Here is a 115,343-nt window from a genome sequence, read left to right on the forward strand (position 1 = left end):
GAAAATCCTGAGCATTACCTCCCTTGGAACTACCAACAAAATCAAGAGATAACTCAGTCATAGACTGGGTTAGCGCCATTCTAAATAACTCAACTTGCCATGTCACACTATCCCGCCGTAAGCTCACACTATAAGCAGTTTTATGACCCCCGCATTTGGCTATATAAAGCAGAAGAGAGTATGGATGAAAGGCTGAAAAATGCTTTCGCGATTTTAATTGTATTAATCGATAAAGATGTTGAAATTATCGCAGGTGCTATTCGTACTCATTGGCATGTAGAGACAAGTTACACTGGCAACTAGATGGTAGCTTTAATGAAGATCAAAATCGTTTGCGTAACGGCTTTGCCGATCAAAACATAACGTAGAATAATAAAAGAGCACTTAATTTATTGAAAACAAAAAAAGTGTAAAGTAGGCATCAAAATAAACGGCAAAAAGCTGGCTGGTACAATGCTTATATGATGAAAGTGTGAACTGATGGATTCTCTGTATAAAATCAATCCGTATGCCCTGATTATGTTGTACAACAGATAATTTCGAGGCCACTGCCGTATTCGAGCCATTAAGACAGCTTGTCGCTTAGAGGTAAAAAGATGTCGCCGTTAACAAGCGCTTTGCTGCAGAAATGGTATATTAATCCAGTTCGAATTAGTTCAAACTGACTAAGTAAAATAAATAGAATAAGTAAAATAAATAGAATAAATGAGGAAACACATGAATCAAATAAATCGACCGGTTAAAACAGTATTAACCATGGCCATTGCCCTCGCATTAAGTAATGGCACGGTACAAGCTCAGGAAAAGAGTAAGCTAGAAGAAAAAGAAGTTGAGAGCAAACGCCAGATAGAATCTATAGTTATTACTGCAACTCGCCGTTCAGAGAACCAACAAGCTGTGCCGCTCGCTGTACAGGCAATGAGTGGTGAAAAACTTCAAGAACTAGGCATTGACAGCTTTGAAGATTACATCTCATTGCTACCAGGTGTCAGCTCTGATGGTCAAGGGCCCGGAAAACAGGAAACATATATCCGTGGGGTATCCGCGGGTCGTGCCGATGTCAGGCTTGCCGGAATTGGAGGTGAGCCAAGTGTGGCCTTCTATCTTGACGAGGCACCGATCACCACTCCCGGTCGTAATATTGACTTATATGCAGTTGACCTGCAACGGATTGAAGTTTTAAAAGGTCCTCAAGGCACATTATTCGGCGCCAGTTCGCAGGCAGGTACTGTACGTCTTATCACCAACAAACCAGCATTGGACGAATTCAGCGCAGGTGGTGAGATCGGTATGTCATCCACGAAGAGCGGTGGCATCAGTAATAAAGCTGAGGGTTATGTCAATATTCCAATTGTAGAAGATACCTTTGCGCTACGGTTTGCCGGTTATAATTCCACTGATGGGGGATTTATTGATAATGTCCTTGCTACGACTCAATTACCACTGACAAATCCAGGATTGGCTGGACACGTTCCTTCATCTCGACAGGAAGTAAGTAACTCCACGTTTGCAAAAGATGATTACAATGAAGCGACACATCGAGGCATGAGAATAAGTGCATTATGGCAAATCGATGACGACTGGGATTTGTTAATACAGCACACCAACCAACAGCTTGATACTGAAGGTTCTTTCGAATATGACCCGTCTATTAGTACCGAGGACGACTTGAATGTCACGACTTTTTCGCCCACTGAAGGTGATGACAAGGTGGACCTCACGCAATGGACGGTGAATGGTATGCTCGGCGGGCTCGAAGTGATCTATAACGGCTCGTTCACAAACCGAACGTATCAAGGTAATACCGACTATACCGCTTATATTGAAATCGGTCCCTTCGTTCCTTACTACATTTGTAGCTATCCAGGTTACGATGAATGCTTTAGTCCGGTGATGACCACCTCTGAGGAATTCGAATCGGAACGTATTGTTCAGGAGATCCGGGTCGCAACCAATACTGAAGATCGTTTTCGGGTGATTGGTGGTGTGTTCTATGATGATCAGCAAATCAACACGTTAACCGATTTCGCCTACGCTGGCTCTATTGCCGCGGGTTTTTCACCCAACTATCCGATACCGGGCGCTTATACGAATACAGATGGCAGTGCTCGCCCCCCTGGCGTAACATTCTTCAATGATTACCAAGCAGATCGTGAAGAAATATCGATATTTGGTGAACTCGCTTTTGATATTACCGACGATGTTACAGTAACCTTAGGTGCCCGTCACTACGAGATAGAAATGGGATTGAAGGGACAATCTCCTTGGGGTCAAAGGGCATCTGGACCGGAAGCGGATGCTGGAACAAATGTAGATGAAAATCTGGCAGGTTTGACTCCAGAGACGATATCAGGAACCATTTATAAAGCGAATATACGTTGGCAAATGAATGCTGATGCAATGTTTTATGGGACCTATTCCGAAGGCTTCCGAGGAGGCGGATTCAACCGTGCAGCCGGCGTTGGTGGCATTCCCGCCACCTTTGATACCGATGATGTTGTGAGTGTTGAATTTGGCTGGAAAACAACTTGGCTCGATAATACTTTGCGTTTTAACGGCGCTATTTATAATGTTGACTTCAGTGATCTTCAACAAGGCGTTTTGGATCTCTCTATCGCCAATAGCTCATTCTTTGACAATGTTGGAGAGGCCGAAATTAATGGTGCTGAATTTGAAGTTAATTGGGCTGCGCACGACAACCTCGATCTTTTCGGCTCATTTAGCTATATCGACTCCGAATTGACCGATATTCCAACTACGCTTGTGAATATCACACCTGTAGGGTCAAATCTCCCCTACGCACCAGAGAGCGAAGGCGTGATAGGGGCACGTTACTACCAAGAAATCGGTGAATTTTCTGCTGTTTTCCAAGGAGTATTTAAGTGGACAGATTCACGGTTTAATAGCCTGATCGCTGCTGATCGTGTCGAGTTGCCGTCTTATACTCAGCTCAACTTGTCAGCCGGTATTGGCAAAGATGACTGGAAAGCAACGCTCTTTATTGACAATGCCACTGACTCTCTCGGGCAAGTTGCCGCTGGTTCGGCCGATAATGTTTTCAGGGTTTCGCCAACACGACCCCGCACTATCGGTTTCAGAATAAGCTATGATTATTAGCATTTAAAATCGTTTTAAATCATTTCTAACTATGCAAGGGTCGGCGTTTAATAACGCTGCCCCTTTTCCTTTTTGGACCCTATATACAATATCAAATGTATCCTGATATTTATCGAGATATTATTATGCCAAATCAATTGAAAAACTCCCAACCTGAACAGGTTATTAAACAGTGTCAAATCTTGATTAAGAAAGGTCACTTAAGCGAAGCATCTGAAAGTCTTGATAAGTTGCTTGCAAAAAATCCAGGACATATTGAAGGTATTTATTGTCTTGCAGTCTGCCAGCGTAAACAACAGAAACATAGCCAGGCCATGGAAAATCTTGACCAAATTCTGGCACAAGTACCCGATCACGGCAGGGCTCATCAAGAGCAAGGTTATCTTCACAAAGCGTTGGGGAACACCGCCAAAGCCATCGCCGCGTTTGAAAAAGCCGTCGCCTTGAACCCTGCATTGTTTGGAAGTTGGCGTGTGCTGGCCGATGAACCTGACTATTCAATGCGTCAGGAAGCGAGCAAGCATGTTGATTGGCTCTCCAGTCTACCTCCCGCATTGGTCTCCGTTTCCAGCCTAATACACCAAAAACAATTGCACCGCGCAGAATGGCTGTGCCGTCACTTTCTCAAAGACAATCCGCATCAACCAGAAGCTATGCGCTTGCTGGCTGAGTTAGCGACAAAGTTTCAAATTCTTGACGACGCAGAATTCTTATTAGCAAGCTGCGTTCAATTTGAACCAAACTATAAAAGGGCCCGTCTGGATTATGTCCATGTTCTGCATAAGCGGCAGAAATTTCATCAGGCACTGGAACAAGCAACAACCTTGCTAGATTCTGACCCTAAAAATTCAACATTCAAAATTGGCCTCGGCAATGCCCAACAAGCAACTGGGGATTTTGCCGCCGCGATCAGGACCTTTGAAAGTGTATTGCATAACAGCGGCGACAATTATTCAATACATCTGACACTCGGCCATGCGTTAAAAACAATGGGACGCGTAGAAGACGCAATTAAAGCGTACCGTAAGAGCTATAACATCAAACCCGATTTTGGAGATGCGTTCTGGAGTCTGGCAAATCTAAAAACTTATCGGTTTTCATCGGATGAACGTCAGCAAATGCGGGAACAGGAAGCAAGCGCTACAACAGCGATAAACGATAAAATCCACTTCTGCTTTGCCCTCGGCAAGGATCTGGAGGACAGCGGACAATATGACGAAGCCTTCTCTTTTTACCATCGTGGCAACAAGCTGAAAAGTGAGCAGGACCGATTTGATAGTAAACGCCTGGAGTTATCGTTTGATATCCAGAAAAACAATTTTGATGCGGCGTTTTTTGAACGCAATGCACAGGCGGGTTGCTCGGCCCCCGACCCTATATTTATTGTAGGACTACCACGGGCGGGCTCAACACTTTTAGAACAAATTCTCTCTTCACACTCACAGGTCGACGGGACGATGGAATTGGCCAATATCATCGGCCTAGCGCACCGCTTGAACGGACGACAAGTCATCCAGGATACCCCCCGATATCCTGGTATCCTAAACAAGATATCGGCTGATGACCTGACTAAAATGGGCGAGCTTTATATTGAAGAGACCCAGCATCACCGCCAGGGAGCAATGTTTTTCATCGACAAGATGCCGAACAATTTCCGACATATTGCCCTTATCCATCTGATCCTGCCTAACGCCAAAATAATCGATGCGAGACGGGATCCTTTGTCTTGTTGTTTTAGCGGTTTTAAACAACTGTTCGGCGAGGGCCAGCAGTTTTCCTATGATCTTGGTGATATTGGACACTATTATCGCAGTTATGTTGATATCATGGATCATTGGGATAAAGAATTACCGGGCAAGATTTTACGGGTACAGTATGAGGATGTGGTTGCAGATCTGGAGACCCAGGTTCGGCGCATATTGGACTATTGCGGTCTCCCTTTTGAGCAGGCTTGTATTGATTTTCACAGGAACAGACGTGCTGTTCGCACACCAAGCTCTGAGCAAGTTCGCCAACCCATTTACCAAAGTGGTCTTGAACAATGGCGCAATTATGATTCACACTTAGAGCCACTGAAAAAAGCACTGAGTAAACCTACGCAAATCGACTAAAAATCAGTCAAGGTACTAGTTGCAATGAAGAAAATGTTGTGACTGAAATCAAAGACGCTTATATACCCGTCGCCATTCAAGATGCAAGTTTCAGAGCGCTTCTTCGATGGGTTTAAAAGTGTGCATTGGGTACTTGATATGACATTTAGATTTTATATTTCGGTCAACGTAACGAAATAAATAAAGAAGTTAAAAGCGTTACTATGATGGCGGCAGATAAGGTTGCTGCATATTTATTCCTTATCAACGGGGTTAAAAATCTCATTTGGTGATCTTGACCCAAATGGGATTACTAAAAGCTTTTTTAGCGATTGCATCTTCAACAACCAGGCTATACCAGGTATCTTTATTCGGTTGAACGGTAAAACTTACCGACGTTAGTTTTTCGCTACTGTTGAACGATCTTTCCTGAACAGTTTTCCCATGTTCGATTAGCTTGACACTTTTTAAACCATTAACTGCTTGAATATCAAAATCCAAATTTGTTTTACTATGAGCCTTAAGGGGTAATTCAGTACCAAACATCTGTTTAGGAAATATTATCGGACCAAAGGTAACGTAACTATGCCCTTCTCTGAGGTTGTCGACATAAGTTGTCGGTGTCAATTTTCCTTTAACATGAGTATATGCCCTGACTAGACCAGAGAGTTCATTCCAAACATGGTGGGTATCTGATCCTGCGGACAAATAATAACGCTTACCGTCATTCCAAAGTTGCCAAGCACGTTCAATCGTTTTCATATAATCAGCATGCGCATTAATCTCTAACAAATGGTAATTAGGATTATATTTGCCCGGCACAGTGTCATTATCAATACTGGTCAGATAGCCGAAGGGGATCAGTGGATGGTTAACCTGTATTGTGCTCGCGCCCAATTCCTGGGCAGCTTTGAATACTTCATTAATCGTTGCCGTACCGGTATCAATGCGCAAAGATTCAGATAAATTTAAAGGATAGGCATTGAAATGTCCCCATGAAGGCGATATTTCCATAGAGGGAATAAAAGGTATGTTACGGCTATTGGCAAGTTTTGCCATCATCTGATGATTTTTTGAAGAATCATGATCACTTAAAAAAGCGAGGTCTAACCCTACTGACAGTTGTGAGCGCAGCACAAATTCGGTGGCCGTAGAACCATCTAAAACATCGGAGTGATGATGCAGATCTGCGCTATACCAATTCAAATCTTCGGGTTGCACTAATACTTCGACACTTGCTTTTGCTAACTGGGTTTGTGATGGCTTGATAGTCAGATCAAGCATAGTTGCTTTAGCTTTAAAGCCTTCTCCCGCACTGACTTTGAATTGATACTCTCCTGGGGCTATGAATAATTTACGGTTGCCAATGGTGTTCAGCTCGGTAAAATATGTTTTTTGTCCTAGGTATTCGATCAGAGGTACTGCGCCCTTTTCAATGCTAATGCGCGCATCTAACGGAGTACCGCTATTGAGTTCCGTTACTTGAAATTCTATTTCACTGGGTGGTAGCAGACTATCAAAATCAAGTCTCAGAGCTTGACCCTTGATAACATTTATCGTTACTGTCGGACTTTGTGAAAATTGCTTCCCTGTGGCATAAACCTGATATTCCCCCACGGGTAATTCCAAATCATATTGCCCATGGCTCCCCATCACCCAAGTATAAGGCTGGCCTGCCTTTAGTACAATAATAGCAGGGGATTCCACCTTGACCCCTTTATTGGTTTTAACCTCTCCAAGGATATGGCCTGAAGTTAATTTATGCAGTTTAATTTCGCTTGCAACCATTGCCGATAAATCGCCCTTAGCAGAGACTTGTAACCAGCCTTCAAAAATACGTTTTTGACCGGGCGCAAGTGCATGGCTAAGGTAAAGATCACGAGCTTCATAATTAATCATATCGGCGTACGGTGCATGAAGACCAATACTCCAGTCTTTATCATAAGCTGCATTCCACTTAGCTATCGCCTGCGTCATTTTCCCCTTACCAATGCCATGCATGCCAGGAACGCCGAACAAATATCCGCCATCAGGCCAATATACATAACCAGAGAGTAAGCTAGGATAATTCTTAACACTGCTATTAACCATTTGAGTCACAATATGTAGCCTAGTCGCGCCGGCTTTAAGGCTATAATGGCTTATCAGTGTCACAGCGCCCCAATCGCGAATGGTTTTAATGATCACTTCTTCAGGGGTGTTTTTCTCAATAGTAATTTTTTGATAGGTGGTTGGCCAACTAGACCAATTATTAGGAATGAAATCAACGAGCGAGGCTTTATCAGGGCCAATTTCTCCCTGCCTTACTACCGCAACATCTATGATGCCACCTCGAGCTACCCCCCAGGGTGGAGCAGACTCAACGGCAATGGCAATAGCTAAATGTTCATTGCGTACGGTAATATCTTTAGCAAGTATGGCATTACCCAACGGAATAATGGTTGGTCCAATGGTAACTGACACTGCGGCCATCAAACTAAAACTAAACCAATAACTTGCTAGCAACAATCGCGCAGCGATGCGGAAAAAAGAGCTTGTTTTTATCATTATTTATCCTAAGTATTCATTTTATTCATTGCCGCTCATTAGTTTTGCTAAATTTCAGTAAATAGTTACGGCTTTACTTACCATTAACGACTAGTGACTCATTATTCGCGATCAAATATCTCTAACCGGTGCATTCTGACGCTGCTGAGTTTGCCAATTCTCATCGGAGATTATATTATTGCCTGGTTGAACTTCATCGCCCCGATACAGATCGAGGCGAGCTGGTTCCATAATCTCTCGAGTCAGACGAATACAAGCGTAAATCTTCTCGATCAGGTTCGCCTACAAGGTAATTAAATAATATGCTAGGTTTGTCGCCAGGATTTTTAGGGACAAATTGTACCCGACCACGACTATGAGGTTTATTAGGCCCAACATGCACTTGAAAACCGTGGCCATCGATGGCCGCATTGCCATCGTAACGCATGGCCGCAGGTAAGAAATGATATTGAATATCAGGCCATTTCTGACCCGCTTTCGAGCGAATAAAAGCGCATGAGTGCCACTAATTGTCGGCGTTAAACCGGCAAAATATTCGATCCGATCCGCTCCAGAAGCAACATCAACACAATCGGCTTACCCGCATCCATAACTTCCAGTTCTGCTAATACTTGATTCCTAAAACGTAACAAAGCAACTGCTTTATTACTAATATCAATTTTGTTGTCAGATTTTGTCCTTGAGTCATATTGATTAATTTTGTTCTATTGCCATTGCTTTATAATGCGCGGTTTCATGCTTCATTGTCAGGCCTATCAATAAAATTGCAGCCACACACCCCATAACCAGCAGCATAAAACCACCATCCCAGCCATAAATATCTACGGTATAACCCAAAACAATATTAGCGACAACCGCGCCTCCCAAATAACCGAACAATCCTGTCAAGCCTGCTGCAGTACCAGCAGCTTTTTTCGGTACCAACTCTAATGCATATAACCCAATTAACATAACAGGACCATAAATAAGAAAACCAATAGCGACCAATGCGGCCATATCTATGCCCGGATTCCCCGCAGGATTAGACCAGTAAACCAATAAAGCAACCAGTACCAGTACCATATATAAGATAGCGGCCGGTGCGCGGCGCCCTTTAAACCAGCGATCACTTATCCAACCACAAAGTAATGTGCCGGGAATGCCTGCCCATTCATATAAAAAATAAGCCCAGGAACTTTTATCAACATCAAAATCCTTAACTTCATGTAGATAGGTTGGTGCCCAGTCAAGCACACCGTATCGAATAAGATAAACAAAGGCATTGGCAAAAGCGATGAACCACAAAAGTTTGTTATTTAATACATAGCGCATGAAGATTTCTTTACCGCTAAATTCTTGCTCATGTTCTGAGCTATAATCGCTAGGGTAATCATTTCTATGCTCCTCTATGGATGGTAATCCACAAGACTGAGGGGTATCTCGCACAGTAAAAAAAATAAAGACTGCAATAAAAGCGGCGCAGGCAGCAGGTAAATAAAATGCGCTATGCCAGTCATTAAACCAAGCCATGCCTAATATAAATATTGGCCCAATTAAACCACCACCGACATTATGCGCCACATTCCAGAATGACACCGTTCTTCCACGCTCATCACCTGAAAACCAATGCACCATAGTTCGCCCACAAGCTGGCCATCCCATGCCTTGAGCCCAACCATTGATAAATAACAAAATAAATATCGCGGTGACACTTTCTGTTGCCCAAGGGGCGAAACCAAAAATAAACATTATGATAGCGGAAACTAACAAACCCGCAGACATAAAATAGCGAGGATTACTGCGATCGGAAACACTGCCCATCAGGAATTTACTCAAACCATAAGCAATTGATACTGCCGACAAGGCTATCCCCAACTCTCCTTTAGTAAACCCTTCTTCTTCAATAAGAAATGGCATAGCCAGTGAGAAATTTTTCCGGACAAGATAATAACCAGCGTAACCGATAAAAATACCTAAAAATATTTGCCAGCGCAATTTTTTATATTCACCATCAATACAATCATCAGCCAGTCTGGGCTGATGTGCTGCTGGCCTAAATATACCATACATATAAGGCATCCTTATTCGAACTTATAATTTACGCCAATAACACTCATTAATATAATTGGCTAAGTAGTAGTTAAGTGTGTCTGAGATCACACCAAACGGTTTAAACTCTTTTAGTAAAGAAAAAAGACAAGTCACCAAACTTGTCTTTTCACAATAACAAAGGGAATAATTAAAGCCCACTGTAACATTAAATGTAGCAGTACAAGGACCACCAATAAAATAATCCCCCCCATATCTTGGACTGAACCCGCTACCGTATTCCCTTTGGTGATGCCTCTAACTCAATCTTGGTTAAACTTTATCTATTTCGTTGGTTTTTATTATCTCATTACATGTCCAGAATACATAAAAAAACCAAACTTATGTACCTAATAACGACTCATGCATGCCACCAAAGTTCGTTTTTGTTCGAAAAGCATCCATACATTTCACTTTGTCCCACGTTAACTTTTACTAAGCACTGCTTATTTTAACAAAGTAACTATTCACCTCACTTTTGCTGGCATTATTTTTTAGTAGAATAAATTATTTTGGTTAAGTTTCATTTCAACTGAATCAAGAAGATAACGTTGTCTATCCATTGATGAATTAGTGACGCATGTTCATCTGACTGAACTTGTTGAGCAAATCCCTGACGGGCCTCATTCTTTATAACATTGGTATCAGTAGCATTCATACTGATAGTTCATTACTCGATTTTGACTATCGGGAAGTGAGAATAGCGCAAGTAGTCACTTGCTAAGTTCATAATATCGGCATCTAGCGAATAGCAATGTCATTAATCAATTGATCACCAGTAAAAGGTATTAAACTTTTTTGTTTACAAGAAAAATTGTAGTTCCATAATTCACTTTTTAACTATCCAACAAACTTAAACAATGACAGAAATATTTGTTTTTGTTTTATTATATTCGAAAACGAACCCTGTAATTGTGAGAATTCAGTATACTAAGTAATCAAATAATACTAGATATGCGTTTAAAAACCGCTTCGAAGTCGTTATCACGGCAGCAGACAAGTAGTGATGAGCACTAAACAATACATTCACGATGTGCTAATTATAGGTGGAGTTATCAATGGTGTGGGTATAGCTTTAGACGCCGTTTGCCGTGGACTTAAAGTAACTCTTTGCGAAATGAACGATCTAGCATCGGCCACTTCTTCTAATCGCAGTAAATCAATTTATCGAGGTCTTCGTTTCAGGTTACAACATCAACCTCATTTACGTCCCGCCTGGATGATACTAGCAGGACTTTTCTTATATGATCAGCTGAGCAAGGGCATTACTTTACCAGGCTCAAAAGGGATAAAATTTCCCGAAAATAGTCCCTTGGTAAATTCAATCAGTAAAGGTTTCGAATATTCAGATGCTTGGGTTGACGACGTCAGACTAGCAGTTTCAAACGCTATGCCCCCGGGCAACAGGTGCTCTGATAAAAACCTGAGTTCAGCTTAAGTACTGTATTTTTCTAAACAGTCATCAATCCAAATTCACTAGGGAATAGCTTAATACGTGGCTTTTGTTTTTTAAACAATAGCCACTATGCCTGATATTAAATTGAGTATAACCCTGTTTCACTACGATGCCGACCATGCTCTAACTGAGCTATATTTTTTAACTGACCATTTATCGTTTCAATGATGTACCTCATTGATAGCATTGCTTTTGGTTGTCGGGCAACGTCAGAAACGGAGTTACCACAGATGTTATTTCGAGACTTTAACCGCGGGCCTTTTAATGTGTCTCATAGCGAACCGCAGCAATAACCAAGTTAGGCATAAAATCATTGGTACTGCGAAGCCTTTGACTAGAATTTTATTCAGATCAAAACCTGAAATATTCACGGCGTCAAGCATATAGTCGAGCAAGCCTATCAAGTAATAAGCCATTGCCGCAATAGAGACACCTTCAACCATTTGCTGTAAACGCAATTGCACTTTACCGCGCTGATTAATCGCAGACAATAATTGTTGATTTTGCTGCTCTATCGTTAAGTCCACACGCGTTCTGAGTAAGCTGCTTGCACGCGCAATACGAAGGGTTAGCCCTTCCAGACGAATAGACAATGCCTGACAGGTGCGAATGCCAGGGCTTAATCGCCTAGTAACGAATTCATTGATCCGTTCAATCCCTTCGATATCGGTTTCTTTTAATTGTTCAAGTCGCGAACAAACCAGTTCGTAATAAGCGTTTGTTGCGCTAAAACGATAACTAATATCGGAAATAAGTTGCTCGGTTTTTCCGGCCAAATCGGAAAGTTTATCGAGCATTTCACTGTCATTTTTCTCACAAAAACCTGCCATCTTTTGATTGATATCTACTAAATCAAGTTCCATTTTAGTCACTTTAGGTGATAAAGAGCGAGCAATTGGCAAACTAAGCAATGCCATCATTTGATAGGTTTCTATTTCTAACATTCGCTGTATTAACCGACCCGCTTGGCATCTGTTTAGCATGTTACTTTGAATAATAATACGTCCAAAACCATCACTGTGCAGTCTGAATGAGGCATAAACATTTGCTCGATTATCAGCAACATTACTACCAAGTACTTGATGACCTTCAAATGCGTGATATAGATCTTGTTCCGGCAGTTTTTCTGGGATAATAACCAGATTCACCGCACTGACCAGTTCACCAACAATGTTGTCAAACCACTCTTGGGGCACGTACTCTATCGAATAGCCATCAAATAACTGCTTCCCTAAACCCTTGCGAATAAAGCTATAACTTGAAAATTCCAGATGGCGTTCCCAACGCAATTCAAAGCCACCAAAATCTTGATAATAGCAACTTGCCTCAATACAGGGAGGATTAACATTGTAGCGCTCACACAAAGAATATAGCTGTTGATACTCTTGCTCTCGCTGCTTTTCAGTCAAACGTACTGCCATATGTGCGATTGAGGTAGGTACACTTACTTGTGGCGACGGTCTGTTATGCAACTCTTGCGATATTTGCTGTCGTAACGACGATACGGTAATACGTGGTAGGTCAGCATGAGTGGGATAATTTGATTCTGTAGGACAAATAACGGTCACTGGTTCACTCCAATATATTAATCAATGTGCTGGCAAGTAAATTGGGAAACTTAACGTTGCATCAATCAGCTGCTGCCTGCGTAATGGTTTCATACCTATTTTCGGTATTTTTGACCTTCCCCTCTTGTTAATTGAATGCTCAATTAACAGCAACGGTAATGGTTAGGAATCAAGCTGTCAAGCATGTGAACCTGGGGGTTAAAGCAGAGAATTTCCTGTCATAATTTGATTTAAAACAGACGAAAATGGTTAGCAATTTAACTAGTGCACGAATTAAATTTGATCTTCATTCATTTATAATCAAACGAAAACTTGCTTATTTTTTGATTGAATTTGAACATTCGCCGCTATTGATAAGAATATTGTCGGCACTAGTTAAGTTATAATTGACTGCTCACCTTTAACTATTTTTTTGTTGAATCGATTTTCAGGGCTAGCAGGCACACTGCACTGTGTCCTTAGCAGCCCAGAAAGCCGATTTTTTAACATAAAAAAAATGAATTAAATTTAAAATAATTCATTTATCGACCCGAAATGAGTAAAAACCATGCAAACTTTTGGGTTATTTACGCTCAGCTGTAGCGACAAAACAGTGTAAATTTTGATTCATTTAGGAGGTTACGGGAGATTTGGCGTCGGCTGTGCGTCATAAAAGGGTTAATTAATCGGCGAATATAGCTCGACCTATCGCCTCTAAGTGAGCGCGTATGGCTGGGCCAAAGGTGCTGTCCCCTGGACGTACAGCAGCCATGTCAACTCTGGTTATTAACGGTAATTGAGCGACTACTAACGATCCCAGAGCTCGCACGCATCATGATTAAAGTTAGCAACACCATTAACGATACCGTAACGGTCACGATGAGATAAACAAGCTCCAGTGAACCGGTGGTGTCACGAATATATCCGGCTAACAGATTACCCACAGTCCCGCCTAAACCGGAAGTCACCATGCAGATAATGCTAATTTGCATGGTGGCAGTGGAAGAGAAAGATTGCCGAACCCAGCCAGCCAAAATGCCCCAGACAGGAAAGTACATCAGTCCGTAACCGAAGCCAGCTAAAGCGGCAAATTGGCTCGGATCATAAACAAAGGCCATTAAGCTAAGGGCTAAACCGCTGAAGATGATCATTAATGCCATGCCATGGCTGGTACGATCGGCAATCCACCCGGCAATGAAGCCGGCGAACATGCCGGTCACGCCAACGATGGTCCAGGCATAACCGCCTACGGCGGCGGGCAATTGTAATTCATTCAAGTAGGTATTAAGCCAGTTGGCAAATGGCATGGTGGAAAAACCGAGCAAAAAGCAGACGGTGCAGGCAAATAGTGCGGTACGTTCCTGCATAATGGTGCGCAGTAGTTTTGATACTGGGATCATCGCTTGTTCAGAGATCGCTTGAGTTGCTGACTGGCGGTTCAATTTAGCGAGTAAGCGCCAGGTAAGGCCAAGGACTGTCATGCCGATAAGTGCCGCAATCTGCCAACTACTTTGCCAACCAAACGCGGGGACTACCAGTAAAATAAGTAAACCGTTTAGCCCATAGCCCCAAGCAGTACCACTTGAGGCAAAAGACAATTTAGTTGAACATTGCTCTGGTTTAGTGCTGCGACTGACGATCTCTACAATGGCGCCCCAGCTAATCGCCGCACTGGCGGCTAACAAAACCAGCACCGCAGTAATGATCATCGGATCTTGTAATTGTGACATGCTAAATAGCAATACGGTGCTGACAGTGCCAGTGACTAACACCAGTCGTGCGGAACAAATTTTATTGCCAATAAAGCCAAGTAACAAGGCTCCAGTAATATATGACAATTGGGTGAGAGCAGCAATAGCGGCTAAATGCCAGTTTGTGATGGCGATAGAATCACGCATCATCGGTACTAAAGCCGCGAAGAGGAACACCCCAAACCCGTGGCTGACAACCTGATTCAAGCCAAAAACAGCAGCAACTCGCAAAATATATTCTCCAACTTAATTCTTATATCATAAATATTAAAAGTTTTTCATGGGATGGTTTGGGAAGATATGAAAAATTTGCAATTGATTTTCGCTCAACGTCCAGAGGGCAGATAAGTTTACAGCGTTAAACACAACTGTGTTTAACGCTGTAAATCAGCTTGAAATTTTAAAACATAGTTTTAAACAAGTCCTTCTTCCACCAGCAAATCTAGGATCGCTTGTGCTGATTCTTCTACGCCATGTACCACTTTACCACCGCCGCCAGAGGCTTTGGCAGTAGCCGCTTTAAAGCGATCAGCCGCGGTTTTCGCCTTGACTATTTTAAGCCGTTTCGGCCGTTTTTTGGCGTCAGTTGTTTGCCATAACGGCGACTCTTGATCGGCGAAGATACCACCAAGTGTTGCTTCAAACTGTCCACGCATCGCCGGGCCAAAGGCACTTTGCCTTGGCAGAGCTGCGGCCATGTCGACACTGGCGACAAAGGGTAAATCCACTTTCAACTTCCGGCGCTGGCCACGCGGCAAGGCTTGTAACACTTCCGCCTGTTTATTGACTTCATCGACAGATAAAATATCGGTAACTGAGGTGACCATTGCCATGCCAAGCTGTTCTGCCAGTAAATAAGGCAGCATGCCGGACGACTCGCCACTTTCGGCCCGTACACCGGTCAAAATAATATCTGAATTTTGCTGTTTTAAATGTTCAGCAAGAACCAAAATAGCGTCTGCTTGCTCTGGCATTTCTAACAAATTTATCTCCGCAAGCCCCATGCCCAGGTAACTGCGCAATGCCGTTTGCTGTCTTGGATCGTCAGAAACCTGACCAGCGTGCAAGGTTTGCAAATTATTGCCGACCAGTTTGAGACCCAATTCTATCGCTCTCGCGTCTTGCTCGGCACGTCTTGGTCGACGCGAGGTTGGATGTTCGCCGATAGAAACCAGCGATATCACCGACAAGTTATCATTGCTCATTTGTCGCCCCTTCATTAATGGTTTGTTTTCTGTGCTCAACCAGTTCTACCAATCGAGTTAATATTTCAGTACTGTCACCAATGGCACTTAAGTCGGCACGTTTGACCATGTCACAACCCTCATCAGTATTGATCGCCACAACTTTGTCACATGGAGCAATACCTTGCATGTGCTGGATAGCGCCAGATATACCAACCGCAATATAAACCTGTGCGGTCACCCAGGTACCCGTTGCGCCCACCTGTCGCTCACGTGGCATATTGCCATCGTCGACCGCGACCCGGCTCGCACCTTCAGTCGCCCCCAACACACTCGCGGTGTGATGAAATTGTGGCCAGTCGTTAATACCATTACCACCGGAGAGAATAAAACCAGCCTCTGCCAGCGGAATAGCATTGGGATCAACACTAATGTTGCCGTGATCAAACAATTTACCGTCAGCGAATTGGCTTGACTGTTGTGGCATTAATATACTTTCATGTCGCGTTTCACTGATTGGTTCACAACACTCTTCCATCACCAGCAACAGCTTGCTTAACGGTCGGGTAATATCACTCTTACCAGCACTGCCTCGACAAATAACGGTGTCGTCATTTAATTTCCATACCCCACAAGCAGGTCGCAGCTCTAATGCAGCTGCCAAGCGACGGCCTAAATCGCCGCCACCATTAATGCTATCCGGCAACAGGATATGTTGCGGCACCAACTCAGCAATAATGCCTTGCAGATCATTACATCGTTGCTCAGGGTTATAACTGGCATATTGCTGCCCGTCGAGATGGATCAGGCGATCAACACCAGTTTTATCCAACGAGTCATCTTTTAGCTCACCAAAGGCAATGGCGACGACTGCGCCACCGCCATTGTTGCGATTCGCCAATTGTTGTGCCAGACCTAGGGTGTCTTTGTCATGGCCATTCAAACGCCCGGATACCAGGTCAAGCACTACGACAATATAAAATGCTGGCTCAGCGACTTGATGCAACGGCAATACCACTTCGCGCGCTGCAGCTGTACGGCGAGTGCTTTGGCCAGTATCATTAGATGCCCCTGAGCGGTCGATGCGTTTCAGGCCATTGGGACCAATAAAACCAATGATATGCGGGTTTTTACGCAGTAATCCTGTTGGTCCGAATACCGGCCCACTATCCAGAGTTTGATGCAGTGGATGCAGACGATTACGCGCTATCCACTCTGCTCTTGGGTCACGGCGGAATAATTCACTCATGATCCACCTCCAACTTGGTCTGCAACCACACCTTCACCCGTGCTTTCAATGAGCGCATCCAGCATTAATTCGGCAATGTCTTTCACTTCCGGCCTTGGTTCAACCACGCCCTCTAACATCAAATTACACTGCGGACAGGCGACGGCGACAATCTCAGCCTTGGTCTCGGTGACATCCGCCATGCGCATGTCTGGAATACGTTGCTCGCCCGGAATGTCGGTAACCGGTGCACCACCACCACCGCCACAACAACGAGCGGTTGATTTACTGCGCTGCATTTCTTTTATTTTGACCCCCATGCTCTCTAACAAGAAACGCGGAGCGTCATATTCACCGTTATAACGACCTAAATAACAAGGATCGTGATAAGTCAGCGCCAGTTCTTTGCTATTGTCTAGCTTAAGTTTCTGTTGGTTAACCAGCTCGGCAAAGAATCCGGTGTGATGCAATACGTTATAGTTGCCACCAAGCTCGCCATATTCATTCTTAAGACAATGAAAGGCATGCGGGTCGGCAGTCACTATGGTATTAAAATTGTATTGATTCATTGTTTCGATATTGCTGTTCGCCAGACGCTGAAAATTGGCTTCATCACCCAAGCGTCTTGCCAGGTCACCACTGTCACATTCGGCATCACCCAATACGGCAAAGTCGACATTGGCGGCGCGCAGTAATTTAATAATGGCCCGCAATGTGCGTTGGTTGCGCATATCAAAAGCCGCGTCACCAATCCATAACAGTACGTCAGCCTGAGTGACTTCTTGTTTATCCGCATTATGACCAAACACAGTAAGGTTTTGATCCGCCGCCCAGTTCATCCGGGTATTCGGTGCATAACCGTTGGGGTTATCGGTCGCGCTCAGGTTTTCTAGAATTTCGTTGCCCTTGCCCGGGGTTTGCCCTTTCTCCAACGTTTCAAAACGGCGCATATCGACAATCGCATCAACGTGTTCAATCATCATTGGACAGGCTTCAACACAAGCTCGACAAGTGGTACACGACCACAAGGTTTCGCTCTCTACCAGGATGTTGACGATAGGAATGATCGCCCCGCCTTTATGGGTGCCAACTTTAATGCCCGGATACGGGCTGCCAGCAAATTTTGCGTCATCGCCGCCGGCCATGCCAATCACCATATCCTGGATCAGCTTCTTCGGGTTTAACGGTTGCCCTGCGGCAAATGCCGGACAGTTGTTTTCACAGCGGCCACATTCAACACAAGCATCGAAACTTAATAGCTGATTCCACTTAAAGTCGACCGGCTTTTCTACGCCAAGTTTATTCGCGGTTAAATCTATCGCTTTTAGGCCGGTTGACTGACCGTCGCCAAATCGGTCCTGGCGTCGATGTAAGCCCAAATGTAAAGCACCAGCAAAGGCGTGTTTCATCGGTCCGCCCCAGGTCATGCCAAAAAACATTTCGCCAATGCCCCAGATAATGCCAATCACTAACAGCAGTGCTAATAACCAACCACCGGTGTCACTTGGCAATATTCCCGTTGCCGGTAAGGTGAGGATAAAAAAACTCAATGAAAACACCATCAAGCTTTTTGGTAATCGTTGCCATTTACCCAAAGATAAATTAGGTGGCGGGTTACGGCGCCTTATCATGACAAAGATGCTGCCAACAAACATTAACAACGATGAGCCGAGTAATGCCCAGGTCAATAGCTGCAGCTGTAGCTGAAATACATAAAGCAATACGATTAATATCGCCGACAACACAAAACCACCCGCTGTCGCGACGTGGGTATTGGACATATATTTATCACGGGCAACCACATGATGTAAGTCAACCAGGTAGCGGCGCGGGATCTGCAATAAACCACGCCAATGTACCGTTGATGATTGTCCCTGTGACCACAACAACACACGTTTAACTGCACCGATTAACGTCAGCAACAAGGCTGCTGATATGAGGGTAAACAGAAATTGGGAAAGAAATTCCGATGATGACATAACAATACCTATTAATTATCCTAGGCATATACCACCGCACAGAGCGGTGGTATACAATCTAAAAGCTGTTGGGACTCTAGAAATCCTTACATAAACGCAATGCGTCATATATTGCCGCATGAGTATTACGCTGCGACACACAATCGCCAATGCGATACAACAAATAGCCCTCACCTTCTTCTGCCAATATTGGCTGTGGCTGTGCTGCATAAAGCGCTTCAATATCGATTTGACCTTTGTTACGAGAATCGCTTTTCAGTTGCAGATAAATTTCTTCATCAGGACGGACGCCATTCTCAATCACCACCTGATCGACGACACGCTCTTCTTGCTGGCCGGTATACTCATTCTCTAATACCGCCACCAGTTTATCGCCTTCACGATAGACTTTTTCCAGTATTAAATCAGAGCTCATGATCACTTCTTTTTCATACAAGCTACGGTAATAAGTCGGGAACGTGGTGCCACCAACCGCGGCACCCGGTTTAATATCATCGGTGACCATCTCAACCAAGGAGCCATTTTGCGCTAAAAAGTCGGCGGCTGATAAACCACTAAATTCACAAATGGTGTCATACACCAGGACATTTTTACCTGGTGCAACGTCGCCATTTAAGATATCCCAGGTACTTACCGATAGTCCTTCTTCGACCCCCCAATGCGGGTTTTGTGCTAAGAAAGGTTTACCGCCAACAGCCAAAATGACCACATCGGCATTGAGCTCGCGGATCATCGCTTCATCGGCAGCGGTATTAAGGCGCAGATCGATACCCAAGCGGTCGAGTTCTAACGCAAACCAGCGAGTGATACCGGCAATTTGGTCACGCTGCGGTGCTTTCGAGGCGATGGTAATTTGCCCGCCAAGCTCGGCATTTTTTTCAATTAAAATAACCTCATGACCACGCTCGGCAGAAACCCGTGCCGCTTCCATACCGGCAGGACCGCCACCAATAACCACGACTTTACGAACTTTGCCTTCGGTTTTGTCGATAATGTGTGGCATCGTCGATTCACGCGACGTCGCCGCATTTTGAATACACAGTACATCCAAGCCTTGGTACTGACGGTCGATACAATAGTTGGCACCAACACACTGTTTGATTTGATCTACCTGGTTCAGTTTGATTTTGGCAATCAAATGCGGGTCGGCAATATGTGCACGGGTCATCCCAACAAAATCAACATAACCACTCTCGAGAATACGTTGTGCCTGATTCGGATCTTTAATGTTTTGCGCATGCATTACTGGCGAATTCACCACTTCTTTAATGCCTGCGGCTAGATGTAAAAATGGTTCCGGTGGATAGCTCATATTCGGGATAACATTGGCCAGAGTATTATGCGTGTCACAGCCAGAGCCAATAACGCTGAAGAAATCGAGCAAACCGGTGGCATCATAATAAGCGGCAATCTCTTTCATATCGTCATGGTTTAGCCCATCGGGATGAAATTCATCACCACAAATGCGCAGACCAACAGCAAAGTCACGACCCACTTCTGCACGAATCGCATGCAATACTTCCATACCAAAACGCATGCGGTTTTCAAAACTTCCGCCGTATTCATCGTCACGCTGGTTAACCCGTGGGCTCCAGAATTGATCGATTAAATGCTGATGTACCGCGGACAGTTCAATACCATCTAAACCACCGGCTTTTGCCCGCCCTGCAGCCTTGGCATAATCACCAATAATGCGTTGCATTTCTTCAATTTCAATGGTTTTACAAGTGGCGCGATGCACTGGCTCACGGATACCACTCGGGCTCACTAGCGTCGACCAATTGCCACCATCCCAACGAGAGCGACGTCCCATGTGGGTAATTTGGATCATGATTTTGCCGCCGTGCTTGTGCACCGCGTCGGCTAAATTTTGAAAATGAGGAATGATCCTGTCGGTAGATAAGTTAACTGACTTCCACCAACCTTGTGGACTGTCAATAGAGACGACACTGGAGCCGCCACAAATTGACAGGCCAACTCCACCTTTGGCTTTTTCTTCGTAATACTTTACATATCGTTCGGTCGTCATGCCACCTTCGGTAGCATATACTTCGGCGTGTGCCGTACTTACCACACGATTTCGTATGGTAAGTTGATTAATTTTTAATGGCTGAAATAGTGCATCGAACTGCGCCATGATGAGCTCCTGATATTTATCGTTCTTTAAAAAGCTGTTTTATTAAAAAGTTATAGTGGTGTGACTTCAAAGTAACCAACATCACAGCCATCTTCGGCAGCGCATTGTGTCTGCTCTGCCTGGGTTTTCACCGGGTAGCCCAAGGTGGCCGCGATTTGATCCATCGCCCCGGCAAACCAACCGGTAAACATATAATCCACTTTGCGATTCACCTTGCCGTATTGATAGACAAAGGCCGAGTTTTCTAATCGTACCTTGGCAGTGCCCTGTTCAAGATCGAGTTGTTCGGTGATGAAAAATCCCCAACCGCGTTGTGATAAACGCTTCATGTAGTGCTCAAACAAGGCTTCACCACCAATACCGTGCTCTTCGCCTTCTTTTTCACACCAGTAAAAAGCAGATTTATAACCGGCTTTGTATAACACCTCGGCGTATTTTTCGGCGCCTAGCTCTTCTTCAATGCCCATATGATTGTTGACAAAAAAGTGACGTGGTACATACAACATTGGCAATGCATCTGTGGTCCAAACGCCAGTCTCATTGTCGACCTCAATCGGCATATCCGGACTGTGGCTCGCGGTATTTAAATTGCTCATTGTCTATTCTCCCCAGACGTCTTTTAGAACGCGAACCCAGTTCTCGCCCATGATTTTTTTGATTTTAGATTCAGACCAGCCATGTTGTAACATCGCGGCAGTCAGGTTAGGAAATTCACCTAAGGTACGAATGCCCTCAGGGTTTATGATCTTGCCAAAGTCGGTTAACCGACGGGCATAGCCTTTGTCGTGCGTTAACATATCGAAGAATTGTTGATCATGGCCTTGAGTGAAATCGGTACCAATACCAACGCAGTCTTCGCCGGCAATATCAACCACATAATCAATCGCTTCAATATAGTCATGGACCGTAGAGTTGATGCCATTTTTCAAGAACGGGGCAAACATGGTCACGCCGATAAAACCACCGTGCTCGGCGATAAAACGTAATTCTTCATCCGATTTGTTGCGTGGATGTTCTTTTAACCCATAAGGCAAGCAGTGGGAATAACACACCGGCTTAGTGGAGGCTAAAATCACTTCTTCTGAGGTTTGTGGGCCAACATGCGACAAATCACACATGATGCCAACCCGATTCATTTCAGCAACGATTTCACGACCAAAGCCCGACAAGCCACCGTCACGTTCATAACAGCCGGTGCCTATCAGGTTTTGCGTGTTGTAAGCCATTTGCACAACGCCAACACCCAATTTTTTGAATATTTCGACGTAACCAATTTGATCTTCAAAGGCATTGGCATTTTGAAAGCCTAGAATGATGCCGGTTTTGCCCTGCTGTTTCGCTTTGGCGATGTCGCTAGTGGTATGCACTGGCATGATTAAATCACTGTTATCACGGAAGAATTGATTAAATTCGGTGATATTGTCGATGGTATCTTTAAACCCTTCCCACACCGAGACAGTACAGTTGGCGGCAGTTAGACCACCTTTTGCCATGTCTTCGAATAAATCGCGGTTCCATTTTGCGATGACTAAACCATCGAAAATTATTGAGCTTTGATGTAACGCTAAAGCTTTTGCTGTGTTCATTAAACTGACCTCATCAATGCTGTGAGATCGATGTTGATCAATCACAGGCAAATTTAAACTAAAGTCAGTCTAACAAAGGCAAATAGCATGGTATGGGAGAATGCGACACCGACCATACTAAAAACGGCGTAAATGTCGTTAATTGAATTGTGAAGCTGAGCTCGGGAAAAACAGCAATTGCTCAATACTCCCATTTTTCAGATTTTCGGTGTTAGCAGAATTTACGCCATGATTTACACGATGTAATGAATGCCGTGATCACACGGATGTGAATGAACGGTCCGTGGCAATTCTAAGTGTATTCATCCGTGAATCAAAACCTCAGAATTTGATATGCTCGCGGTACAATATTAATGTTTTACGCCAGGCAAATTTATCCGCGGGGATCATTAATGGCGGACGCGGCTCAAATACATTACTAGATTGCTCGCCTTGTTCATTTTCAACATAATAGTCAATAACGTACTGTTTATCCATGCCATAGGTTTGATGCATAAAGTCGAGCTCTTCGTCCCCTAAACAAATGCCATAGTAGCGATGGATCGCTTGTGCCAGTTGTCCCGAAGCCTTGACCATATCTTTTTGCACTTCTTTTGCTACCGACTCGCCCCAGCCAACTTTGGTGGTGGTGCTCAAACCGGGTTCAAAGCTGCCTAAATCGACGGCGTTAGAAGTATAGATGGCACGTTGCACCTCAGGTAAACTGATAAAGACACAAGGGTCCAGGGCCAATGCCAAGTCTATTGCCAATTGTTTCGCCGCCCGAACCTGTTGATTACTTACCAACCAATTGCTCTGTTGGCTGCGATTTTTTATCGCCTTTGACAGTATGCTATTGCTGTTAAAGTGATGAGCGATTTTTTTAACCACGGTGATTTTATCCGCATCACTTAACTGTATTTGCCGTTCAACAATGTGCAGGCCGCGCTTACCGGTGACCGATACTTTGGTGTTGGCATCCGCGTATTTTCGATTCACTCGCTGCCAGCTATTAATGTCTTGTAAGAAATCAGCATGCTCACGGAGAGCCATGGCACTACTTTGGTAGGCTTGCTGATATAACTCCAGTGCCTTAATCAATACACTATGATTGAGTTTTAACGCTCGCATATCGACGACTTCACGCTTTTCTACACTCTCGATATCGGAGCAAATGTGTTGGCAAAGTTGATCTAGGGTGTCGAGGCAAATTTGCAATAAATCACGGCTTGGCAAGCGCTCTGCTACGGTCGAATAATCGAGTAAATTACTGTCACTTAAAAAGTTAGCCAAGGCCAACAGCTGGCTATAACCACGTGCTCTGGCGATGCGATATTTGGAGCGCTCTTTTTCCAGTTTTTCGGTGGCGATGGCCATTTGCGATGAGCCAACACAGTTAACCACCAACATAGGTATGCGTCGTCCGGATAAGAGTTCAAAAGCCAAGGTTAATACTTCTTCAACATCGCTCAAGCCCATGATGTCTTCGTTATCTTCTTCAATTGCCGAAAATATACGTTCAATGAAAAATGGCTCTCGTTCTACACCGCTACGCAGAGTATTTTTTTTACCATGTAAGCGTTGTTCTAACAATCGGGCCAGGCGCGGACGGTCTGGCTCTAAACTCGCCAGTGCGGCCGAGATGTCAGTGCTAAGTTCTTGGTTAATATCGTGAATACGACTGTACATGCCCGCACGCCAATAAATTTCAATATCGGCTACGGCACGAGAAATCACCGGTGAATCAATAATACTATTTACCGCCAGGGACAGCCATTGCGGACCAAGATCAGACTTTTGTAACAATATTCGCGCCGATTCATAGCGTCGAGATTCGGGTTCCATACGAGAAAGAGTGAGATCTCTGACGGAGAAAATAAAATCAGGTAAGCCACCGATAACTAACAACAACTGCTCTTTGGCATCTGCTAGCACTTGCCCTTTGGTCGCCTTGTAGATGAACTTGACCAAGACGGCAATCACGCCCATTAATACGGTGTAACCGACAAAGAAGATCAGGTTTTCATTGGGTAACCAGCTACCAAACCCCAGGTAATAACCACCTTGAGCCGCTAAAAAGGTCACCGGGCCCGCGGTCCAACCTACTTCGGCAAGACTCCATAATGATGATTTACCCACTCCAGACTGCGCCATGCGATCGATACGACGCTGGCCACTCTGCTGAATTTGGAGATGGTCTTTTGCGGAATTTTCAGAATTTAAAAAAGATAATAATTTCATATTGCCAAGTATGCATATAGTCAGGTATGAGAATACCGTTTCACTTCAATAATAAACGGTATCCTGCTGTGCCTTATTTGGCAACTAATACTAATACTAATACTAATACTTTTGTCCTTAGTCCTTAGTCCTTAGTCCTTAGTCCTTAGTCCTTAGTCCTTAGTCCTTAGTCTTTGCATTATTGATTAAACGGCAGCTGGCAATGCAACTTTTATCGCCTTAATGATGATTAACCGTAACCGAGCCTAAACTCGATTCTTTACTGGCAGCGGATTGCAGCTTTGTTGCGATAACGTTGCGCTCATCGCGCGGCGGGATGTTAAACGAATTACGATAGCATTTACTAAAATGTGGCGTAGAGACAAAGCCACAGGCGATGGCGATTTCAATGATAGACATATTGGTTTGCTTTAACAGCTGCCGAGCTCTGGTTAAGCGTAACTGTAAATAATAACGATGCGGCGAGCAGTCGAGGTATTTTTGAAACAGTCGCTCTAACTGACGACGTGATAAATCAACATATTTCGCCAATTCATCGAGGCATAACACTTCTTCAATGTTTGCTTCCATTAACGCCACTACATCTTGCAATTTTGACTGCGTGGCGCCGACAATATGCTGTAATGGTATGCGTTGCTGGTCATTTTCATCACGAATATGCTCATGGGTAAACATGTCTGAAATCGCCGTCGACAACTCTTTACCATATTCTTTGCAGATCACGTGCAACATCATGTCTATCGGTGCCGTGCCGCCTGAACTAGTCATCCGTTCGCGATCAAGGGTAAACAATTGATTTGAGCTTTGCAAAAAAGGAAACTCTTCCTGCCAGCTCGCCAATAACTCCCAATGAATGGTACATTGATAGCCGTCTAACAAACCAGCTTTGGCTAGCAAATAACTGCCGGTGCAAATGCCGCCTAAAACGATATTACAGCGTGATAAATGGGTTAACCAGCTGAGGGTTTTCCGGGTGACTGTGCCTTTAATATCGACACCGCCACAAACCAATACAGTATCGAAATTAACATGATTATTGATGCAGGAATCAACCTCAACCTTTAGCCCGTCACTGGCAGTGACTGAGCGACCATCTTCACTAAGAATAGTCCAACGATATAGGGTTTTGCCGGACAATTGATTGGCCATGCGCATTGGTTCGATTGCTGATGACAGGGCTAACATGGTAAAATTTGGCTGTAATAAAAAACCAACGTGCGAACATTTTATCGGTGACTGACTGCTATTCGATTGTGCTAATGGCATGTAGCTGTTCCTCTTGTTTATTGCTGTTCAGGTTAAAAATCGGTTAATGATTTACCCCTAATAACTTTGTTTATTTTTTGTTATATTTTTATCTTTGTTATTTTTCTGTTTTAATCTAACTGACAACACCTCATTATCGCTCAAAAATTGATCTGGATCAAAAAAAACAAAAATCAATCTAGAGCAAGACATGATCTAGATCAACAAAACGACCGAAATCAAAAAGTGGTATAACAATAGATATACGGTACTTTAAAACCATTCGAATTACGACACTCGCCATACCCAAAAGCGACATTTGTTAACAAGCCTGTAACTTTTCATTAAGGTTTCATTTAATTTTTCAATTATGCGTGCAGCGAACAAATGTCTTAATTAGCTATGAAGATGTCTTAATCGGCACGATCCAGGGTCAGCAGTTATTTGATAATGCTTTAAATGTGACAATGCCCAGAGGATTATTATGGCTGCCACCAACGAGCAAGGCCTGCTACAGATTGCAACTATTATTGAGCAACACCAATCATTGCCCGGAGCAATGTTACCTATACTACATGCCATCCAGGATGACTTATCTTTTATTCCGTCCAATGCACTACCGTTAATCGCCAAGGCATTAAATGTGTCTAAGGCGGAAGTGCATGGGGTGATCAGCTTTTATCATCATTTTCGCAGCGAAAAACCCGGCACTCATGTTATCGAAGTCTGTCGTGGCGAATCATGCCAGGCCATGGGCTCAAGAGCGTTAGAGCAAAATATCAAACAACGTTTGGCCATCGATTATCATCAGACCAGCAAAGACAGGCAATATACCCTAGAACCGGTTTATTGTTTGGGCAATTGTGCGTGTTCTCCGGCGATGCGCATTGGTGATGATATTCATGGCGAATTAGACCAACAAAAATTTGAGCAAATTCTCGAGTCGTTAAATACTTATTCGTTGGAGTTAAAATGAATCACTCACCTTCAGCTGACAGCTCAATGCCATTAGCCGCACGAAAAATTTACGTTTCTTTAGATACTACCGCCCGCTCTAAAGGTAGCGACAATATAGCAACACAGGTTGACAAAATACTGAGCTCGCAACCTGATTTAGCGGCAACATTAGTCAGGAATGGCTCTCGCGGCATGTTTTGGTTAGAGCCTTTATTAGAAATTAACACCGCCAAGGGACGTGTCGCTTATGGTCCGGTGACGCCTAAAGATGTGAGCGACATCATTAACCAGCAGTGTTTTGATGATGTCGTTGAGCATCCATTATGTCTGGGTTTCACCGAAGAGTTGCCATGGTTTAAATCTCAACAACGATTAACGTTTGCCCGAGTCGGCATTATCGACCCCATCGATGTTGATGATTACATTAGTCATGGCGGCTTTGTCGGTTTAACCAACGCCCTGGCAAAAACCCCGCAACAGTTAGTCGATGAAGTAAAAGACTCAGGTCTTAGAGGACGTGGCGGTGCCGCATTTCCCACCGGAATTAAATGGCAAACGGTATTGGATGAGCCAGAGCAGCAAAAATATATCGTCTGTAACGCCGACGAAGGCGATTCAGGTACCTTTGCCGATCGCATGCTAATGGAAGGCGATCCCCTGGTGTTAGTCGAAGGCATGATCATCGCCGGCCTTAGTGTCGGGGCAAATCAGGGCTATATCTATTTACGCAGTGAGTATCCGCAAGCCCAGCACATTTTAAACCAGGCGATAAAAAACGCGAAAGCGGCGGGTTATCTCGGCGAGAATATATGTGGCAGTGAACATAGCTTTCATTTAGAAGTGCGTTTGGGCGCTGGCGCTTACATTTGCGGTGAGGAAACTTCATTGCTGGAAAGCCTCGAAGGCAAGCGTGGTTTAGTTCGCGCCAAACCGCCATTGCCAGCCATCGAAGGTTTATTTGGTCAACCAACCGTGGTGAATAACGTCATATCACTAGCCTCTGTGCCTTATATTTTAAGCCATGGTGGTGCCAGTTATCGTGACTTTGGCATGGGTCGCTCTCGTGGCACCTTACCGATCCAATTGGCGGGAAACATCGCCCAGGGCGGTCTGGTTGAATTGGCTTTTGGTATCACCCTAAATGAATTACTGCAGCAATACGGCAATGGCTGCAAAAGCAAACGAGCGATGCGTAGCGTACAAGTGGGTGGGCCTTTGGGGGCTTATTTACCTGCAGAACAATGGCATACGGCGCTCGATTATGAAGAATTTGCCAGCATTGGTGCGGTACTGGGCCACGGTGGCATCGTCGCCTTTGACGATACCGTGGATATGGCAGCACAAGCTCGCTTTGCCATGGAGTTTTGTGAAGTCGAGTCTTGTGGTAAATGTACGCCATGTCGTATCGGCTCGGTTCGTGGTGTTGAGGTCATTGATAAGATCATCAGTACCGATAATGACGAACAGCAGCGACAAGACAGCGTAAACCTATTACACGATTTATGCGATACCATGGAATTTGGATCTTTGTGTGCTATGGGTGGCATGACCCCATTCCCGGTGCGCAGTGCGCTGAAATATTTCCCCGATGATTTTTTGCCGCAACCATCAACCGAAAAGGCTCAATAAGATGATAAATTATTACGACCCCAAAACCGAGTCAGCGGCGAGCCAAGGAGCCGATCTTAGTAAAGACTTAGGCACGCCAATATCGAAATCCAGCGTGCAAGTTAGCGTACAAATCGATGGCGTAAATATTGTCGTCCCCGAGGGTACGTCGGTATTACGAGCCGCCGCTATCGCCGATATAAATATTCCCAAACTGTGTGCCAGTGACAATTTAGAAGCCTTTGGCTCGTGTCGGTTGTGTGCGGTGGAAATTGAAGGCATGCGTGGCATGCCTGCCTCTTGTACCACGCCGGTCAGAGATGGCATGAAGGTGCAAACGCAAAATGCGAACATCGCAAAACTGCGCCGCAACATTATGGAACTGTACATTTCCGATCACCCGCTAGATTGCCTTACCTGTCCAGCCAATGGTGATTGTGAGCTTCAGGATATGTCGGGTGCCGTTGGTTTACGTGAAGTGCGTTATGGCTTTGATGGCAAAAATCACCTCGATGGCGCCACCGACTCATCGAACCCCTACTTTAGCTTTGACGATTCTAAATGCATTGTCTGTTCTCGCTGTGTCAGAGCGTGTGAAGAAGTGCAAGGTACCTTCGCCTTAACGGTGGATGGTAGAGGGTTTGACTCGCGTATCAGCGCCGGTCAAAACCAGGATTTTATCGACTCCGACTGTGTGTCATGTGGTGCTTGTGTGCAAGCTTGTCCAACCGCGACATTAACCGAAAAATCAGTGATCGATAATGGTCAGCCCGATCACAGCATAGTTACCACTTGCGCCTATTGTGGCGTCGGCTGCTCGTTCCGTGCTGATATGCAAGGCGATAAGGTGCTGAGAATGGTGCCGGATAAAAATGGCCTGGCGAATCAGGGACATTCCTGCGTTAAAGGCCGATTTGCTTTTGGCTACGCTACCCACCAGGACAGGATCACCAGCCCGATGATCCGCGATAATATTGAACAAGACTGGCGAGAAGTCAGTTGGCAAGAGGCATTGGAGTTTGCCGGCAAACGCTTAACCGACATTCAGGATGAGTATGGGCGCAATAGCATAGGTGCCATTACCTCGTCGCGCTGTACCAACGAAGAAACCTATTTGGTGCAAAAACTGGTACGGGCAGTGTTTCAAAATAACAATGTCGATACCTGCGCCCGGGTTTGTCATTCACCAACGGGTTATGGTCTAAAGGCCACCTTAAACGAGTCAGCCGGTACCCAAACTTTTGAGTCGGTGATGCAATCTGATGTGGTGCTTGTTATTGGCGCTAACCCAACCGATGCGCACCCGGTGTTTGGCTCATTGCTTAAGCGTCGTTTGCGCCAGGGGGCCAAATTAATTGTGGCCGACCCGCGCAGCATAGATCTTATCGACAGCCCACATTCCAAAGCACAACATCATCTTAAGCTGCGCCCAGGTACCAATGTTGCGTTAATCAACGCTCTGGCTCACGTCATTGTTGACGAAGGCCTGGAGGATGCTGACTTTATTAACCGTCGTTGTGATGATGCGAGTTTCCAGCAATGGCTTCAACATATAAAAGATCAACGCCATTCACCGGAAAACACCATGGCAATCACCGGAGTCGACGCTGGCGAATTACGTGCCGCCGCCAGACTTTATGCCACCGCGAACAACGGTGCCATTTATTATGGCTTAGGCGTTACCGAACACTCACAAGGCAGTTCATCGGTGATGGCGATTGCTAACTTAGCGATGGTTACCGGTAATATTGGCCGGGAAGGTGTCGGGGTGAATCCACTGCGCGGCCAAAATAACGTGCAAGGCTCTTGTGACATGGGTTCGTTTCCACACGAGCTGCCAGGCTACCGTCATGTTGGCGAAGCAAGCACGCGCAACTTATTCGAACAAGAATGGCAGGTTTCATTAGATAGTGAGCCCGGTTTGCGCATTCCCAATATGTTCGAGGCCGCAATACACGGCGACTTCAAGGGCTTGTATTGTCAAGGCGAAGACATTGCCCAGTCGGATCCTAACACCCAACATGTGCAAAAAGCGTTAAGTTCGATGCACTGCATAATTGTGCAAGATATCTTCCTTAATGAAACGGCAAAATACGCGCATGTATTTTTACCGGGCTCGTCATTTATGGAAAAAAATGGCACCTTTACCAATGCCGAGCGCCGCATTTCTCGGGTGCGTAAACTCATGCCGGCGCTGGCAGGCAAGGAAGACTGGCAAGTCACCGTCGATCTGGCCAAAGCACTCGGTTATGAGATGAATTATCAGCATCCAAGTGAGATCATGGATGAAATAGCGCGTTTAACGCCAACATTTAGTGGTGTAAGTTATCAAAAGTTAGAACAACTTGGCTCGATTCAATGGCCGTGTAATGACCAGGCACCATTAGGCACGCCAATCATGCACACCGAAAATTTTGTCGGTGAAAAAGGTAAATTTGCCATTACTGAATATGTGGCAACAGCGGAAAAGGCGAATAAACGTTTTCCGTTATTATTAACTACAGGTCGCATCTTAAGCCAATACAACGTCGGCGCGCAAACCAGACGTACCGACAACCAGGTTTGGCATGATCAAGACGTGTTGGAGATCCATCCTAATGACGCCGAAGACAGAGGCATCAATAATGGCGATTGGGTCGGTATTGCCAGTCGTGCCGGCACTACCGCATTACGCGCGCGCATTAGTCAACGCATGCAACCAGGGGTTGTTTATACTACCTTCCATCATCCGTTAAGCGGCGCCAATGTGGTCACCACTGAAAATTCTGATTGGGCAACTAACTGCCCTGAATATAAGGTAACCGCAGTGCAAGCAACCCGGGTCGATGAGCCGTCGCAATGGCAAGCAGAGTATGAGCAGTTCAGCCAGCGCCAGGCGCAATATTTAAAGAATAAAAACGGGGGGCAAATTGCTGAAACATAACATCATGGTAGCAGACACCGACGTCAATATGCCCACAGCGCAGCAACAGCAAGTGCTGCGCGTCTTGAATGACTCGCTAACATCAGCGATGGATAACATCGCTGAAGAAACTGCCGTTGCTTTGGTCTATAACGGCATTTCTCATGTGGTGATGATGAGTACGCCAAGCGATTTGTACGACTTGGCCATGGGCTTTAGTTTAACCGAAAAAATTGTCCGTGATGCCAGTGAAATACTGGACATTAGTGCCTCCGAGCAAGAATTAGGCATTGAATTAAATATCACAGTTACCAGCAGAGCGATATGGCGGTTAAAACAACAGCGGCGTAATATGACCGGTCGCACCGGTTGTGGCTTGTGCGGCGCAGAATCGTTGCAACAAGCGATGAATAATCAACCAACAGCATCAACTTCAAGCCAAAGCAATAAGCAGCAACCGCGAGAACTAAGCGAGGTTACCAATCAGGCAATACAAAAAGCGGTGGTCAGCTTACAAGCGCATCAACCACTGCAACAACTGACCGGTGCCGTTCATGGGGCGGCCTGGTGTGATGAGAGCGGTAACATTAAACTGATCCGCGAAGATATTGGTCGCCACAACGCATTAGACAAACTCATTGGCGCACTCAATACGTCAAAAGTTGACATCAATCATAGCAGTTTTGTGCTGATATCCAGTCGTGCCAGTTATGAAATGATCAGCAAAGCACAAGTTGCTGGTATCACCATGTTGGTGGCAGTTTCGGCGCCGACAGCGTTGGCGATAAACATAGCAAAAAATACTGGCATGACGCTAGTCGGTTTTGCCCGTAATGGTCGCCATACAATTTACAGTTAAGTAGAGAACCAAGAGAGCAGCATATGTCAGATGATCGTTTAAAATATGTGGTAGATATGGCCAATCAAATTGCGCTTAATTTATTGCATGGTAAAGAGCAACAACAATGCGTGACTGAGATCAGTCATCACATCAATCGCTTCTGGGCGCCAAGCATGCGTGCTCAACTTGCAGAGGCGGCAAACAATGACAACTACCAATTGGAAGGCATGGTTATTTTGGCACTGAGAGAAATCAAAATAACTGCTGAAAATTAAATCTAGATGGCGATGATAATCGCCATTTTTTTTGCGAGATTAAAGTCCCGCCAACCAGAAAACCATCCAATCACGACACCCATTTATCCAATCGCTACACCTTACAAATATTAGATAGCGCGTGGCTTTGCACGCTGTTATGTTGTCACGAATAAGTTATTTAAACTCAGCGAGATTCATTAACATGGCACACAGTATTTTCGATTTATTTAAAATTGGCGTCGGCCCATCGAGCTCCCATACCGTCGGACCTATGGTCGCCGGCAATCGTTTTGTGGCAACCTTAAAGCAGCAAGACTTGTTAACACACACCAGCAGAGTCCGCATCGATTTATACGGTTCTTTGGCGTTAACCGGTCGAGGTCACGGCACCGATACCGCTTGCATCTTAGGCTTAATGGCAGAAACACCGAGCGAGGTCGACCCTGACAATATCCAGCCTTATATTGAACGGGTAAAAGAGAGTAACGAGCTCATTCTTGCCGGCGAGCGCTGCATCAACTTTGACATCAGCGATGACTTACGTTTCAACTTTACCAAGTTCTTAGAGCAACATGCCAATGGCATGCAAATTTGTGCTTATGATAAAAACAACAATGCCCTGCTCAGCCGCCGTTACTTCTCTATCGGTGGCGGTTTTGTGATGGAGGAGTCTGAGCTTGCTCAGCAACAGAGTGAACAAATTTGTCTACCCTACGCTTATGACTCGGCGCGTGAATTACTCACTTTGTGTCAACAGGAAAACAAGTCTATTGCTGAAATCATGTTAGCCAACGAAACACAATTAGGCGCGCCAGACATCAATAACAGCATATTAAACATATGGCGGGTCATGGATGCCTGCATCAAACGCGGCATTAAAACGCCCGGTGTGTTACCTGGCAGTTTAAAACTAAAACGCCGTGCTCATCAAATGCACCAAAAGTTAATCGACCAAAGCAACAAGGATAAATTCGACACACTGGATTGGCTAAACCTGTTTGCCATGGCCACCAACGAAGAGAATGCTGCCGGCGGACGCGTGGTTACCGCACCAACCAATGGTGCTGCTGGGGTTATTCCTGCCGTTCTTGCCTGGTATTTAAAGTTCCACAGTAAAAGTGATGAAGAAGCAATTATCGAGTTTTTAGCCACCGCCGCGGCCATTGGCTTGTTATATCATCGCAATGCCTCTATTTCGGCCGCGGAAGTGGGTTGCCAGGGTGAGATTGGTGTCGCCTGTTCAATGGCAGCAGCGGGTCTGGCAGCCGTAATGGGAGGCACGCCATTGCAAGTAGAAAACGCAGCAGAGATTGGCATGGAACATAATCTGGGGTTAACCTGCGACCCCATCGATGGCTTAGTGCAGGTACCGTGTATTGAACGTAACACTATGGGCGCGGTAAAGGCCATCAATGCCAGTAAACTGGCGCTGCAAGATGATGGTATCCATCATGTGCACTTAGATGATGTTATCGCCACCATGCACCAAACCGGCTTAGATATGATGAGTAAATATAAGGAAACCTCTTTAGGTGGCTTAGCCATTAATGTGGTGGCCTGTTAAAAGAGAACCATCTAGAAGATAACTATCAAAGCATAATGAAAGCAGGTTAGCGTTAGCGCTGACCTGCTTTTTTTATCCAAAAAATTAACTACGTCCAGGGCAGTTACGCGAGGCAGGGACCTCATCAGAAAGTAGCGTGCTTGAGTTCGATACCTGGTTGGCGGGAATTCATTCTCGCGTTATTGTGAGAGCCACTTTCGGTTACCTGCGGTAATTACCCGAGGTTGCCCCCCGCCCCCCCCTCAAAAGGCTTCCTGCCTGCCGGGTTTAAGTACTTCCTTGTACAAAAAAGCCAGAGCATTTTATTGCTCTGGCTTTTTCAATTTTAAATACAACCAATCTGAAATCGTAACTAGGTACTGCTTAGTTTAGATTGGCGATGTACCAAAGGGACCACGCCCTCCTGTTTGAGCGATCTCATCAAGCCCCACATCATGATTATCATCACAAAGGAGAATGGTAATGCCGCGGTAATCGAAGCTGTTTGCAGAGCCTTGAGTCCGCCTACCATTAATAAGATGGCGGCGACAGCGCCTTCCCCCAATCCCCAAAACACACGATGGCTGGTTGGTGGATGTGAGTCACCCATTGACAAAATTGTTGTCACCACTAAGGTGCCTGAGTCTGATGAAGTAATGAAGTATGTGGCAATCAGCAACGTCGCTAAAAATGCTGCGATAGTGCCAATGAAGCCGGCATCAAGCTTGTCTAATGTCACATACAACGCTTGCGTAACATCGGCCTTAACGGCGTCAACGATGCCCGCTTGGCCAACAGCCGAAACCAGCTCACCCGCGTCGTTGGTAATTTGATGGAACAGCTCAAGATATATTGCGGTGCTACCGAACAGAGTTAACCAAACAAAACCTAACATCGTTGGTACCAGTAGTACGCCGACAATAAATTCACGAATGGTGCGACCCTTAGAAATACGCGCAATAAACATACCGACAAATGGTGCCCAGGCCATCCACCAGCCCCAGTAGAATGCGGTCCACCAGGATTGCCACTGGCTATTATCGTTCGCATCTGTCCAAGTACTTAGTGATAAAACATTACCTAAATAATCGCCAGTATTTTGCAATAAGCTGCCGAGTAAATAACGAGTAGGACCAAAGCAAAGTAAAAATACTAAAATACCAATCGTTAGCCACATATTGACTTCCGACAAGATTTTAACCCCTTTACCGACACCTGAGACTACCGATATTGTTGCAACAGCCGAAATAACGGCAATAAGCATAATTTGATTACCGAGGGAAACCTCCATACCAAACATGGTATTAAGGCCCGTATTCATTTGAGTAACGCCTAAGCCTAACGACGTTGCTACCCCAAATACAGTACCAAATACCGCAAGCACATCAACCGCATGCCCCATCGGTCCATACATTTTATCACCAATCAATGGGTAAAGTGCAGAGCGAATGGTTAACGGTAATTTCTTTCTGTAAGAAAAATAAGACAACGACAAACCGACAATGACATAAATTGCCCATGGGTGAAGTCCCCAATGGAAAAAGGTCAGTCGCATAGCAACTTGTGCCGCTTCCGCCGTTAGTCCCTCAGTGATAAATGGATTACTTTGAAAGTGGTAAATAGGTTCAGCAATCGACCAAAACACTAAACCTATGCCCATTCCTGCGCTAAACAGCATGGCAAACCACGAGAAGTTACTATATTCAGGTCGTGAATCATCATCGCCTAAACGTAAGTTACCGTAGCGACTAAACGCCAGCCAGATACAGAAAAATAAGAATATTGCGACAATGCCAATGTAATACCATTTCAGATAAGCCAAGATCCAACCCGATATCGCTGTAAATACCGCCGCCGATTGTTCGGTGAAAAATACACCGGCCAATACGAACAACGTAATGATTGCCATTGATACAAGGGTTGATACTGGATTCATGCCTTTTAACAGGCCATGATTCGCCACCATGATAAACCACCTTTTGTAGTTGTTATAAGTAAAAGTAAAGATGTCTATAAACTGTTAATTTAGGTATCAGTTTATAATCATCTGGGTGAAGGGTGTAAAATTCACATCCTCTATTGAAAGTGAGTTACTCGATTAATACGAGAGTGCCACTCAAAATAAATTTGTGTTGCCAAGTTCACGGCAGAAACACCAACTGATTCCATTAAGTCAGAGTTGATCTAAATCAAACTATCCAAATACGAGACGCAGGTAACATGTACCGACTTATGCCCAGGCTAATAACTTTATACGCAATTCAGAACTCTGACAGACGTTTAAAAAAATCAGTGGCAGGCTTGCAATAGACTTGTAATAAAAGGCATTTTTCGTCAAAAGGCATACGGCCTGCCGCGTATATTATAGCAATAATAGTTAATTATTTCCTGCTCAGCGAGGATAGCTAGGCAATTAGCTATGCGAGGTTAAAGCCACGCCAACCAGTAAAAAAAATCCAGTGATATCAATCACTGGATTTGAGGGCGACAGATCTTTAAATATGTGAGGTTAAAACCCCGCCAACCGGTAAAGGTAGGATACCAAGTTGATTAACGCTTTACGATGACTCTTTAATGTTTTTCTGCATCGTATCGCTGAACCAATCGATGAAATTTACTACGCCATACTCATAAGTGGTCGAATAAGGACCTGGCTGGTAGGCCTTCGAATTAATGCCTTTCTGATTGTTCTCGGCTAACGTTCGGTCTTGCACATTGGTTGCATCCCAAACTCGGCGTAAGTGTTCTACGTCATAGTCAACGCCTTCCACCGCGTCTTTATGGACTAACCACTTAGTGGTTACTTGCGTTTTTTGTGGTCCTAATGGCAACACCTGAAAAGCAATTAAATGATCCGCCATCGCATGATTCCATGAGTTTGGCAGATGCAAAATTCGCATTGAACCCAGATCAGGGTTTTGAATACGACCCATTAATTTTTTACAACCCGCTTTACCATCAATGGTCATCGACACGGTGCCCTCGAGTAACGGCATCCGCACAATGCGATTACGCAGGCCATGACCATGAGAAACATGTTTATATGGAATGCCTTCGGCTTCCCACATCGCTTGTTTGGCCGCAACTTGCGCCTTAAATTCATCACTGGCGCGTGGATCTTCGGTGTCGTCCCACTCCAGTAAGGTATTGAGTAATTCCGGATGGCTGCCGTTACAATGGTAACACTCACGGTTATTTTCAATCACTAACTTCCAGTTAGCATCTTCAATTAAGGTACTTTCGACTGCGACCTTACAATTATCTAAGTCATAAGGTTCCAAATAATGAGTCAAGTCTTCAAAGAAGCCGTCGATATTGGTGGGGTTATCACTTAAAGAGATAAAAATATAACCACCGGCTACACGACAATTGACTTTGTGCAGACCATAATCATTCTTATCAAAATCATCGCCCATTTCCGTACCGGCAAACAGTAAATCGCCGTCTAATTCGTAAGTCCACTGATGGTAAGGACATACTAACTTAGGCACCTTGCCTTGCTTAACCAGACAAATTTTAGAACCGCGGTGACGACAGGTATTATGAAAAGCGCGTACTTCGCCATTTTGATCTCTAATCACGGTGATCGGGTTATCGCCAATATCCAGGGTGATAAAATTACCATTGTCCGGGATTTCGCCGGTGATACCAACAAACAGCCATTCTTTATAAAAAATTTGTTCCATTTCCACTTGAAAAACATCGGCGTCAGTATAAAACTGCTGTGGTAAAGAAAACGTTATGGGGTGTTTTTCTAGCGTTTCAGCAACGGCCTGGGTCGATTCGTTTGCTGGCGTAACCAGTAAATTTTGCTGTTCATGGGAACAAGTCATGAGTAATTCCTTAATGCTTTAAAGGCGACAATATTAGATGTCGATGTTTATTGAGATAATGAACAACTTCAACCAACGAGATGTTCGTATTCTTTCTTGGTTAAGATAGTGAGTGTCACCGCGCCAATCGATTTGCCTAAAAACGACCAAAAAACTCATTAATACCGACCAAAAATTGCAATTCCCCGCGGATATTGATCTAGATCAACATTATAGCCTCAAGGGTAAGGTCAGAAGATGGCAAAAACGACTATATCGATGTCGTTTTTAGTTAAGCGGCAAATAAGCACTCGGCGCTATGGTATGTACCATAAAGATAATACTCGGGCCCTTCTTATGACAAATACCTTTCAGCAAGCCGTAAACACTCAAGCATGGACCAACGGACGTCACGACGTCCAATGCGTCAAGGTGATTGACGAAACTATTGATGTACGTACTTATTGTTTTGCCAGCACTAAGCCAGTAATGCACTTTTTCAAACCTGGTCAATTCGTCACGCTCGAATTGGAAATTGATGGCATACAGGTATTGCGTAGTTACACCATATCGTCATCTCCTTCGGTTCCTTACAGTTTCTCAATCACGGTAAAGCGAGCGCCTGGCGGACAAGTTTCAAACTGGCTGCACGACAACCTTAAACAAGGTGACCAAATTGCGGTACATGGCCCGGTAGGCATATTTAACTGCATCGATATCACCGGCGATAAGGTGTTATTGCTTTCCGGCGGCGTCGGCATTACGCCAGTAATGTCGATGGCCCGTTGGTGGTTTGATACCAACGGTGAAGTCGACATGATCTTTGCCCACAGCGCCCGTACCCCGAGCGACATCATTTATCGTCGCGAACTCGAGTACATGGACTCAAGAATAACTAACTTCAACCTCAATTTAATCTGTGAAAAATACGACATCGGTGAAAGTTGGAGTGGTTATACCGGTTTCTTCGATGAACATAAGCTGAGAATAATCGCACCAGATTTCATGGACCGCACCGTTTATTGTTGTGGGCCAACGCCTTATATGACGGCAGTTAAAAAAATGCTGGAACGCCTCGGCTTTGACATGAATAACTACCATGAAGAAAGTTTTGGCGCGCCGCCAGAAGAAGCAAAACTCGACGCCGAACAGCAAGCGGAAGACGCCGCCGGTGTCACGGTTGATGACGATACTTTGCTATCGGTTGAATTTAGCAAAACCGGAAAGTCGGTCAAGATCATACCGGGTGACACGGTTCATTCCGCCGCCTCGAAAGTTGGCCTGCACATACCTAAAGCCTGTGGTATGGGCATATGCGGCACTTGCAAAGTGAAAAAGACCGAGGGCGAAGTGGTGATGACACATAACGGCGGCATCACCGACGAAGATGTTGCCGAAGGTTACATTTTAAGTTGTTGCAGCGTTCCCCAGGGTGACGTCGCGGTGGAATATTAATATTACCAATAGTCAAAACAAACAATTGAAGATGCGATTTTTTAGCGCAATTACGACGATAATTATTATGTCGTAAATAGATCTAAGCAAGACGTTAGCGGAATGGTTACCCCCTATATAGCAAGCTAGTATCGAATCTAATCTTAATACCAAAACTACGGCTTGTTTTAGCCGCGGAGAAAGTGAAATGTTTTATAAAAATGATCAAATAGCAGGCTTCGACGACAATATCTGGCAAGCAATTCAGGCGGAAGATAAGCGTCAACAAGATCACGTTGAACTAATTGCCTCAGAAAACTATACCAGTACTCGCGTCATGGAAGCTCAAGGCACTCAGCTTACCAACAAATATGCCGAAGGCTATCCGGCGAAGCGTTATTACGGCGGCTGTGAACACGTCGATGTGATTGAACAATTGGCGATTGACCGTGCCAAAGAATTATTCGGTGCCGATTATGCCAATGTGCAACCTCACTCTGGTTCGCAAGCCAATGCCGCGGTATTTATGGCATTACTTAAGCCAGGTGAAACTGTCCTTGGCATGAGCCTAGCTCACGGTGGTCATTTGACTCATGGCTCGAAAGTAAGCTTCTCCGGTAAAATTTACAACTCAGTACAGTACGGTTTAAATGAAGCAACCGGTGAAATTGACTACGACGAAGTGGCACGTCTGGCCAAAGAGCATCAACCGAAGATGATCATTGCCGGCTTCTCAGCTTATTCACGAGTGGTTGACTGGCAGCGTTTTCGTGACATTGCCGACAGCGTTGGCGCCTGGTTCTTTGTCGATATGGCCCACGTAGCCGGTTTGGTAGCAGCAGGTCTCTACCCGAACCCGGTGCCAATTGCCGATGTGGTGACTACCACTACCCACAAAACATTGCGCGGCCCTCGTGGCGGTCTAATTTTGGCAAAAGAGAATGAAGAACTGGCGAAAAAACTAAACTCGGCGGTATTCCCCGCCGGCCAGGGTGGACCGTTGATGCACGTTATCGCCGCCAAAGCCATTTCGTTTAAGGAAGCATTATCGGAAGGCTATGTCGAATATCAGCAACAAGTCATCGACAATGCTCGCGAGATGGCAAAAGTATTTCAGCAACGCGGTTATAATGTGGTCTCTGGTGGTACCGACAATCATTTGTTCTTACTCGATTTAATCGATAAAGGTATTACCGGTAAAGACGCCGATGCTGCGCTTGGCCGTGCCAACATCACGGTGAATAAGAATTCAGTACCAAACGACCCACAATCGCCGTTTGTCACTAGTGGCTTGCGCATTGGTACACCGGCAATCACCAGTCGTGGCTTTGGCATTAATGAGGCTGCAGAACTCACCGGCTGGATTTGTGATGTACTAGACGACATTGACAATGAACAAACGATTACGGATGTACGTAATAAAGTGTTGGGCTTATGTGACAAAAACCCTGTGTATCGTTAAATGATACCCCGGTGACCTAAATGTATTTAGGTCACTTTTTCACGTCCAACAATGCAATTTAGAAAAGGGTAAGACCATGCAACAATATTCAGGATTTGGCTTGTTAAAACACTCGTTAAGCTACCACGAGAACTGGCAACGGGTTTGGAGTAATCCGACCCCAAAAAAACATTACGATGTGGTTATCATCGGTGGTGGTGGACATGGTCTGGCAACCGCCTATTACTTAGCCAAAGAACATGGCATCACCAACATTGCGGTGATTGAGAAAGGCTATCTGGGTGGCGGTAATACCGCCCGTAATACTACCATAGTGCGGTCTAACTATTTGTGGGACGAAGCGTCGCACTTATATGAACACTCATTAAAACTGTGGGAAGGCCTGGCACAAGAATTAAACTACAATTTGATGTTTAGTCAACGTGGGGTATTGAACCTTGGTCATACCCTGCAAGACATGCGCGACATCGAACGTCGGGTTAATGCCAACCGTTTGAACGGCATCGATGGTGAAGTACTGACCACCGCGCAAGTGCAAGAAATGGTGCCTATTTTAGATTGCTCGAAAGGTGCGCGTTACCCGGTAATGGGCGCTTCATGGCAAGCTCGTGCGGGTACGGCTCGACATGACGCCGTCGCCTGGGGTTATGCTCGTGCCGCCGATGCATTAGGTGTAGATTTATTGCAACAAACCGAAGTCACCGGCATTCGTCGTAAAGATGGTGCGGTAGAAGGCGTTGAAACTACTCGTGGCTTTATTTCCGCCGGTAAGGTTGCTTGTGTTGCCGCCGGTAACTCGAGTGTGATTGCCAAAATGGTTGGCATGGAATTACCGCTTGAATCACATCCGCTACAGGCCATGGTGTCAGAGCCGTTGAAACCCATTCTCGATACCGTAGTGATGTCGAATCATGTACACGGTTATGTCAGTCAATCCGATAAGGGGGACCTGGTGATTGGTGCCGGTATTGATGGTTATGTCGGCTATGGTCAACGCGGTTCATTCAATGTGGTTGAGCATACCATAGCTGCGATCATCGAAATGTTCCCTATCTTTAGTCGGGTTCGCCTCAATCGTGCCTGGGGCGGCATTGTTGATACCTGCCCTGACGCCTGTCCGATTATTTCGAAAACGCATATTAAGGGCCTGTATTTTAACTGCGGTTGGGGTACTGGTGGCTTCAAGGCGACGCCTGGCGCTGGCCATGTGTTTGCCCATACGATTGCTCACGATGATCCACATCCGTTAGCGAAACCATTTAGCATCGATCGCTTTACATCGGGCGAATTAATTGACGAGCACGGCGCTGCCGGCGTTGCCCACTAGGAAGAATTAATTATGTTACATATCCACTGTCCTTATTGTGAAGAGATGCGCGAAGAAGAAGAGTTTAGTCCGGCCGGACAAGCACATATTCAGCGTCCACTAAACCCGGAAGAATTGTCTGATGAACAATGGGCACGTTATTTATTCTTTCGTAAGAACCCACGCGGTTTGCATCACGAATTGTGGCTGCACGCTCATGGTTGTCGTAAATATTTTAACATGACCAGAAACTCCGTGACTTATCAGATCATGGAAACTTACAAAATGGGTGCAAAACCCAGTATCACCGCTAGTGAAGAGGGCCAATCATGAGCCAAGTTAATCGAATCGCTGCCAGCAGCAAGCGCATTAATCGCAACCGCACCTTAACTTTTACCTTCAACGGCAAAGAGTATCAGGGTTTTGAAGGTGATACCGTGGCGTCAGCCTTGCTGGCCAACGGTGTTGATGTCGTCGGTCGTAGTTTTAAGTACTCACGTCCGCGTGGCATCATTACCAGTGACTCACAAGAGCCAAATGCCATTTTTCAAATTGGTTCGACCCAAGCCACGACTATCCCGAACCCGCGCGCCACGCAAACCGATCTTTATCACGGGTTAGCGGCAAGCTCGACCAACGGCTGGCCGAATGTTGACTTTGATTTAATGTCGACGGTGGGCAAGCTAGGTGGCTCGATGATGCCACCAGGTTTCTATTACAAAACCTTTATGTTTCCACAGTCGTTATGGATGTCTTATGAGCACTTGATCCGCAAAGGCGCGGGCTTAGGCTCTAGCCCGCAACAGGCCGATCCGGACAGTTACGATAAAATGCATCATCATTGCGATGTGATGATCGTTGGCGCTGGTCCTGCCGGGCTGGCGGCAGCATTGTCTGCCGCACAAACTGGCGCACGGGTGATCATTAGCGATGAGCAAAACGAATTTGGCGGCAGTCTATTGTGCTCTAAACAGCAAATTGATGGTGAGCTACCCAGCCAGTGGGTTGAGAAAACTGTGGCCCAACTTGCGACCATGGACAACGTGTTATTACTGCCACGCAGTACGGTTTTTGGGTATTACGATCATAACCTGGTGGGTATTAACGAGCGCCGCACCGATCATTTAGGTGAGAACCAGCTGCAAAGCACACGCCAGCGAGTACACAAAGTTAGAGCTAAACAGGTGATTTTGGCCACCGGTGCTCATGAACGACCTCTTGTCTATGGTAACAATGACGTACCAGGCTGTATGCTAGCGAATGCGGTGTCTACTTATATTAATCGCTACGATGTTGTGCCTGGCAACCAATTGGTGTTAATGACCACCAATGACAATGCTTACAAGACGGCAATCGACTGGCATCAGGCCGGACGTAAGGTAGTCACCATAGTTGACACCCGCGAATCGTCAAATGGCGAATTAGTAAAGAAAGCCAAAAAATTAGGCATCAACGTCATCTTTGGCCATGCCGTTATCGAAGTCAGCGGCAGCAAACGCGTTAAAGGGGTTGATATTGCGCCAATAAATGCCGTGAACCATAGCGTTACCGGCGCCGCAAAACATTTTCCTTGTGACACCGTCGCCAGCTCTGGCGGCTGGAGCCCGGTTATTCATCTATCATCACATACTGGCTCTCGTCCGGTATGGAATGAAGACATAGCAGGGTTTGTGCCGGGTGAAACCGTACAACAGCAACATATTTGTGGTGGTCTCGAAGGCGTTTACGACTTATCGAAAGTGATCAGTGCTGGCTTTACCACTGGCGCGGTGGCGGCACAAGCGGCAGGTAAAGGTGAAGGCAGTTATGCCGGCACATTACCGCAAACCAGCGATCCACAAGAAGATGCATCAATGGCATTATTCCACGTGCCGCACAGCAAGAAAACCAGCCGGGCGCCGAAGCAGTTTGTCGATTATCAAAACGATGTGACCGCTGCCGGCATCGAGCTGGCAAACCGTGAAGGTTTCGAGTCTATCGAGCATGTGAAACGCTATACCGCGTTAGGATTTGGTACCGATCAAGGTAAGCTAGGCAATATTAACGGCATGGCCATCACCGCCAAATCGTTAGGCAAAACAATCCCGGAAACCGGCACCACTATCTTCCGTCCAATGTACACACCAACAACATTTGGTGCCTTGGCCGGAGCGGATGTTAAGCACCTGTTTGATCCGGCGCGTTTTAGTGCCATGCACAAATGGCACCTTGATAATGGCGCCGAATTTGAAGATGTTGGCCAATGGAAGCGTCCTTGGTATTTCCCAAAACCTGGCGAAGCCATGCAAGACGCGCTTGAACGAGAATGTTTGGCTACGCGTAACAGTGTCGGCATTTTGGATGCCTCAACCTTAGGTAAAATTGATATTCAGGGTAAAGACGCTCGAGAATTTTTAAACCGTGTCTATACCAACCCGTGGAGCAAGTTAGCCGTTGGCAAATGTCGCTATGGGGTAATGTGTAAAGAAGACGGCATGGTCTTCGATGATGGCGTAACGGCTTGTCTTGAAGAAAACCGTTTTATCATGACCACGACTACTGGCGGCGCCGCCGGCGTATTGCAATGGTTAGAGTTATGGCATCAAACCGAGTGGCCGGAGCTTGAGGTGTATTTCTCAACGGTGACCGATCATTGGTCAACGATGACCATATCCGGGCCGAATTCGCGCAAGGTATTAGAGAAAATCTGTGATGTCGATGTCAGCAACGATAATTTCAAATATATGGATTGGATCGAGGCTAAGGTAGCTGGTGTTAAGGCGCGAATTTTCCGCATCTCCTTTACCGGTGAGCTGTCTTTTGAAATTAACGTGCAAGCGAACTACGGCATGCATACCTGGCAAGCGGTAATGGCAGCGGGCGAAGAGTTTGATATTACCCCGTACGGCACCGAAACCATGCATATATTGCGAGCAGAGAAAGGCTTTATCATTGTTGGCCAGGACACCGATGGTTCGGTTACGCCACAAGATTTAGACATGGACTGGGTAGTCGGCAAGAAGAAAGAGTTTAGCTTTATCGGCAAACGCTCCTGGACTCGCTACGACAACAAACGCGATGATCGCAAACAAATGGTCGGCTTAAAACCGAAAGATCCTAACTTTGTCTTGCCGGAAGGTGCGCAAATTGTGTTTGAGAAAAATCAAAGCATTCCAATGACCATGGTCGGCCATGTAACCTCGAGTTATTACAGTGCTTGCATGGGTTATTCTTTCGCCTTAGCCGTAGTCAAAGGCGGCATTAGCCGCAAGGGACAAAGTGTATTTTTGCCATTAAGCGATGGCACCACTGTGGAAGCTGAAATTTGCAGCCCAGTATTTTATGATCCAAAGGGAGACCGTCAAAATGTCTAATTCTGTACAGGTAGAATCACCGTTGCACCATGCCCAGCTTGACCAGTTAATTGGCCAATCGAATTCAGGCGGTATTGTATTACACGAGGCAGCATTATTGGGCCACCTTAACTTACGTGGCAACAGCGATGATGCCGAGTTTTTGGCTGGCGTGCAAGAAGCCTTAGGCATCGCACTGCCAATCACGCCGTGTAGCAGTGCCAACAGTGAACTCGCACAAATCATGTGGTTAGCGCCTGATGAATGGTTGATTGTCGTTGCCTCAGGCAGCGAATATGAGGTCGAGCAAAAACTCCGCTCTTATCTAAAAGGCCACTTTGCGGTCAGTGATATCAGTGGTGCGCAAACCATTCTTGAACTGAGTGGCAGCAATGTGGTCGAGCTGATGAAGAAATCGACCGGCTATGATCTGCATTTGGACAGTTTTCCTGTTGGCAAAGTCATTGGCACCACCTTTGCCAAGGCCGGCGCCCACATTTTGCGGGTCAGTGAAGATAAGTTTCAGTTAGTGGTACGCCGGAGTTTTTCTGACTATATTTGGTTATGGATACAACAAGGCAGCCAAGAATACGGCTTAACTATTGTTTAAATAACATGACTATTAACATCCCCTTAAGCATGGTATTTCAATGCGTTCAGGGGATATATACCGACAATAATAAAGCCGCTCAAGTTTGAAACAATCAGACTAAGCGGTTTTTTAAATTTCAATAGAGGATCAAAATGTCCGATATCAAAGCAGCACAAACCCACATTATCACCGCAGACTGCCCTAGCCGACCTGGTACGGTTGATGTGGTGACCCGTTTTTTGTATGAACAAGGGTTTTACATTAATGAAATCCACTCGTTTGATGATACTGCTGAAAACCGTTTTTTCATCCGCATCGAGTTTAGAGCCGATACGGCAACAGCATTTAACCGAGAAGCGTTTTGTCAACAATTCGAACAACGAGCCAATGAATTTGAGATGCAATGGCAACTGGCATCAACCCCGTATAAATCAAAAGTGGTGATCATGGTATCGAAACACGATCATTGTCTCAATGATTTATTATATCGTTATCGAACTGGCGACTTGGATATTGAAATTCCGGCGATTATCTCTAATCATCCAGATTTAGAAGAGCTGGCAAAATGGCATGGCATTCCTTATTATCACTTGCCAATTAGCAAGGAAACCAAACCAGAACAAGAAGCCAAGGTGTGGCAGATAATTCAGGATTGTCAAGCCGACTTGGTGGTCTTAGCACGTTACATGCAAGTGCTCTCGAGTGACATGTGTAAAAAACTTGCCGGTAGAGCCATTAACATTCACCATTCGTTGTTGCCAGGTTTTAAAGGCGCCAGACCTTATTATCAAGCCTATGATCGTGGCATAAAATTAGTGGGCGCGACCGCGCATTACGTCAGTGATGATCTCGATGAAGGGCCTATCATTAGCCAAGGTGTGGAGACCGTTGATCACTGTTACTATCCTCAGGATCTGGCCGCTAAAGGACGTGATATCGAATGTTTAACGTTATCGCGCGCGGTACGTTGTCATATCGAGCATCGAATTTTCATGCACGGTAAAAAAACAGTGGTATTTGCCAAATAATATAAAAGCTGACCCGCGGAAGCCATTAACGCAAGGTTGTTCAGCCCAAACCAACGATTTTGTTTCAATCCATTTCATTAAGTAGATATAAATACAGTCGTTGGTTTTCTTTTTCTTTTTCCTTTTTGTCTACATTTTCTCGTCATTGTTCAAAAATCAGTTTTTGTCTGTTTCAGGCATGCCGATGTCTTTTTCAGATATGCCGGTATCAGCGGCAAAACGTTATTCTGACCTATGTGTTTTTCGCCTTAGCCAACAACTATTCCAATAACGATAAGGAAATTGGCTTTGATCCTTAATTAATGACCAAAAACAAACCATCAAAAAAATTGTTCGTGTCATTTAACCAACAAGAGAGCTTGATATGTGTTCAAATCATGGAAACCGCGGCGTTGTTTACACTGGCCCGGGAAGTGTTGAAATTCAAAATATTGCCTACCCTAAGCTTGCCATAGGCAACCGCAAGTGTGAGCACGGGGTTATTTTAAAAGTAGTGACCACCAATATCTGTGGCAGTGACCAACATATGGTGCGCGGCCGTACTACCGCCGAGCCGGGACTTATCTTAGGTCATGAAATTACCGGAATGATCATCGAAAAAGGCAGCGATGTTGAATTTTTAGAGGTTGGTGACATTGTCTCAGTACCCTTTAATATCGCCTGTGGTCGTTGTCGCAATTGCCGCGAAGGAAAAACCGGTATTTGTTTAAACGTTAACCCAGGTCGCGCTGGTGCCGCCTTTGGTTACGTCGATATGGGCGGCTGGGTTGGCGGTCAATCTGAATATGTGATGGTGCCTTATGCCGACTTCAATCTGTTAAAATTTCCCGATAAAGATCAGGCATTAGAAAAAATTCGTGACTTAACCATGCTCTCTGACATATTCCCGACCGGTTATCATGGTGCCGTAACCGCTGGTGTTGTACCTGGCGCTACGGTTTATGTTGCCGGTGCAGGTCCTGTTGGCCTTGCGGCTGCGGCATCGTCGCAATTGCTCGGTGCGGCTTGTGTCATCGTTGGTGATATGAACCCGGATCGTTTGGCCCAGGCGCGTAGCTTTGGTTGTGAAACCATAGATTTACGCCAAGATGCGACCGTGCCAGACATGATCGAACAGATATTAGGTGTGCCGGAAGTCGATGCGGCGGTGGATTGTGTTGGTTTTGAAGCGCATAGCCACGGCTGTAGCCATCATAAAGAACAACCGGCAATTGTACTGAATACGATGATGGAAGTAACTCGTGCCGGTGGTGGTATCGGAATTCCAGGGCTTTACGTCACTGGCGATCCTGGTGCGGCTACTGAAGCGGCTAAAACCGGTCAACTGAGCATGAATTTTGGTCTTGGTTGGGCGAAATCGCATTACTTTGTTACTGGTCAGTGCCCGGTGATGAAGTATCATCGCAACCTGATGCAAGCCATTTTGTGGGATAAAGTACAAATTGCCAAGGCAGTTAACGTGCAAGTAATTTCACTCGATGGTGCACCGGAAGGTTATGAAGCCTTTGATCATGGCGCGGCGAAGAAATTTGTTATCGATCCACATTCAATGGTCGCTTAATAAAGGAAAGCTTGCCTTTCACTTTTAGCAAACGGCGCATTTATTGCGCCGTTTGACTATACCAACGAATGTTAGCCTCAATATTTTCTTTTACCGCTATCGTTAATTCATTGTTCGCGTTAACGTCGTAACTCCAAATAAATTTACCTGATCTTAGCAATTGCGGAGCTTGGTTGAGCTTAGTGTCGAATTGCCAGATATGATCTTGCTGGTCAAGTTGATTTTTCCAATACAAGCTATCAGCAACCATTCTAATATCAGACACTTTAGTCGCTTGCTCTGCTGATAACTGTTGCCGTTGTTCAAGATGCTCGCTATTGAGCAGTTCTCCAGCAACCGAGTAAAGTTGCTTACCTTCGAATAGCCACCACTTTTTAGCATCCGATTGATAATATAAAGAGTCGGCGTTGACTCTAAACTCTGCCACTTTGTCACCGGTAACGGCATAGTAACGCAGGTACTCGCCATCAAAACTGTAAATTTTTTCATTGCTCAACCAGCCAAAACTTATCGATAAGTTATTGGTGATTAACTCAAAACTTTGAATTAATCCTTTGCGATTATAGAGATAAGCAGTATTGTCGTGATTGGTTAAAATCAGACTTAAAGCTGGGCTCCATTTCACAATGGAGCCGTATCGTAGTTATTAATATAAGGAAAAACGATGAAACGAGTCAGCACCATAATGATACTATTAACATTATCACCGCTATTATTCGCAGCCCCAGAAAACGACAGCGCTCTAATTAAAGAAGCTGCGAGAAACTACATAGTGTCTCAACACACATCTCAACAGCAGTTAATGGCGAAGGCCTTACATAAAAAACTGACTAAACGGACTTTTTGGCAACAGCAAAATGGCGGCGAGTTTATTATGGAAACGAACTATAACAACATGCTTAATGTTGCTAAAAACTATAACAAACTAGGCGATAAGTTCCCTACGTCGCCGCGCATTGATATCAAAATACTGGATATCGAGCAAAGAGTGGCGTCGGTGAAACTCACTGCCGATGACTGGATTGACTATATGCACTTAGTCAAAACGGATGAAGGCGATTGGAAAATCATTAATGTGCTTTGGCAATACCATGACATTACTAAACATCAAGCCAAAGGGAGAAAGTAACCGATGCTGCGTATCAAATGTAACGCTTTTTCATTAGCTGTGCTGTTATTACTAATTTCGACAAATTCGTGGGCCGATAGACAACCAAAAAATGCTTCAATTTGCTTTAATAATATTGAGCTTCCTGCTAATTTTATCGCCTTGAAAACTGACTTTGATAGCAAACTGGCTAATTGGTATCAGCAAGTTTTCAGGTTAGAAATCGTTAAAGAATATCAATGAAAAATCGACTACTACAGCAGCAACAACTCGAGGCGTGATGAAATTCGGTTTTTATATCAACACCAATCTATCGAAATTGCAACAGTGCTTACAAGAGCATAAGGTGAATGCCAGCAAAAGCCATTCACTAAACCTGTTAAAAAGCGCCAAAGAAGCACGCACATTAGGAGAAAAGTAGTACCGTCATCCCACGGCGCTTTTGTAGAGGTTGGGCGGGAAGATATCTATGGCCGCTATTCGCTCACTATAGCCATAGATGGCACATTTATTGAGCGCCAACTTTGTCATTAGCAGACATTAGACAAGTTTTTCCAATCTGAGTATATTTACAGTTGAGTTTGAAGCTTCAAATATGGCCTAGACCCCTGAACCTTTTCTAAGCATTTTATCTCTGCAACATCAAACTTATTTCTATCCTGAAGTAATACCGTTTCAGCATTCTCACACTTCGCCCTAAACGAATTGTATGCATTAAGTCCGTCACGGAAAATATCCAATCCACCTACAAACTGAATTTCCATACTTTGTCCGAATGAGTTACAGCCATCAATGGGATAAGTTTTTACATAGTCATCATAGCTACTGAAGCTGATACTTTTACAGTGTGATTTCATCAGGTTATAAATAACTTGTTTTCCCCAATGTCTGACAACTGATTTGGGATAGTCTTCTGAATATGTGGTTGATATCTCAGATTGTTTGAACCACGAAGCAATTTCTATTTGGTTATCTAGATCACTGCTACTGCTAAACTTTTCAAATGCTTTGGATAGTTGTTCTGAGTCTGTTAGCTGATTCAAAGCATTAAAATAATCCTGCTGGTTATAAGTTCTGTCTACAATATTTGCATTAAAAATATGTTTCCAAACATCAAAAACTGATTTACTGGAATCTTTTATTTTCACTGTAACATGGCTTGCCAATCCCATAGTTGCACCACAAGTATAATAATTACGGTAACGCCAGAGCTTCGCTGATTGCTCTAGCGATTCATCACCTTTATTTAAAGAACAGCTATTAGCAGCATCCTCGAACTTTTGAACCATCTGTTCATAGTTTATTAAGCCAAACTCCAACATCGCAAAATTAGCAAATGTGTCCGCACCGCCTTCATGCATCCAAGAATGGTTCTTCTCTTCAAAAGCTAACATTTGACCATTCCAGAAGTGAGCAGCCTCGTGAGCTAAAAAGTGAAATAACATATTAAATTGTTCTACATTCTCAGACTGCCAGCGCTGACCATTAATAGTCAGTTGAACTAGCCCATCCAAAGTTCCACCACTGTAATTTGAGTAGTCACCTTCAACTTGATCGTAATTGAAAAACACAACAGGCTTGAAGCTTAAGGGTTGCCCAGTTTTTGATTTATAAAAATCAAACAGTTTTGGAAAATACTTCTGAGTTTTGCTCCATGCCCATTTAGGTATTGCAGGGTCAACAATGGCAATCATGTTTTCGTTTTCAATAGGTTTTATATTACCGAAATATATATAGGTGCCTTCCCCCTCTAAACTCCACTCAGCTTTGTTCTTAAAACTTTGACCAAGAAAGACTATATTTTGATTTGGGCCAGAGAAATGAAATCTTGTGCCACTAAATGATACTCCAATGGGACTTACAGATTTATCTTTAATTATGTTAGCGCCTAGAGCTAAATGATTGGTGTACAACAGTACACTGCCATCTGTATATTTTATGTTATGCGTATAGTCTTTTTGAATAAAGTTATAGTAAGAAGAAAAAATGATACTCAGCGAGTTAAATTTATTACCATCTACACTTCTGATAAGCAGCACATCTCCCTCTTTATCCCACTTAAATTTCGTTTCATCTATCTTATAAAGTTCACTTCGATCAAAGTTACTTTGTCTGCTAAATGCAATATGATCTACAGCAAAAGGTAACTCATATCGAGCTTTCCATGAGTCTGATTCCTGCTGATAATGAACGTGAATGTGTAGTTGATAATCTATGTCAGATGCAAAAACGCTTGTTGCTAAAAAGATCATCAGAGTACAAAGGAGCGTATATGTTATTTTCTGTCCATAGCCCATTATTATTACTTCCTTTTCATTTAGGTAACTGATTTAATTAATATTAAATTATTTAATAATGTAATTCCAATTATTAAAACATCTTCAGTGAGCGTTCACACCAAAAAAAAGAAAGCTGTTGATATTGTCTAGCTGAATTTCGATAGTTCAATGACCGCTTATCGCTCAATAGCCTATTACCACATTGAAGTGAACGGCATAATGAGCTTGGAGCAGACCATCAGGTTACTAACCTTTCAACTTCCGTTGATTCGCTCTTTATAACTGCCGTTAGGGCTTTGATTAATTGACGTTATGTATACATTCAACCATGATGTCGGCGAATGTGAGTTATTTGGCCTTGATCATTAAACTCTAATGAAACAATATTGGTTTTAGTGTACTCGATTATTTTATTTAGATGGCTAGGCTTGCCTTTGATAGTTTCTGTCATTTTAATAAAAGCAGCGTTGCCACCGACTATCATCTGATCAATTTTGATCGAGCTGAAAATGATTTCACTATCCATTTTGGCAATCATATCGTCTCTTAATTTGACTTTATCAGTGTAGGTAAAGTTGAACTTGATATGTTCATCAATGAAATCGTCAGCTAATAGGGATATATAATGATCGATGTCTTCAATTTTAGTGTCTGGCTGTTGACGAGCATCAATAGCTTGTACAAATTTTTGCGCCAGCTGCTCTAGTTGTGGAGAACTAAAGGTATTTTTAGCTTGAGCTGACATTGAAAATATCATTAGTAAACTTACTACAAATTTTTGCATCTATTTTTCCTTTTTGGCTAATTAGGTTTAGCATACAATTTAAGTTATATACTGTAAATCATTGCTTAATATACTTATTTGCAGTTAAGCAGCAAAGGTGAGTCATAGTTAAGGTTCCTTTTACTTAAAGGTTAAGCCATGCGGTGAGTCTAGATTTTTCTCGGATCAAGCCATCCTGATTGAAATGATGAATACAAAAGTGCGCCCATGAATCCTCGAACGCCATCTCCATGTCCCCGGTAACAGCAGTCGTTCCAACTCCGATTTCTGCGTAAATAAATTCAAAACTGCCACTAGAACGAGCCAGTGCAATGTGGAACTGTTCGCCATTGAACTCGTTGATTATTGGGTTGCCACGGCTTGTCATTATGCCAGGAATATCAACCTTAGCGGTTCTATTTTGCAAGTTTGCTTCGAGCCGTATTGGCAGAAACAATGTTTCGAAAAATTCGGAGCAGGTGGATGAGAATACGGAGAAAATATTGCTTAGTGGTTCGCATTCACCGCCAGAGATAATGCTTTCTATTGCGACTCGCTGAGCATCATTTGCGCGCTCATCGATAATGATTTGGCGCTTACCATTGCCATCAGCGATTTCTCCAGGCCACTTGTATAGCCCAGCCCAATTAAGTCCCGCAAGTGGCGTATCATTGAAATAGCCTTCAACGATATTTCCAACGAAGGCTGATTGACAATAGCCATGGGTGCTCGGTAAGTTGAACTGGCAGCCACAATTCACCGCACAATTGCAGTTGTCGTAAGTTTCGCTCTTAAATAACCATTGATTAGCCATCTGGTCGACCCTTTGTACTTCATGATGGGCACACCCTAAAGAATAGTCTGGTGGTCTATTGTTGTCTAGGATGGAAAACTACTTATAAAACTGATTAGTATTTAATAGGGTTGGTGTGCGTTGGGTAAAGCGTATATATGTTTGCTTGTCTTCTTCGATGTAGCCAGAAAACTTTAGCCCCAATCTTTTTATTATTTTTATAGAAGCAACATTGTCTGCCATTGCATCGGCAAAATATCTGCTAATGCCTAGTTCTTTCTGTCCATAATATTTACAAGCCAGAGCAGTTTCAGAGCCGAACCCCTTACCCCAGTATTCCGGTAAAAAACGATAGCCAAAGTCAGGCATGGCTAAATCTGCAATGTATTTAAAACCACAGAACCCTATGACTTGATGAGAGAAACGGTCAACTACGGCCCAGCGTCCATAGCCGTGTTGCTGGTATTCAGCGAGCCAAATATTGGCAATAATATGCTCTGCATCGGGCAATTTTTTTACCATGTTAGCATCACCGGTATATTTGGTAACTCTGCTATCGCCATTAAACCTCAGCACCGCTTCGGCGTCGGTCATTTTAAATTCACGCAGATAGGTTCGAGCGGTGGTTAGTATTCTTTCCATCAGATATTCTCTCCAAAACTGTACTGCTTTATATATTAGTTTTTGATAAACTTTTAATACAGATACAGTTTTCTATCAATAAAGCAGTACAGCAACATGGCAATATTTAAATATCAGGTGATAAAAACGGAGTTAGAACAGGCGATAGACGTTGGCGTGTATGACGAAAGAGTACCTTCTATTCGAAATTACGCCGGAGAGAAACAGGTAAGTATCTCCACGGTACAAAAAGCATTTTACGCCTTAGAGCTGGAAGGAAAAATTTATTCGTGCCCGCAAAAGGGTTACTTTATTCGCAACACAGACGATGATGAAAAAAGCCCGTATGGTGTTGCTATTGAGCAAACATACACTGGCGATGTGCTGGAACACCAAGTTCTACATTCTCTAAATGATAGCGCCATTATTCCGTTATCTTCAACGGCGCCTAGCTCTATCGTTAACAACGAATATATTCTCAATAAACATCATAAAAAAGCCTTAGATAAAAGACCCTATATGTTTGATTTCGTAGATGAAGTTCAAGGGTGTCTGGGGTTGAGACGAGCGTTGAGCCAGCACCTTTACAAACAAGGTCATATTTGTGAGCCTGCTCATATTCATATAACCTCAGGCCGCAGAGAAGGTCTATTAGTCGCGTTAATTGCGACAAAATCCGTTGCTTCATCGGTTGCCATAGAATCACCCAGTTCGTTCTATTTTCAAGCTTTGGTTAAACACTTTTGTAAAGAAGTCATTGAAGTGCCTATGCAAAATGACTATCTACTAGAGCTAAAATTACTTGACCAGGCGTGGCACAAACATAAATTTAAAACCTATCTGGTTAATCCCAATTTCAATGATCCAACGGGGCGAGTGTTATCTGTTCAGGATAAAATGAATTTAATAAAGTGGGCCGTGTCCAGAGACGTAACGCTGATAGAGTATGATCGGGGGGAGTTATACTTTGGCACAGAGAAACCGGCTTCATTAGCGTCTTTGGCAAATTCAGTTTCAGCAATAAAACTGATTAGTATCCAGGATTTTTTCGACACCATTTCGAGCAGAATAAACCTGGGTTTTATGATTGGTATTAACATGAATGAGGCAATACATCATGCTAAACACACGGCAACAGAAGATCCTAACCTGCATACCCAAAATTTAATGCATTCACTCATTTTATCAGGAGATTATCAGCAATCGTTGGATAAATTACGCAAGCAGCTGTACAAGAATTACTTAGAGAGTCAAAAAATCTTAATCGCCCATTTACCATCAAAAATTACGTATTCAGCTCAAACTGGTGGCCCATGTATTTGGATGAAACTTGATGACAACAATTCGAGTATCGAATTATGGCAAACGCTTGTCGACAAAGGCATCGCGATAGCGCCCGGAACTGTGTTCAGTTTCAACGATAAATTCGAGCAGTATTTTCGTATCACCTTTGCATTGCCCTGGAATGCTCGTTTGGCAGCTGGACTGAAGACTCTGTGTCATGCTATCTGAGATAGATTGCCTAACTTCACGGCCCGTTCAGGACACGGATTGGTTATTAACTATGCCATCTTTGCATTAATATTTTTAGCGCTATCTAAAGTTACCCTGTTACAATACCAAGTCGATTAAATATCTGCTGATACTTAATTAACTTGCTATAATCAGCAAAAATGTTCGCTATAATCGTTCAAATTTCAAGCTAACTGTTTCAAACGGCCTGTAACTAAGGTATAACACCACGATGAAAATCCCCAGTAGAATACAACCTCTTGTTGAAGATGGTTTAGTCGATGAAGTTATTTGCCAGTTAATGAGTGGCAAAGAAGCCACGGTATATATGGTTCGTAGTGGCGCTGAAATTATTTGCGCTAAGGTGTACAAAGAGGCAATCAAACGCAGTTTTAAAAAAGCCGCGCAATATCAGGAAGGCCGTAAAAGTCGTAACAGCCGACGCGCTCGGGCGATGGAGAAAGGCTCAAAATATGGACGAGATCAGCAAGAGCAAGCCTGGCAAAATGCTGAAGTTGATGCACTGAAGCGGTTAGCCGATGCTGGCGTACGGGTACCAGAAGCCTACGGTTGCTATGACGGCGTACTGTTAATGGAGTTAATTACCGATGACGATGGTGATGTTGCGCCGCGGTTAAATGACGTCGTGATGTCGGCAGAACAAGCCATTGAAGATTTTGAAGAAGTCATAATTTACATATTGCGGATGCTATGTGCAGGCATTATTCATGGTGATTTATCTGAGTTTAATGTGTTAGTGGATGCCTACGGGCCGGTGATCATTGATTTGCCGCAAGCGGTAGATGCATCGGCCAATAACAATGCCAAAGCGATGTTAATTCGTGATGTTGAAAACATAACAACCTATTACGGCCAATTTGCCCCACAGTTATTGGGTAGCAGATATGCTGAAGAAATGTGGGCGCTTTATGAAAAAAGTGAATTAACCCCAGAGACTGAGCTAACCGGTATTTTTGCTGAGCAAAACAAGACCGCCAACGTTAGCAGCGTAATAGAAGAAATTAAAGCCGCTTTTGCAGAAAATGAAGCAAACCTTGAACGCATAAGGGAAGCCAATGAAATGGGTTAATGGACTAATTACCCCATATGCTCGCAATGGCGGTCTAATACCAAGTTGATTAAATTGTTATAATGCACCTTTCAACGAATGCAAATAATCTAGCCACAAAAAATAAACGCTGGCCTAGCTATCACAAGGCAAATAGTTTTCATTTTTTGACCGTAAAATGGCTTCTTCAATCAATAAGTTTGCGGCTTCGGTTTCACCATAATCATCCGAATTGTTTAGCCAAAATCGTAACAGCTCCTCATCAAAGAACATTAGCGTAGCAGCTTTTTGATGTTGCTCTGAATATGACCCAGCCATATTTAACTCTCTGTCAATCTCAGCGGAGGACTCTAGATTATCTTCCGCTTGATAAATCATTCGTTGAATTGCCAGCCCGAAAGTTTTTGTCATGTGCCTTTGACCACGCTCTTTGATATCAATACCTAATTGCAGGCAAGCATGAACTTTTTCACTACGATTAATTCCTTGCTTGCACCACTCGAATAACCCACTGAACCCTATTGATTTGGCCGCCTCAATGCCAATAGCAGCAACAGTGTTAAGGTTAAAATCATTAAATCTAGAACCGGCAAGGGCTTTACTATAACGTTGTACATTTCGGCCAAAATGTTCATTAAAGTATGGTGCCTTTAATAGCTCTTGGATGGCGAAAATTGTTTGCTGATCATTATTTCGATTGGCGTGAAAATAAACGATCTCAAGCCACATCGCGCCATTATTACCATCGGCAGCTATCGCCATATCGATAAGATTTTGATCACAATGCTTATTGTCTAGTTGCGTGGAACATAAACGGACTGATTCCAGTAACGCGGTAGGGTTGTTAGGGTACCGTTGGTTAAACGATACTAGCAAGTCTAATTGAGATCGATCATCGGGTGCAAGCGCAAACAACGCATAATCAAGTTGCTTATCTACTTGATTTGAATTAACCAGAGACTGAAAAAATAACTGGCGCGCTGCAAAGACGGCCTCATCCTCCAATAGAGACCTCTCGTCGCAATGAACGATGTATTCATCCTCTTGGGTTTCTAGCTGCTCAGGCAAGTGAACACTGGTCAAATGTGTTTTATTCGCTTCTCTATTGATGATTTCAGCGGGGAGAGTTTCTTTTGCAAAAATGAGAGCAGGACCATCCAAATGAAAAGGAGTTTCGTTATGCGGTGAGCTAAAAGACAATATTGCAAGCACACCAATAATGATAAGCAGTACTAATGTTCTAATTTTTAAAAGCATTATGTAAATCCATTTTCATTTTTTCGATAAAACAGTCCAGTACCTAGCATGCACTTATCCGCTATCAACGTTCAAATGCAACATTCTCTCGGTAAAAATACAAATTTTACGACCAAGGCGGGTCAGCAGACTGTCTACAACCACAATACCTGATATTAAGCTCAATGCGCAAATTTCAACGGCCCTTCTTTGATCGCAATGAGGGCTATAGTGATTCACAAAAACGTTAAACGCTCTAAACCCCATGTTCGCCAGTGAAGTTCAAAGTAATACTAAGATGCTGATAAATAGAGTTATTTATTTGACAAAGAACGTTGCCCTGGCTATTTTAAATGAAATACCAAACAAATTTACATGGACTGTTTTATGAATCGTTTCGTTTTGCTCTTATCCCCTTTGTTATTGGTCGCCTGTAACAGCACATCACCCCCTATCGAGCAAAGCTTTGCTCATCTGCAAGTTGTTGAAGCAGAATTAACCAGCAAGAAATGGCACCCACTGACAAGATTCCCACCCCGCTATCCTATTGAAGAAGCGCGCGCGGGGAAAGAAGGCTGTGCCACCGTTGAGTATGTGATCACTGCCGATTATGAAATAAAAAACGTGAAAGTCACTGGTTCAACAAGTAAATATTTCGCCAAACAAGCAAAGTTAAATGTCACTAAATGGAAATGGGCAGACTTACCCAAAGGCATTATAGAAGAGCCGGTTAAGACTCACACCCGGTTTGAATATTGCCTGGAGCAAGGGGATGGTCATTGTTCGGCAACCGGCTTTGCCGCAAAAAGTCAATGTCGCGGCGAAGATGTAGTAGCGTCTATCGGCTATAAAATTAAACGATGATTGAACTTGCTTGGTAAATAGCCGTTAACGCTACTGACTTTTTTGCTGTAGTGTTTTTTTACACTCCGATTTATCTTTATGCCTGGCTTTAATCTGTTCACAATCTGGCTTTAGCGGATCGACGGTAAATATCATATCCGAGTGTTCTTCGCCGGTGATGCGTTTAATTTCTTTCAACATTGCCGCTTTTCTCTCTTCGGTTAATTCGCCTTCAACACCCACTTGAATTTCGTAACCGCCACCTTCAAGCTTTTCGATATACAAATCAGGGAAGGGAAATTCTTCAGCCTGTTGATTGTCATTAACAAACCAGTACAGACCGAAACTTATCAGCGCGGCAACAATGCATAAGTACGTTATCGCTTTGCCATACCTATGGGTATTGTTAGCGGCTGCTTTTATGATGCTGACATCTTGCAGCCATAAATAGCCTTTGCGTTGTACTGTTTTAATAAACTTTGGACTTTTCGCATCATCCGCAAGTACCCGGCGTAATTTTGCAATGGTGTTTGCTAGTGAATCGGGTCCGACAACGGTATCCGGCCATAGCGCTTCCGTGAGTTCCTGCTTGCTCAATGTTTGACCCTTAGCGGCGCAAAGTAACACTAAAAGCTCTAACACTTTTGGCTGCAGATCTAACGGCTTATCGTTATAGATGATACGATTTTGACTGACATTTACGATCACTCCGCCAGTATTAAATGGCGTTAGCATTAATTGGTCGCTCGTTAGTGTTGCTTTGGAGTTTCTGTCATTCATTAATTTATATATATTTCAATTAGTTAAGTTAGATATATTTTGGATAGGGAAAAGATAGAATTTGTTAAGTCGCTAACACTGGTATTTCATTTCAATTTCCATGATAAAGGCTAGCAATGAACAATACCAGTCTGCACAAACATTTAAGGAATTTATGAAACATTTAATTTTACTGGCCATATTATTCTCATTGCCAAGTTATGCCATCGTAATTCGCCATGACGTGAGTGATTCGAAATATCAGGCTGAGTTAACCGACTTTCCCGCTTTGGCAACTTTCTATATCGATGGCGCGCATGGCACGTTAATAAAATCGAAGTGGATTGTTACCGCGGCGCACGCGACTTTTTGTATCAAACCAAATGCAAAGGTGTTAATTAATAACAAAGCAAGAGTGATAAAAAACCTCTACATCCATCCAGATTATACCCCAGGACAAAGTCATGATATTGCCTTAGTTGAACTGGTAGAGGAAGTATTGGATGTCGCCCCTGCGGATACTTATCAGCAAAGCGATGAGTCGGGCAAACAAATTTGGTTTATCGGTATCGGTGGCACAGGTACCGGTATTACTGGCGAAACGATTGATAATGCCGCAAATAATGGAGTACTGAGAAAAGCCCAAAATACCATCATTGCCGCACCAGGTCCGTTAATTAAATTTATTTTTAACCGCGACGATGAGGCACTGCCGTTAGAAGGTGTTTCGGGTGGCGGTGACAGTGGCGGACCGGCTTTTATCGCCAGTGAAGACGGCTTTAAATTATTGGGAGTGAGTTCGCGTCCGGAAGGAAAATTCACCAATATAGGGGAATATGGGATAACCGAGGTATATTCTAGGGTATCGTTTTTTTCTTCATGGATTGAGCAAGTTATTGCTGGTAATGAGTTAACTCGAAAACATCTTTCTGTACAAACTCTAAAACACCTACCCGCAGGTCTTACTGAAGATATTTTACCTGCAGTATGTAAAGATATTGGTATTAGCAGCGAAGTAATGGAAAAGCAATAATAGGATTTCAATGCCCTTATCTGTTTTACTACATGACAATTTCGTGAAATTTTGTCCCTGCCCTTGTATCTTAGCTTTCTGCTCCTTACTATCTGGTCTAGACCAGTAAGAATTTAGGTAGTAAGATGAAACATTACAAATTATTAACACCCGGCCCCTTAACAACAACCCAAACAGTTAAAGAGGCCATGCTAAGGGATTGGTGTACATGGGATGATGACTACAATATTGAAATTGTTGAAAACATTCGCCAACAATTAGTGTCTTTAGCGACGACTCAATCAGGTTATACAAGTGTCTTGATGCAAGGCAGCGGAACGGCATCAGTAGAGTCAGTGCTTGGCAGCGCCATTGGTGATTCGGACAAAATATTAATTATCAATAATGGTGCTTACGGCAAAAGAATGGCTGAAATTTGTCATATATTGTCCATTGATCATACTGTACTTAACTTTACAGAAACCGAACAGCCAGATCTAAAACTGATCACTAAAACACTACAACAAGATGAAAAGATCAGCCATCTTGCCATGGTGCATTGTGAAACAACTACCGGCATGTTAAACCCACTGGAAGCCGTTGCTAAGATATGTCGTGAAAATAAAATTGTCTTTATTTTAGATGCCATGTCGAGTTTTGGTGGTATTGAATTCGATATTGCTGATTTGGATATAGGTTTTATGATCAGCTCTGCCAATAAATGCATTCAAGGTGTGCCAGGATTTGGTTTTATTATTGCAAAACAGTCCCTGATTAAAGCGACTAAAGGGCAAGCAAGATCGTTAAGTTTAGATCTCTATGATCAGTGGCACACGATGGAAGAAAATAATGGTAAATGGCGCTTTACTTCACCTACCCATGTGGTTCGTGCATTTGCACAAGCTCTAATAGAGCTGACTGAAGAAAAAGGAATTGCAGCGAGAGCCAAGCGATATGCTACCAATCAATCTTTGTTGGTACATGGAATGCGCGAGTTAGGATTTGAAGCCTTGTTAGAAGACAGTAAGCATTCACCTATCATTACCTCGTTCCTCTCACCTGACAGCGATAACTATAACTTTAAACAATTTTACTTAGCACTAAAAAGCATGGGCTTTGTTATTTACCCAGGTAAAGTATCAAACGCCGATTGTTTCAGAATTGGCAATATAGGAGAAATATACCCTGAGGACATAAAAAGTCTATTGACCGCAATAAAAGCCGCACAATTTTGGTAAATTTGATCCGTCAAAGTCGCTCATAGGCGATTTTGACGGACGATTAAAAAAGAATCAGCAAACTTGATATCAACTACTTTCAACTGCAATCTCTATCGCACTATGGACCCAATATTCAATATTATAATCGACTAAACTAGCGTCTGCACTAAACCGTTTTCGGATGATTTTCAAGCACGATGCACCACTATTAAGCTGTAGATGTTGCGCTTTATTTTCAGGTAAAGTAGTCACTGATATGGTACTGCTTTCTTTTGTCACTTCAATACCGTAATCATTAGTAAAAATAGTTGTAATTGACCCTTCAAGCGCTTTATCATCCAAGCCATGAAATTGCTCTACTTGGCAATAAATCTCTTCGACCATAACAGGTCTGTCATCGAGCGAGCGTACTCGACAAATCTCATAAAGAGACGGTGAAGTTGAGTCGCGACTAAAAGCCAGGCTAATATCATTGGTCAAATTTATTTTTTTGATTGAAATCAATTGAGTACGAGCAATAAAATGATGTTCTTGAGCTAATTGATAAAAGTTTACTTTTTGGATTGGATCCCATTGCAGGCGTGGCGGACAAATGAACCAGCCCTTGCGCTTAAGTCGATAAATCATACCTTCAGCTTCTAAGCTAATTAATGCTTCTCGGACAGTAATACGTGTTGATTTAAAGGTATCAACCAATTCTCGCTCAGAGGGCAATTTTTTCGTTTTGGGTTGTTGAGCAATCAACGTAAAAAGGTATTGTCTTATTTCTAGGTAAAGTAACATTTTTTTTCTATTCTCAATTGAAAATGCAGTTGCGGTGTTTTTACTTGCCAAATATCATTTTGCCAAAACATGATAACGCATCGGCGGATAAACGCTAGCGCGAAATCCTTGTTGCGCCAACCAATCGGCACCAATATCGGCATGCAATATGTGACCCTACCCTCAATGACAGCCATTATTTATCCGCCTTACCTGCGGCAGCGGCAAATTTTGACATTTGCCGATCCAGCCATAATGAAGATCGCCCTTGATCTTCAGCACGCTCTTTCCTAAGCACAGAGTGTTTCACTAGGTTGGCACCAAGGTAACGAATAGGCTCTGGCGGAAATCGACCTAGTGGACCTTTGGCCATAGGTGATTGGGTCCAGGCATTATCCAATGACAAAGCCATTGAGGATAAAATATCGCCCCCTAAAAAGCTCTGTACCACCCCATTCCCCGAATAACCTAAGCCATAAAATACATTGTTATCTGCTGATAAACTACCAAAAAATGGTAGCCCTGTGGTTGAACGATCCGAAGCCCCGGTCCACGTTCTTTCTACCGCATTAGGTAATGTTGGAAAAAAACGCGTGAAGGCTTGCTCTAGCATGGGTCGATACTGACTTGGTTGCTCAAAGGCAGGTAACATGCGATTGTTAAAAGCAAACATGTTTCCGCCTTTTCCTAACATTAAACGCCCGTCCTGAGTCGTTCGATAATAATGAACAAATATACGAGAATCAGCAATGGCCTTGCCATGAACCAAGCCTATATCTTCCAGCAGTTCCGGCATAGGTTGAGTGATCAGCATATCAGAAGAGACTAAAGTGATATGACGATTAAAACGTTTAAAGTGCTTGCCCATCCACGCATTAATGGCAAAAACAACTTTTTTGGCGATGATTTTGGCAGCATTGGTTTTAATAATGGCTAATTCGCCATACTGAATATCTTGATATTCAGTATGCTGAAATATTTCAATGCCTATTGATAAGGCATGCTTAACCAAGCCTAATACTAATTTCCCTGGGTGCACCGATCCACCAGCATGGCTAGCAATGCCGGCTAAATTAGCCGAAGATCCGCTCTGCTTAATGACCTGCTCGGTACTTAATTGTTGCCAATTATTAATGCCATGTTGGCTGAGTAAATCTATTGGTTGGGTTAGAGAGCGTGCTTGTGGTTGATTCGTTGCAGTATAAATACAGCCATCAACCTTTACCTCGGCATCAATGTGATTGTGTTGACAAAACGAAGCAATATCATCAACCGCTTGTTCCGAAGCTTGCACTAGCCGGATAGCTTCGGCAAGACCAAAAAAGCGGATTAACGATTGGAACTTAGTGGCAAAAGTAAGCATGCAACCACCGTTACGGCCCGAAGCGCCTTGCCCACACACTCCTTTTTCAATGAGCACCACTCGTTGTTCGGGCGCTTGTTGCTTGATTTTGATCGCTGTCCATAACCCGGTATAGCCGCCGCCAACAATACAGACATCTGCCGATATATTCTTGTTAAGTTTTGCGATTTCAGGCAGTTCTACACTTTTCAACGCTTGCTCAAACCAAAATGGCTGGATTAAACTCATGGTCGCTGATTTCTCGCTCTGGCGGCCTGTATTGATTGTACCGCGGGTAACGCATCCGCGAGAGAATCAACGACATAATGAGCTCCCGCTTGATATAGCGTATCGTATGCTTTTTCTTTTGCTATTTTTTGCTGTGCTGACGATAAATTTAACCACTCTTGTTCGGTTAAACCTACTGAGTTCCCGGTGATGGCTATGCCCACTGTCCACATGCCCGCAGTAAGCCCTTCCGTAATGCCAGGGGCAGAATCATCAAACTTGATGCAATTGGCCACATTCGTAATGCCAAGTTGCTGAACATTTTGCAGTGCCATCCAAGGACCCGGTCGAGAGCCTGCAGCGATATCATCGCTAGCCACCCAACAGTCAGGCTTGTAACCATAATTAGCAGCAGCAGGCACAAGGATTTCCATGACTTCGCGAGGATAGCCTGAACAAGAGCCTATTTTGATGCCTTGGCCTTTTAACCGGGCTAAGGTATCAAGCACACCGGCAATTGGTTTCGCATGCTCTGCCACTTTAGCCTTTTGTAACGGCATAAAAGTTCGGTAAATTTCATCAACCACATCATCGGTCATGACATTACCAAACTGTTTTTGCCATCGAGCACTTACTTCCGGTAATTGCCCTAGTGTTTTGATATGATCCCATTTTCCCATGCCCATAGGCACTCTTGCCTCAGCAAGGGATATGTCAAAGTTATACGCTTGTTTTAATGCTTCAACAAAAATAGTTGTTGGGGCTACTGAACCAAAATCAACGACAGTACCGGCCCAATCTAAAATAACAGCTTCAATTTGCTGCATGGTAAATCTCCTAATAATAGATAAAAATTTATTGCAAAATCGGCTTTGATGTATTCAGCTTCATTGGTGCAGTATGTTGACCAACACGCAATTTATAACTGAAATATAGCACCGACGAAATAACTAAAAAACCACCCGAAATCGCTACGAAGTAGCAAAGGTGCATAAAAAACTGTAACCAACTAACATCTGGGGATGCAAATGTGCGGTAAAGCAAAATACTGACACTGCCCAAATAACCAGCCGAGTCGGCTAAATAAAGTAAAAAACCGGCATTGGCGGTAGAGCCAACGGCTGAAATCATGCGGTCGAAGAGAAAACAATTGTAAGGGATATAAGCGGTATAAAGCCCAGCCCCTAACCAAACCATCCAAGTTTTACCGTCAAGCCATTGTTGTTCAAAAGCAAAGGTGGCTCCGCCAAGCAAGCAACAACCAAAGAGGATAAAGCCATGATTGCTTAGAAAAGCTTTCCTATTATTTTTTATCATCACCATAGCACCAAGCACCACGAGTACAACTAGAGCGATTCGAATACCCGCATAGGCGAATATTGACGGCTCTTCACCGTGCCCGAGTGCTTGCCAAATTTCTGATGAAAAGTTATCACGAAAATCTCTTAACCCGGTAAAGAGTAAAAAACTTGAAATTAACAATAAAATACCTGGATAAAAACGTTTAAAAAAGGCCCAGCGCTGTGCCCCATTCATCGGTTCTCTTTTATGTCTGGCTGCGTTATCTGCTGCTGATGGAGGGGGAATTTGAGCCAAGAAAAATACTGATAAGGTAAAAGGAATAATGAAAATTGCCCCAGTAGCTACCGGCATCCAATACTCTGGTACAGAAAAATCAAGGATTAACCACTGCCCAACGGTTCGCACCAAACCTGACGCGACAATAAAAGTAATACTCAATACAGCACCCAATATTTCGGAGGTTTGTCGGCCTTCTAAAAAACTAAAAACAATGCCCCAAATCATGCCTAAGGGAATACCGTTTAGAAACATCATTAATGGTTTCCATGGTTCAGGAACTACGGCAAACAGTAATAATGCTAGTTCAGCGGCCAAAATTAATCCGAGTAAAATACCAATACGTTTATTCGCAGTTAATTCGGAGATAACTTTTATACCGATAAATTTTGATAATAAATAGCCTAATACTTGAGCGAGTACTATCGCTATTTTAAAATCTAATAAAGCCAAGATCTCGGGTGCATTTTGATAACTCGCTACCACAAACGGCTTTCGGTATGCATACATACAAAAGTAAGTCATAAATGCCGCAGAAGATGCGTAAATGACAAAAATAAGGGTATGGCAACGCTGTAAGAAATTCTTCAACAAAGACATTGTTCATTTACCTAAAGAAATAAAAATATTGAATTTGAATATGAATATGAATATGGGAAGGTTACCCTTCCCATATGACCGAACAATTAATAGAAATCGTATTTAATGCCGATTTGTCCTTTAATACCGTAGTATTCGATTTGGTTTGGACGTTGTTCTGAACCGGTAAAATACTGTAATGGTTCATCGGTTAAATTGTTCAATTCAATATAAATCATGGCATTGTCGTTAATGTAGTATGAGGCACTGGCATCGACACTGGTATAATCGCCATAGTAAGTATCTAAATCACTATTACTGCCATGGTCTTCGATATATTGGCCTTTATGATTAACCGCGATTCGCGCAGCAAAATCTCCGTTGTCGTAATACATAGCGGCGTTGTAAAGTTCGTCTGCTTGTCTGGAAATGGTCACTTTATCACTACGCCCCGGTATATCCATTTCCGAATCCATTAAGGTGAAATTAAAGCTAAAACCAAAGTCTTTAAGCTCATCACTAATAAAGCTAAGATTGGTATTCGTCGCAAACTCTATGCCATGCAGCCAGGCATCATCGCCGTTCAATGGGCTTTTGACCGTAACTGATTGATCACGATAGCTGCCTTGGTATGTTTGTGAAAAAACCGGGTCAATAATTTGCTTATAAAAGTAGCCTACCGAAATAACACCGGCATCATCAAAGTACTGCTCAAACATTAAATCGAAGTTATTAGAGTAGGTTGGCTCTAGTTCTGGGTTCCCTGACTTTAGTAGGTTTTCCATTTCAAGATAGGTGGCACCGGGCGATAACTGACCAAAGTCGGGTCTAGCAAAAGTCCGTGTTAATGCTAAACGAACATTACTCATATCCGTTATATGATAAGTCGCATGCAATGACGGGAGAATTGACCAGTAATCTTTACTGCCTTGCTCTTGTTCAACTGACATACCATCATCATTTTCTACTGCAACAAAACCATCAACGTCTGTTTTTGTTTGTGTTGCCCGTAAACCACCTAGTATTGTCCACTTATCTGACGGTTTATAAGTTGCCATACCGTATAAAGATAAATGTGTTTCTTCTAAATCGAAGTTACGACTTAAACCACCACCATTTTCAACGACTTCAGAATCACCATCTAAAAAGCTTAGTTTATGATTGTTTTCATCCCACCAACGTTTCAAATCATTCACCGGGATCACTTGTGAAAATATCGATTGATAATCGATAGCAAAATTGTCTAAGTAATCACTACGCCCTGGTTGATCAGTAAGAGAAACCCCTAAATCATTCGCGACTTGTGCTAGTGTTGGTGTCGGCCCATACAAGTCTTCATTCCAACCATAGAATTTGTCGTAAAAACTCGCGTTTCTCTCTTTACTACGATATTTAGCCCCGGCTTTTAACTCTAGTTTTTCATTATATGAGTGGATTACATCAAACTGTGCAACAATTTTGTCGCGCTCTTTAATATCAATACCATAAAGCTCAACATCGGCTAAAACTGCCTGGGTAGGATCCATAGACCAATCACTTGGTAAATGAGTGCCTATCTCAAATGCAGGATCAGTACCGCCATCAATGGTGTTGTAGATCAAACCTGTACCTTGATCAACACCATTTCGAACACCAACATCACCATCAAAATCAACCCCTTGCTTGAACTTTACGACGTAGTAAGCGTTGTCTTCTCCATTGGGAATGTCGCCATACTCAAATTGATTCTGATAGGTACTCAACTTCCATTCAAGGCGAGTGTTAAAATCAATGTCGTACTCGCCACCAAATTCGAAACCGTGCATTTCAGTGATCAATTCATTGTAAATGTGTTGAAGTTCTACCCGATTTTTGTTGTACCTTACCCGATGCTTATAATGAGTTTCTTCATCACTTAACGTGCCATACATAGCTTTGGCATAGATTAAACCGTTGTCGAGTAAATATTCTCCAGCCATATTTAGACCATAAGTACTACGAGTTCCGGTATAGTCTCTTAATTCTAAACGATGCACACCTGCAACACCGTCATCATCAATTGCACGTCGTGGCTCATAGTTATCTGTTGCCCAATCGCGAACCCACGCGCTACCATTAATTAAAAAACCAAATCTTCCGTCTTCTGATCGGTCGCCATAGAGTACATTGAAAGAGGTACTGCCATCTTCCGCTTTTTCTGAGGCACCTAAACCAAGGTTTACAGACAATATTTTTTCATCTGGTGCACGACGAGTGGTAAAGTTGATATTGCCACCAATCGCATCCCCTTCCATATCCGGGGTGATCGCTTTTGAAACCTCAACCAATTCAATCATATCCGTAGGAAAAAAATCAAAAGCAACGGCGCGGCTGGTCGTTTCTTCTTCCGCCGTAGGCAGTCGGTCACCATTTATTGAGGTAGAATTCCATTGAGCCGGTAAGCCCCGAACAGCTACGAATCGGCCTTCACCCTGGTCGCGTTCAATCGAAACACCTGGCATGCGCTGTACCGCTTCGGCGGCATTTCTATCCGGCAGCTTGCCAATACCATCCGCCGAGAGAAAGTTCTTAATATTATTTGATTCTTTTTGCATATTCATCGCCAGCATAGCTCCGCGACGCATGTAGCCAACTGCTACGACTTCTTCCATCGTTTCTTGGCTTACATTAAGTAACAAATCTCCCAATTCAACAATTTGATTGTCAACGACTTCTATATCAAAATCTGCTGAAGGGTAGCCTAAATACTCGATGCGAATTGTTTGTTTACCCGCGGGTAAATGAGTTAGCGTAAACTGCCCTTTATGGTTGGTTGCTGTCTGTGATTCACCCCCGACTAAAATAACTTTAGCACCCGATAAATTGCCCGTTTTATCACTGACTAAACCAGAAATAGAACCATCTGCAAATGTGTTAAAGCTACATAGTGCCAGCAAGGCCGCAGCAATTGGTGTTAACTTTGTCATCATATCCCCTGAAAGTATTAATATTTAATCTAACTACTGGTCTAGACCAGATTCATGATTAAATTCTAAAACAGTTTTATGACATTAATATTTCAGAAAATTGAAGAGTTTAAGACAAAGCTTAGCAATGACTGATCTTTGCCGAATAATGTAGACATATTTTAAAATGGTGAGACATGTGGAAATAGTGGATGAGGAACAGGCCTAACTTCGGTCATCATCGCAAACTCTGTATTAGCAGCGGACCGTGACCAAACGGATTTACCGATTGTGGGCATTAGATAGGTATTTTCAGCTATTCCTCCATAAACGAAAAAAGGGTAATAACATCAATCTGTTATTACCCTTTCATTGAATCAATTTAAAAGTCAATTAATGATTTTCAGACACCATGTTGATGGTATATTTTGGTATTTCTACCACTAAATCTTCATCATTAACCACTGCCTGACAGCCCAAACGCGAGTCGGGTTCTAAGCCCCACGCTTTGTCGAGTAAATCGTCTTCGAGTTCATCGCTTTCTGCCAGCGAGTCAAAACCTTCGCGAATGATGACATGACAAGTGGTACATGCGCATACTTTTTCACAGGCGTGTTCTATGCCAATGTCATTTTTTAAGGCGACATTTAGCACACTTTCGCCCTTTTCTGCTTCTACTACTAAGCCCTCTGGGCATAATTCTTCGTTAGGAAGAAAAATAATTTGTGGCATGGTTAAACCTCATCTACCGAGTGACCTGCAAGCGCGGTGCGAATTGAAGAATCCATACGACGCTCGGCAAAGGTTGCTGTAACTTTATCAACCGCTTCAATTGCCTGTTCAATAGCAGCAATTTCGTCAGTTTGACTAATCGTTAATAAATTAGAAAGGGCAGTATTGATTGCTGCCAATTCGTCTGTTGTTAATAAACGTTCACCATCCTGGCTAATCGCTGCTGTAACGCCTTCAAACACACGCGACGCTTCTACTTGCTGCTCTTTTAGCATCCGGGCGTTCATATCTTCTTTGGCATTACTCATTGAATCTTTTAACATGTTAATAATGTCATTTTCTTCAAGACCAAATGATGGTTTGACTTCAATGGAAGATTCAACGCCAGTGGATTTCTCCATCGCGCTTACACTCAATAAACCATCGGCATCCACTTTAAAGGTAACGCGGATATGGGCGGCGCCAGCGGTCATTGCCGGAATGTTCCGCAGTTCAAAACGGGCCAGTGAACGACAATCTTCAACCAGTTCACGTTCACCCTGCAATACATGAATTGCCATCGCCGTTTGGCCATCTTTAAAGGTGGTAAACTCTTGTGCCTTGGCAACAGGAATGGTGGTATTTCGGGCGATCACTTTTTCAACCAGTCCACCCATGGTTTCTAAACCGAGTGACAGAGGGATAACATCGAGTAATAACATGTCGCTGTCTGGTTTATTACCCGCCAGCACATCGGCTTGAATGGCGGCGCCAATAGCAACCACTTTATCAGGGTCAATCGTGGTTAATGGCTGACGTTTAAAGTAATTTCCCACTTCGCTACGCACTAATGGCACTCTTGTAGAACCGCCGACCATAACGACTTCATGCACTTCATCAATGCCAACATCGGCATCTTTTAGTGAACGACGACAGGCACGAAGGGTTTTGGCGACTAACGGCTCGATCAATTGCTCAAAACTTTCACGAGTGATCGCACAACTAAATTCACTGCCATCTTCCAGGCTCAGACTCACCTTGGTATTGTCACTATCGGTTAACTGTTCTTTTACCGCACAAGCTTGTTGCAATATCTGACGTTCCATTGAGTTTGATAATGGCCGCACCAAACTGGCTTTTGCGAGAATATAGTCGACTAACGCCAAATCAAAATCATCACCACCTAAGGCGGAATCACCGCCGGTGGCCAACACTTCAAATACGCCTTTTGATAACCGTAATATCGAAATATCGAAGGTACCGCCACCTAAGTCAAAAACCGCGACGATACCTTCCTGGCCACTGTCTAAACCGTAGGCTACGGCCGCAGCGGTTGGTTCATTCAGTAATCGTAACACGTTGACACCAGCAATCGTCGCCGCATCTTTGGTGCTTTGCCGTTGCGCGTCATCGAAATATGCCGGCACGGTAATCACCACGCCTTCAAGATCGCCACCTAAAGATTGCTGCGCTCGTGCTACCAGGGTAGATAAGATTTCAGCCGATACTTGCACCGGGTTTTTCGCGCCTTTGCGTGTGTTGATTGACGGATGCGAGTCATCACCACAAAACTGGTAAGCTAGTGTTGGATATTTATTATTGATATCGGTTAATGAACGCCCCATCAGGCGTTTCACCGAAACAATGGTATTTTCAGGATCGCTAATCGACACATTTTTTGCAGCATTACCCACTAATGTGTCTTTCGCTTGATAACTGACAATGGATGGCAGAATATCTTGCCCATTGGAATCGGGTAAGGTTTCTGCTAACCCACTTTTCACACTCGCAACTAACGAGTTGGTGGTGCCTAAATCAATGCCTGCCGCTAAGCGGTGCTGATGAGGAACGGTACTTTGACCGGGTTCAGCAATTTGTAATAAAGCCATGGTATTTATCTATGTCGTAAAAATTTAAAGCAAGTTTAAGCTAGTCAAACAAGCTATCTTCAATGCGATCGAGTTCCACTTGTAATTTCAAATAGAACTTCAACTTTCTTAATAACTCACCAGCGCTCAGGTTGTGAGCTTGGTCGTCTACCAGCAACTTTTCTTGCAGTTGTTGCCATAAGTGCTGCGATTGTACGTCTATGGTTTCTTGTGCTGCAAACAACGCCGCATCAACATCACTGGCGTGTTCGATATCGGCAAGCATTTCTCTCAGTTCCATTTGCTCCATTAAGAAGCCGACGTCGCCTAAGGTTTCCTGCTCCGCGGGTAAATCAGTATTGCGTAATTTTAGCAGATACTCGCCACGAGAAATAGGCTGTTTCAGTGTTTGAAACGCATCATTAATTTCAGCCGATTTTTGTACGGCCAATAATTGTTGTTGTGCTGATGAATGAGCAAAACGGTCGGGGTGGACCGTTTTTTGTAATGCTTGATAGGTTGCAGACAATTCAGCTAAATCAAGTGTGAATTCAGCCTCCAGGCCAAACAGTTGAAAGTAATTCAATGCTGTATCCGCTTATACTTAGGTTAAAAACAAGGTTAAAAATAACTATTAATTCGTTGCTTAAACAAGTCGTTAAACATTAAAGCTTTCACCACAACCACATTCACCTTTGGCATTTGGGTTGGTAAATTTGAAACCTTCGTTTAACCCTTCTTTAACAAAGTCTAACTGGGTGCCATCAATATGCACCAGGCTTTTGCCATCAACGATGATATTTACATTGTCGATAGTAAACACTTGGTCATCTTCATTAAGCTCGTCAACAAATTCCAAAACATAAGCCAAACCAGAACAACCCGTGGTTTTTATGCCCAGGCGCAAACCTAAACCTTTGCCGCGGTTATCGATAAACGATCTTACTCGCTCCGTTGCTGCTGGAGTCATTGATATTGCCATTACCTGTTCACCTAAAGTTAGTTTTTCGCTTTGTAATCTTCAATTGCCGCTTTAATCGCGTCTTCCGCTAAAATAGAGCAATGAATTTTTACTGGCGGTAGTGCTAGTTCTTCAGCAATTGCCGTGTTTTTAATTTCACTTGCTTCATCAATAGACTTGCCTTTAACCCACTCAGTCACTAATGAACTTGAGGCGATTGCAGAACCACAACCGTAGGTTTTAAATTTTGCATCTTCGATAATGCCTTGATCATCAATTTTCAACTGTAACTTCATCACATCGCCACACGCTGGTGCACCCACCATGCCAGTGGCAACGCTTGGATCATTTTTATCGAATGACCCTACGTTACGTGGATTTTCATAATGATCGATTACTTTTTCGCTATAAGCCATAAATTACCCCTAATACTTTAATTGCACTTCACTAGTTGCTACTAATGTTAGTGACCTACCCACTCAACTTTGTCTAAATCAACACCATCCTGGAACATTTCCCATAATGGCGACATTTCACGTAAGTGGCTAATTGCGCCCTGAATTAATTCAATCGCGTAATCAACTTCTTCTGTGGTGGTAAAACGACCAAAGCTGAAACGAATTGAACTATGTGCCATTTCATCATTTAAGCCCAATGCACGCAGTACATAAGACGGCTCTAAACTTGCTGAAGTACAAGCAGAACCCGATGAAACCGCTAAATCTTTTAATGCCATAATTAACGACTCGCCTTCAACAAAGTTGAAGCTCACGTTTAAATTACCGTTGTAACGTTTATCGAAATCACCGTTGACAAAAACTTGTTCCATGCCTTTTAAGCCGGCCCATAAACGATCACGCATCGCCGTTACGTGGGCTAAGTCTTGCGCCATTTCTTCTTTCGCAATACGACATGCTTCACCAAAACCAACAATTTGATGGGTTGCTAAGGTGCCACTACGCATACCACGTTCATGACCACCACCGTGCATTTGTGCTTCTAAACGAATACGAGGTTTACGACGAACGTAAAGCGCGCCAATGCCTTTCGGGCCATACATTTTATGGGCCGAAATCGACAACAAATCGACTTTGCTTTGTTGCATGTCTAATGGAATTTTACCCACTGACTGAGCAGCATCGACATGGAAAATGATTTTACGAGAACGACATAATTCGCCAATCTCATTAATGTCTTGAATCACACCAATTTCGTTATTTACGTGCATAATCGACACTAACACTGTGTCATCACGCATTGCCGCTTCTAATTTGTTTAAGTCAATTAAACCATTATCTTCCGGGTCTAAATACGTTACTTCAAAACCTTGACGCTCTAATTCACGACAAGTATCTAACACCGCTTTGTGCTCAGTTTTAGCAGTGATGATGTGCTTACCACGTTTGTTATAAAAATGCGCAGCACCTTTAATGGCAAGGTTATCTGACTCTGTTGCGCCAGAAGTAATCACAATTTCTCGAGGATCAGCGTTGATTAAATCAGCAATTTGATTACGTGCGATATCGACCGCTTCTTCTGCCTGCCAGCCAAATTTGTGCGAACGTGACGCCGGATTACCAAAAAAACCGTCGCTAGTCATGTATTGCATCATTTTTTCGGCAACACGCTTATCTACGGGTGTTGTTGCAGAATAATCAAGATAAATTGGTAACTTCATGAATGTTCTCTCTCAATAAACGGTGGTTGTATTACCACTCGCCAATAATATTTCGTGTTGATATCAAAGTGCCAACCGGCTTGCCATGCGCATGAGTTTCATACTCTTCATCCTGGCGCTTTGCTACTTGTTTCACATCACCTTGCTGAACCAGCTCACTTAGGGTGATATTGCTTAAAAAGTCGGTAATTCTATTGCTTAATTGATCCCATAAATTATGAGTTAAGCATTGATGTCCGCCCTGACAATTTCCCTGGCCCTGACATTTTGTTGCGTCTACGCTTTCATCTACGGCGCGAATAACATCGGCGACAGCAATTTGTGCTGAACACTTACCCAAACGGTAACCGCCGCCTGGACCCCGAACGCTGCTAACTAAACCGTTTTTGCGTAAACGGGAAAATAATTGTTCCAAATAGGATAGTGAAATGCCTTGTCGTTCCGATATGTCGGCCAAAGGAACAGGACCACTTTCAGCGTGTATTGCTACATCAAGCATCGCGGTTACCGCATAGCGGCCTTTGGAAGTTAATTTCATCGCATATTCCTATAATTATCACCTAAACGTTCACTTTTCAGACGATTCATTCTCGAATTTGAACAGTTTTGGTATTCATTGAGCGCATTTTACTTACTTGAGTAAAATAGTCAACTAAATACCCGACCATTTTACTCAAGTAATAGCAATTGAGCAAGATTAAATTATAGGATCGAAGGAATCTTTTTCTTGTTCACGACGTTTAGCCGCCGCTTTTTCCGCCTCATCAAACTCGGTGACATGCAATGTTGGCAATTCAATTTCGCAAACTTCACCACCCACTTGATTAACCGCTTTGGTTACTTCCAGCAATTTGGCATCCATTAAATTAACATGATCTAACACTCTGCCAATCGCTTTTGCTACCGGATCTGGATTATCGTTCGATACCGCGTACGCATCAAAGCCAAATTTACTGGCGAGTTTGTGACGTTCGCTCCCTTCAGGCTCTTTCGAGTTACTCACTACACGGCCAGGAATACCAACCACAGTTGCCCCTTCAGGCACATCTTTAACCACTACCGCGTTAGAGCCAATACGAGCATTTTCGCCAATCATTAATGGCCCGAGAACTTTTGCTCCGGCACCAATAACAACATTGTTGCCTAAGGTTGGATGACGTTTTCCGGCATTCCAGCTAGTACCGCCTAAGGTGACACCATGATAAACCGTACAATCTTCGCCGATTTCTGCGGTTTCGCCAATGACGATGCCCATGCCATGGTCAATAAAGAAACGGCGACCGATAGTAGCACCCGGATGTATTTCGACTCCGGTTAACCAGCGAAACAAGGTAGAAATTGTGCGCGCCAACCATTTAAATTTGCGCTGCCATAACCAATTAGAGATACAGTGCCCCCAGATGGCGTGAAGCCCTGGGTAGTTGGTTAACACTTCAAAGGTCGTTCTGGCTGCGGGGTCGCGGTCAAACACACTTTTTATATCTTCTTTAATTCGGCTAAACATTTTGTTCCTACTTGTATGATTGGTATTAGTTAACTTTCTTTTTGAAAATTTGCTCAAGCTGAAAGCAGCTTAAGTCGCATATTGAAAGTAAACCTACAATCAATAGCTTAGTCTTTATTCGCTGTTGCCGCCGCTTTATCAATTGACGCCAAGATGCCGCGCAGCATTTTTAATTCTTTCCCATCAGGACGAGCACGGTTAAATAAACGACGCACTTTGGTCATTATAATGCCCGGATGCTTTGGTTGAATAAACCCGGTTTTTTGCATTGCACTTTCAAAGTGGTCATAAAAACGCTCGGTTTCTTCAACTAATTGATACTTCGCTTCACCGTCTTCATCAACCACAGCGGTAGCCGTTACTGCTGATTTGTTATTCTCAAATTTAGCCTCTTCGGCTTCTAAGAAATTCATGCGAATTTCATAGCTTAACGTTTGTACTGCCATTGCTAAATTTAATGAGCTGTATTCCGGATTTGCCGGAATCGCCACATGGTAATGGCACAGTTGAAGTTCATCGTTGGTTAAACCACTGCTTTCGCGGCCAAATACTAACGCCACCGGGTATTGATTACCCTCTTCAACCATTTTTTTACCACAACGTCTTGGCTCAAGCATTGGCCAGGGCAAAGTACGCGATCTGGCACTGGTGCCAACTACTAGACCGCAATCTTCAATTGCTTCTTTCAACGTGGCTACAACTTTGGCATTACCTAACACATCACTTGCGCCTGCAGAGAGTGCTTGCGCCTGACCATTAGGCATTTCAATTGGGTCTACCAAAATCAAATTTTTAAGGCCCATGGTTTTCATGGCACGAGCTGCTGAGCCGATATTTCGACAATCTGAAGTATTTACTAAAACAATACGGACGTTATCTAACATGTGGTTTTTCTATGCGATTCAAATTGGCCGCGATTTTAACACATGCATTGCCATTATGTAGCTAAAATTACCATAAAAACGTTACAATAAAGAAAAAAATAGAGTATTTACTTAGTTCATTTCTTTATTATCAAGTTAAATTCTATATATCGTAGTTGACCAGTGGTTTCACTGGCAAAGCCTAATTTTTAGTCTATAAATAACCTCAATACAGAATATTTTTCTCTTGAGAGAGGCAATTTTAGCTGCGGCTCGCATAAACAAAAAATATTTGCTATACTGTGCGCCGTTTTGTCAATCCTGTCGGGATTGGCTATAGAATTGTTCTTTTTAAAATTAGGGTAGTCATTTATGCATCCGATGCTAAATATCGCAATACGCGCCGCGCGTAGTGCAGGTAGTGTAATTGCTCGCGCTTTCGAAAATACTGACAAAGTGTCAGTTGAATCTAAAGGCAGCAATGATATTGTAACAAACATAGACTTAGAAGCTGAGCAAATCATCATTGATACGCTGCTTAAGTCGTATCCTGAACACTCGATTGTGAGTGAAGAACGAGGTGTTATTGAAGGAACAAACCCTGACTACCAATGGATCATCGACCCGCTTGATGGTACCTCTAATTTTGTCAAAGGCATCCCTCATTTCGCCGTATCGATTGCCCTAAAAGTAAAGGGTAAGTTAGACCAAGCGGTTATTTATGATCCAATTCGTGGTGAATTATTTACTGCCAGCCGTGGTAATGGCGCGCAATTAAACAGCCTTCGTGTTCGCGTTCAAGCACATAAAGAAGTTGCAGGTACCATATTGGCAACAGGCTTCCCATTCAAGCAAAAAGCCAGTACCGATGCCTATCTTGAAATGTTTAAAACATTATTCTTGAAAACTGCAGACATTCGCCGTGCCGGTTGTGCTTCTTTAGATTTAGCTTATGTAGCCGCAGGCCGTGTTGATGGTTTTTGGGAACTTGGTTTAAAGCCGTGGGATACTGCCGCGGGTGAGTTAATGGTCATTGAAGCCGGTGGCTTAGTAACCGATTTAATGGGTGGTCATAACCATTCTAAATCTGGCAACATTGTTGCCGGAAGCCCACGCTTATTGAAAGAAATTTTAACAGACATTCGTCCGCATTTAACTCCGGCGATGAAACTGTAAATTAAAAAAATACTTTTTTTAATAGGGCTAAACCTTCGCAGGTTTAGCCTTTTTTTTTAATTCAAGGATGAATTAACTTAGAATTGCCACGGATGGCATAAATTCTGTAATTCAAGGATGAATTAAATAAGGCTAAATCTTCGCAGGTTTAGCCTTTTTTTTGCCCAAAGAAGTGTATATATCAAAAATGCATTAACACATGGATGTACCTAAGTAGAATGCGATCTGACCTGACAGCCCAGCTGTTCACTCTTGCCACAATGTATGGACTCCTCCAACCTATAAGCTAGGTTTATTAGTGTCGACCAAAACACAAATAGAGGGATCCATACATGAACAAAGTTAATACTATTGGCGTAGATTTAGCAAAAAATGTTATTCAAGTTTCTATTCTTTCGCCTTCAAATAAAGAACTAACAAACAAAGAGCTTGCTCGAACAAAGTTCGCCGAGTTTCTCGCAAAGCAACCTGTAAGCCTTGTTGCCTTCGAAGCATGCTCAACAGCTCACCACTGGGCGAGGTTAGCTAGAAATTGTGGGCATCAGATAAAAATCTTGCCAGCAAAGGTTGTATCAACGTTTCGCCAAGGCCATAAAACAGATAAGAACGATGCACTAGCTGTCGCTGAAGCAGCGAACAGACCAAACGTTAAAGAAGCACCACTGAAAGAACTTGAGCAGCAAGGTATGCAGTCTATCCAACGTTCAAGAGAACTGCTGGTTCAAAATAAAACGTGCTTATCAAATCACATTCGTGGCTTGTTGATGGAATTTGGCGTGTTTATCCCCAAAGGTTTCGCTTCTCTTTTTAAAAACATTCCAGACATTTTGGAAGACGGTGAAAACGATGTACCCGTCATGTTCAGGGCAACACTTAATCTCATGTATCAACGTTTACTCGACCTTCGTGATGATGTGGCATTATTGGATGAACAAGTTAAACAATTAGTGAAAAACAACGAAGCATGTTCGAACCTAACTAACATGGAAGGTGTTGGGCCAATCAGTGCAATCTTGTTATTTTCTACACTCGGTACAGGCGAAGCGTTTAAAAATGGTCGAGAATTCTCGGCCTATATTGGCTTAACGCCAAAGCAACACAGTAGCGGTGGTAAAGCGAGTTTGATGGGCATCAGTAAATTTGTTGCTAATAAGCGTCTTCGCTCAGTATTAATACAAGGCGCTCGCTCATACGTTCATCGTATGAAATCAGTCACCACTAAAAAAGATGAGTGGTTAGTCAAATTAATTGAACGTGCGGGGTATGGTAAAGCAGCCGTTGCACTGGCGAATAAAAACGTTCGAACTGCCTGGGCATTATTAACTCAGGGAACAGAATATAGGAAAGAACTAATCGCTTAAATTACCGTTATTTATGGTATTTAAAATGTTTTAAAAGAGTTTCGCCAAGTAAGCCAAGATTAGATAAAGATATCCATCTTGATAAAACCTGTTCCGCAAAGTGGGATTTAAACCCGTTGCCACATATAGGAATCGAGATGCGCATACATTGAGGGTTAGGAGATAGCTTCTCCAAATAAAAACCGAATATACGTACGCGCCTTAACCTAATAACGGAATACTTGATGAAATGGAGGAGTCCACTTTGCGGAAATAAACATTGCTTGAATCATTGTGTTTTTGGGGCCAGAAAGTTCGCATAGCCGACGTTAGCGCTTGCTTCAACAATGACAGCTCTTCCGACAAAGAACATTTCGGACATTAATGATTAAATCTGCTTGCTCAGAAAACCCATGTTATTGCATGGGGCTTCTGAGCAGATTTAAAACAGTTTTGAGTCTGTTTAGTCCAAATTAGCTGTTAGGTGATAAATTTCCATTTACGTTTTTACAGCCTTGCCAAGGCTGATAAATATTATCTATGTGAATCCATTGTTCGGAGCTATAGCCAGAGAGTTTTACTGAAAGAGCTAATTTAAACATAGTCTGGTTACTGTTTGCTTCGATTACTCTTCCACAGAATGTGTTGTCACCAACCTTAACAGTCTTCCGCCATTTATTTAGACTTTCCAATTTAGCGATACGGCGGGCCTGAGCAAGTTCTTGCGCTTGTTTTCTTTTATTGGCTCGATCAACTTCAAATTTAAGTGCTAACTTTTCTTTACTCTTTGCTGAAGCAATTAAGTTAGCGTAATCTGAATTGGAGTATTTCTCGATAAAAGAGTGCCAAGCTAGGCTCGAATTTGTGTTTTTTAGACGCTTGAATCTCAGGATTTGTTCAGAACGATTAACATGTAATAACGCAGTAGATGTATCAAGACCAAGCAATTCTTCTTGTTTTTGTAACCTTTTCATTTTAATTCTAGCGTTCTCAATTTCATCTACAGAATTAAATGAAGCTTTACTATAATAATTGATGGAATCAGCCGCAAGTAAGTCATAATATTTGTCATATTCACTTGTAATTCTTAATTTTTCTTGTTCGTAATAATCTGAAATTTGTGAGGTGAAATAATTATCTAAATCCTCTAATGAGCTTGGTAAGTTAATTGAATAAGGAGCGATTTCCCTTAGATAATGTGTACGAGATGATTTTGATGATGTTCTTAAATTGTCCAGTTTATATGACTTAAAGTTAAGTTCTTTGTTAAGGTTTTCTAGGTATTTTTGATTTTTATTGTCAGCGATTACAATTTGGGAAATTACTTTTTTATAAGTAGCAAAAGATCCAAATTTAAGCTTAACTTGCTCTCGAATCTCATTAGTAAATGCTACGTGATCAAAATATACATTCTTATTTATTCTTTTAGTAAGGAATGAATCTCCGTCATCAGCAAGATCAGCAACCCCAGCCACTAACAACCATGGTGATATAGCCGCTACAAACACTCCAGCGGTAGCATCTTTTGCATACTCGCTTAAATTATTTTGATCTTTAAAGGGGTCATACTGTTCATATGAAAGGCCCTTTCGTTTAGTCATTTCCTCAAAGGTGTCACCTCTCATTGCGCTTGCAAAGCTCAATCCTATGAAAGGATTCGCTAATTCTTCAAGGGCTTCACACGCGCTTTCCTCACAAGTAAATTGCTTAGTTTCAAAGCCAGGATAAAATGTTGCCGCATCAAAAATCCATTCGTTAGTTTTTCGATCTGAGTTTATTATAGATTTTCGTGCTTGAGGAGAAGATGAATAAAATTGATCTTTTATATAAAAGCCATCTCCATTTTGAACTAATTTTCCGTAAATTGAGCCTCGCAGTATTTTCTGACTATCTACTGATGATGACTTGTTTTCCGTTCCATTTATGGCACATCCGGTTAAAATCAATACACTCAATGTTGTACTGAACAACTTTCCTAACATTTCACAATTCCTTTTTTTTATTATTAAACGTGTTGAGGTTATTTCAATTTATATGAGTTAAATAATTAATGATACTGAGTATGATGATAGCAAAAATGTAGCAAACTGTAATTGATTTCTAATAACTTGTATTGGCAGGATTTTTTATGATCTTTTTTCTGTTTAAAGGTGGCAATAATAAGTGTCACAAATGAATTTAACTAACGTATATTTAAAGTACACTCTAAACTTCAGCATTCAGCGCAATATCGTAGTTTTTCGGTATAGCCATCGTTTAATCTGGAAAGTGTTTACTTTGAGCCTACTTAAGAAACAAATCAACCAAATTATTTTTCTAAATTAATCTCGACTTTTCCTTTGACGATATTGTATAACATAACATGATTCTTAGCGTATAAAGTGGTCTATAGAAAGAACGCTGTATACTTCTGCTATTGGCATCCCAGAATCAATCGTAGTTGACGTATGTGATTGAAATGATTAACGTCTCCTATTAGCTGAGATGAAGACGTATAGCTAACACGAGTGCTACGGTCTCCAATGTGGCAAAAGTGATCATCAGGAGCCAGCCTTATTCTAACTGCCTTTCTATTTTTGTAAGATCAAATCCTAGCTATCACAAAAAATATTTATATTTTATTTTTTACTTATAGTTAATTAACATTAATTCTGTTTGTCTTGGCGCTAAATAAGACACTTTATCGCGACTAAAGATGGCGTTTTCTTCGAGCATGATGCTGATATCCTTTTGCCATTCAGCGCTTGCTACTTGCACATTTAACTCAATCGCATATGCGGTATCCTGGTGAAGTGCTCTGTCCCCTTCTCCGGGTACGCCGAATTGCGAGTCCCATTTGCCAATAGTGGTGCCTGCTGCATGGCCGTAAGAGCCAATCGGGTGCGAGTAAATCATCGGCTTAATGCCGGCTAACATTGCCTGTTCACGGGTTCTCGATAATATTTCATTACCGCTTCTGCCAACAACAAAGTTATTGGTGAGGATATCCTGCAACTGATTGCCTTGCTTTAACGCATTTTGTAAAAACTTAGGTGCCGTTGTTTCTTCCGGCTTTAACACATAAGCGTGTTGTTGAATATCGGTATTCAGCCGTAAGTAACTTATACCGAAATCCACATGCAAAAAATCACCGGGCAAAATGATCAAACTGGGATCTTCACTGACCCCAAGTTTTTTATATTTTCGTTGTAATCGAATTGACGGCTGAAACCAGGTTTGTAACCCTAACTGGCTCACTCGGTCACGAAACCACCAGACTAAATCGCCTACCGTGGTTTTGCGAGGGCGGATCACTTCGTTGGAAAAGCCTTGTTTAATGATAGTCTTAGTTAATGCCACCATTTCAGTTAGCAGTTCTACTTCTTCCTTAATGCGAGTTTCTAACCAGCTTACCGCCAACGGCTCGGCCGACACAATGCGCTCACGATATTGAGTTGGCAAATACGAAAACAGTAAGTCGCGTTCGCTTGCCACCAGGCCATCGGCAAGTTCGTAGTCAGAAGATTGATTAATGGCAATGCGATTAGGGTTGCGTGCTTTAATTAGCTCAAGCAAAGCCTGCATCTGATCTGGTTGCTTTTCTTTATCCCAGGCTTTTTTGAAAATACTTCCCACATCATAGCGAGCGATAGCTTGCGCACTTATGCCTGCCTTGCCCATGTCGGTAAACACTAAAATGGTTCTGCGACGTGCTCCCATCCAGGTTGCTGGCAAAAACGTTTTCAATATTGGATCTTCATTATATTCACGTGAAATCAATATCCACATGTCAACATTTGCCTGCCGCATTAGGCCAGGCAATAATTGTTTAACTCGTTTATCTAAAATGTTGTCAATGACCAAACTGCGTTGTTGCATAGATAAAATGTTATGTTCAGTTTTAAATTTGTTTTTAACCGTTGTAGCAAAAGCGGGGGAAGTATAGAGCAGCAGAAAATTAATCAATAAAACAATAAAGATGAGCAATTTATGCTGGCCAAAGCTAAGCACAGAACAGTAATTTTGATTGGTTTTTATGGTCATTGTTAAATCTTTTGGTAAATGAAACATCGATAATTTCAGCATAGCTAACAACTTCAATTCACTCAAGTCATTAAATTTTAACAGAATTTATTTTTTTATTGATACAGATTAAGCTTTAATAGCTTTTTGATATATAAAAGTATAAAGCAATTCTTTAAAGTTATTATAATTTCGATATGATGACAGGGTACTTAACATTTTAATGCCAATCGGTTTTTGATTGGCATTGGTTAACACATTATCAAATCATAATACGAGTAAAGATGAACACAGGTAAGCAAGTTTTAGCAAAATCACAATTTCTTCATGGCGAGGTGGCGTTAATTGGCGCTGGACCTGGCGATGCCGAATTGTTGACGCTTAAAGCTTTGCGTTTTATTGAAAACGCCGATGTGATCATTTATGACCGCTTAGTGAGTAATGAAATTTTAACCCTGACACCCGCTCATTGTCATCGCATTTACGTAGGTAAAGCGATTCATAAACATTGCGTTTCTCAGGATAAAATTAATGACACCTTGGTTGAGTGGGCACAAAAAGGCAAAAAGGTGGTACGACTAAAGGGTGGCGACAGCTTTATCTTTGGTCGCGGCTCAGAAGAAGTAAATTATTTACTCGAGCACAATATTGCCAGTCATGTGATCCCCGGAATCACCGCAGCGTCAGGTTGTACGACCTATGCCGGTATTCCGTTAACACACCGCAATATTGCGCACAGTTGTAGCTTTATTACCGGTCACTTCAGCCATGACGGTGAACTTGACTTGCCTTGGCAAAATTATGCCAATAGCACCCAAACCTTAGTGTTTTATATGGGCATAAAATCAGTGTCTACCATTGCCGAGCAATTAATTGCCCATGGTCGAGCAGCGACTACCCCTGCAGCGATTATTCGCAAAGGTACGCAAAATGATCAAAAAGTTTGGCGCAGCACACTCGCCACTTTGCCTGATCTGGTTGCCAATGATGAGATAAAACCACCGAGTTTATTAGTAATAGGTGATGTCGTTAACGCTGTGCAACAGCACAGTAGTGAAAATGTTGATGGAGTTGGCCAGGTGGCCTATTTTGCCCCCAAGTTAGCAGCAACTCCAGATAACCGTTTTGCCCAACACGCAAGTAATACAGTACTCCCTGGAATTGCTATTTAGCGGGCAGTTGGTTGAGTCCGCTCAACCTTTTTTTATAACTGGCTAGTGGCAGATACACTGCCATACCCAGAAATTGTGTAAGCGTTTAAAAGCCTCGTGCTAAACAATCAGGCCTGCGTCAATGCCGGCTTATAGCCACCAATTAATGAGTATACATTGTCATACCTCATTAATTGGATGCTTTGACAGAATCAGGCTACTAGCAGCAAGCACCTAGTTCCTTTACCTAACTTCCTAATTTCCCCTAGTGTTGGTCAATTCAAACATACTGCCCGAAGCCTCTTCAGCCCGCAGCCAGTAGCTAAACTGCTGGTACCTTGTACCTTGTACCTTGTACCCAACGTCTAAATTTACCCTATTGCAGAACGACTCAAACATACAGCCCGCAGCTTTTTTTTGCCCGCAGCCCGCTGCCGCTTAAAAAAACAAAAAGGCAGCTAAAAAGCTGCCTTTGTCGTCAAAATGTATAACTCTTCGAGTTACATTCTTAACTCTTCTTGATCCGCACCTTCTTTTTCAATCACTTCCGGTATTAAGTCTTCTTTTGAAATACCTAATGCCAAAGCAACGGTTGAAGCTACGTAAATTGATGAGTATGTACCGACGATGATACCGAATAATAAAGCGGTAGCAAAACCGTGAATGAGCGCACCGCCTTTAAAGAATAAGGCCAGTAATACGATAAATGTGGTTAATGAGGTGATCATGGTACGGCTTAGCGTTTGTGTTAACGAGATATTGATGATCTCTTCCGACGTACCCTTACGTACCTTTCTGAAATTCTCACGAATACGATCCGAGACCACGATAGTATCATTTAACGAATACCCTATTACCGCGAGTATGGCGGCCAGTACGGTTAAATCAAACTCTAATTGCAATGCCGAGAACAAGCCTAGCGTTAAAATAACATCGTGTGCCAAAGCGGAAACTGAACCGAGTGCAAAACGCCATTCAAAACGAAAGGCAACGTACATCAAAATACAGATCAGCGCCGTTAACATTGCCAGGCCACCTTGCTCCGTCAGCTCATCGCCGACGTTAGCGCCAACAAATTCAATACGACGCATGTCGATTGCCTGGCCGGTTCCCTGCTCAAGAATGCTTAGGATTTGGTTGCCTAACATTTCCGCTTTCACGTTTTCACGTTGGCCTAAACGAATGAGTACGTCTTCCGAGCTACCAAACAGCTGCACTACGGCATCGTCATAGCCGCCCGCTTCCAGTACTTCACGAACTTTGACCAAATCAGCCGGTTGTGAAAAACCAATTTCCAATAAGGTTCCGCCAGTAAAATCCAGGCCTAAATTTAGCTTATTTGTTGCCAATGAAAAGAGAGCAGCAACAACCAGTAAAATGCTGATCATTGACGCCAATTTTCGCTGTGACATAAAGGCTATGGTGTCTTTAATTTTTAAAAATTGCATAATTTCTTCCTAGCCTAAATGGGTAGCTTATCAAGTTTCTTGCCACCCCACAGGGCGTTTACCACTGCACGAGTACCAATAATTGAAGTAAACATTGAAGTCACAATACCGATTGATAAGGTAATCGCGAAACCTTTAACTGGGCCGGTTCCCACCGCAAATAATATAAGGGCGGCGATCAAGGTGGTGATGTTGGCATCAAAAATGGTTGAGAATGCTGAATCATAGCCTTGATGGATAGATTGCTGAATGGTTTTGCCTTCACGGATTTCTTCACGAATACGCTCAAAAATAAGTACGTTGGCATCAACCGCCATCCCCACCGTTAGGACGATACCCGCCATACCTGGAAGCGTTAATGCCGCACCCGGGATCAATGACATAACACCAACTATCAATACCAAGTTAGCGGCAAGTGCCAGGTTGGCAACAAGACCAAAGGCACGATAGTAAACCATCATAAATAGCAGTACCAAGGCAAAACCCCAAAGGATTGCTTGCATGCCCAGCTCTACGTTTTCAGCGCCAAGCGATGGACCAACGGTACGCTCTTCGACAATGGCGATAGGCGCTATTAATGCACCGGCACGAAGCAGTAGTGCTAAGTTATGGGCTGCTGCAGGAGAGTCTTGTCCGGTAATACGGAAGCTTTTACCAAGACGCGCCTGTATGGTTGCTACGCTAATCACTTCTTGTTGTTGGGTAAACTTCAAGCTGCCATCCGGGTTTTTCTCTCCGGTGGCTTTGCTTTCAATAAACATTGTCGCCATCGGCTTACCAATGTTATTTTTCGTCGCATTAGAGAATAAACTGCCGCCTTTATTATCAAGGTCGATGTTTACTTGTGGTTGGCTGGTTTGTTGATCAAGCGAAGATTTTGCACCGATGATGTGTTCACCACGCAGCATAATACGCTTTTTCAGTAATTGTGGACGACCGTCTTGATCATTGACTAAGAATGACCCCGGCGGTACACGACCATTTATCGCATCACGAATGTCATGCTCCTGATCAACCATATGAAATTGCAGAGTTGCGGTTGCACCTAAAATCTCTTTGGCGCGAGCCGTATCTTGTATGCCTGGTAATTCAACCACAATGTGTTTAGCACCCTGGCGTTGTACCAGTGGCTCGGAGACACCTAGCTCATTTACCCGGTTACGAATAATGGTAATGTTTTGCTGCAGTGCGTATTCACGAGTTTCTTTTAACTTGGCATCAGTCATGGTGATTTTTAGTGATAACTTATCTTCATTATCAACAAACAGGTAATCACCATAAGTACGTTTTAACAGAGATTCCGCTTTCGCTAAGTCATCGCTGTTACGGAAAATCACTTCAACCCCGTTACCCGCTTCTTTGACACTGCGGTAACGAATGTTTTCACCACGTAAGTTAGTACGAAAATCGCCAATCATGCTTTCCTGGGCACGACCCATCGCCGTTTTCATGTCCACTTCCATTAAGAAGTGCACACCACCACTTAAGTCCAAACCAAGTTTCATTGGTACGCCACCAAGGCTGGCAAGCCAGTCTGGAGTCGCCGGAGTTAAGTTAAGCGCTACCGAATATTCATCACCAAGATTTTTTGATAACAAAGTGTTCGCCGTTTGCTGGCTTTTATAATCGCTAAAACGAACCAGCACTTGCCCGTTGGCAAGAGCGGCACTTTGGTAACTTAGCTCAGCCGCGGCTAAATTTTCTTTTACCGCATCTAACGTAGCAAGGTCCGCTTGTACCCCTTTCGTTCCCGAAATTTGGACCGCAGGATCTTCACCATAATAATTTGGTAAAGCATACAAAGCACCAATGGCGACGATAAACACCACCATTAATGTTTTCCATAATGGATATTTGTTTAACACAACTAGTCCTTATAGAGACTTCATAGTCCCTTTTGGTAATACCGCTGTAATCGCGCCTTTTTGTACTGTTAATTCAGTACCTTCGGCAACGTTTACAATGATGAAATCTTTCTCGCTTGATACTTTAGTAACTTTGCCAACGATACCGCCTTGCGTTAATACTTCATCACCTTTAGAAATGGCTTCCATTAGGCTTTTGTGCTCTTTAACACGCTTAGCTTGTGGGCGGTAAATCATAAAGTAAAATACCACACCAAACACACCCAACATGATCAACATCTCAAAACCACCACCTTGTTGAGGGGCGTCTGCTGCGTATGCTTTGCTAATTAAAAAGTCCATAAAATCCTCTTACTACTATTATTATAAAATTGAAAAAAAATGAAAAATAATTCAGTTTATAGAAACAAAAATGCTACGTTTTATTATTCTTCTTCTGTTGTTGTTTTAACTTTTGTTGCTAACGGTGGAACAGGCAAATCCCGTAAGGCATAAAACTGTTCCACATATTGGTCTAATTTACCTTGCTCAATGGCATCACGCAATTGTTGCATAATGCGTTGATAAAAACGCAAGTTGTGTACGGTGTTCAATTGCGAGCCCAGTATTTCATTACATTTATCTAAATGATGCAAGTAGGCACGCGAATAATTTTTACAGGTATAACAATCACACTCAGCATCTAATGGCCCGGTGTCCGTTTTATGACGTGCATTACGGAGTTTTACCACACCATTGGTCACAAATAAATGACCGTTACGGGCGTTACGGGTTGGCATCACACAATCAAACATATCGATACCGCGACGTACCCCTTCCACCAGGTCTTCTGGTTTACCAACTCCCATAAGATATCGGGGCTTATTTTCAGGGATCAAGTCTGGGGTATGATCTAATATTTTTATCATTTCATCTTTTGGTTCACCTACCGACAAACCGCCAATGGCATAACCATCAAAATCAATATCTAACAGCCCGGCCGCAGAAACTTCACGCAAGTCTTCGTACATGCCGCCCTGGACAATACCAAACAATGCCGAAGGGTTATCGGCGTGTGCCGCCTTTGAGCGTTTTGCCCAGCGCAACGATAATTCCATTGAGGTTTTTGCCTCTTGATGAGTGGCCGGATATGGCGTACATTCATCAAAAATCATCACTACATCAGAGCCTAAGCTGCGCTGCACTTCCATTGAACGCTCAGGGGTGAGCATAATTTTTTCGCCATTTACCGGCGAGCGAAATTCAACGCCCTTTTCGCTAATTTTGCGCATTTGGCCTAAGCTGAATACCTGGAAACCACCCGAGTCAGTAAGAATAGGCTTGTGCCAATTCATAAAGCCGTGCAAACCACCATGTTTTTCGATAATTTCGGTGCCGGGACGTAACATTAAATGGAAGGTGTTACCTAATAAGATATGAGCACCGGTGGCTTCTACCTCTTCGCTTTTCATGCCTTTAACGGTACCGTATGTTCCTACCGGCATAAATGCCGGTGTTTCGACTACACCGCGATCGAAAGTAAGACGGCCGCGACGGGCTTTGCCATCTTTATTGATTAATTGATATTTCATTGTGTTTCCTTACCATGTAGCAAAACAGGCCACAGGTGACTATTACAGTTTAGGCTAATCTCAGAAGTGTCCAAGTGTTAACCGAATTTTTAACTAATTTCATATTAGTTAGCTTATAAATTTGTTGATTTTGTTTCGCTTTTAGTTAAAAACATCGCATCGCCATAAGAAAAGAAGCGATACTTTTCCTCGATGGCCACATTATAGGCATTCATCATGTGCTGATACCCGGCAAACGCGCTGACCAGCATGAGCAAGGTTGATTCTGATAAATGAAAATTAGTCACCAGGGCATCAATTAACTGGAACTGATAACCCGGGGTGATAAATATATCGGTATCCCCGTAAAATTCCGCTAACGGCTGATTATTTTTCAACGCGAACTGGGCGGCACTTTCTAGAGAGCGCACCGAGGTAGTACCAACGGCAACCACTCTTTTGCCCGCCGCTTTGGTGGCATTAATTTTTTCGATGACATCCTGACTCACTTCGACGTATTCAGAATGCATCACATGATCTTCAATTTTGTCAACACGTACCGGTTGAAAGGTACCCGCACCTACGTGCAGAGTAACAAATGCCAATTGCACGCCTTTCGCTTCGATTTGCGCCAACAGTTCTTTTTCAAAGTGTAACCCGGCCGTAGGAGCTGCTACTGCACCCGGTTTTTCGTTATAAACGGTTTGATAGCGTTCACGGTCTGAATTTTCATCAGGACGGTCAATGTAAGGTGGCAAAGGCATATGGCCGATTTCTTCCAGCACTTCCAGGACGCTTTTTTCGCCTTGGAACTCAAGTTCAAATAATGCATCGTGGCGAGCAACCATAATCGCTTTTACTTTGCCTTCGAGTAATACTTCATTGCCAATTTTTAATGATTTGCTGGCTCGCACATGAGCAAGTACCCGGTGTTGATCAACAATTCGCTCTACCAAGATCTCAACCTTGCCACCGGTTGATTTGGTACCAAACACGCGTGCAGGGATCACTCGGGTATTATTAAATACCAATAAATCGCCGGCGTTTAACTGCCCAATAATTTGATTAAATTTAAGGTGTGCAAGTGAGCCGGAATTACCGTTAACCGTCATTAAACGGCTAGCCGAACGCTCAGCTTGTGGATAACGAGCAATTAGTTCGTCCGGTAAATTAAATGAAAAGTCAGAAACACGCATATTGGGCACTATTAGAAAGCTTTGAAAAAACGCGTAATTTTAGTGCTGAGGCCAGCGAATAGCAAGGAAAATGTGCAAAAAGCACACTTTCTTAGCAACAAAGGGGATAAGGGATATTATTTACGGTAACGCTAAGGTTATTTACAATTTTGGCTTTCTTTGTGCTCACATTCAGAGTCATCCAAACTCATCGTTTGTCCAAAAAAAGAGCCTGGTTCGACATGCGATTGTACATAATTGATGTCAACCTGAACTTTGTTGGTGTTAGGTTGTTTTTTAATGCCGGTAAGTTTTGATAATAATTTTAGAAAACTCATACTTAAAATCCTTTTAAGTTAATTGTTATTGTTTGTTTAATAGACATAGTAGTGAGTAACATATTGAATTTCAAATTTATCATCAAATTAATTTACATTTAATTAACAAGGTGTATATAGAAGATTGATGACTATGGGTTAAAGGGAAGGCAATAATATTCTGCCCGCGATTAAATGACTCATGAAATCGCGACAATTTTTCACTAAATTCCGACGATATTGCTTTTTAATCGATAAAACGGTGAATAAATAGGCGCTTAAACAATTTTATTAATTTTTCTCTTTACAGCGAATCATCGATAAGTATAATGCACAGCCATTGCAGGGGTGTAGTTCCAATTGGTAGAACAGCGGTCTCCAAAACCGACGGTTGGGAGTTCGAATCTCTCCACCCCTGCCATACTTTCCTCTCGACACTCTTTATTTTCAAATTACTGCCTTTTTATTAAACCTCAGCAAGATTTAATTTAACTATTAGCTTTTCGTTTCTCGTTTCTCGTTTCTCGTTTCTCGTTTCTCGTTTCTCGTTTCTCGTTTCTCGTTTCTCGTTTCTCGTTTCTCGTTTCTCGTTTCTCGCAATCATGAGCCCAGCAAAATCAGCCTCACAATATTTTTTCAGCCGCGATATCGCTAATTATTCTATTGTGCCAATTCGGTGATTCTGTCATCATAACTACAACATTCAGCAGAGCTTTTTTGAAGCCACTCCAGTGAATAACAATGAACATTAGCGAGCGACAATTTCAATATTTACAGACTATGGGCGTCAGCTTATGGCAATCGCGCGAACAGTTCTTTAAAAAGCCGGAACAAGCGAATACTGAGCATGAAAGCACTGAACCAGAAAACATTGAACAACCTGATTTAAGCGCATCATCGCCAGCGATAACTCCAACAGAGCAAGCGAGAAAAGCGCCAGTTGTTGTCAAAAAGCATTCGTTCGACAACATTGAACAAGTTCTTCAAGCTAAATTAATTACCGACATTGCTATCGTTTTGGATATAACATCGGCCAGCATTAAATTAACCGATGAAGGCGTTATATTTGGGCCACTATTATGGCAATTTAATGCCACAGACAGCATCGAGTATAAAGACAATAGGTTAATATCGCCTGAGCTTGGGGCGATTACAAGCAATGCAATGAAAGCCAAATTATGGGTCTGCCTGGCAGCTCATATCAACAACCACTAACAACAAACGATACAACACTATGAGCAAACCGTGTCTGCAAAACTTCAGCAAAAGCGATGCTGAAACCATTTACGCAATAGAAACCGCCAGTAACCCGTTTCCCTGGAGCAAGAAAACCTTACTGAGCTGCATCGGTGGTCGTTACATCACCCGCCAGTTAACGGTGAATGATGTTGTGGTTGGCTTTTACGTCGGCGATTTGGTCATTGATGAATTTACGTTAATGGAAATTTGCGTTCACCCAGAAAGTCAGGGCAAAGGTTACGGGCAGCTTTTACTGACGGACTTTTTAGCCATGGCGAAACAAAAACAAGTCGTTACCTGCCATTTAGAAGTGCGTTCGAAAAACATTGCCGCGCAAATGTTGTACATGAAAAATGGCTTCATTCAGGTACATCGCCGGACCGGTTATTACCCAGCGGCAATCGGTTATGAAGATGCCATAGTGATGAGTTTATCGCTTTAGCTACTGAGTTTATCGTTACCGCTCACGAACCAAACCAAGCCGGTGCTGCGTTCAAGCTAAAATTTTATTAATTTTGGCAAAATCTCTGTCAAACTTGCTGCTCTTGCTGCGCAATTTCTGTATAATATTGCGCTTTTATGTCTGTGCACTTTTTAATCGACTTATCTGATCACAGCAGCATACAGGCAAAACCAAATTATTAGTTAAATTAATGGCGTATTGTTGTTAATTAACATTTATTGAAGTTACTAGTGAGCAATTGTAAAACATGACAATTCAACAGCAGGAAGTAAACAAGCGAAGGACTTTCGCTATAATATCGCATCCCGATGCCGGTAAAACCACCATTACCGAAAAAGTCTTACTTTTTGGTCAAGCGCTACAAAAAGCGGGTACCGTAAAAGGTAAAAAGTCGGGCCAACACGCCAAGTCTGACTGGATGGAAATGGAAAAAGACCGTGGTATCTCCATTACCACCTCAGTGATGCAGTTTCCTTATCAAGATTGTTTGGTGAACCTGCTAGATACCCCGGGCCATGAAGACTTCTCGGAAGATACTTACCGAACTCTTACCGCGGTAGATTCTTGTTTAATGGTTATCGATACCGCCAAAGGTGTCGAGGACCGAACCGTTAAATTAATGGAAGTCACCCGATTGCGTGATACCCCTATCATTACCTTTATGAATAAAATGGACCGTGATGTACGCGATCCCATTGAAGTAATGGATGAAGTTGAAGAAGTATTAAAAATAAAGTGTTCACCGGTCACCTGGCCTATCGGCATGGGTAAAGAGTTTAAAGGGGTATATAACCTTTTAACTGACGAGACCATTTTATACAAAACTGGCCAGGGCCATACCATTCAGGAGAAAGTGGTCATTAAAGGCTTGGATAACCCAGCGCTGGATGTTGAAGTTGGTGCTTTTGCTGATGATTTACGTGAAGAACTGGAATTGGTTCTTGGTGCCTGTCATGAGTTTAACCTGGAAGAATTTTTAGCCGGTGAGCTAACACCCGTTTACTTTGGTACGGCATTGGGTAACTTTGGCGTCGACCATATGCTTGACGGCTTAACCCAGTGGGCACCAACACCGCAACCTCGTCAAACCGACAAGCGTGAAGTGCTCGCCACAGAAGAAAAATTTTCAGGGTTTGTTTTTAAAATCCAAGCGAATATGGACCCGAAACATCGTGACCGTATCGCCTTTATGCGTATTTGCTCAGGTAACTACACCAAAGGCATGAAGATGAAGCAAGTGCGGTTGGCTAAAGACGTGAAAATTGCCGATGCGGTAACCTTTATGGCCGGCGATCGCTCAAACGTCGAACAAGCGTTTGCCGGTGACATTATCGGCTTACACAACCATGGTTCGATCCAAATTGGTGATACCTTTACTGCTGGTGAAGAGATGAAGTTTAGTGGCATTCCAAACTTTGCCCCGGAAATGTTCCGCCGTATTCGCCTGCGTGACCCGTTAAAAGCCAAGCAATTGCAAAAGGGCTTAATCCAACTTTCAGAAGAAGGTGCGGTGCAGGTGTTTAGACCACTGAGCAATAACGACATGATTGTTGGTGCTGTAGGTGTGTTGCAGTTTGAGGTGGTGGTACATCGCTTGAAAAATGAATATAACGTAGACGCATTATACGAGCCAATTTCAGTTGCCACGGCCCGTTGGGTAAATTGTGATGACAACAAAATCATGGCCACTTTTGAGAAGAAAGCGTACGACAATTTAGCCCTGGATGGCGGCGATAACTTAACCTACATTGCTCCAACTATGGTAAATTTAAATTTAATGCAAGAACGTTACCCTGAAGTTGTGTTCCACAAAACCCGTGAACACTAAATGCCCTTTTAAAAGAACAGCAAAAGAGAACAGACAGAAGATATGAATATTCGTCAACTTTTAAATGAAAAAGTAAAAGCCGCAATGGTAGCCGCCGGCTTACCAGAAGACACTAACCCTGCGGTTAGTGCTTCCTCTCGTCCTCAATTTGGTGACTACCAGGCAAATGGGGTAATGGGCGCCGCGAAAAAATTAAAAACTAACCCTAGAGCGTTAGCGCAAACGGTGCTAGATAACCTTGAGCTGAACGACATTGCAGAAAAGCTTGAACTGGCTGGTCCTGGCTTTATTAACATCCATTTAAATAAAGACTGGTTAGCCCAGCAGTTAGCTGTTGCGGCTACTGATAGCAAGCTAAACGTCAGCCAAAACCCAAGTCCGAAAACGGTTGTGGTGGATTACTCTGCCCCTAACCTTGCCAAAGAAATGCACGTTGGTCATTTACGTTCAACCATTATTGGTGATGCCGTAGTGCGCGCTTTGGAGTTTCGTGGCGAAAACGTTATCCGTCAGAATCACATGGGGGACTGGGGTACGCAATTTGGCATGTTACTGGCACATTTAAGCGACAAGCTTAGCAGTAACGAAGTGGCTGAAACCGCCCTTGCCGATTTAGAAAACTTTTACCGTGAAGCGAAAATTCGCTTTGACGAAGAAGACGGCTTTGCCGATCGTGCTCGTGAATTCGTAGTAAAACTTCAAGGGGGCGACAGCGAGTGTTTAACCCTTTGGAAACAGTTTATCGATATTTCGATTCATCACTCAGAAGAGATTTACCAAGCACTTAACGTTACCTTGACTCGTGATGACATTATGGGCGAAAGTGCCTACAACCCTGACTTGCCAAACGTGATTAGTGAATTAATGGCAAAAGGCATTGCGGTTGAAGATCAAGGCGCTAAAGTTGTGTTCATTAAAGAAATGGCCAACAAAGATGGTGACCCTTCGGTATTTATCGTACAAAAATCTGGTGGCGGTTACTTGTATGCCACAACCGACTTATCTGCCTGTCGATATCGCAGTACCGATTTAGCCGCTGATCGCATCATTATCTTCACCGATGCTCGCCAGGCATTGCACTTTAAACAAGTTGAAATCACTGCCCGTAACGCCGGTTTCTTACCCGCGACGACCGGTTACGATCATTGCCCATTTGGGATGATGATGGGTGATGATGGCAAACCATTTAAAACCCGTACCGGTGGCACCATTAAACTGGCCGAACTGCTCGAAGAAGCCGTAAGTAGAGCCAGCGAGTTAATGGCCGAAAAAATTGCCGACTTCTCCGAAGCAGAAAGAAACGAGATCGCGCGTAAAGTAGGGATTGGCGCGGTGAAATTTGCCGACTTATCGAAAAACCGCACCTCAGATTATATCTTCAACTGGAAAACCATGCTCAGCTTTGAGGGGGCCACAGCACCGTACTTACAGTACGCATTCACCCGCATTCAAAGTATCTTCAAAAAAGCCGGTATTGATGGCACGACATTAAGCAATGACATGATAATTGCCGAGCCACAGGAAAAAGCCCTGGCGGTTAAGCTGATGCAATTTGAAGAAGTACTAGATGCTGTGATCAGCGAGTGTACGCCTAACTTGTTATGTAACTACTTATACGAGTTAGCCAGTTTGTACATGAGCTTCTACGAAGCCTGCCCGATCCTCAAAGATGGCATTGCAGAGGAAACCAAGCTTTCACGCCTGCGTTTATGTAATGTAATTGCGCGTACGCTCGAGCAAGGCTTAGATGTGCTAGGTATTGAAGTGATGGACCGCATGTAGTTTCATTCAAACATAGCCTGCTGATGCAAGCCTGTTACTTAACGTGGAGCTAATTAAGAGCACTGGATTAATCTAATCCAGTGCTTTTTTATTACAGAAGGTTTACATTCTTCGTGCAATATCTTCACTTAAGTTAGAAATAACACACCATCATTGCGGCGCAGGCCGCAACCTCATGAACAGCGACAGAGCATATAAGGTACTGTTTATAATCACGTTCTAACCGAATGGAGGTTGCGGCCTGCGCCGCAATGACGTGGTTAATTGTTTCGAAGTATTGCACACACACTAAAAAATGAGTGCCAGCAATTGGCATGCTGCTGGTACAAGCCTTTTTACTTGTTAATGATTAACCGGCGGCTCTGGCTAAACTAACGGAAGTTTTATTTACTGAAATAAAAGCGATGATAAAGAACAATAAAGACACGGTAAAAGTAGCAAACCAGTTTTGCTCATAAGATAACAGATCAAAATAAAACAACGCGTTTTCGATTGAGCCGGTAATGGCACCAAAAGCCAGCAATGCATATCTATTTAAATTGCCATTCGCTTTACATAATAGCGCCAACAAGTAACCCAACATCGGAATGAAGGTCCAAAGGACAAAAACGATAAGAGAAAAAAACAACGCCGATAATGCAATGTTTGAGGTGTACAACCTTTCAATCAACGGGAAAAATTGCGCTAAAAAATAGCCAAAAAAAAGATACAGCATATAAACAAATCACCATTAGCAGCTTAAGAAAAAATTAAGCCATGATGATACTCGCTCAAAACAATCATTGTTTTGATCTAAATAGCTTTTTTTGTAGTTTTCAACAAAATAATCGGCTTATAGGGACACATTAAAAAAGGGCCAACGTCAATTTGGCCCTTTGATGTGCAATTAATATATACTAAAGTAGTAACATTTTTGGAGGCTATTAACTAATCTACCCTTTCAATAACAATGTCAGCAAAGTCATCATTACCCTTAGTCAGTACAAAAACTGCCTCATTTAGCCAATGAGTTAGTTCATAACTTCCTTCAGTATTAAGCTTATAGTACCTTACATAAACTTTATAAGTTGAGGTAGAATCTATGTCTTGCTTATTAAAAAATGTTTTAAAGTTTATAGGAAATGTTTCTTCTCCTTTTATGAGTATACATCTGGTCGAAACATTAGGATAAATAATATCTTGAATAGTGACATCGTTTATTTCTATATGAATATAATCGCCTTTAGTTACTTCTATGTGGTCATATGAGTCTATGGTCCCCCAAACTTTATCTGTACCATCAGTGCTTTCACAAAACTCATTAGATTCTAAAACTGGCTTATCATCAATAGGTTCGTTTGGGGTTTCTGAGTCATCACCGCCACATGAAGTAAGGAAAATTAATAAGCAAAGAAAATAGCTTATTTGCATTGTAAGTTTCACTATAAGCACCTTTGAGAATATCGGGCTAAAACTTCATTTGAGCCTATACTGCAACCTCCAGTTGCATTGCATGCTTTTATTCTGAATGATTGACTGTAAGGTATGTGTACTGGAAATGCTAGGCTGGATGTGGTTCCTTGTTGAATCCACCCACCTTGACTACTACTATACTTTTCAATTTTATATTGACTTGCACCAGCAACAGAGTCCCACCTCAATATATTGTCACCATAGCAGCGCAAGCTTTGCACAGATAAGTTAGTGGTAGGTAGGTGCCCATATAATGTTTGAAGTGATTGGATATCCAAAGTGCTCAGCTCATCACCTCCTAAAGGACCACTTCCGCTTATTCTGGACATTGTTGCTTGGCCATTTTTACTACATGCAAGCGAACCATAATGCATGATAGAAACGTAGTCATAATTTCCTAAATTTTGTAATCCCCCTCCTTGAAATTGACTTAAACAGGAAGACTCTATATTTTGTTCCTGGACATTAATATATTGATCTCTGTCAGATCTAACTTGCTCATGATCAAAACTCAAAGCATGTAATAGTTCATGGGTGTTGACCGAGTCTCCGCATACTAAAGACGCTTCAGTGTAGGTGCCGACGTTTCTGCCTACACCTGAGTAACATCCACCGTAAGTCTGCAAATAATACAAATCTCGGATGATTTTTAAGTATTCAGTTTGATTTGTTCTAGGTACAAACCTCAAACCTGAAATACTTTCAAGGTTGCCCATTGTTGCAATAATTGCGTTTTTATTGGCTGTAGTGAAACTAGAATCAAAAGTATATGGCACGATTGCAAGTGGCCATTTACTGCTATCACCAGAAATTACAGCTCCCTTAGCAGTAGGTCCCTGATGTTGTGTTAAATCTTCATAATAGCCCAAGAATATATCTCCTTGGTGAAATACTCTTCCATCTGGGATTTTATTTGCAATTACGTTACCTGATACTAAGTTACCTGATTCATCATATTTATCTATATGTACTTCAACTTCTTCTGCAAATGAATTTGAGATGATGGTAGTAGTGAATATTATCATTAAAGTTTTGATTGCATTTTTCAATTTTTTATATCCTTTTAAATTATTTGTAAATATCAACAAACAAAAACACAACGTAGAATTTACAATACAAGCCCTGTGCAATCAATGGATTATGTCGACTTGGCAAGGCTTTAATATTGCAATTGCAGTTTTCTTTTTTAGTTCACTCACAAAATTCCGGCGATTTTTCGTTGTCTCTTATATTCTCAGCACAATATGGGCATACTTTTGTATCATTTCCGATGTAATGGCTTGATAAGGGATAATATTTACCTTTGACTCAGGAGCATTAACTTCTTTTACTTGTGATGACTTAACGCTATCGATGGCTTCAAAAGCCACACAGGGCAAATTATCTAGCCCATCAAAGTCCACTCGATAAATAAATTTGCTTAGAAATTTTCTATAGCATCGATATATAGTTATGTAAGCTCCCCTGATTTTAGATATCAGTTATGTTATCTCCGAATTCAATTAAGGAGATAACTATGAGAATTATGCGAAGCCAAGCGCAATGGCAAGCCATTATTGAAGACCAACAAACCAGTGGCTTAGCGATTATCGATTATCGATTATTGCCAACAACATCAATTATCACCACTTCTTTTTATGCCGTGAGAAAGAAACTCGGTTTGTCGTCAGGTAACTTTGTTCGGGCCAAAATCACAAAACAAGTGGGGGTCATTGAAGAGTATTGCTGTGGCACAGATAAACCAGGCAACCATACCAATTTCGTATAATACGATTATCACAATAGCCGATCGGCACAATGTGCCATCGACTTTCTCAATGGCTACCAAGGTTATATGCACGTTGATGGTTATAAAACTTATGAGCTAACAATGGCAAGGCTGGTTGCCTGTCTTGCGCATATTCGCAGCAAATTCGTGGATGCGAAAAAGACACAACCGAAAAAGAAAACCGGTAAAGCCGATGTGGTATTAAGCTTAATCGGAAAGCTTTTTGGCATAGAGCAGCGAATAAAAGAAATGTCGATAGACGATAAATTCAAAATCTGGCATATAGCCACCACCACAATTGGGTAGCATTTGCTGCAGTTGTTGGTATCACCATAGCCTTGAATGAAGCCGGTGAAACTGTTGATAGCCGCGGTAACCAAGTGCTTGTACTCGACTCGAAAAACCTTGATGGCACTACTGAAGTCATAGAAAAAGATAATATTGTTTATATTTTAAACTAGCCAATTTTATTACTCTTTAGCTATTTCTAAAACAGCTTTCACTGTCGTGAAAGCTGTTTTTATTAAACTCATACCGTCAAAATTCTCGTTCATTAGATTAAGAAAAGTGTCAGCGCTAGGTAGCTTATTCGCGCTCGTCGATTAATGCCACTAACCTTTCTGCCTGCCTGCGTAACCAACCACTGGCACCAAGACTGATTGCTTTCTGGGCAAGAGCACGGGCCTGGTCATGATAAGATTGAGTAAAGCGAAGTTTACCCAGACGATAATAACTTTCAGGATAGCGTGGAGCGATTCGAATTGCTCTTTCTAAAGATACTGCCGCAGCTGAATCATCACCATTAATCAATTGTTGCTCGGCTCGGTCAAGCAAAGCGACAACGGCTGCAGGAGCCTTGGCCGCAGCGTCTACTGAAGCAGGTTGAGGCTGAACTTTTGACGCTGGCTGAGGTTTAGCAGCGGACCGGGGCTTATCACTAGTCGTCGGTATTGTTGAACATGCCGCTAAAAACCAGGGCAAACACAACAAGGCAATTTTTTTATGCAATTTCAATGTTTTCTCATCTCTTATTTTTCGATTAAGTCGCGAAACCAATCGAGCACTTTTTCAAGGCCCTTGCGGCAACGAATTTCTTCCTCCGGTTCGAAGCCGGCAATAAATGGCAACGGGATGGTATTGGCACAAGACTGTTGACTGCCTTGTCCGGTATCGTTGTCAACCCAGGCTATGTTAACATTTTCGGGAGGCAAATTTTGAATAGGTAAACGTGAACGCTGGCGCAATATATTTGCCCAAACTCGCAGTGCCCCACTGGCACCGGTTAAGCCAGTATTGGCATTATCGTCTCGTCCAATCCAAACGACGGCCATCATATCTCCTGAAAATCCAGCAAACCAACTATCGCGCAATTCATTGGTGGTGCCGGTTTTACCGGCCACGGCAAATTTTGGTAACAACCATTCTAATGCCTTACCGGTACCTTCATGAGTTACCGCTTGCATGGCATGACGTAACAAATAAATGGATGCCGGATCAAAACGCTGTTCCACTGCCAGCGGGTAGCTTGTTAATACCTTACCACCCGGGGCCACCACCGAATCGATCGCCATCAGCGGCGTGTAAAAACCATCGGCTGAGAGTGTTTGGTACATCTGAGCGACTTCTACCGGTGTCATTTCCACCGCACCTAAAGTAATGGAAGGCAGCTGTGCATAATCTTTTGTCGCCCCTAAACGGCGCATGGTATTGACTATGTTCCCTAACCCCAAAGTATTACCTAATCGAGCCGTAGATTGATTATAGGAATTGGCAAAAGCTCGATATAGCAGTACTTCGCCATGATCTTTGCGATCAAAATTTTGTGGCGACCATTCGTCACCATTGGGCTGTATTAAGGTATATTTTTCATCGCTTATCTTCGTTGCAAGGTCATACACTTGCGGTTGTTCCAAAGCCGTTAAATACACAGCAGGTTTTAATAAAGAGCCGACCTGACGGCTAGCATCTACCGCTCGATTAAACCCTGCATAGCGGGCATCCCTACCGCCAACAATGGCAATCACAGCGCCAGTATTGGGTCTGGTAATAACCACAGCCCCCTCAAGTTGCGCACTGAGGCCACTGGACTCATGTTTGCTTATGGTTGCCGCAAGGCTGGACTCGGCGCTATTTTGCACAAAGGGATCAAAGTGAGTAAAAATAGAAAGACCATTGGTACTCAAATCTTCAACGTCATAATCACGTTGTAATTGCCGGCGTACCAAGTCAAGGTAAGCCGGATAACGCTTACGTTTGGCACTGTTGCGCTCACCAATGGCTAATGGTTGCAACTTAGCTTTAGCCGCCAAATCGCCAGCAAGGTGATTCTCTCGAACCGCAATATCCAATACCAAATTACGACGTTTTAATGCTCGTTCAGGGTTACGCCAGGGGTTGTAATAATTTGCGCCTCGAACTAAAGCAACCAACAGAGCCTGTTGTGCGAGTGACAGTTCAGCCAAAGGTCGCTTGAAATAATATTGGCTGGCTAAACCAAAGCCATGGATGGCACGCGGACCATCTTGACCCAAATAGATCTCATTAATATAGCCTTCTAGAATTTCCGCTTTGCTGAAATGCAACTCCAACAGCATCGCCATTAATGCTTCCTGGGCTTTGCGAGAAAGCGTACGCTCTGAGCTCAGGTAGTAGTTTTTAATCAACTGCTGGGTAAGGGTTGAGGCGCCTTGTGAAATGCCGGCACTTTTTATGTTGGCAATCAACGCTCTGGCAATTCCGCGCAACGAAATACCAAAATGGGAATAAAAACTGTCGTCTTCAACCGCTACCAGCATATTTTGTAATGGCAGTGGTACTTCCGCCAGCTGTAACAATAATCGATCTTCATTATGCGCAGGATAAATGCCACCAATGGCCATCGGCTGCAAACGAATAAGCGCAGCGCCATCATTACTTTCGAGCCGGGAAACCCTATTATTATTCAAAGTCACGGTGATTTGTCGCGGAGGCTCCAGCTCATCGACAAACTGAAAGCCAGAAGTGAAAATACTTACTTGTTGATTATCAACTTTCACCTGCCCTGGCTGTTTAATGCGAGTGACAAAGTGATAACCTAACTGCACCAGTTCGGCCTTTAAATCACTAAGCGTTAACTCTGCGCCTTGGTATAACTCTAACGGACGTGCATATACCGTTGATGGTATTGACCATTTCTTGCCCGCGAACGTTGAACGGATGCTAATATCCAGATACAAGGCCACGCTGAGAAACAGTAAGAACATGGCCAGAAGTAATTTCCACCACAAGCCCTTAAACAATGATTTCATTCGTTTATCACATTATCTCTTTAATAAGCATCAGGTTATTCTCCTGGAATGCTGCAGTTATACCAAGTTAATTAAATTATTTTTAGCGGTCTTCATCAGGAATGAGTTGACTATATACTTTTGCAGACAGGTATCAACTGGGTATTAAACATTGCCAGTAACCAACATCAACCCAATGATCAAATTTGCGCCCTGCTTGTTCAAAGTGAGCCACTTTTTTCATCGCAAATTTTTCATGTAAGGCAATACTCGCAGGATTTGGTAATGAAATACCGACAATGTTGTCGTCATCATCTTCGGCCACTAACCAAGGCAAAAAGTCTGCAGCTGTGCCTGCAACTCGTACTTTCACTTCCTGCACAGATACCGGTTCCGTTTCAAAGGTTACAATGGTGTTCAAAACATAGTAATTGTAGATCTGTGTTATTGCTTCGATATCATTACTGTTTACTGCTCTAATCAAAAATATCTCCTAAATACTTTATCCTGCCTGCCGAATTGTAACCTAATTCATCGGGTCATTGCGTACATATTTACCATGTTCAAATTTGCCAAAAAAGAGTTCAAGCATCGGGTGTTTGATCGGTGCGGTGCTATCATCAAGCTCCAGGTTTTGTTGTGCGACATAGGTAGAATGTGAACTTTGATCCACTAACACATGGTACCAAGGCTTATCTTTAGGTGGACGAGATTTTGCCACCGTTTCATACCATTGTTCTGTCCCCTGAAAATCTTTATCGACATCGACGATCACTCCCCGATAATCGAACAACTTATGGTGCACCAAATCACCAACGGAAAACTTAACCCTGAAGATATTCGTTACCGTTTCCATATGCTCCCTCCTCTGTCGGGATGCTTGCACACATAACGCCGACATTATAAGTAATCTAAATACATTTTACTCAGCTCGATGAGATTTAGCCATGAGTGGATAACAGAATATGAATAATGTCATCAAATTTGTTGTCCGTCTTAACAATACTCGAGCACGTATTACCGATTATCAACGGATTAGTTATTACTTTCCTAATTGATCCAAATCAACCAAATCCCCTAGCTAAACAAGCAACTGCGACAATCTGTCACACCACAAGCGGATTAATTTTACCTACAATTACCATACATCTACTCATTAAGTGTCAAAAAGTAAAACTATGAAAACCTCATTAAGATTTTCTCTGCTCTTATCTCTGATCAGCAATTCATTTAACTCATTCGCCGAAGAACCGGTGCAACAAGATGAACAATTTGACCATGTCGAACGAATCACAATCACAGCATCTCGCAAGGCGGCATTAGACACCGATTTGGCAATGTCGGTTCATGGTATCTCTGAAGATGAACTCAAATTGGATAATGGCCAACATGCGGCAGAATCACTGAACAATATCTCCGGGGTGTTAATTGATCAGCTATCCGGTGGTCAAGGGCACAAAACGGCAATACGTATGCCAATCAATACCAGTGGCTATTACCTGTACTTACAAGATAATATTCCGTTGCAGTCTCCCGCTTTTTTTAATCATAATGCTTTATGGTGGTCTAGCTTTAACTCGAACGTTGCTCGCATGGAAGTGCTAAAAGGTGCTGGCACTGCCCTTTATGGTTCAGGCGCCGTTGCTGCCACGATTAATATTTTATCGAAAGAAGTATCCGAGCAAGCAGAATCTGAGCTCTCCTTGATGTTAGGTGAAGATAATTACCATAAAATTCAAATGAGCCACAGCAACAGCATCGCAAACAATCAAGGCTTTAGAGCGTCATTTTCTTATTTAGATAACGACGGCTGGCGTGACCATACCGGCTCAGAAAAAGCGGAAATCACCTTGCGTCATGAAGCCGAAATATCAGCCAATCAAACACTGACTACCATGCTGGTGGTTTCAGATTTAGAACAAGAAATGGCTGCCAGCTTAACGGAAGATTTATACCAAAATGATAAAACAAACTCAGGCCTTTCAGAAACAGTATTAGCAAACGATCCGTTACGTAAAACCAAATACATGCGTTTGTCTAGCCAGTGGGACATGGTTAGTGGTGATAATTTGTATTCGTTGATCCCTTATTTACGACTGCGGACTAATGATTACACCGCCACCTGGAACCAAAATATGCCAAAAGTGGAGTCGGAAGTAGCAACACTCGGCTTACTTGCTTTGGCTAATTTCGAGCACAATAATAGCAGCGAAACCACCATTGGCGTTGATCTTGAATTTACCGAAGGCGAGCAATTGTCGTATCAACCACTCGACTTTACCACGTCCGGCTGGGGTGCCGATACCTACGTTAAAGGCGAAAAATTTTACGATGACACCACCACATATACAGGCATTTCACCCTATATTCAGTACCAACGGCCTTTGTCCACTGACCTAACGCTAACTCTGGGTGCACGTTACGATTATGCCAAATATGAATTTGATAATCATCTGGGGGTTTATGGCGATATCGGTCATGGCAATCTAAGTATCGAAAACCGTTCTGATAATTTTTCACACCTGAGTCCAAAAGCCAGTTTGAACTACCACTTAAACGACATTAGCAGCGTTTATTTACGTTATGCGAACAGCTTTCGTATTCCTACCGCCAGCAGTTTATATCATTTAACCACCAAAGACAGTGAAGATTTACAAGGTGTAGACCCGGAAGTATCAGATACCTATGAAGTGGGCTATAAAGCCAATTTCAACGACATTACGTTCGATGCGGCGGTGTATTATATGGATGTCGATGATGGCATTGTGCATGCGTATAACGAACAAAATCAACGTTACTTAACCAATGCCAGCCGGGTTATTCATAAAGGGGTTGAGTTTGCCACCGACTGGCAAGTGAACCGTGAATTTAATATCAATATTGCCTACACTAAAGCCAAACATGAGTTTGATCAACATGAAGAGTTCTCTGGTAACGAAATGAAAATGGCGCCTGACTACATTGGCAATGTGCGTTTGCGCTATACGCCAAGCTTTGTTGACGGTTTTTCCACTATGTTAGAAGTTCAATCCATTGGTGAATACTGGCTAGACGATGCCAATAGCAGTGATGAGTTGGGCAAAGACCGAACTTATAATGGTTATACCATTACTAATTTAAAGGCTCGTTATCAAGTATCCACAAAACTGGCATTGCATGCTCGCTTACTGAATGTGACTGACAAAGACTATGCCCAGGAAGTCGAATATCGTTATGGTAAAACCGTTTATTCTCCTGGTGCGCCAAGAACATTTTATCTTGGCTTAAATTATCAATTTTAACGGGATAACACCATGATTCACAATATCAATAGTACTCGTTATATTTGGCTAACTGTCTTCGCATTGCTACTGCTGAGCAATGCGGCAACAGCTGCAAACCATAAGCATATGACAGCTGACAAAGGTGCGACAACATCTTCCCAACATTGTCAAAGTGCTGAAATCCGTTGCGCTAAAACGGTAACCTCGGCTTTTGCCCCTAATGGTGATTTATGGCGGCTATGGAGTCATAATCAAAGGTTACATTACCAAATATCTGCCGATAATGGACATAGCTTCTCCGCACCTAAGCAAGTTGATATTGCTGCAGAAAATATTTCTGCGCGTAATGAAAACCGTCCGAAAATTGCGTTCGACAAATTAAATGGGGTGTATTTGTCATGGGCGCGGCCTGGAGATAAAAAGTATACTGCAGATGTCAGGTTCAGTTATTCGAAGGATTATGGCAAGCATTTTTCAACGCCGGTTACGGTAAACAATGATAACCTGTTAACTGGCCACAGTTTTAATGAATTGCAGGTAAGTGAAAATGGTGATGTGAGCATTGTTTGGCTCGATGGCCGCTTATCTTATCAATTACGCAAGCAGGGAAAATCAGCGAATGGTTCAGCCTTGTTTATCGGTCAGGCAAATCCAAGTAAAAATGCAGCCGAGTTTACCAATAAACAACTGGCCAATGGCACTTGTGTATGTTGCCGCATTGCCATCGATGTGAATCAAAATGCGGAGCTTGCAGTGTTCTGGCGGCACATCTTTGGCGATAATATACGAGAGTTTGCCTTATTAACTCTCGATAATAAGCAACCGCAAGAACAGCTTCCTGAGCCATTGCAAATTAGTAATGATCATTGGCAAATAAATGGTTGCCCGCATCAAGGTGGTGGCCTAAGCATTGATCAGAGCAACCGGTATCATTTGGTGTGGTTTAACCTGGGGGATAAAGGTAAAGGAATATTTTATGCATCGTCTGTTGATGAGGGTAAAACGTTAACCACGCCTTTATCGATTGGCAAACTCACAACGCAAGCATCTCATCCGCATATCATCCAAAACCAAAAAAGGGTTGATATTGTCTGGACTGAATTTAATGGTATCGAGCATCAGCTATGGCTGCAAAGCTCAACCGATAATGGCAAAACCTTTGCACCAGCCAAGCAAGTGGCTCAGGCAAAATTTGGTGCCGACAGACCATTCCTGATTAAACACGGTAACAGCACTTACATTTCATGGCAGCGTCCGCAGCAAGGGCACTGGATCACAGCAATATGATTAACAGCGGCAATAATAAATTCATCGTAACCCTATTGGCTATGCTCGTCGCTTTGTTAATGAATACGCTCATTAACACGGTCCTATTGGCCAAAGAAACGGCGAAAGAAACGGCTTTTGATGCCATCGAGTTTGAACAAATAAAACAACAACATATGGGCAGGCGATGGTTAATGCTATTGTGGTCGGTTGATTGCCCACCATGTTTTAAAGAACTGAAAATGATCAACAACTTAAGTCAACAGGTTAAGGATTTGGCGATAGTCATCGTCAATACCGATGAGCAAGTTGCAGCTGGCGAGCGCCAACAAATTATTGATGATTATCAATTACAGCGGTTTCAACACTTTTACTTTGAGGACGGGAAAAACGATCATAACCGATTTGTTATCGACCCTACCTGGTACGGAGAACTCCCGCGCAGCTACTTTGTTGATGCAAACGGAAAATTTCATGGTAAGAGCGGCTTAATTAATGAAGCAATATTGAGTAAGTGGCTAATACCCAGTAAAAGTGAAAGCCAGTAGCCAGTAGCCAGTAGCCAGTAGCCAGTAGCCAGTAGCCAGTAGCCAGTAGCCAGTAGCCAGTATTATGAAAGTGAAGCACAGCGCGCAATCAACATATAATTGATTTAAAACAGCTACATTTTTATTATCTCAGGTATGATAGCCAACAACATTACATTAAATTTTTTACTCGTTTGCCACTAAAGTATTTACCACATGTTATATAAACCAGCAAAACAGTCACTGATCAATACTGTCATTCTACTGCGTAGTTGTTCTATTATTATTCAAATCGCGTTAGTGCTTTTCGTCCATTTTTTTCTCGAATATGAATTGCCCTGGCTGCCAATATTTTTTATTATCGTATTAGAAGTAAGCTTTAATATTGGCTGTTATTTATATTGCCAGGATCATCCTAATAATTATAAATTAAACCTTTTCATTCAACTACTTGCCGACATTTTATTTCTTGGTTGCTTACTCTACTTTAGTGGTGGTGCAACCAATGCATTTGTCTCTTTGTTGTTAGTCCCCATTGCCATCGCGGCAGTCACGTTATCGACATTGCAACTTACCCTGATCACCGCTTGCGCATTGTTAACTTACAGCCTGCTGCTTTGGCTTATGCCGATGCATGTGATGCATGGCAATATGCAAGGCCATTTTATTGGCATGTGGATCAACTTCATCTTTTCGGCCGCAGTAGTGTCACTGGTAATTTCAAGAATGGCGAAAGCGATCATTGGCAATGAAATCACCATTGCCAAATATCGGGAAAAGCAATTAAAACAAGAGAAAATTATTGCCCTTGGTTTGGCGTCAGCGCAGGTGACTCATGATCTTGCCACACCACTTGCTACTATCAGACTGTTAACCGATGAATTAATGGAAGAAGCAAAACACTCCGCCATCATAAACGAATTGGATATACAGGTAGACCGTTGCAGCAGGAATCTTCACGCTTTTAGAGATATGTCGTTAGAAATTAAAAATAACGTAAAACAACAGCTAAATATCGACAGCTTATTCGAACAAATTCAACACCATTGCACCTTAAATTACCCCAATGCTGATATTGATTATGAGCTACACCCCCATGCTACAGAGCAATTATTACTCACATCAGACAGCTCTTTAATGCCGGCAATCTTAAATGTGATCAATAATGCCATTAAGGCCTCAGCCAAAAAACAGCTGAAAAAAATAACGTTAACCAGTAAAGTTGCGAACCAAACCTTGCAGATAACGGTTCGAGATTTTGGTGACGGTTTTTCCGCCGAACACTTTAATCAGCTAGGCCGCGATCCGATCCATTCTGAGCAAGGATTAGGCATGGCGATGTTTTTAACCAATGCCAGTTTTGAACGATTAGGTGGCAGGTTAACGTTGAGCAATCACTTACAAGGTGGTGCGCAAGTCATGATCACCTTGCCTTTGCACAATAGTAGTAAAAGCAACAGTAGTAAAAGCAATAGAGAGCATTAACATGAGAACATTAATTATTGAAGACGATCAAGCCTTTGCCTCCGTGTTAATGCGCAGATTAAGCAAATATGATCATCAATGTTGTCACTATGATAATGGCAATGAGGCGCTGGCCAACTGTGAGCAGTTTGCTCCTGAGGTGGTGCTACTTGATATGAAACTGCATGACGATAGCGGCTTAAAATACATTGCTTCCTTGAGAGAATTAGCTCCGCAGGCGCGCATCATCTTAATGACAGGTTATGCCAGCATAGCCACCGCCGTGGATGCGATAAAACTGGGAGCCGATGAATATTTGGCCAAACCGGTCGATTCGCAAACGTTACTCTCTGCCATGCATGGTAAAAAGGTTGATATGAGTGAAGAACTGGCAACCGATACTTTAACCTCAGAGCAGCATGAGTGGGAACATATTAATCAGGTACTTAAATTCAACAACGGTAATATTTCAGCAACAGCAAGGCAATTATCGATGCACCGCAGAACGTTGCAACGTAAATTGCAACGCCGTCCGAGTTTTGCGGAAAAAGACTAAAAAAAGGCTACTCAAATTGAGTTAATGCTGTTCGGTTAAGCATTAAGACTTGTACCTTAAAGGATAGCGGCTAGGAATATAAAGCACTGAACGTGGAAACGTTCGGTGCTTTCTTTTTGGAGGCAGAATGAAATGTTTAATGTCTGCTCTCATTTGTTTTAATTTGGCCGGTAATTTTCCGTCGGGTGACAAAGCTAGCCAACGAAGTTGCGTATCAATTAAACTAATTGCGGCAGTGAAACTTATTCTGGTAGGTTCAACGTTCGCCTCTTCAGCAATATCAGCCATCTCTAACCGTATAAGGTTATAGGCAATTAGCACACCCCATAATTCTTGCTTAACACCTTCAACAAATCGACTTCGAAGGGTCACTTTATTTTGGAGTTGTGTTTGTTTTAATTCACCAAAGCCTTCTTCAATTTCCCAACGCTGCCAGTAAATATTCAAAATTGATTCTAGCGGATATTTACCAGGGTCAATTAACGACGTAATAAACCCTTTGATCTCACCTTTGGGCTCCTGATAAGCAATAAATCGAGCACGCCATTTTTCAGGTAAATTAGGGTTTTGTTTTCTTGCTTGCGGGGAAGTAGGCATATCAATCAGGAAGTCGTTTGCGGCAAATTCTTCCACGACTTCATAGCGCATCTTATTTTTTATTGGTGTTAACCAATGACGTTCATCGCCTGCACTTTGCCATTGAGTAAACAAATCGGCAGAGAAGTAACAGCGATCAAAAAGAGTTAACGAATTGTCTGGCGTATCGGCTAACAAGCGACGGGCCAAGGATATTTCACCAATATGGCAGGCATCAAATGCAGCCCCTAACATTAAACGAGTTTCAACTGACATCAAACTCACTAAGCGCAGTTGTGGATACGGTTTATGAGTTTTAGAAATAAAGCCAAACTCTTCGGCATTTTCTGGTGAATCTTGGCAACGAAATGTCGTGCCATCAACCGCTAAAACATGAAGGCCAATATCACTTGTTGTACCTAAAGCTTTCGTTTTCCAAGCTTCTAATGTCGTCTTGAAAAGATATGACATGGGAGAGTCAGATAAACGACGGCGACAATCCGTTAATACACTTGGTGCGACTCTTGACCACTCGTTTTTGGGGCTAGGTTGAAGAGCAATATCCATCGAGCTACAAACTTCTTTTATCGATTTATTTCGTATAAGCCCCATCCAAATAACAAGCCAAATTGCTTGTTGGGCTGGCAACCTTCGATTTCGGACGCTAGCTTTTCCTGTTGCTAATAAAGATTCTTCAATCCACTCTGGGTCAATCGCTTGAATGACAGATTCATAAGCTCCACTCTCTTCAACTGATTCGTAAACAAGTTCTAGTTCATTATTAAGCACAAAAAATCCCCTTTGAAAAATTCAGAGGGGATTATCTTATAGTGGCAGGATCGTTCAAGCTTTTCTTAAACGATCGGCATTAACTCAAATTGAGTAGCCTTTTTTAATTAACAGGGATTAATGATTAGTGTAATTTCTTACGACGTAGCATTAATAATGGCAGGGTAAGTAACATCCAACCAAATGAACCACCACTGCTTTTCTTCTTCTCAGCTTGCTCGGCGGCAACAATTACCATAACGGTTGTTTCAACAGAGTCGTTGCCGTCACTTACCGTTACGGTGAACTCGTGAGTTCCTACCGATAAACCTGAAACTTCAGTCATCGCAGCATCCGCATTAGCAATTGTACCCGGACCATCCCAAGCAAATGTTAATGCATCGCCGTCAGCATCAGTCGATGGTGTTGCATCAAGTGTTGCGACGCCACCTTCTGTGATAGCAACTTCAGCCGCAGCTTTTGCCGCCACCGGCATATCATTGGTAGGAGTTACCGTTAACATAAAGCTGGTTGATACAGAGTCTGTAGGATATAACTTGTCTGCTACAATTACTGTTACCATTGTTTCACCATGAAAATCAGCATCCGGAGTAATATCAATGGTTGCACCTGGCGTGTCACCATTTACCACAGCGGTGAAGTTTTCACCTTCAACACTGATAACATTCACACCTAAGTCTGCATCAGAAAACGGAACCATAACACCAGTTAACGTAGTATCTTCGACAATTTCCATATCACGTAACTCACCAATTTGTAAGTTTGAGTGAACCTTAATTAAACGCTCAGCCGTAACATCGGCAATGCCTTCAACTTGGTTATTGAAATTAATCGCCATGGTTTGACCTGCTGCTGATTCATCAACCCGTACCTGGAACTCAAGGTTAAATTGACTGCTCTCTGGGCCAACATAGTCATAACATACCACTAAGTTATCAGACAGTTTGTCTTTTAAGTCATTAAATGCATAACTCACACCTTTCCAACGTTCAAGTGGACCAAACGTGCCCATAGGACCGGTAAAGCCTTGTAAACCAATTGAACCTTCACCTGGCATGCTGGCATAATCGATATTGTCGTAAGCCATGATGATTTCAAATTCACCTTTATCGAATTTGTAGCCGCCGATGTCCATGATTAATTCCATGTCATATCTGTCACCCAAATCGACAAAGTGGTTTATCATTGAGCCATCTTCTAAGTACTCAGTATAATCGTAATCTTCATTGCGGGCATTATCCCACTCGATCATGAGTTTCTTATTTTCGGTATAGGCAAAGGTCATGCCACTGGCATTTTCTTCATCCCTGTTCATTGGATTGTATGGTGTATGCAATGTTGACCAACCGGTATCGCTGATACCTTTCCATAACACCCCGATAATGGCATCCGGGAAGCTGTGGAATGGGAATGGCGCATAGATAGGCAAGAATAGAGGCGCACTATCAAGTTGTGCATAACCCATTGGGCTTACTGTGATTGAATCAAAGCTTGCTTGTTCACCATTGTTATAAAGCGACGTACTGTTCTCATCTTGCCAGAACCAGCTAAATGGCAAGGTTAAGTTGTCATTCCATACACCACCCCACATTTGGCTGAAGCCAAATTTGGCTAAATCGATGTAACCGCCATCAGATGAAGAACCATCGATATAATCGCCCATATCAGGGGTACGACACATTTCATCGGTTAAACTGGTTGTTATCACATAATCAGGGGCAATATCACTAGTATCTAGCTGACTGCCACTAAGCGTAATGGCATTACCATCAACCGTTAGGCCTTGTGCCATGGCATGTGATGCTTTAACACTACCTGCCACTAATGATAAACCTTCAGGGATCATTGAACTTAGTTCGATATCACGGTTTGCACCGCTGTTGTTTGGCAGAACATGTAATTTCACATCGATAACATCGCCTACTTGTGCCGCCGTTTGGCTGCTAGTGACAGACACGTCGTTTTTACCACGAGTTAGCTTAAATGGTACAAAGCCCATGTTACCGGCATTGTCACCATCGGTACCTAAATCAAAGCCTGAGTAGTAAATATCGCCTTCGGCTAAATCACTCATTTCCCAATTAACCGCCACACTAAATGGATTGACACCATCATTGCTTTGTGGACCTGTTACCTGAATATTGCTGGCAACATCACCAGTTACCACGGCAGTGGCAACTTCATAGGTATCAATTGGTGATACCGCCTCAGGATCCCAGAAATCGTAGTGTGGATAGTTATGGACTTGTACCCAATATTTACCAGCCGCCGGCTCATTGATGTTACAGTAATCTTCATAATGCTCAGCGGTAGACAGACAAATGGCTTCGTCTTGCATTTGAATTTTACCATCACCGTTGGCATCAAAACCTATGGTAATGTCCAAATCACCTGCTTGCCATGCTTCTGCAGCTGTAGTATTAGTGCGCCCTAATGATTCAGCAATTAAACGCGTCGCGTTTTCAGGTACATCAAGCCAGATGGTTTTATCGGCAGGACCGTCAACCTCATCATCATAAAATGGAATGACACTATCATCGTCTTGCTCTAAGCTAAACGTATGCACTGTAGCGGCAACAGGCTGATAAGCTCGTGCAGTGAAATCAACAATTGATGCACCACGTAAGTTATTTAAGGTATAACCATCGCTGTCACGATGAGCAACAATGTTTACCGACTCAGGTAGTGTGCCATGGTTGTATTTCATTGCCACCGGCCAATGTGCGGCAGGGATATCTTCGCTCACTGGAACAAGGTTTATCTGACCTTGTACTTCAACTTCAGAATTGCCGGTAACCGTTTGCGAGTCTAAAATTTTCGCGGTTACTACGACTGACTGAGTTTCACCCGCTTTTAGAGTAAATTGTTGTGGTATAACCTTAAGGTCAACACTCAGCTCTTTGGTAAGGGCTTCAACATTCCAAGTGCCATCTACGGTCGCTTTTACCGTACGTACCCAAGTACAGGCATCTTTACAGTCAAAGTTCACCAATTCAGGTAAGTTAAGCGCTCGCGTATCACCACCATTGTTTGGGTTAGCAGCGATAAAGGCCTCCACAGATTCATCCATGATCAACCCGGCTTTGGCGGCCGCAGCAACATCAATACGACCAGAGCCTGTGTCATAAACGCCGGCGTCTTTTAACTCCTTGGTATATGTGTCTCTAACATACACATCCTGATTGGCAGTCATTTGCACAGCAGATTGAATTTCAGCAGCAGTCCAGCTAGGTTGCGCTTGTTTTAACAATGCCAAGGCACCAGCAACATGAGGACCGGCCATTGAAGTACCGCTCATAAACGTGTAATCGCTTGAGTAGGCACCCGGCGCGAATGGTAGTTCATCGGCCATGGCGGCATAAATATCAACACCAGGTGCTGAAATAGCCGGAACTAAATGATGCGGGTTAGTCGAGCTTGGTCCTCGTGACGAGAACTCGGCAACAACATCGGCAGCAGCGGGATCTATGTTACGGCTAATTTCACTGGCAGAAATAGTCCCCATATGACCAGTGCCCGAAGACAACCAGTTAACCAGGTCTCTACCGGCGTAGAAATCGACATGGACGCCAGGAATGTCGTAAATATCGTTAACAATTTCATCATTCCAGCTGGCATTGTAAAGCACAAAACCACCGGCACCACCGGCAGCAGCATTGCTTGCTTTCACTACCCGGGCGATATCACCACGCTTACACACGACAATTTGATCTGCAGTAAACGTACCCGCTGGGAATGGCTCCAGACACAACTCGTCACCGTAATCGGCGGCTAACACAAATTCACCGGTGAAGGCATCTGAAATACCCGCACCAACGATGTTAGCAGGAGGTGTCATATCACCACCCGTCATGTCGTTAATACCTTTGCCGGCAATATCTATGGTACGGCCATGCGTTGTTGCCGCAACCGATAGTAACCAAGGAGACGTGTGATCGGTAGTATAGGCGCCATATTGGCCTGAGTTACCAGCAGAAGCTGCAACCGATACACCCGCTTCACGAGCTGCCAAGAACGCAAGTTCCATTGCATCTTCCCATGGAAAGCTTTCACCGCCGCCAATAGAGAAGTTAATAAC

Annotated in this window: 88 protein-coding genes, 1 tRNA gene and 4 pseudogenes (1 of these 93 running past the window's edge); 39 read left to right on the plus strand and 54 right to left on the minus strand. The window is 43.1% G+C overall.

Annotation, left to right across the window (positions count from 1 at the left end; all coding sequences use genetic code 11):
* The first annotated feature begins 180 nt into the window (after positions 1-180).
* The 3 genes from ND16A_RS21825 to ND16A_RS15640 all read left to right on the plus strand — a co-directional run bounded on the left by ND16A_RS21825 (position 181) and on the right by ND16A_RS15640 (position 5,228).
* Complete coding sequence (locus ND16A_RS21825; protein WP_268746304.1) at positions 181-303, plus strand: hypothetical protein; 123 nt, start codon at positions 181-183, stop codon at positions 301-303.
* 414 nt (positions 304-717) lie between these two features.
* A complete protein-coding gene (locus tag ND16A_RS15645) occupies positions 718-3,117 on the plus strand; it encodes a TonB-dependent receptor (RefSeq protein WP_033076298.1) in 2,400 nt (799 codons plus the stop codon).
* Between the two features lie 125 nt (positions 3,118-3,242).
* The gene (locus ND16A_RS15640) at positions 3,243-5,228 is read left to right on the plus strand and encodes a tetratricopeptide repeat-containing sulfotransferase family protein (protein ID WP_033076389.1); all 1,986 of its coding nucleotides are present in this window, start codon (positions 3,243-3,245) and stop codon (positions 5,226-5,228) included.
* 261 nt (positions 5,229-5,489) lie between these two features.
* Here the strand turns inward: ND16A_RS15640 and ND16A_RS15635 are convergent, their stop codons facing one another.
* The 3 genes and pseudogenes from ND16A_RS15635 to glpT all read right to left on the minus strand — a co-directional run bounded on the left by ND16A_RS15635 (position 5,490) and on the right by glpT (position 9,803).
* Positions 5,490-7,754 (minus strand): CehA/McbA family metallohydrolase, encoded by a 2,265-nt coding sequence (locus tag ND16A_RS15635; protein ID WP_033076299.1) that lies wholly within the window; start codon positions 7,752-7,754, stop codon positions 5,490-5,492.
* A gap of 498 nt (positions 7,755-8,252) precedes the next feature.
* Positions 8,253-8,407, minus strand: a pseudogene (locus ND16A_RS21980) (betaine-aldehyde dehydrogenase); the annotation flags it as partial.
* Between the two features lie 40 nt (positions 8,408-8,447).
* A complete protein-coding gene (gene glpT, locus ND16A_RS15625) occupies positions 8,448-9,803 on the minus strand; it encodes a glycerol-3-phosphate transporter (protein WP_033076301.1) in 1,356 nt (451 codons plus the stop codon).
* Between the two features lie 1,024 nt (positions 9,804-10,827).
* On the opposite strand from glpT, the pseudogene ND16A_RS15620 reads away from it, so the two are divergent.
* A pseudogene (locus tag ND16A_RS15620) lies at positions 10,828-11,214 on the plus strand (FAD-dependent oxidoreductase); the annotation flags it as partial.
* Positions 11,215-11,272: 58 nt separating this feature from the next.
* Here ND16A_RS15620 and ND16A_RS21610 read toward each other — a convergent pair.
* The 11 genes and pseudogenes from ND16A_RS21610 to ND16A_RS15570 form a co-directional block, all read right to left on the minus strand.
* Positions 11,273-11,470 (minus strand): annotated as a pseudogene (locus ND16A_RS21610) (transposase); the annotation flags it as partial.
* 40 nt (positions 11,471-11,510) lie between these two features.
* Complete coding sequence (locus ND16A_RS15615) at positions 11,511-12,845, minus strand: DUF3422 family protein (protein ID WP_052072851.1); 1,335 nt, start codon at positions 12,843-12,845, stop codon at positions 11,511-11,513.
* A 752-nt stretch (positions 12,846-13,597) separates the two neighbouring features.
* A complete protein-coding gene (locus tag ND16A_RS15610) occupies positions 13,598-14,806 on the minus strand; it encodes an MFS transporter (RefSeq protein WP_033076303.1) in 1,209 nt (402 codons plus the stop codon).
* Positions 14,807-14,988: 182 nt separating this feature from the next.
* The gene (gene etfB, locus ND16A_RS15605) at positions 14,989-15,780 is read right to left on the minus strand and encodes an electron transfer flavoprotein subunit beta (protein WP_033076304.1); all 792 of its coding nucleotides are present in this window, start codon (positions 15,778-15,780) and stop codon (positions 14,989-14,991) included.
* Positions 15,770-17,008 (minus strand): electron transfer flavoprotein subunit alpha, encoded by a 1,239-nt coding sequence (gene etfA / locus ND16A_RS15600; RefSeq protein WP_033076305.1) that lies wholly within the window; start codon positions 17,006-17,008, stop codon positions 15,770-15,772. Before etfA ends, etfB begins: the two co-directional genes overlap by 11 nt.
* On the minus strand, positions 17,005-18,966 hold the full coding sequence (locus ND16A_RS15595) for a (Fe-S)-binding protein (RefSeq protein ID WP_033076306.1): 1,962 nt from the start codon (positions 18,964-18,966) through the stop codon (positions 17,005-17,007). Before ND16A_RS15595 ends, etfA begins: the two co-directional genes overlap by 4 nt.
* 76 nt (positions 18,967-19,042) lie before the next feature.
* Positions 19,043-21,103 (minus strand): dimethylglycine demethylation protein DgcA, encoded by a 2,061-nt coding sequence (gene dgcA / locus ND16A_RS15590; protein ID WP_033076307.1) that lies wholly within the window; start codon positions 21,101-21,103, stop codon positions 19,043-19,045.
* Between the two features lie 50 nt (positions 21,104-21,153).
* Positions 21,154-21,699: a 4-vinyl reductase gene (locus ND16A_RS15585; RefSeq protein WP_033076308.1), complete on the minus strand. Its 546-nt coding sequence runs from the start codon at positions 21,697-21,699 to the stop codon at positions 21,154-21,156.
* A gap of 3 nt (positions 21,700-21,702) precedes the next feature.
* A complete protein-coding gene (locus ND16A_RS15580; protein WP_033076309.1) occupies positions 21,703-22,689 on the minus strand; it encodes a dipeptidase in 987 nt (328 codons plus the stop codon).
* Between the two features lie 321 nt (positions 22,690-23,010).
* A complete protein-coding gene (locus tag ND16A_RS15575) occupies positions 23,011-24,909 on the minus strand; it encodes a hypothetical protein (protein WP_033076310.1) in 1,899 nt (632 codons plus the stop codon).
* A gap of 219 nt (positions 24,910-25,128) precedes the next feature.
* Entirely contained in the window at positions 25,129-26,175 is a 1,047-nt protein-coding gene (locus tag ND16A_RS15570; protein WP_033076311.1) for a GlxA family transcriptional regulator, read from the minus strand.
* A gap of 463 nt (positions 26,176-26,638) precedes the next feature.
* Here ND16A_RS15570 and ND16A_RS15565 point away from each other — a divergent pair, with 463 nt between their 5' ends.
* From ND16A_RS15565 to ND16A_RS15540, 6 genes are all read left to right on the plus strand, one after another.
* The gene (locus tag ND16A_RS15565; RefSeq protein WP_033076312.1) at positions 26,639-27,130 is read left to right on the plus strand and encodes a formate dehydrogenase subunit gamma; all 492 of its coding nucleotides are present in this window, start codon (positions 26,639-26,641) and stop codon (positions 27,128-27,130) included.
* Positions 27,127-28,740, plus strand: coding sequence for a formate dehydrogenase beta subunit (locus tag ND16A_RS15560; protein WP_200880801.1), 1,614 nt, complete (start codon positions 27,127-27,129; stop codon positions 28,738-28,740). Before ND16A_RS15565 ends, ND16A_RS15560 begins: the two co-directional genes overlap by 4 nt.
* A 1-nt stretch (position 28,741) precedes the next feature.
* Complete coding sequence (gene fdhF / locus ND16A_RS15555; protein ID WP_033076313.1) at positions 28,742-31,642, plus strand: formate dehydrogenase subunit alpha; 2,901 nt, start codon at positions 28,742-28,744, stop codon at positions 31,640-31,642.
* Positions 31,629-32,480 (plus strand): formate dehydrogenase accessory sulfurtransferase FdhD, encoded by an 852-nt coding sequence (fdhD, locus tag ND16A_RS15550; RefSeq protein WP_033076314.1) that lies wholly within the window; start codon positions 31,629-31,631, stop codon positions 32,478-32,480. Before fdhF ends, fdhD begins: the two co-directional genes overlap by 14 nt.
* Positions 32,481-32,503: 23 nt before the next feature.
* A complete protein-coding gene (locus ND16A_RS15545; protein ID WP_033076315.1) occupies positions 32,504-32,737 on the plus strand; it encodes a formate dehydrogenase subunit delta in 234 nt (77 codons plus the stop codon).
* Positions 32,738-32,921: 184 nt separating this feature from the next.
* Positions 32,922-34,283: an L-serine ammonia-lyase gene (locus ND16A_RS15540; RefSeq protein WP_033076316.1), complete on the plus strand. Its 1,362-nt coding sequence runs from the start codon at positions 32,922-32,924 to the stop codon at positions 34,281-34,283.
* Between the two features lie 352 nt (positions 34,284-34,635).
* Here ND16A_RS15540 and ND16A_RS15535 read toward each other — a convergent pair whose 3' ends face one another.
* Both ND16A_RS15535 and ND16A_RS15530 read right to left on the minus strand, forming a co-directional pair.
* Positions 34,636-36,228 (minus strand): BCCT family transporter, encoded by a 1,593-nt coding sequence (locus ND16A_RS15535; RefSeq protein WP_033076317.1) that lies wholly within the window; start codon positions 36,226-36,228, stop codon positions 34,636-34,638.
* A gap of 592 nt (positions 36,229-36,820) precedes the next feature.
* Positions 36,821-38,095: an aromatic ring-hydroxylating oxygenase subunit alpha gene (locus ND16A_RS15530; RefSeq protein WP_052072852.1), complete on the minus strand. Its 1,275-nt coding sequence runs from the start codon at positions 38,093-38,095 to the stop codon at positions 36,821-36,823.
* Positions 38,096-38,431: 336 nt separating this feature from the next.
* Between ND16A_RS15530 and ND16A_RS15525 the strand changes: the two genes are divergently transcribed.
* From ND16A_RS15525 to fdhA, 8 genes are all read left to right on the plus strand, one after another.
* Entirely contained in the window at positions 38,432-39,529 is a 1,098-nt protein-coding gene (locus ND16A_RS15525) for a hybrid-cluster NAD(P)-dependent oxidoreductase (RefSeq protein WP_033076393.1), read from the plus strand.
* 187 nt (positions 39,530-39,716) lie between these two features.
* Complete coding sequence (gene glyA / locus ND16A_RS15520) at positions 39,717-40,970, plus strand: serine hydroxymethyltransferase (protein WP_033076318.1); 1,254 nt, start codon at positions 39,717-39,719, stop codon at positions 40,968-40,970.
* Positions 40,971-41,046: 76 nt separating this feature from the next.
* Complete coding sequence (locus tag ND16A_RS15515; RefSeq protein ID WP_033076319.1) at positions 41,047-42,297, plus strand: sarcosine oxidase subunit beta family protein; 1,251 nt, start codon at positions 41,047-41,049, stop codon at positions 42,295-42,297.
* A 12-nt stretch (positions 42,298-42,309) separates the two neighbouring features.
* Positions 42,310-42,609, plus strand: coding sequence for a sarcosine oxidase subunit delta (locus ND16A_RS15510; protein WP_033076320.1), 300 nt, complete (start codon positions 42,310-42,312; stop codon positions 42,607-42,609).
* Positions 42,606-45,629 carry a sarcosine oxidase subunit alpha gene (locus ND16A_RS15505; RefSeq protein ID WP_033076321.1) on the plus strand — a complete coding sequence of 1,008 codons (3,024 nt, stop codon included), beginning with the start codon at positions 42,606-42,608 and terminating at the stop codon, positions 45,627-45,629. Before ND16A_RS15510 ends, ND16A_RS15505 begins: the two co-directional genes overlap by 4 nt.
* The gene (locus ND16A_RS15500) at positions 45,622-46,218 is read left to right on the plus strand and encodes a sarcosine oxidase subunit gamma (RefSeq protein ID WP_033076322.1); all 597 of its coding nucleotides are present in this window, start codon (positions 45,622-45,624) and stop codon (positions 46,216-46,218) included. Before ND16A_RS15505 ends, ND16A_RS15500 begins: the two co-directional genes overlap by 8 nt.
* A gap of 134 nt (positions 46,219-46,352) precedes the next feature.
* Positions 46,353-47,228, plus strand: a complete 876-nt coding sequence (gene purU / locus ND16A_RS15495; protein WP_033076323.1) for a formyltetrahydrofolate deformylase — start codon at positions 46,353-46,355, stop codon at positions 47,226-47,228.
* A 364-nt stretch (positions 47,229-47,592) separates the two neighbouring features.
* On the plus strand, positions 47,593-48,789 hold the full coding sequence (gene fdhA, locus ND16A_RS15490; protein ID WP_033076324.1) for a formaldehyde dehydrogenase, glutathione-independent: 1,197 nt from the start codon (positions 47,593-47,595) through the stop codon (positions 48,787-48,789).
* A 40-nt stretch (positions 48,790-48,829) separates the two neighbouring features.
* Here fdhA and ND16A_RS15485 read toward each other — a convergent pair whose 3' ends face one another.
* Positions 48,830-49,414, minus strand: a complete 585-nt coding sequence (locus tag ND16A_RS15485) for a hypothetical protein (RefSeq protein WP_033076325.1) — start codon at positions 49,412-49,414, stop codon at positions 48,830-48,832.
* A 39-nt stretch (positions 49,415-49,453) separates the two neighbouring features.
* Between ND16A_RS15485 and ND16A_RS15480 the strand changes: the two genes are divergently transcribed.
* On the plus strand, positions 49,454-49,918 hold the full coding sequence (locus ND16A_RS15480; protein ID WP_033076326.1) for a nuclear transport factor 2 family protein: 465 nt from the start codon (positions 49,454-49,456) through the stop codon (positions 49,916-49,918).
* A 548-nt stretch (positions 49,919-50,466) separates the two neighbouring features.
* Here ND16A_RS15480 and ND16A_RS15470 read toward each other — a convergent pair.
* The 4 genes from ND16A_RS15470 to ND16A_RS15455 form a co-directional block, all read right to left on the minus strand.
* The gene (locus ND16A_RS15470) at positions 50,467-52,194 is read right to left on the minus strand and encodes a hypothetical protein (protein WP_033076328.1); all 1,728 of its coding nucleotides are present in this window, start codon (positions 52,192-52,194) and stop codon (positions 50,467-50,469) included.
* 304 nt (positions 52,195-52,498) lie between these two features.
* Positions 52,499-52,960: a nuclear transport factor 2 family protein gene (locus ND16A_RS15465; RefSeq protein WP_033076329.1), complete on the minus strand. Its 462-nt coding sequence runs from the start codon at positions 52,958-52,960 to the stop codon at positions 52,499-52,501.
* 124 nt (positions 52,961-53,084) lie between these two features.
* Entirely contained in the window at positions 53,085-53,753 is a 669-nt protein-coding gene (locus ND16A_RS15460; protein ID WP_033076330.1) for a DUF1326 domain-containing protein, read from the minus strand.
* A 78-nt stretch (positions 53,754-53,831) separates the two neighbouring features.
* The gene (locus tag ND16A_RS15455; protein ID WP_033076331.1) at positions 53,832-54,374 is read right to left on the minus strand and encodes a GNAT family N-acetyltransferase; all 543 of its coding nucleotides are present in this window, start codon (positions 54,372-54,374) and stop codon (positions 53,832-53,834) included.
* A 96-nt stretch (positions 54,375-54,470) separates the two neighbouring features.
* On the opposite strand from ND16A_RS15455, the gene ND16A_RS15450 reads away from it, so the two are divergent.
* Together ND16A_RS15450 and ND16A_RS15445 are read left to right on the plus strand one after the other, a co-directional pair.
* Positions 54,471-55,865: an aminotransferase-like domain-containing protein gene (locus ND16A_RS15450; RefSeq protein ID WP_033076332.1), complete on the plus strand. Its 1,395-nt coding sequence runs from the start codon at positions 54,471-54,473 to the stop codon at positions 55,863-55,865.
* A 232-nt stretch (positions 55,866-56,097) separates the two neighbouring features.
* Positions 56,098-56,955, plus strand: coding sequence for a PA4780 family RIO1-like protein kinase (locus tag ND16A_RS15445; RefSeq protein ID WP_033076333.1), 858 nt, complete (start codon positions 56,098-56,100; stop codon positions 56,953-56,955).
* 114 nt (positions 56,956-57,069) lie between these two features.
* Here ND16A_RS15445 and ND16A_RS15440 read toward each other — a convergent pair whose 3' ends face one another.
* Entirely contained in the window at positions 57,070-58,191 is a 1,122-nt protein-coding gene (locus ND16A_RS15440; protein ID WP_033076334.1) for a hypothetical protein, read from the minus strand.
* 366 nt (positions 58,192-58,557) lie between these two features.
* Here ND16A_RS15440 and ND16A_RS15435 point away from each other — a divergent pair, with 366 nt between their 5' ends.
* Positions 58,558-59,034: an energy transducer TonB gene (locus ND16A_RS15435; RefSeq protein ID WP_033076394.1), complete on the plus strand. Its 477-nt coding sequence runs from the start codon at positions 58,558-58,560 to the stop codon at positions 59,032-59,034.
* 30 nt (positions 59,035-59,064) lie between these two features.
* Here ND16A_RS15435 and ND16A_RS15430 read toward each other — a convergent pair whose 3' ends face one another.
* On the minus strand, positions 59,065-59,793 hold the full coding sequence (locus ND16A_RS15430; RefSeq protein ID WP_081945456.1) for a winged helix-turn-helix domain-containing protein: 729 nt from the start codon (positions 59,791-59,793) through the stop codon (positions 59,065-59,067).
* 154 nt (positions 59,794-59,947) lie between these two features.
* Between ND16A_RS15430 and ND16A_RS15425 the strand changes: the two genes are divergently transcribed.
* Both ND16A_RS15425 and phnW read left to right on the plus strand, forming a co-directional pair.
* Entirely contained in the window at positions 59,948-60,805 is an 858-nt protein-coding gene (locus ND16A_RS15425; RefSeq protein ID WP_033076336.1) for a trypsin-like serine protease, read from the plus strand.
* A gap of 125 nt (positions 60,806-60,930) precedes the next feature.
* Entirely contained in the window at positions 60,931-62,022 is a 1,092-nt protein-coding gene (gene phnW / locus ND16A_RS15420) for a 2-aminoethylphosphonate--pyruvate transaminase (protein WP_033076337.1), read from the plus strand.
* 69 nt (positions 62,023-62,091) lie between these two features.
* Here the strand turns inward: phnW and ND16A_RS15415 are convergent, their stop codons facing one another.
* From ND16A_RS15415 to trmJ, 14 genes are all read right to left on the minus strand, one after another.
* The gene (locus ND16A_RS15415; protein WP_235281967.1) at positions 62,092-62,838 is read right to left on the minus strand and encodes a UTRA domain-containing protein; all 747 of its coding nucleotides are present in this window, start codon (positions 62,836-62,838) and stop codon (positions 62,092-62,094) included.
* Positions 62,839-62,962: 124 nt separating this feature from the next.
* On the minus strand, positions 62,963-64,357 hold the full coding sequence (locus tag ND16A_RS15410; protein ID WP_152593788.1) for an FAD-dependent oxidoreductase: 1,395 nt from the start codon (positions 64,355-64,357) through the stop codon (positions 62,963-62,965).
* Positions 64,354-65,163, minus strand: coding sequence for a phosphonoacetaldehyde hydrolase (gene phnX / locus ND16A_RS15405; protein WP_033076340.1), 810 nt, complete (start codon positions 65,161-65,163; stop codon positions 64,354-64,356). Before phnX ends, ND16A_RS15410 begins: the two co-directional genes overlap by 4 nt.
* Positions 65,164-65,191: 28 nt before the next feature.
* Complete coding sequence (locus ND16A_RS15400) at positions 65,192-66,514, minus strand: DUF5690 family protein (RefSeq protein ID WP_033076341.1); 1,323 nt, start codon at positions 66,512-66,514, stop codon at positions 65,192-65,194.
* A gap of 86 nt (positions 66,515-66,600) precedes the next feature.
* The gene (locus ND16A_RS15395; RefSeq protein ID WP_033076342.1) at positions 66,601-69,441 is read right to left on the minus strand and encodes a TonB-dependent receptor; all 2,841 of its coding nucleotides are present in this window, start codon (positions 69,439-69,441) and stop codon (positions 66,601-66,603) included.
* A 369-nt stretch (positions 69,442-69,810) separates the two neighbouring features.
* Positions 69,811-70,149, minus strand: a complete 339-nt coding sequence (gene fdx, locus ND16A_RS15390) for an ISC system 2Fe-2S type ferredoxin (protein WP_033076343.1) — start codon at positions 70,147-70,149, stop codon at positions 69,811-69,813.
* Positions 70,150-70,151: 2 nt separating this feature from the next.
* On the minus strand, positions 70,152-72,017 hold the full coding sequence (gene hscA, locus ND16A_RS15385; protein WP_033076344.1) for a Fe-S protein assembly chaperone HscA: 1,866 nt from the start codon (positions 72,015-72,017) through the stop codon (positions 70,152-70,154).
* Positions 72,018-72,057: 40 nt separating this feature from the next.
* Positions 72,058-72,582 carry a co-chaperone HscB gene (hscB, locus tag ND16A_RS15380; RefSeq protein WP_033076345.1) on the minus strand — a complete coding sequence of 175 codons (525 nt, stop codon included), beginning with the start codon at positions 72,580-72,582 and terminating at the stop codon, positions 72,058-72,060.
* Positions 72,583-72,654: 72 nt separating this feature from the next.
* On the minus strand, positions 72,655-72,978 hold the full coding sequence (gene iscA, locus ND16A_RS15375) for an iron-sulfur cluster assembly protein IscA (protein ID WP_033076346.1): 324 nt from the start codon (positions 72,976-72,978) through the stop codon (positions 72,655-72,657).
* Between the two features lie 17 nt (positions 72,979-72,995).
* Positions 72,996-73,373 carry a Fe-S cluster assembly scaffold IscU gene (gene iscU, locus ND16A_RS15370; protein ID WP_033076347.1) on the minus strand — a complete coding sequence of 126 codons (378 nt, stop codon included), beginning with the start codon at positions 73,371-73,373 and terminating at the stop codon, positions 72,996-72,998.
* A gap of 47 nt (positions 73,374-73,420) precedes the next feature.
* Positions 73,421-74,635 carry an IscS subfamily cysteine desulfurase gene (locus ND16A_RS15365; protein WP_033076348.1) on the minus strand — a complete coding sequence of 405 codons (1,215 nt, stop codon included), beginning with the start codon at positions 74,633-74,635 and terminating at the stop codon, positions 73,421-73,423.
* Positions 74,636-74,666: 31 nt separating this feature from the next.
* Positions 74,667-75,173, minus strand: coding sequence for a Fe-S cluster assembly transcriptional regulator IscR (gene iscR, locus ND16A_RS15360; RefSeq protein ID WP_033076349.1), 507 nt, complete (start codon positions 75,171-75,173; stop codon positions 74,667-74,669).
* A gap of 159 nt (positions 75,174-75,332) precedes the next feature.
* The gene (gene cysE / locus ND16A_RS15355; RefSeq protein ID WP_268746302.1) at positions 75,333-76,196 is read right to left on the minus strand and encodes a serine O-acetyltransferase; all 864 of its coding nucleotides are present in this window, start codon (positions 76,194-76,196) and stop codon (positions 75,333-75,335) included.
* A 50-nt stretch (positions 76,197-76,246) separates the two neighbouring features.
* Positions 76,247-77,023: a tRNA (cytosine(32)/uridine(32)-2'-O)-methyltransferase TrmJ gene (gene trmJ, locus ND16A_RS15350; RefSeq protein WP_033076351.1), complete on the minus strand. Its 777-nt coding sequence runs from the start codon at positions 77,021-77,023 to the stop codon at positions 76,247-76,249.
* Between the two features lie 351 nt (positions 77,024-77,374).
* Between trmJ and suhB the strand changes: the two genes are divergently transcribed.
* Together suhB and ND16A_RS15340 are read left to right on the plus strand one after the other, a co-directional pair.
* Positions 77,375-78,178 carry an inositol-1-monophosphatase gene (gene suhB, locus ND16A_RS15345; protein WP_033076352.1) on the plus strand — a complete coding sequence of 268 codons (804 nt, stop codon included), beginning with the start codon at positions 77,375-77,377 and terminating at the stop codon, positions 78,176-78,178.
* Between the two features lie 332 nt (positions 78,179-78,510).
* Positions 78,511-79,539, plus strand: a complete 1,029-nt coding sequence (locus ND16A_RS15340) for an IS110 family transposase (protein WP_033076353.1) — start codon at positions 78,511-78,513, stop codon at positions 79,537-79,539.
* Positions 79,540-79,991: 452 nt separating this feature from the next.
* On the opposite strand, the gene ND16A_RS15335 is transcribed toward ND16A_RS15340, so the two are convergent.
* Together ND16A_RS15335 and ND16A_RS15330 are read right to left on the minus strand one after the other, a co-directional pair.
* On the minus strand, positions 79,992-81,500 hold the full coding sequence (locus tag ND16A_RS15335) for a hypothetical protein (RefSeq protein WP_033076354.1): 1,509 nt from the start codon (positions 81,498-81,500) through the stop codon (positions 79,992-79,994).
* 643 nt (positions 81,501-82,143) lie between these two features.
* Positions 82,144-83,541 (minus strand): Xaa-Pro aminopeptidase, encoded by a 1,398-nt coding sequence (locus tag ND16A_RS15330; RefSeq protein ID WP_235281968.1) that lies wholly within the window; start codon positions 83,539-83,541, stop codon positions 82,144-82,146.
* Positions 83,542-83,804: 263 nt separating this feature from the next.
* Here ND16A_RS15330 and cobA point away from each other — a divergent pair, with 263 nt between their 5' ends.
* Positions 83,805-84,692, plus strand: coding sequence for a uroporphyrinogen-III C-methyltransferase (gene cobA / locus ND16A_RS15325; protein ID WP_081945457.1), 888 nt, complete (start codon positions 83,805-83,807; stop codon positions 84,690-84,692).
* A 479-nt stretch (positions 84,693-85,171) separates the two neighbouring features.
* Here the strand turns inward: cobA and secF are convergent, their stop codons facing one another.
* From secF to ND16A_RS15295, 6 genes are all read right to left on the minus strand, one after another.
* The gene (secF, locus tag ND16A_RS15320; RefSeq protein WP_033076355.1) at positions 85,172-86,119 is read right to left on the minus strand and encodes a protein translocase subunit SecF; all 948 of its coding nucleotides are present in this window, start codon (positions 86,117-86,119) and stop codon (positions 85,172-85,174) included.
* A gap of 14 nt (positions 86,120-86,133) precedes the next feature.
* Positions 86,134-87,984, minus strand: coding sequence for a protein translocase subunit SecD (secD, locus tag ND16A_RS15315; RefSeq protein ID WP_033076356.1), 1,851 nt, complete (start codon positions 87,982-87,984; stop codon positions 86,134-86,136).
* A 9-nt stretch (positions 87,985-87,993) separates the two neighbouring features.
* Positions 87,994-88,326 carry a preprotein translocase subunit YajC gene (yajC, locus tag ND16A_RS15310; protein WP_033076357.1) on the minus strand — a complete coding sequence of 111 codons (333 nt, stop codon included), beginning with the start codon at positions 88,324-88,326 and terminating at the stop codon, positions 87,994-87,996.
* Between the two features lie 83 nt (positions 88,327-88,409).
* On the minus strand, positions 88,410-89,555 hold the full coding sequence (tgt, locus tag ND16A_RS15305) for a tRNA guanosine(34) transglycosylase Tgt (RefSeq protein WP_033076358.1): 1,146 nt from the start codon (positions 89,553-89,555) through the stop codon (positions 88,410-88,412).
* A 113-nt stretch (positions 89,556-89,668) separates the two neighbouring features.
* Positions 89,669-90,730 (minus strand): tRNA preQ1(34) S-adenosylmethionine ribosyltransferase-isomerase QueA, encoded by a 1,062-nt coding sequence (gene queA, locus ND16A_RS15300; RefSeq protein ID WP_033076359.1) that lies wholly within the window; start codon positions 90,728-90,730, stop codon positions 89,669-89,671.
* A 137-nt stretch (positions 90,731-90,867) separates the two neighbouring features.
* Positions 90,868-91,047, minus strand: coding sequence for a hypothetical protein (locus ND16A_RS15295; RefSeq protein WP_033076360.1), 180 nt, complete (start codon positions 91,045-91,047; stop codon positions 90,868-90,870).
* Between the two features lie 323 nt (positions 91,048-91,370).
* Between ND16A_RS15295 and ND16A_RS0118740 the strand changes: the two genes are divergently transcribed.
* The 5 genes from ND16A_RS0118740 to argS all read left to right on the plus strand — a co-directional run bounded on the left by ND16A_RS0118740 (position 91,371) and on the right by argS (position 96,338).
* Positions 91,371-91,447: transfer RNA gene (locus ND16A_RS0118740), tRNA-Trp, on the plus strand.
* A gap of 320 nt (positions 91,448-91,767) precedes the next feature.
* Positions 91,768-92,241, plus strand: coding sequence for a hypothetical protein (locus ND16A_RS15290; RefSeq protein WP_033076361.1), 474 nt, complete (start codon positions 91,768-91,770; stop codon positions 92,239-92,241).
* A 19-nt stretch (positions 92,242-92,260) separates the two neighbouring features.
* Positions 92,261-92,707 (plus strand): ribosomal protein S18-alanine N-acetyltransferase, encoded by a 447-nt coding sequence (gene rimI / locus ND16A_RS15285; RefSeq protein WP_033076362.1) that lies wholly within the window; start codon positions 92,261-92,263, stop codon positions 92,705-92,707.
* Positions 92,708-92,975: 268 nt separating this feature from the next.
* Positions 92,976-94,556: a peptide chain release factor 3 gene (gene prfC / locus ND16A_RS15280; protein WP_033076363.1), complete on the plus strand. Its 1,581-nt coding sequence runs from the start codon at positions 92,976-92,978 to the stop codon at positions 94,554-94,556.
* A 42-nt stretch (positions 94,557-94,598) separates the two neighbouring features.
* Positions 94,599-96,338, plus strand: a complete 1,740-nt coding sequence (gene argS / locus ND16A_RS15275; RefSeq protein ID WP_033076364.1) for an arginine--tRNA ligase — start codon at positions 94,599-94,601, stop codon at positions 96,336-96,338.
* Between the two features lie 349 nt (positions 96,339-96,687).
* Here argS and ND16A_RS15270 read toward each other — a convergent pair whose 3' ends face one another.
* The 3 genes from ND16A_RS15270 to ND16A_RS15260 all read right to left on the minus strand — a co-directional run bounded on the left by ND16A_RS15270 (position 96,688) and on the right by ND16A_RS15260 (position 98,839).
* Positions 96,688-97,053 (minus strand): hypothetical protein, encoded by a 366-nt coding sequence (locus ND16A_RS15270; RefSeq protein WP_033076366.1) that lies wholly within the window; start codon positions 97,051-97,053, stop codon positions 96,688-96,690.
* 212 nt (positions 97,054-97,265) lie between these two features.
* Positions 97,266-97,760 carry a YbaY family lipoprotein gene (locus ND16A_RS15265; protein WP_033076367.1) on the minus strand — a complete coding sequence of 165 codons (495 nt, stop codon included), beginning with the start codon at positions 97,758-97,760 and terminating at the stop codon, positions 97,266-97,268.
* A complete protein-coding gene (locus ND16A_RS15260; RefSeq protein ID WP_152593789.1) occupies positions 97,760-98,839 on the minus strand; it encodes a M12 family metallopeptidase in 1,080 nt (359 codons plus the stop codon). Before ND16A_RS15260 ends, ND16A_RS15265 begins: the two co-directional genes overlap by 1 nt.
* A gap of 671 nt (positions 98,840-99,510) precedes the next feature.
* Between ND16A_RS15260 and ND16A_RS20535 the strand changes: the two are divergent.
* Both ND16A_RS20535 and ND16A_RS21830 read left to right on the plus strand, forming a co-directional pair.
* Positions 99,511-99,828, plus strand: a pseudogene (locus tag ND16A_RS20535) (IS66 family transposase); the annotation flags it as partial.
* Between the two features lie 68 nt (positions 99,829-99,896).
* On the plus strand, positions 99,897-100,019 hold the full coding sequence (locus ND16A_RS21830) for a hypothetical protein (protein ID WP_268746303.1): 123 nt from the start codon (positions 99,897-99,899) through the stop codon (positions 100,017-100,019).
* Positions 100,020-100,143: 124 nt separating this feature from the next.
* Here the strand turns inward: ND16A_RS21830 and ND16A_RS15245 are convergent, their stop codons facing one another.
* The 4 genes from ND16A_RS15245 to hspQ all read right to left on the minus strand — a co-directional run bounded on the left by ND16A_RS15245 (position 100,144) and on the right by hspQ (position 103,680).
* On the minus strand, positions 100,144-100,572 hold the full coding sequence (locus tag ND16A_RS15245; RefSeq protein WP_033076371.1) for a hypothetical protein: 429 nt from the start codon (positions 100,570-100,572) through the stop codon (positions 100,144-100,146).
* 14 nt (positions 100,573-100,586) lie between these two features.
* A complete protein-coding gene (mrcB, locus tag ND16A_RS15240) occupies positions 100,587-102,845 on the minus strand; it encodes a penicillin-binding protein 1B (protein ID WP_033076372.1) in 2,259 nt (752 codons plus the stop codon).
* 133 nt (positions 102,846-102,978) lie between these two features.
* Positions 102,979-103,308, minus strand: coding sequence for a GNAT family N-acetyltransferase (locus ND16A_RS15235; protein ID WP_033076373.1), 330 nt, complete (start codon positions 103,306-103,308; stop codon positions 102,979-102,981).
* A 42-nt stretch (positions 103,309-103,350) separates the two neighbouring features.
* On the minus strand, positions 103,351-103,680 hold the full coding sequence (gene hspQ / locus ND16A_RS15230) for a heat shock protein HspQ (RefSeq protein WP_033076374.1): 330 nt from the start codon (positions 103,678-103,680) through the stop codon (positions 103,351-103,353).
* 322 nt (positions 103,681-104,002) lie between these two features.
* Between hspQ and ND16A_RS15225 the strand changes: the two genes are divergently transcribed.
* The 5 genes from ND16A_RS15225 (at position 104,003) to ND16A_RS15205 (ending at position 109,900) form a co-directional block, all read left to right on the plus strand.
* Positions 104,003-106,105, plus strand: a complete 2,103-nt coding sequence (locus ND16A_RS15225) for a TonB-dependent receptor (RefSeq protein WP_033076375.1) — start codon at positions 104,003-104,005, stop codon at positions 106,103-106,105.
* A gap of 12 nt (positions 106,106-106,117) precedes the next feature.
* Complete coding sequence (locus ND16A_RS15220) at positions 106,118-107,374, plus strand: sialidase family protein (RefSeq protein WP_052072856.1); 1,257 nt, start codon at positions 106,118-106,120, stop codon at positions 107,372-107,374.
* Entirely contained in the window at positions 107,371-107,901 is a 531-nt protein-coding gene (locus ND16A_RS15215) for a TlpA family protein disulfide reductase (RefSeq protein ID WP_033076376.1), read from the plus strand. The genes ND16A_RS15220 and ND16A_RS15215 overlap by 4 nt, the downstream gene beginning before the upstream one ends.
* A gap of 195 nt (positions 107,902-108,096) precedes the next feature.
* The gene (locus ND16A_RS15210; protein ID WP_033076377.1) at positions 108,097-109,365 is read left to right on the plus strand and encodes a sensor histidine kinase; all 1,269 of its coding nucleotides are present in this window, start codon (positions 108,097-108,099) and stop codon (positions 109,363-109,365) included.
* A 1-nt stretch (position 109,366) separates the two neighbouring features.
* On the plus strand, positions 109,367-109,900 hold the full coding sequence (locus ND16A_RS15205; protein ID WP_033076378.1) for a response regulator transcription factor: 534 nt from the start codon (positions 109,367-109,369) through the stop codon (positions 109,898-109,900).
* 42 nt (positions 109,901-109,942) lie between these two features.
* Here the strand turns inward: ND16A_RS15205 and ND16A_RS15200 are convergent, their stop codons facing one another.
* Positions 109,943-111,265 (minus strand): IS4 family transposase, encoded by a 1,323-nt coding sequence (locus ND16A_RS15200; protein ID WP_033076379.1) that lies wholly within the window; start codon positions 111,263-111,265, stop codon positions 109,943-109,945.
* A 124-nt stretch (positions 111,266-111,389) separates the two neighbouring features.
* Positions 111,390-115,343, minus strand: partial view of a S8 family serine peptidase gene (locus tag ND16A_RS15195; protein WP_052072857.1) — the 3' portion only. It continues 1,266 nt past the right edge of the window; 3,954 of the gene's 5,220 nt are visible here — the last part of the coding sequence; its start codon lies beyond the right edge, outside the window; its stop codon occupies positions 111,390-111,392.

Origin of the sequence: Thalassotalea sp. ND16A, assembly GCF_000764205.1 — a bacterium.
Classification (GTDB): Bacteria; Pseudomonadota; Gammaproteobacteria; order Enterobacterales; family Alteromonadaceae; genus Thalassotalea_A.

Coding starts and splice junctions, on each gene's coding strand:
- ND16A_RS21825 (WP_268746304.1), top strand. CDS start 181: ATGGATGAAAGGCTGAAAAATGCTTTCGCGATTTTAATTGTATTAATC.
- ND16A_RS15645 (WP_033076298.1), top strand. CDS start 718: ATGAATCAAATAAATCGACCGGTTAAAACAGTATTAACCATGGCCATT.
- ND16A_RS15640 (WP_033076389.1), top strand. CDS start 3,243: ATGCCAAATCAATTGAAAAACTCCCAACCTGAACAGGTTATTAAACAG.
- ND16A_RS15635 (WP_033076299.1), bottom strand. CDS start 7,754: ATGATAAAAACAAGCTCTTTTTTCCGCATCGCTGCGCGATTGTTGCTA.
- glpT (WP_033076301.1), bottom strand. CDS start 9,803: ATGTATGGTATATTTAGGCCAGCAGCACATCAGCCCAGACTGGCTGAT.
- etfB (WP_033076304.1), bottom strand. CDS start 15,780: ATGAGCAATGATAACTTGTCGGTGATATCGCTGGTTTCTATCGGCGAA.
- etfA (WP_033076305.1), bottom strand. CDS start 17,008: ATGAGTGAATTATTCCGCCGTGACCCAAGAGCAGAGTGGATAGCGCGT.
- ND16A_RS15595 (WP_033076306.1), bottom strand. CDS start 18,966: ATGTCATCATCGGAATTTCTTTCCCAATTTCTGTTTACCCTCATATCA.
- dgcA (WP_033076307.1), bottom strand. CDS start 21,103: ATGGCGCAGTTCGATGCACTATTTCAGCCATTAAAAATTAATCAACTT.
- ND16A_RS15585 (WP_033076308.1), bottom strand. CDS start 21,699: ATGAGCAATTTAAATACCGCGAGCCACAGTCCGGATATGCCGATTGAG.
- ND16A_RS15580 (WP_033076309.1), bottom strand. CDS start 22,689: ATGAACACAGCAAAAGCTTTAGCGTTACATCAAAGCTCAATAATTTTC.
- ND16A_RS15575 (WP_033076310.1), bottom strand. CDS start 24,909: ATGAAATTATTATCTTTTTTAAATTCTGAAAATTCCGCAAAAGACCAT.
- ND16A_RS15570 (WP_033076311.1), bottom strand. CDS start 26,175: ATGCCATTAGCACAATCGAATAGCAGTCAGTCACCGATAAAATGTTCG.
- ND16A_RS15565 (WP_033076312.1), top strand. CDS start 26,639: ATGGCTGCCACCAACGAGCAAGGCCTGCTACAGATTGCAACTATTATT.
- ND16A_RS15560 (WP_200880801.1), top strand. CDS start 27,127: ATGAATCACTCACCTTCAGCTGACAGCTCAATGCCATTAGCCGCACGA.
- fdhF (WP_033076313.1), top strand. CDS start 28,742: ATGATAAATTATTACGACCCCAAAACCGAGTCAGCGGCGAGCCAAGGA.
- ND16A_RS15545 (WP_033076315.1), top strand. CDS start 32,504: ATGTCAGATGATCGTTTAAAATATGTGGTAGATATGGCCAATCAAATT.
- ND16A_RS15540 (WP_033076316.1), top strand. CDS start 32,922: ATGGCACACAGTATTTTCGATTTATTTAAAATTGGCGTCGGCCCATCG.
- ND16A_RS15535 (WP_033076317.1), bottom strand. CDS start 36,228: ATGGTGGCGAATCATGGCCTGTTAAAAGGCATGAATCCAGTATCAACC.
- ND16A_RS15530 (WP_052072852.1), bottom strand. CDS start 38,095: ATGACTTGTTCCCATGAACAGCAAAATTTACTGGTTACGCCAGCAAAC.
- ND16A_RS15525 (WP_033076393.1), top strand. CDS start 38,432: ATGACAAATACCTTTCAGCAAGCCGTAAACACTCAAGCATGGACCAAC.
- glyA (WP_033076318.1), top strand. CDS start 39,717: ATGTTTTATAAAAATGATCAAATAGCAGGCTTCGACGACAATATCTGG.
- ND16A_RS15515 (WP_033076319.1), top strand. CDS start 41,047: ATGCAACAATATTCAGGATTTGGCTTGTTAAAACACTCGTTAAGCTAC.
- ND16A_RS15510 (WP_033076320.1), top strand. CDS start 42,310: ATGTTACATATCCACTGTCCTTATTGTGAAGAGATGCGCGAAGAAGAA.
- ND16A_RS15505 (WP_033076321.1), top strand. CDS start 42,606: ATGAGCCAAGTTAATCGAATCGCTGCCAGCAGCAAGCGCATTAATCGC.
- ND16A_RS15500 (WP_033076322.1), top strand. CDS start 45,622: ATGTCTAATTCTGTACAGGTAGAATCACCGTTGCACCATGCCCAGCTT.
- purU (WP_033076323.1), top strand. CDS start 46,353: ATGTCCGATATCAAAGCAGCACAAACCCACATTATCACCGCAGACTGC.
- fdhA (WP_033076324.1), top strand. CDS start 47,593: ATGTGTTCAAATCATGGAAACCGCGGCGTTGTTTACACTGGCCCGGGA.
- ND16A_RS15480 (WP_033076326.1), top strand. CDS start 49,454: ATGAAACGAGTCAGCACCATAATGATACTATTAACATTATCACCGCTA.
- ND16A_RS15470 (WP_033076328.1), bottom strand. CDS start 52,194: ATGGGCTATGGACAGAAAATAACATATACGCTCCTTTGTACTCTGATG.
- ND16A_RS15465 (WP_033076329.1), bottom strand. CDS start 52,960: ATGCAAAAATTTGTAGTAAGTTTACTAATGATATTTTCAATGTCAGCT.
- ND16A_RS15460 (WP_033076330.1), bottom strand. CDS start 53,753: ATGGCTAATCAATGGTTATTTAAGAGCGAAACTTACGACAACTGCAAT.
- ND16A_RS15455 (WP_033076331.1), bottom strand. CDS start 54,374: ATGGAAAGAATACTAACCACCGCTCGAACCTATCTGCGTGAATTTAAA.
- ND16A_RS15450 (WP_033076332.1), top strand. CDS start 54,471: ATGGCAATATTTAAATATCAGGTGATAAAAACGGAGTTAGAACAGGCG.
- ND16A_RS15445 (WP_033076333.1), top strand. CDS start 56,098: ATGAAAATCCCCAGTAGAATACAACCTCTTGTTGAAGATGGTTTAGTC.
- ND16A_RS15440 (WP_033076334.1), bottom strand. CDS start 58,191: ATGCTTTTAAAAATTAGAACATTAGTACTGCTTATCATTATTGGTGTG.
- ND16A_RS15435 (WP_033076394.1), top strand. CDS start 58,558: ATGAATCGTTTCGTTTTGCTCTTATCCCCTTTGTTATTGGTCGCCTGT.
- ND16A_RS15430 (WP_081945456.1), bottom strand. CDS start 59,793: ATGAATGACAGAAACTCCAAAGCAACACTAACGAGCGACCAATTAATG.
- ND16A_RS15425 (WP_033076336.1), top strand. CDS start 59,948: ATGAAACATTTAATTTTACTGGCCATATTATTCTCATTGCCAAGTTAT.
- phnW (WP_033076337.1), top strand. CDS start 60,931: ATGAAACATTACAAATTATTAACACCCGGCCCCTTAACAACAACCCAA.
- ND16A_RS15410 (WP_152593788.1), bottom strand. CDS start 64,357: ATGAGTTTAATCCAGCCATTTTGGTTTGAGCAAGCGTTGAAAAGTGTA.
- phnX (WP_033076340.1), bottom strand. CDS start 65,163: ATGCAGCAAATTGAAGCTGTTATTTTAGATTGGGCCGGTACTGTCGTT.
- ND16A_RS15400 (WP_033076341.1), bottom strand. CDS start 66,514: ATGTCTTTGTTGAAGAATTTCTTACAGCGTTGCCATACCCTTATTTTT.
- ND16A_RS15395 (WP_033076342.1), bottom strand. CDS start 69,441: ATGATGACAAAGTTAACACCAATTGCTGCGGCCTTGCTGGCACTATGT.
- fdx (WP_033076343.1), bottom strand. CDS start 70,149: ATGCCACAAATTATTTTTCTTCCTAACGAAGAATTATGCCCAGAGGGC.
- hscA (WP_033076344.1), bottom strand. CDS start 72,017: ATGGCTTTATTACAAATTGCTGAACCCGGTCAAAGTACCGTTCCTCAT.
- iscA (WP_033076346.1), bottom strand. CDS start 72,978: ATGGCAATATCAATGACTCCAGCAGCAACGGAGCGAGTAAGATCGTTT.
- iscU (WP_033076347.1), bottom strand. CDS start 73,373: ATGGCTTATAGCGAAAAAGTAATCGATCATTATGAAAATCCACGTAAC.
- ND16A_RS15365 (WP_033076348.1), bottom strand. CDS start 74,635: ATGAAGTTACCAATTTATCTTGATTATTCTGCAACAACACCCGTAGAT.
- iscR (WP_033076349.1), bottom strand. CDS start 75,173: ATGAAATTAACTTCCAAAGGCCGCTATGCGGTAACCGCGATGCTTGAT.
- trmJ (WP_033076351.1), bottom strand. CDS start 77,023: ATGTTAGATAACGTCCGTATTGTTTTAGTAAATACTTCAGATTGTCGA.
- suhB (WP_033076352.1), top strand. CDS start 77,375: ATGCATCCGATGCTAAATATCGCAATACGCGCCGCGCGTAGTGCAGGT.
- ND16A_RS15340 (WP_033076353.1), top strand. CDS start 78,511: ATGAACAAAGTTAATACTATTGGCGTAGATTTAGCAAAAAATGTTATT.
- ND16A_RS15335 (WP_033076354.1), bottom strand. CDS start 81,500: ATGTTAGGAAAGTTGTTCAGTACAACATTGAGTGTATTGATTTTAACC.
- ND16A_RS15330 (WP_235281968.1), bottom strand. CDS start 83,541: ATGACCATAAAAACCAATCAAAATTACTGTTCTGTGCTTAGCTTTGGC.
- cobA (WP_081945457.1), top strand. CDS start 83,805: ATGAACACAGGTAAGCAAGTTTTAGCAAAATCACAATTTCTTCATGGC.
- secF (WP_033076355.1), bottom strand. CDS start 86,119: ATGCAATTTTTAAAAATTAAAGACACCATAGCCTTTATGTCACAGCGA.
- yajC (WP_033076357.1), bottom strand. CDS start 88,326: ATGGACTTTTTAATTAGCAAAGCATACGCAGCAGACGCCCCTCAACAA.
- tgt (WP_033076358.1), bottom strand. CDS start 89,555: ATGAAATATCAATTAATCAATAAAGATGGCAAAGCCCGTCGCGGCCGT.
- queA (WP_033076359.1), bottom strand. CDS start 90,730: ATGCGTGTTTCTGACTTTTCATTTAATTTACCGGACGAACTAATTGCT.
- ND16A_RS15295 (WP_033076360.1), bottom strand. CDS start 91,047: ATGAGTTTTCTAAAATTATTATCAAAACTTACCGGCATTAAAAAACAA.
- ND16A_RS15290 (WP_033076361.1), top strand. CDS start 91,768: ATGAACATTAGCGAGCGACAATTTCAATATTTACAGACTATGGGCGTC.
- rimI (WP_033076362.1), top strand. CDS start 92,261: ATGAGCAAACCGTGTCTGCAAAACTTCAGCAAAAGCGATGCTGAAACC.
- prfC (WP_033076363.1), top strand. CDS start 92,976: ATGACAATTCAACAGCAGGAAGTAAACAAGCGAAGGACTTTCGCTATA.
- argS (WP_033076364.1), top strand. CDS start 94,599: ATGAATATTCGTCAACTTTTAAATGAAAAAGTAAAAGCCGCAATGGTA.
- ND16A_RS15270 (WP_033076366.1), bottom strand. CDS start 97,053: ATGCTGTATCTTTTTTTTGGCTATTTTTTAGCGCAATTTTTCCCGTTG.
- mrcB (WP_033076372.1), bottom strand. CDS start 102,845: ATGAAATCATTGTTTAAGGGCTTGTGGTGGAAATTACTTCTGGCCATG.
- hspQ (WP_033076374.1), bottom strand. CDS start 103,680: ATGGAAACGGTAACGAATATCTTCAGGGTTAAGTTTTCCGTTGGTGAT.
- ND16A_RS15225 (WP_033076375.1), top strand. CDS start 104,003: ATGAAAACCTCATTAAGATTTTCTCTGCTCTTATCTCTGATCAGCAAT.
- ND16A_RS15220 (WP_052072856.1), top strand. CDS start 106,118: ATGATTCACAATATCAATAGTACTCGTTATATTTGGCTAACTGTCTTC.
- ND16A_RS15215 (WP_033076376.1), top strand. CDS start 107,371: ATGATTAACAGCGGCAATAATAAATTCATCGTAACCCTATTGGCTATG.
- ND16A_RS15210 (WP_033076377.1), top strand. CDS start 108,097: ATGTTATATAAACCAGCAAAACAGTCACTGATCAATACTGTCATTCTA.
- ND16A_RS15205 (WP_033076378.1), top strand. CDS start 109,367: ATGAGAACATTAATTATTGAAGACGATCAAGCCTTTGCCTCCGTGTTA.